The sequence below is a fragment of the Bradyrhizobium sp. Mp27 genome, assembly GCF_029953005.1.
Taxonomy (GTDB): domain Bacteria; phylum Pseudomonadota; class Alphaproteobacteria; order Rhizobiales; family Xanthobacteraceae; genus Bradyrhizobium; species Bradyrhizobium barranii.
Genome location: NZ_JASAUS010000003.1, coordinates 113,297 through 228,639 on the forward strand (window position 1 = coordinate 113,297; position 115,343 = coordinate 228,639).

89 protein-coding genes and 4 pseudogenes (2 of these 93 running past the window's edge) are annotated in these 115,343 nt (G+C 64.7%); 52 read left to right on the forward strand and 41 right to left on the reverse strand.

The window, feature by feature from the left end; all coding sequences use genetic code 11:
• The 8 genes from QJT78_RS03500 to ugpB all read right to left on the reverse strand — a co-directional run.
• Window positions 1-728 carry the 5' portion of an AtzE family amidohydrolase gene (locus tag QJT78_RS03500; protein WP_028148077.1) on the reverse strand. It extends 667 nt beyond the left edge of the window, so 728 of the gene's 1,395 nt are visible here — the first part of the coding sequence; it begins with the start codon at window positions 726-728; its stop codon lies beyond the left edge, outside the window.
• A 7-nt stretch (window positions 729-735) separates the two neighbouring features.
• Window positions 736-915 carry a DUF4089 domain-containing protein gene (locus QJT78_RS03505; RefSeq protein ID WP_028148078.1) on the reverse strand — a complete coding sequence of 60 codons (180 nt, stop codon included), beginning with the start codon at window positions 913-915 and terminating at the stop codon, window positions 736-738.
• Window positions 916-934: 19 nt separating this feature from the next.
• The gene (locus QJT78_RS03510) at window positions 935-2,764 is read right to left on the reverse strand and encodes an ABC transporter ATP-binding protein (RefSeq protein ID WP_038942127.1); all 1,830 of its coding nucleotides are present in this window, start codon (window positions 2,762-2,764) and stop codon (window positions 935-937) included.
• 94 nt (window positions 2,765-2,858) lie between these two features.
• Window positions 2,859-3,758, reverse strand: coding sequence for an ABC transporter permease (locus QJT78_RS03515; protein ID WP_014491237.1), 900 nt, complete (start codon window positions 3,756-3,758; stop codon window positions 2,859-2,861).
• 62 nt (window positions 3,759-3,820) lie between these two features.
• Entirely contained in the window at window positions 3,821-4,834 is a 1,014-nt protein-coding gene (locus QJT78_RS03520) for an ABC transporter permease (RefSeq protein WP_028151990.1), read from the reverse strand.
• Between the two features lie 251 nt (window positions 4,835-5,085).
• Window positions 5,086-6,708: an ABC transporter substrate-binding protein gene (locus tag QJT78_RS03525; protein ID WP_038942187.1), complete on the reverse strand. Its 1,623-nt coding sequence runs from the start codon at window positions 6,706-6,708 to the stop codon at window positions 5,086-5,088.
• 246 nt (window positions 6,709-6,954) lie between these two features.
• The gene (locus QJT78_RS03530; protein WP_038942186.1) at window positions 6,955-7,902 is read right to left on the reverse strand and encodes an aminoglycoside 3'-phosphotransferase/choline kinase family protein; all 948 of its coding nucleotides are present in this window, start codon (window positions 7,900-7,902) and stop codon (window positions 6,955-6,957) included.
• A gap of 191 nt (window positions 7,903-8,093) precedes the next feature.
• On the reverse strand, window positions 8,094-9,398 hold the full coding sequence (gene ugpB, locus QJT78_RS03535) for a sn-glycerol-3-phosphate ABC transporter substrate-binding protein UgpB (RefSeq protein WP_193375904.1): 1,305 nt from the start codon (window positions 9,396-9,398) through the stop codon (window positions 8,094-8,096).
• 222 nt (window positions 9,399-9,620) lie between these two features.
• On the opposite strand from ugpB, the gene QJT78_RS03540 reads away from it, so the two are divergent.
• The 10 genes from QJT78_RS03540 to QJT78_RS03585 all read left to right on the forward strand — a co-directional run bounded on the left by QJT78_RS03540 (window position 9,621) and on the right by QJT78_RS03585 (window position 20,918).
• On the forward strand, window positions 9,621-10,616 hold the full coding sequence (locus QJT78_RS03540; RefSeq protein ID WP_038942184.1) for a TRAP transporter substrate-binding protein: 996 nt from the start codon (window positions 9,621-9,623) through the stop codon (window positions 10,614-10,616).
• An 83-nt stretch (window positions 10,617-10,699) separates the two neighbouring features.
• A complete protein-coding gene (locus tag QJT78_RS03545) occupies window positions 10,700-12,700 on the forward strand; it encodes an ATP-binding protein (RefSeq protein WP_223154137.1) in 2,001 nt (666 codons plus the stop codon).
• On the forward strand, window positions 12,670-14,415 hold the full coding sequence (locus QJT78_RS03550) for a DUF3369 domain-containing protein (RefSeq protein ID WP_028151985.1): 1,746 nt from the start codon (window positions 12,670-12,672) through the stop codon (window positions 14,413-14,415). Before QJT78_RS03545 ends, QJT78_RS03550 begins: the two co-directional genes overlap by 31 nt.
• Before the next feature lie 24 nt (window positions 14,416-14,439).
• A complete protein-coding gene (locus QJT78_RS03555; protein WP_028151984.1) occupies window positions 14,440-15,171 on the forward strand; it encodes a response regulator in 732 nt (243 codons plus the stop codon).
• Between the two features lie 433 nt (window positions 15,172-15,604).
• Complete coding sequence (locus QJT78_RS03560) at window positions 15,605-16,216, forward strand: sigma-70 family RNA polymerase sigma factor (protein ID WP_028151983.1); 612 nt, start codon at window positions 15,605-15,607, stop codon at window positions 16,214-16,216.
• A 448-nt stretch (window positions 16,217-16,664) separates the two neighbouring features.
• The gene (locus QJT78_RS03565; protein ID WP_028151982.1) at window positions 16,665-17,363 is read left to right on the forward strand and encodes a cytochrome c biogenesis CcdA family protein; all 699 of its coding nucleotides are present in this window, start codon (window positions 16,665-16,667) and stop codon (window positions 17,361-17,363) included.
• A 31-nt stretch (window positions 17,364-17,394) separates the two neighbouring features.
• Window positions 17,395-17,958: a thioredoxin family protein gene (locus QJT78_RS03570; RefSeq protein WP_028151981.1), complete on the forward strand. Its 564-nt coding sequence runs from the start codon at window positions 17,395-17,397 to the stop codon at window positions 17,956-17,958.
• Between the two features lie 102 nt (window positions 17,959-18,060).
• On the forward strand, window positions 18,061-19,035 hold the full coding sequence (locus QJT78_RS03575; protein WP_028151980.1) for a hypothetical protein: 975 nt from the start codon (window positions 18,061-18,063) through the stop codon (window positions 19,033-19,035).
• A gap of 196 nt (window positions 19,036-19,231) precedes the next feature.
• Window positions 19,232-19,825, forward strand: a complete 594-nt coding sequence (locus QJT78_RS03580; RefSeq protein ID WP_028151979.1) for a L,D-transpeptidase — start codon at window positions 19,232-19,234, stop codon at window positions 19,823-19,825.
• A gap of 55 nt (window positions 19,826-19,880) precedes the next feature.
• The gene (locus QJT78_RS03585; RefSeq protein ID WP_028151978.1) at window positions 19,881-20,918 is read left to right on the forward strand and encodes an amino acid ABC transporter substrate-binding protein; all 1,038 of its coding nucleotides are present in this window, start codon (window positions 19,881-19,883) and stop codon (window positions 20,916-20,918) included.
• A gap of 330 nt (window positions 20,919-21,248) precedes the next feature.
• Here the strand turns inward: QJT78_RS03585 and QJT78_RS03590 are convergent, their stop codons facing one another.
• Window positions 21,249-22,388 (reverse strand): acyl-CoA dehydrogenase family protein, encoded by a 1,140-nt coding sequence (locus tag QJT78_RS03590; RefSeq protein ID WP_028151977.1) that lies wholly within the window; start codon window positions 22,386-22,388, stop codon window positions 21,249-21,251.
• Window positions 22,389-22,572: 184 nt separating this feature from the next.
• Complete coding sequence (locus QJT78_RS03595) at window positions 22,573-23,772, reverse strand: acyl-CoA dehydrogenase family protein (protein ID WP_028151976.1); 1,200 nt, start codon at window positions 23,770-23,772, stop codon at window positions 22,573-22,575.
• Window positions 23,773-23,908: 136 nt separating this feature from the next.
• Between QJT78_RS03595 and QJT78_RS03600 the strand changes: the two genes are divergently transcribed.
• Both QJT78_RS03600 and QJT78_RS03605 read left to right on the forward strand, forming a co-directional pair.
• Window positions 23,909-24,454 (forward strand): carboxymuconolactone decarboxylase family protein, encoded by a 546-nt coding sequence (locus tag QJT78_RS03600; RefSeq protein WP_028151975.1) that lies wholly within the window; start codon window positions 23,909-23,911, stop codon window positions 24,452-24,454.
• A 90-nt stretch (window positions 24,455-24,544) separates the two neighbouring features.
• Complete coding sequence (locus QJT78_RS03605) at window positions 24,545-25,039, forward strand: VOC family protein (protein ID WP_028151974.1); 495 nt, start codon at window positions 24,545-24,547, stop codon at window positions 25,037-25,039.
• Window positions 25,040-25,146: 107 nt separating this feature from the next.
• On the opposite strand, the gene QJT78_RS03610 is transcribed toward QJT78_RS03605, so the two are convergent.
• Window positions 25,147-26,379 carry an MFS transporter gene (locus tag QJT78_RS03610; RefSeq protein WP_028151973.1) on the reverse strand — a complete coding sequence of 411 codons (1,233 nt, stop codon included), beginning with the start codon at window positions 26,377-26,379 and terminating at the stop codon, window positions 25,147-25,149.
• Window positions 26,380-26,553: 174 nt separating this feature from the next.
• A complete protein-coding gene (locus QJT78_RS03615; RefSeq protein ID WP_038942180.1) occupies window positions 26,554-27,801 on the reverse strand; it encodes an MFS transporter in 1,248 nt (415 codons plus the stop codon).
• Between the two features lie 197 nt (window positions 27,802-27,998).
• On the opposite strand from QJT78_RS03615, the gene QJT78_RS03620 reads away from it, so the two are divergent.
• Window positions 27,999-30,065: a prolyl oligopeptidase family serine peptidase gene (locus QJT78_RS03620; protein ID WP_028151971.1), complete on the forward strand. Its 2,067-nt coding sequence runs from the start codon at window positions 27,999-28,001 to the stop codon at window positions 30,063-30,065.
• 116 nt (window positions 30,066-30,181) lie between these two features.
• On the opposite strand, the gene QJT78_RS03625 is transcribed toward QJT78_RS03620, so the two are convergent.
• On the reverse strand, window positions 30,182-30,853 hold the full coding sequence (locus QJT78_RS03625) for a DUF938 domain-containing protein (RefSeq protein WP_028151970.1): 672 nt from the start codon (window positions 30,851-30,853) through the stop codon (window positions 30,182-30,184).
• Between the two features lie 248 nt (window positions 30,854-31,101).
• Between QJT78_RS03625 and soxX the strand changes: the two genes are divergently transcribed.
• The 11 genes and pseudogenes from soxX to QJT78_RS03680 all read left to right on the forward strand — a co-directional run bounded on the left by soxX (window position 31,102) and on the right by QJT78_RS03680 (window position 40,676).
• Entirely contained in the window at window positions 31,102-31,458 is a 357-nt protein-coding gene (gene soxX / locus QJT78_RS03630; RefSeq protein ID WP_028151969.1) for a sulfur oxidation c-type cytochrome SoxX, read from the forward strand.
• 37 nt (window positions 31,459-31,495) lie between these two features.
• The gene (soxY, locus tag QJT78_RS03635; protein WP_028151968.1) at window positions 31,496-31,981 is read left to right on the forward strand and encodes a thiosulfate oxidation carrier protein SoxY; all 486 of its coding nucleotides are present in this window, start codon (window positions 31,496-31,498) and stop codon (window positions 31,979-31,981) included.
• Window positions 31,982-31,991: 10 nt separating this feature from the next.
• Complete coding sequence (gene soxZ, locus QJT78_RS03640) at window positions 31,992-32,303, forward strand: thiosulfate oxidation carrier complex protein SoxZ (RefSeq protein WP_028151967.1); 312 nt, start codon at window positions 31,992-31,994, stop codon at window positions 32,301-32,303.
• Window positions 32,303-33,166 carry a sulfur oxidation c-type cytochrome SoxA gene (gene soxA, locus QJT78_RS03645; RefSeq protein WP_028151966.1) on the forward strand — a complete coding sequence of 288 codons (864 nt, stop codon included), beginning with the start codon at window positions 32,303-32,305 and terminating at the stop codon, window positions 33,164-33,166. The genes soxZ and soxA overlap by 1 nt, the downstream gene beginning before the upstream one ends.
• On the forward strand, window positions 33,163-33,468 hold the full coding sequence (locus tag QJT78_RS03650) for a hypothetical protein (protein WP_028151965.1): 306 nt from the start codon (window positions 33,163-33,165) through the stop codon (window positions 33,466-33,468). The genes soxA and QJT78_RS03650 overlap by 4 nt, the downstream gene beginning before the upstream one ends.
• 55 nt (window positions 33,469-33,523) lie before the next feature.
• Window positions 33,524-35,275 carry a thiosulfohydrolase SoxB gene (soxB, locus tag QJT78_RS03655; protein WP_028151964.1) on the forward strand — a complete coding sequence of 584 codons (1,752 nt, stop codon included), beginning with the start codon at window positions 33,524-33,526 and terminating at the stop codon, window positions 35,273-35,275.
• A complete protein-coding gene (locus tag QJT78_RS03660; RefSeq protein ID WP_028151963.1) occupies window positions 35,272-35,730 on the forward strand; it encodes a hypothetical protein in 459 nt (152 codons plus the stop codon). Before soxB ends, QJT78_RS03660 begins: the two co-directional genes overlap by 4 nt.
• Before the next feature lie 280 nt (window positions 35,731-36,010).
• Window positions 36,011-37,048, forward strand: a complete 1,038-nt coding sequence (locus QJT78_RS03665; protein ID WP_028151962.1) for an MBL fold metallo-hydrolase — start codon at window positions 36,011-36,013, stop codon at window positions 37,046-37,048.
• An 81-nt stretch (window positions 37,049-37,129) separates the two neighbouring features.
• Window positions 37,130-37,297, forward strand: coding sequence for a hypothetical protein (locus QJT78_RS03670; RefSeq protein ID WP_085965282.1), 168 nt, complete (start codon window positions 37,130-37,132; stop codon window positions 37,295-37,297).
• Between the two features lie 286 nt (window positions 37,298-37,583).
• Complete coding sequence (locus tag QJT78_RS03675; protein WP_038942179.1) at window positions 37,584-38,789, forward strand: MFS transporter; 1,206 nt, start codon at window positions 37,584-37,586, stop codon at window positions 38,787-38,789.
• Between the two features lie 185 nt (window positions 38,790-38,974).
• Window positions 38,975-40,676 (forward strand): annotated as a pseudogene (locus QJT78_RS03680) (amidohydrolase family protein).
• Window positions 40,677-40,883: 207 nt separating this feature from the next.
• Here QJT78_RS03680 and QJT78_RS03685 read toward each other — a convergent pair.
• Window positions 40,884-42,221 carry an MFS transporter gene (locus tag QJT78_RS03685; RefSeq protein ID WP_038942178.1) on the reverse strand — a complete coding sequence of 446 codons (1,338 nt, stop codon included), beginning with the start codon at window positions 42,219-42,221 and terminating at the stop codon, window positions 40,884-40,886.
• A gap of 146 nt (window positions 42,222-42,367) precedes the next feature.
• Between QJT78_RS03685 and QJT78_RS03690 the strand changes: the two genes are divergently transcribed.
• The 4 genes from QJT78_RS03690 to QJT78_RS03705 are packed head-to-tail and all read left to right on the forward strand — an operon-like array spanning window position 42,368 to window position 46,966.
• Entirely contained in the window at window positions 42,368-43,021 is a 654-nt protein-coding gene (locus QJT78_RS03690; protein ID WP_028149086.1) for an ABC transporter ATP-binding protein, read from the forward strand.
• Window positions 43,018-45,480: an ABC transporter permease gene (locus tag QJT78_RS03695; RefSeq protein ID WP_028149087.1), complete on the forward strand. Its 2,463-nt coding sequence runs from the start codon at window positions 43,018-43,020 to the stop codon at window positions 45,478-45,480. Before QJT78_RS03690 ends, QJT78_RS03695 begins: the two co-directional genes overlap by 4 nt.
• Window positions 45,470-46,552: a lipocalin-like domain-containing protein gene (locus tag QJT78_RS03700; protein WP_028149088.1), complete on the forward strand. Its 1,083-nt coding sequence runs from the start codon at window positions 45,470-45,472 to the stop codon at window positions 46,550-46,552. The genes QJT78_RS03695 and QJT78_RS03700 overlap by 11 nt, the downstream gene beginning before the upstream one ends.
• Before the next feature lie 27 nt (window positions 46,553-46,579).
• Entirely contained in the window at window positions 46,580-46,966 is a 387-nt protein-coding gene (locus QJT78_RS03705) for an MAPEG family protein (RefSeq protein ID WP_028149089.1), read from the forward strand.
• Between the two features lie 224 nt (window positions 46,967-47,190).
• On the opposite strand, the gene QJT78_RS03710 is transcribed toward QJT78_RS03705, so the two are convergent.
• The 3 genes from QJT78_RS03710 to QJT78_RS03720 all read right to left on the reverse strand — a co-directional run bounded on the left by QJT78_RS03710 (window position 47,191) and on the right by QJT78_RS03720 (window position 53,059).
• Window positions 47,191-48,384: an ABC transporter substrate-binding protein gene (locus tag QJT78_RS03710; RefSeq protein WP_028149090.1), complete on the reverse strand. Its 1,194-nt coding sequence runs from the start codon at window positions 48,382-48,384 to the stop codon at window positions 47,191-47,193.
• A 287-nt stretch (window positions 48,385-48,671) separates the two neighbouring features.
• Window positions 48,672-51,839, reverse strand: coding sequence for a multidrug efflux RND transporter permease subunit (locus QJT78_RS03715; RefSeq protein WP_212478730.1), 3,168 nt, complete (start codon window positions 51,837-51,839; stop codon window positions 48,672-48,674).
• Window positions 51,836-53,059 (reverse strand): efflux RND transporter periplasmic adaptor subunit, encoded by a 1,224-nt coding sequence (locus tag QJT78_RS03720; RefSeq protein ID WP_028149092.1) that lies wholly within the window; start codon window positions 53,057-53,059, stop codon window positions 51,836-51,838. The genes QJT78_RS03715 and QJT78_RS03720 overlap by 4 nt, the downstream gene beginning before the upstream one ends.
• A 477-nt stretch (window positions 53,060-53,536) precedes the next feature.
• On the opposite strand from QJT78_RS03720, the pseudogene QJT78_RS03725 reads away from it, so the two are divergent.
• From QJT78_RS03725 to QJT78_RS03755, 7 genes and pseudogenes are all read left to right on the forward strand, one after another.
• A pseudogene (locus tag QJT78_RS03725) lies at window positions 53,537-54,695 on the forward strand (iron-containing alcohol dehydrogenase).
• An 18-nt stretch (window positions 54,696-54,713) separates the two neighbouring features.
• On the forward strand, window positions 54,714-56,264 hold the full coding sequence (locus QJT78_RS03730) for an AMP-binding protein (protein WP_028149093.1): 1,551 nt from the start codon (window positions 54,714-54,716) through the stop codon (window positions 56,262-56,264).
• Window positions 56,265-56,651: 387 nt separating this feature from the next.
• Window positions 56,652-58,219, forward strand: a pseudogene (locus tag QJT78_RS03735) (ABC transporter substrate-binding protein).
• A 35-nt stretch (window positions 58,220-58,254) separates the two neighbouring features.
• Window positions 58,255-59,202, forward strand: coding sequence for an ABC transporter permease (locus QJT78_RS03740; protein ID WP_038942171.1), 948 nt, complete (start codon window positions 58,255-58,257; stop codon window positions 59,200-59,202).
• A 9-nt stretch (window positions 59,203-59,211) separates the two neighbouring features.
• Window positions 59,212-60,105 (forward strand): ABC transporter permease, encoded by an 894-nt coding sequence (locus tag QJT78_RS03745; RefSeq protein ID WP_028149096.1) that lies wholly within the window; start codon window positions 59,212-59,214, stop codon window positions 60,103-60,105.
• Entirely contained in the window at window positions 60,105-61,112 is a 1,008-nt protein-coding gene (locus QJT78_RS03750) for an ABC transporter ATP-binding protein (protein WP_028149097.1), read from the forward strand. Before QJT78_RS03745 ends, QJT78_RS03750 begins: the two co-directional genes overlap by 1 nt.
• Window positions 61,109-62,095, forward strand: a complete 987-nt coding sequence (locus QJT78_RS03755; RefSeq protein ID WP_166347919.1) for a dipeptide ABC transporter ATP-binding protein — start codon at window positions 61,109-61,111, stop codon at window positions 62,093-62,095. Before QJT78_RS03750 ends, QJT78_RS03755 begins: the two co-directional genes overlap by 4 nt.
• Here the strand turns inward: QJT78_RS03755 and QJT78_RS03760 are convergent.
• From QJT78_RS03760 to QJT78_RS03795, 8 genes are all read right to left on the reverse strand, one after another.
• Window positions 62,067-62,885: a hypothetical protein gene (locus QJT78_RS03760; protein WP_028149098.1), complete on the reverse strand. Its 819-nt coding sequence runs from the start codon at window positions 62,883-62,885 to the stop codon at window positions 62,067-62,069. The genes QJT78_RS03755 and QJT78_RS03760 overlap by 29 nt on opposite strands.
• 300 nt (window positions 62,886-63,185) lie before the next feature.
• Entirely contained in the window at window positions 63,186-65,162 is a 1,977-nt protein-coding gene (locus tag QJT78_RS03765; RefSeq protein ID WP_028149099.1) for an acetyl-CoA carboxylase biotin carboxylase subunit, read from the reverse strand.
• Window positions 65,159-66,775: a carboxyl transferase domain-containing protein gene (locus QJT78_RS03770; protein ID WP_028149100.1), complete on the reverse strand. Its 1,617-nt coding sequence runs from the start codon at window positions 66,773-66,775 to the stop codon at window positions 65,159-65,161. The genes QJT78_RS03765 and QJT78_RS03770 overlap by 4 nt, the downstream gene beginning before the upstream one ends.
• 117 nt (window positions 66,776-66,892) lie before the next feature.
• Entirely contained in the window at window positions 66,893-67,759 is an 867-nt protein-coding gene (locus QJT78_RS03775; RefSeq protein WP_028149101.1) for a 3-keto-5-aminohexanoate cleavage protein, read from the reverse strand.
• Between the two features lie 201 nt (window positions 67,760-67,960).
• Window positions 67,961-68,761: an AraC family transcriptional regulator gene (locus QJT78_RS03780; protein ID WP_014491182.1), complete on the reverse strand. Its 801-nt coding sequence runs from the start codon at window positions 68,759-68,761 to the stop codon at window positions 67,961-67,963.
• Between the two features lie 175 nt (window positions 68,762-68,936).
• On the reverse strand, window positions 68,937-69,593 hold the full coding sequence (locus QJT78_RS03785) for a glutathione S-transferase family protein (RefSeq protein WP_028149102.1): 657 nt from the start codon (window positions 69,591-69,593) through the stop codon (window positions 68,937-68,939).
• Window positions 69,593-70,756: an acyl-CoA dehydrogenase family protein gene (locus tag QJT78_RS03790; protein WP_028149103.1), complete on the reverse strand. Its 1,164-nt coding sequence runs from the start codon at window positions 70,754-70,756 to the stop codon at window positions 69,593-69,595. Before QJT78_RS03790 ends, QJT78_RS03785 begins: the two co-directional genes overlap by 1 nt.
• 120 nt (window positions 70,757-70,876) lie before the next feature.
• The gene (locus tag QJT78_RS03795) at window positions 70,877-72,013 is read right to left on the reverse strand and encodes an acyl-CoA dehydrogenase family protein (protein WP_028149104.1); all 1,137 of its coding nucleotides are present in this window, start codon (window positions 72,011-72,013) and stop codon (window positions 70,877-70,879) included.
• Window positions 72,014-72,277: 264 nt separating this feature from the next.
• Here QJT78_RS03795 and QJT78_RS03800 point away from each other — a divergent pair, with 264 nt between their 5' ends.
• Both QJT78_RS03800 and QJT78_RS03805 read left to right on the forward strand, forming a co-directional pair.
• Window positions 72,278-73,828: a long-chain fatty acid--CoA ligase gene (locus QJT78_RS03800; protein ID WP_028149105.1), complete on the forward strand. Its 1,551-nt coding sequence runs from the start codon at window positions 72,278-72,280 to the stop codon at window positions 73,826-73,828.
• Window positions 73,829-73,916: 88 nt separating this feature from the next.
• A complete protein-coding gene (locus QJT78_RS03805) occupies window positions 73,917-75,137 on the forward strand; it encodes an ABC transporter substrate-binding protein (protein ID WP_028149106.1) in 1,221 nt (406 codons plus the stop codon).
• Here the strand turns inward: QJT78_RS03805 and QJT78_RS03810 are convergent.
• Window positions 75,134-76,126, reverse strand: coding sequence for a hypothetical protein (locus QJT78_RS03810; protein WP_309248401.1), 993 nt, complete (start codon window positions 76,124-76,126; stop codon window positions 75,134-75,136). The genes QJT78_RS03805 and QJT78_RS03810 overlap by 4 nt on opposite strands.
• Window positions 76,127-76,319: 193 nt before the next feature.
• Here QJT78_RS03810 and QJT78_RS53110 point away from each other — a divergent pair, with 193 nt between their 5' ends.
• Window positions 76,320-76,634: a hypothetical protein gene (locus QJT78_RS53110; RefSeq protein WP_312017582.1), complete on the forward strand. Its 315-nt coding sequence runs from the start codon at window positions 76,320-76,322 to the stop codon at window positions 76,632-76,634.
• Window positions 76,635-76,669: 35 nt separating this feature from the next.
• Here the strand turns inward: QJT78_RS53110 and QJT78_RS03815 are convergent, their stop codons facing one another.
• Window positions 76,670-77,440, reverse strand: coding sequence for a helix-turn-helix transcriptional regulator (locus tag QJT78_RS03815; protein ID WP_028149107.1), 771 nt, complete (start codon window positions 77,438-77,440; stop codon window positions 76,670-76,672).
• A 186-nt stretch (window positions 77,441-77,626) separates the two neighbouring features.
• Between QJT78_RS03815 and QJT78_RS03820 the strand changes: the two genes are divergently transcribed.
• From QJT78_RS03820 to QJT78_RS03840, 5 genes and pseudogenes are all read left to right on the forward strand, one after another.
• Window positions 77,627-79,891: a marine proteobacterial sortase target protein gene (locus tag QJT78_RS03820; RefSeq protein WP_281460180.1), complete on the forward strand. Its 2,265-nt coding sequence runs from the start codon at window positions 77,627-77,629 to the stop codon at window positions 79,889-79,891.
• 181 nt (window positions 79,892-80,072) lie between these two features.
• Entirely contained in the window at window positions 80,073-80,642 is a 570-nt protein-coding gene (locus QJT78_RS03825) for a class GN sortase (RefSeq protein WP_028149109.1), read from the forward strand.
• 153 nt (window positions 80,643-80,795) lie between these two features.
• Window positions 80,796-81,787 (forward strand): annotated as a pseudogene (locus QJT78_RS03830) (glycosyltransferase family 2 protein).
• Between the two features lie 218 nt (window positions 81,788-82,005).
• Window positions 82,006-84,225 carry an acetate--CoA ligase family protein gene (locus QJT78_RS03835; RefSeq protein WP_028149110.1) on the forward strand — a complete coding sequence of 740 codons (2,220 nt, stop codon included), beginning with the start codon at window positions 82,006-82,008 and terminating at the stop codon, window positions 84,223-84,225.
• Between the two features lie 144 nt (window positions 84,226-84,369).
• Complete coding sequence (locus QJT78_RS03840; protein WP_028149111.1) at window positions 84,370-85,200, forward strand: MlaD family protein; 831 nt, start codon at window positions 84,370-84,372, stop codon at window positions 85,198-85,200.
• 199 nt (window positions 85,201-85,399) lie between these two features.
• On the opposite strand, the gene QJT78_RS03845 is transcribed toward QJT78_RS03840, so the two are convergent.
• The 9 genes from QJT78_RS03845 to urtA form a co-directional block, all read right to left on the reverse strand.
• Window positions 85,400-88,534, reverse strand: a complete 3,135-nt coding sequence (locus tag QJT78_RS03845) for an autotransporter domain-containing protein (RefSeq protein WP_028149112.1) — start codon at window positions 88,532-88,534, stop codon at window positions 85,400-85,402.
• Between the two features lie 187 nt (window positions 88,535-88,721).
• Complete coding sequence (locus tag QJT78_RS03850; RefSeq protein WP_028149113.1) at window positions 88,722-89,762, reverse strand: aliphatic amidase; 1,041 nt, start codon at window positions 89,760-89,762, stop codon at window positions 88,722-88,724.
• Between the two features lie 55 nt (window positions 89,763-89,817).
• A complete protein-coding gene (locus QJT78_RS03855; RefSeq protein WP_038942190.1) occupies window positions 89,818-90,195 on the reverse strand; it encodes a zinc ribbon domain-containing protein in 378 nt (125 codons plus the stop codon).
• Between the two features lie 94 nt (window positions 90,196-90,289).
• Window positions 90,290-91,519, reverse strand: coding sequence for a formamidase (gene fmdA / locus QJT78_RS03860; RefSeq protein WP_038942191.1), 1,230 nt, complete (start codon window positions 91,517-91,519; stop codon window positions 90,290-90,292).
• Window positions 91,520-91,547: 28 nt separating this feature from the next.
• Window positions 91,548-92,237: an urea ABC transporter ATP-binding subunit UrtE gene (urtE, locus tag QJT78_RS03865; RefSeq protein WP_028149116.1), complete on the reverse strand. Its 690-nt coding sequence runs from the start codon at window positions 92,235-92,237 to the stop codon at window positions 91,548-91,550.
• 69 nt (window positions 92,238-92,306) lie between these two features.
• A complete protein-coding gene (gene urtD, locus QJT78_RS03870) occupies window positions 92,307-93,062 on the reverse strand; it encodes an urea ABC transporter ATP-binding protein UrtD (RefSeq protein ID WP_011083791.1) in 756 nt (251 codons plus the stop codon).
• 64 nt (window positions 93,063-93,126) lie between these two features.
• The gene (gene urtC / locus QJT78_RS03875) at window positions 93,127-94,269 is read right to left on the reverse strand and encodes an urea ABC transporter permease subunit UrtC (protein WP_028149117.1); all 1,143 of its coding nucleotides are present in this window, start codon (window positions 94,267-94,269) and stop codon (window positions 93,127-93,129) included.
• Between the two features lie 18 nt (window positions 94,270-94,287).
• Window positions 94,288-95,214: an urea ABC transporter permease subunit UrtB gene (urtB, locus tag QJT78_RS03880; protein WP_014491162.1), complete on the reverse strand. Its 927-nt coding sequence runs from the start codon at window positions 95,212-95,214 to the stop codon at window positions 94,288-94,290.
• A gap of 124 nt (window positions 95,215-95,338) precedes the next feature.
• Complete coding sequence (gene urtA / locus QJT78_RS03885) at window positions 95,339-96,598, reverse strand: urea ABC transporter substrate-binding protein (RefSeq protein WP_028149118.1); 1,260 nt, start codon at window positions 96,596-96,598, stop codon at window positions 95,339-95,341.
• 170 nt (window positions 96,599-96,768) lie between these two features.
• On the opposite strand from urtA, the gene QJT78_RS03890 reads away from it, so the two are divergent.
• The gene (locus QJT78_RS03890) at window positions 96,769-100,140 is read left to right on the forward strand and encodes an ATP-binding protein (protein ID WP_028149119.1); all 3,372 of its coding nucleotides are present in this window, start codon (window positions 96,769-96,771) and stop codon (window positions 100,138-100,140) included.
• Window positions 100,124-101,050 carry a response regulator gene (locus QJT78_RS03895; RefSeq protein WP_049807436.1) on the forward strand — a complete coding sequence of 309 codons (927 nt, stop codon included), beginning with the start codon at window positions 100,124-100,126 and terminating at the stop codon, window positions 101,048-101,050. Before QJT78_RS03890 ends, QJT78_RS03895 begins: the two co-directional genes overlap by 17 nt.
• A 227-nt stretch (window positions 101,051-101,277) precedes the next feature.
• Here QJT78_RS03895 and QJT78_RS03900 read toward each other — a convergent pair whose 3' ends face one another.
• Together QJT78_RS03900 and QJT78_RS03905 are read right to left on the reverse strand one after the other, a co-directional pair.
• On the reverse strand, window positions 101,278-102,780 hold the full coding sequence (locus QJT78_RS03900; protein ID WP_028149121.1) for an NAD(P)/FAD-dependent oxidoreductase: 1,503 nt from the start codon (window positions 102,778-102,780) through the stop codon (window positions 101,278-101,280).
• 124 nt (window positions 102,781-102,904) lie between these two features.
• Entirely contained in the window at window positions 102,905-103,663 is a 759-nt protein-coding gene (locus tag QJT78_RS03905; protein WP_028149122.1) for a trypsin-like serine protease, read from the reverse strand.
• Between the two features lie 108 nt (window positions 103,664-103,771).
• Between QJT78_RS03905 and QJT78_RS03910 the strand changes: the two genes are divergently transcribed.
• Window positions 103,772-104,407 carry an HAD-IA family hydrolase gene (locus QJT78_RS03910; protein WP_028149123.1) on the forward strand — a complete coding sequence of 212 codons (636 nt, stop codon included), beginning with the start codon at window positions 103,772-103,774 and terminating at the stop codon, window positions 104,405-104,407.
• Window positions 104,408-104,537: 130 nt separating this feature from the next.
• On the opposite strand, the gene mtnA is transcribed toward QJT78_RS03910, so the two are convergent.
• The 3 genes from mtnA to QJT78_RS03925 all read right to left on the reverse strand — a co-directional run bounded on the left by mtnA (window position 104,538) and on the right by QJT78_RS03925 (window position 107,093).
• Window positions 104,538-105,647 (reverse strand): S-methyl-5-thioribose-1-phosphate isomerase, encoded by a 1,110-nt coding sequence (gene mtnA / locus QJT78_RS03915; protein WP_028149124.1) that lies wholly within the window; start codon window positions 105,645-105,647, stop codon window positions 104,538-104,540.
• A gap of 18 nt (window positions 105,648-105,665) precedes the next feature.
• Window positions 105,666-106,541 (reverse strand): S-methyl-5'-thioadenosine phosphorylase, encoded by an 876-nt coding sequence (locus QJT78_RS03920; RefSeq protein WP_028149125.1) that lies wholly within the window; start codon window positions 106,539-106,541, stop codon window positions 105,666-105,668.
• 279 nt (window positions 106,542-106,820) lie between these two features.
• Window positions 106,821-107,093 (reverse strand): phosphopantetheine-binding protein, encoded by a 273-nt coding sequence (locus tag QJT78_RS03925; protein WP_028149126.1) that lies wholly within the window; start codon window positions 107,091-107,093, stop codon window positions 106,821-106,823.
• 359 nt (window positions 107,094-107,452) lie between these two features.
• Between QJT78_RS03925 and QJT78_RS03930 the strand changes: the two genes are divergently transcribed.
• The 6 genes from QJT78_RS03930 to QJT78_RS03955 form a co-directional block, all read left to right on the forward strand.
• Window positions 107,453-108,670, forward strand: a complete 1,218-nt coding sequence (locus QJT78_RS03930) for an acyl-CoA dehydrogenase family protein (RefSeq protein ID WP_038952323.1) — start codon at window positions 107,453-107,455, stop codon at window positions 108,668-108,670.
• 65 nt (window positions 108,671-108,735) lie between these two features.
• Window positions 108,736-109,716: an amino acid--[acyl-carrier-protein] ligase gene (locus QJT78_RS03935; RefSeq protein ID WP_028149128.1), complete on the forward strand. Its 981-nt coding sequence runs from the start codon at window positions 108,736-108,738 to the stop codon at window positions 109,714-109,716.
• A gap of 95 nt (window positions 109,717-109,811) precedes the next feature.
• Window positions 109,812-110,687, forward strand: a complete 876-nt coding sequence (locus QJT78_RS03940; protein ID WP_028149129.1) for a hypothetical protein — start codon at window positions 109,812-109,814, stop codon at window positions 110,685-110,687.
• Window positions 110,688-110,957: 270 nt separating this feature from the next.
• Window positions 110,958-113,825 (forward strand): PAS-domain containing protein, encoded by a 2,868-nt coding sequence (locus QJT78_RS03945; protein WP_212478727.1) that lies wholly within the window; start codon window positions 110,958-110,960, stop codon window positions 113,823-113,825.
• A gap of 205 nt (window positions 113,826-114,030) precedes the next feature.
• Window positions 114,031-115,005, forward strand: coding sequence for a tripartite tricarboxylate transporter substrate binding protein (locus QJT78_RS03950; protein ID WP_028149131.1), 975 nt, complete (start codon window positions 114,031-114,033; stop codon window positions 115,003-115,005).
• A 149-nt stretch (window positions 115,006-115,154) separates the two neighbouring features.
• Window positions 115,155-115,343, forward strand: partial view of a tripartite tricarboxylate transporter TctB family protein gene (locus QJT78_RS03955; RefSeq protein WP_028149132.1) — the start only. 297 nt of this gene lie beyond the right edge of the window; only the first 189 of its 486 coding nucleotides appear in the window; its start codon is at window positions 115,155-115,157; the stop codon falls past the right edge of the window.

A 115,343-nucleotide genomic window follows, 5' to 3' on the forward strand; every position in this document is an offset into this window, starting at 1 on the left:
GTGCAGGCGGCATCGTCCGCATCCACCCCCTGCATCGCGTCATAGGCGAGCGCGAGATCGGTCGCCGAGCGCGCGAACGGACCGAGATGATCGAGGCTCGCGACGAACGGGAACGAGCGCGCGCGCGACAGCCGGCCATAGGTCGGCTTCAAACCAAAGATGCCGCAGAAGGAGGACGGCACGCGGATCGAGCCGTTGGTGTCGGAGCCAAGCGCGATCGGCACCAGCGCGCCGCCGACGGCGCTGCCGGAACCACCTGAGGAGCCGCCGGTCATCCGGGTCGTGTCATGCGGATTGCGCGAGGGACCGTCATGGACGTTCTCGCCGGTGAAGTCATAGGCGTATTCGCCCATGTTGAGCGCGCCGACGAGCACGGCACCGGCGGCTTCCATCCGCTCGATCAGCGTGGCGTCGCGCTTGGCCGGCGCGAGGTCGCGGTTGATCTTCGAGCCGGCCCGCGTCGGAAGCCCCGCGACGTCAAACAGGTTCTTCACCGCGAAGGGAACACCGGCGAGCGGGCCGACCTCCTTGCCGGCAGCAATGTCGGCGTCGATCGCACGCGCCTTCGCACGGGCGCGCTCGGCAGTGACGTCGGTGAAGGAATTGAGGACGGTGTCGTGCTGCTTGATGCGCGCAAGCGCTGCTTCGGTGGCATCGAGGGCCGACATCTTGCCGCCGGCCACAGCCTTGGCGATGTCCGCAGCCGTCATTTCTGGCTTGGTGGTCATGGCGGAATCAGACCGTGAAGATCGGCGCCGGCTCGGTCTCGTCCGGCAGCGCGAATTCGTCGACCAGTCGGCCAAGCCGGAGCGAGACTTCGAGATTGGCGCGCACCGCCGGCCTCCAGGCCTCCTCGACCGGCAGCGCCAGCGCTTTCGATACGGCGTCGATATAGTCGTCCAGCGGCTCGGCCATCACGCTCCCAAACAATCTCTCAGTGAACCGGCAACGGCGGATGCGGGATCGCCGTCAACAGCTCCTTGGTATAGTCGTCCTGCGGATCGCTGAGGACCTTTTCGGAAGAGCCCTCTTCGACGATTCGACCTGTCCGCATGACAATGACACGATCGCACAACAAGCGCACTACGTTCAAATCATGCGAGACGAACAGATAACCCATACCTAAGCGCGCTTTCAGGTCCTGAAGCAGATTGAGGACCACGGCCTGGACCGAGACGTCCAGCGCCGCGGTCGGCTCGTCCAGGATGACGAGTTTTGGATGCAGCGCGATGGCGCGCGCGATGCCCACGCGGGCCTTCTGGCCGCCGGAAAGCTGGTGCGGAAACCGATCCAGCAGATTGTGCGGCAGCCCGACCATGGTCGCAAGCTCCTCGCAGCGCGTTCGCAGCGCATCGCGGCCCCTGATGTCGCCGAGCTGCATGATGGGGTCGGCGATGGCGCGGGCGGCGGTGAAACGCGGGTTGAGGCTATCGGTCGGATCCTGGAACACCATCTGGATGCGGCTGCGCTGCGGCAGCCGGGCGAAGGACGCAGGCGCGATGGCGCCGATGTCCTCGCCGTCGAACTGGATCAGGCCCGAGGTCTGGTCCAAGAGCCGCATCACCATCATCGACGTGGTCGATTTGCCGCAACCGGATTCGCCAACCAGGCCGACGCTCTCGCCATGGCCGATGGAGAGGCTGATGCCGTCGACGGCGCGGAAGACGTCCGGCTCGACCGGCGGCTTGCGGCCGAACAGTTTTCCGAGCGTGGCCGTGGCGCCCTGGCGGGGGTATTCCTTGACGAGCTTTTCGATGAGGAGAAGGGGCTTCTTCTCCCTCTCCCCGCTTGCGGGGGCGCGACGGGCTTCGCTCGCGCTGAGAGCGTCGGGGTGAGGGGGACTCTCCGCGAGCACGGTGCTGGGAGAGTCCCCCTCACCCGCCATGCTGCGCGCGTCGGCCTCTCCCCGCACGCGGGGAGAGGCGAAGGAAGCGCCCTCTTCCTCCGGCAAGAGATCGCGCAAGCTCACGCCGAGCCGCGGTGTCGCGCGCATCAGCTTTTTTGTGTAGGGGTGCTGCGGGCTGGCGAAGATGTCGGCGGCTTTCGCGGTCTCGACGACGCGGCCCTTTTCCATCACCACGACACGGTCGCAATAGGCCGCAGCGAGGCCGAGGTCGTGGGTGATCAGGATGGTCGACATCGCCTTGCGCTTGGTCAGCTCGACGATCAGGTCCATCACCGCTTTCTGGGTGGTGACGTCGAGGCCGGTCGTCGGCTCGTCCGCGATCAGGAGCTGCGGATTGCAGGCGAGCGCGAGGGCGATGACGACGCGCTGGCACATGCCGCCTGACAGCTCGAACGGATAGGCGTGGTAGCGCTCGCGCGGGCGGGCGATCTTGACCTGCTCCAGCGCCTCGATCGCCTTTTCTCCGTGGTCCGAAACCATCGCCTGCTGCACATGGGTGCGCAAGACGTCCTCGATCTGGTCGCCCACTTTCCGGATCGGATTCAGCGCCGCGCGCGGGTTCTGAAAAATCATCGAGACTTCGCGGCCGCGCAGATCGCGCATCTGGTCTTCGGTCGCGGCCTTCACGTCGATGCCGGAGAACATCACCGAGCCCTCGGCGATCTTGCCCGCGCGGTCGAGGATGCGCATCACCGCGTAGGATGTCACCGACTTGCCGGAGCCGGACTCGCCGACGATGGCGAGCGTCTCGCCTTTGGCGACGGAGATGTTGACGTGCTGCACGGCTTTGACGATGCCGCGGCGGGTGGTGAATTCGACCGTGAGGTCCTGGACGTCGAGCAGGGGCTGGGCGGTCATGGACGGCTCCCGTCACTCAAAAAGTGCGAAAACAACGCCATGCACAGTAGAATGGCATTGTAATCATTGGAGCATTTTTGACGGAAATTTGTCATCACGTCCTCCGCTGGGGGTCGACGATGTCGCGGAGGCCGTCGCCGAGGAGGTTGAAGCAGAACACGGCGATCATCAGAGCGAGGCCCGGGAATAGCGCGATCCACCATTCGCCCGACACCATGAAGCCCGCGCCTTCGGCGACCATGATGCCCCATTCGGCGGTCGGCGGGCGGACACCGAGGCCGATGAAGGAGAGGCCCGCGGCGTTGAGGATGGCGTAGCCCATGGTCAGCGACATCTGCACGATCATGATCGGCATGATATTCGGCAAGATATGCACCAGCAGGATGCGGAATTCGCCGTTGCCGGAGAGACGCGCGGCCTGCACGAAGCCGGCATTACGGCGGACATTGGCCTCGGCGCGCGCGACGCGGGCATAGAGCGGGAAGTTCACGATGGCGGTGGCTAGAATGATGTTCTGCACGGTGTTGCCGAGGGCGGCGACGATGCCCATCGCCAGCACGAACAGCGGGAACGCCATGATGGTATCGGCGATGCGGCCGACGATGCGGTCGGTCCAGCCGCCGAAATAGCCGGCCGCGATGCCGGCGAGGCCGCCCATCAGGAACACCAGCACGACGGAGGCGACGGCGATGAACGTATCGAGCCGCGTCGCCACGATGACGCGGCTGAAGATGTCGCGGCCGAGCTGGTCGGTGCCGAACCAGTGCGCCATCGACGGCGGCTTCAGCGCCGCGGCGGTATCGGAAGCGAGCGGATCATACGGCACCACGTAGGGGCCGAAGATCGCCGCGATGAGGATCACGATCAGCAGCGCGAAGGCAAAACCCGTGACCTTGTTCTCGCCGAGAACATAGCGGGTCTGTTCGAGGATCGCGACGAGCCCTGAGGTCCGCGCGGGACCCACGGGTTCAACAGCAGGCGCAACGGAGCTCATGTCACCCTCCCTTTGCGCATGATCTGGTCGGAAAACCGGCCTCCACTTTTCCGGATCATGCGCTAACCCTCCAACCTGACACGCGGATCGATCACGCCGTAGAGAATGTCGATCACGAGATTGAGCAGCACGTACATGACCGCCATGGTCAGCACAAAACCTTGCACCGGCGCGAAGTCGGACGAGATCAATGCTTCCACCGCGTAGGAGCCGATGCCGGGCCAGGCGAATACTTTTTCCACCAACACGTTGGCCCCTAACAGGAACGAGAACACCATGCTGAGCGTGGTGATGACGGGCAGCATCGCGTTGCGAAACGCGTAGGTGATGATGACGGTCGACGGCGACAGGCCGCTGGCGCGGGCCGTGCGCACGAACTCCGACGACAACACCGCCAGCATCGAGGCGCGCGTCATGCGCGCGATCGGCGCCAGCGAGAAGATCGCGAGCGTCGTCGCCGGCAAAATGAGCTGGCTCAGCGCGGAGCGGAACGCCTCGAAGTCGCGCGCGATCAGGGTGTCGATCAGATAGAAGCCGGTCACCGTCGGCGGCGCGCTGTAGAACACATCGAGGCGACCGAGCGGCGCGGGCGACCAGCCGAGCCGGAAATAGAAGACATAGACCAGCACGAGGCCGGTGAAGAACACAGGTAGCGACACGCCCGCCGTCGTCGTGACCCGGCAGAGGTGGTCGACCCATGATCCCGGCCGCGTCGCCGCCAGCACACCGAGCGGAATGGCGATCACGACAGAGACGATAAGGCCGAGCAGCGTCAGCTCGGCGGAGGCCGGCAGGCGGTTACGGATCTCGGCCGCGACCGGCTGTCCCGTGGTGAGCGAGTTGCCGAAATCGCCATGGGCGAGGTCGTTGGTGTAGCGGAAGAACTGCTCGATCAGCGGCCTGTCGAGGCCGAGCTTCTTGCGGATCTGCTCGACGGCTTCCTTGGTCGCTGCGGGACCGGCGAAGTATGCGGCGGGATCACCGGGCAACGCGCGCGTCAGCAGGAAGGTGACGATGACGACCCCGATCAGCGAGGGAATCGCGAACATCAGGCGCTTGCCGATCATGGTCAGCATGGTGTGCCCCTGGTGTGGAAATGAGATCGCGCTACGCGTACCGCTGCGCCCCCTCTCCCCTTGTGGGAGAGGGTTGGGGTGAGGGGTAGCCACGAACTCCGATCTCGCTCGGGGCTACCCCTCACCCGTCTCGCCGCTACGCGGCGAGCCACCCTCTCCCACAAGGGGAGAGGGAATGAGAGAGTTGCGCTCACCTCACTCGACCAAGACACCCAGAGAGACGCGGCCATGTCGCGCGCGCTCATCACGCCTTACCCCTTCACCAGCGCGCGGTAATCCAGCCTCCGGTGGAACCAGTATTGGTAGCCGCTGATGTTCTTCTGCATCGCGACGTTGACGAAGGGCTGGTACAGCGGGATGCGCGGGATGTCGGTGAAAGCGAGATCGACAAAACCCTTCACGTCGGTGTCGTAGGTCGCGGTGTCGCCGGTGGCGGCGGCGGTGCGCGCGCCGTCGATCAGCTTGTCCATCTCCGCCGACTTGTAGCTCATGGTGTTGAAGACGGAATTGTTGCCGTGATAGCACCAGTAGAAGAAGTACTCGGGGTAATCGAGCCAGCCCGAGAACACGTTGGTGAAGAGCGGCATCTCCTTCTTGTTCAGCTCGGTGCGCCAGTTGGCGCCGGGCACCTTGTTGATGGTGGTCTTGATGCCGATCTGCGCGAGGCTCTCCTGCACCAGCACGCAGAGCGGCTCGTTGACGCCCGCGAAGTTGAGATCGAACGAGATCGTGGTCTCGAAGCCGTTGGCGAGGCCTGCCTCCGCCATCAGCGCTTTCGCCTTCTCGATGTCGGTGTTGTATTTGTGCGGCTGCGGCCAGGCGACTTCGGTCGGCTTGTCCTTGGACGCGCCGAACATCGGGTTGGCGAGGCCGAACATCACAGCGTCCATGATCTTCTGATAGGGCAGCGCATAGGCGACCGCCTGACGCACCTTCGGATTGTCGAAGGGCGGCTTGGTGACGTTCATGCCGATATACTGCATGCCGTTGGAGAACGGCAGCGACACGACGTTGAGCTTGCCGTTCGCCTTCATCTCCTGAAAATCCTTGTTGGGCAGCTCGTAGGAGATGTCGGCGTCGCCGCGTTCCAGCAGCGCGCGGCGGTTGCCGGCCTGCGGTACCATGCGCCAGATCACGCGCTTGATCTTCGGCAAGGGACCGCAGACCCAATCCTCGTTGCGCTCCATGATCACTTCGGTGCCGGCGGTCCACTTCGTCACCTTGTAGGCGCCCGAGCCCGCGGTCTGCTGTTTTGTAAACTCGAGACCCCAGGGGTCCTTCTCGCTGGCGTTCTTCTTCACCAGCTCGGAATTGACGATGCAGGGCACGATGACCGCGAGATCGGGGATCGTGAGCTTGTCCTTCTTCAGGAAATCGACGCGCACGGTGTAGTCGTCGATCACGACGAACTGCTCCGGCTTGGTGAGAGAGCCCGCACTCATCTGGAAGGTCGGGAAGCCGCCGACGCTGACGGCGCGGTCGAGCGACCACTTCACGTCCTTGGCGGTGACGGGCGTGCCGTCGTGGAATTTGGCGTTCTTGCGCAGCCTGAAGGTGACCGACATGTCGTCGATCTTCATCTCCTCGGCGAGCTCGCCCTTGAACTTGTCGCGGTCGTAATAGGGCACGCCGCCGGGGCCGGCCTTCATCTCGTGGCTGATCAGGCGGTCGTAGCAATTCCAGGAGACTTCATAGCCGGGCACGTTGGTGCCGACGCCGTGGATGTCGAGATTGTTCGGGCCGCCTTCCGAGACGATCAGCAGCGTCTCCGAGCGCGCATCGGCATAGGCGGTGGAGATCACGGACGGCATCGCCGGAAGCGCCGCGCCTGCGGCCAATCCGGACACGGACTTGAGGAAATCGCGGCGCTTCATGGGAAATGCTCCAACGCAAAGGTTTCTGGTTGGAACAGGGAGTCGCAAGGTTCGTTCCAGCGCTTAACAGAGCCTTAAATTCCAGATAAGACCTTGATCGCAATTGATCTTTTTGAGATTCCGGCGATTGATCACCCTTTGGGCAGGCCGGTTAATTGCATACAAGGATACGATCCTGCTCTAAAAATAAGCTGAAAGATTGAGCGCTGCCGGATTGAGCAGGCCGTCGCAGATGGCCGGGACGGCTCAGCCCGGCCAGATCAGATCCTGGAGTTCGACGAGATCGTTCGCCCTGTCCTGCCAGCCCTCGATACAGACGTGGCTGTTGAGGTCGCTGGCGCGGTGCAGCAGCATCAGCGCCATCAGGCGGCGCTTGAGCGCATAGTCCAGCTTTGCATAGCCAAAGCCCTCGAGCAGGCTGCGCACCCTCCCCGGCCGTCCCGCCGCCATGAAGGCGCTGGGGCCGAGCAAATCGTAATCGCGCCATCCCGCGAGCACGTCGCCGAAGTCGAACAGGCCGGCGAGCGACCAGTCGCCGTCGTCGCAGGCGAGCAGGAAATTCTGGGGGATATATTCGCCCACCAGGATCACCGGCGGCGCATCCATCGGGATCAGTTTTGCAGCGTCGCGCAGGAGATCGTCGAGGCCTGCGAGGAATTTCGGCGCGAGGCCGAGCCGCGTGTGCCGCGCCTTGCATCCCTCCATCTGGGCACGCATGAAGTCGTCCCAGCGCGGTTCAATCTTTGCGAGCGGACCAAGCGGCGCGTGCTGCACGGCGGCGATGGTCTCGCCGATCTGGCGCAGCAGGCGCTCTTTCTGATCTTCCGCCAGCTGCGGCCAGACCTCCGAGCCGAGCGTGCCGGCAAGGCGCGTGATGACGAGGTAAGGCCAGCCGTCGCGATCACCCTCCGCGACGATCTCCGGGATCGGCACATGAAGGCGGCCGGCAAGCTGCGCCAGCGATCCGCGTTCGGAGACGAATTGCGCGCCGAGCTGCGGCGGGAAGATTTTCAGGATCAGCTTCTCACTGAGGCCGACGACGAGATTGGTGCCTGTTACAAACACGTGCGGCGCGCTGGTATCGAGACCATGGCTGCGGGCGATGTCGAGCGCGACCGGCAACCATCGCGGTGGATCGGAGCGAAAGGCGCGAAAGCTTTCCGCGTCGGTGAAGTGAGGTAGTTTCATCGACATCGCAACCATGATGCGTTTGAGTTCGTCATGCCCGGGCTTGTCCCGGGCATCCACGTTCTCCGGTTGCCGCAAGGCGTGGATGGCCGGGACATAGGCGAGCTAAGCGACGCCGTCCTTCGGACGACTATGCCCGGCCATGACGGCGTGCAAAGATCTCGCGTTCCAACCAATGCCAGGCTTCCATCCCGTTTCTACCGATCCGGGCTGGCGCGCTCGAACTGACGCAGCAGCTTGTTGCCGCGCTCGACCGCGGCATCGAGCGCAGCCTGCGCGCCCTTCTGGCCGGTAAAGGCCTGCTCCAGCTCGTCCTCGATCGCGCCGCGGATCAGCACGAAGGAGCCGAGCCGGATGCCCTTCGAGTTCTCCGTCGGCGGATGCAGCGTGATCTCTTCGAACGAGATCGCTGAGCCCGGATTGCGCTCGTAAAAACCCTGCGCGCGCGTCAGCTCGAAGGCGGCGCGGGTGATCGGCAGATAGCCGGTGTTCTGGTGCCAGGCCGCCTGCACGCCGGGCTGCGACAGATAGGCGAAGAACCGCGCCACACCCTTGTATTCCTGGCGCGGGCGGTCGCGCAGCACCCACAGCGTGGCGCCGCCGATGATCGAGTTCTGCGGCGCGTTCTTCACATCGGGCCAGTACGGCATCATGCCGTAGCCGATATCGAACTTCGAATTCGCCTTGATGTCGGCCCGCGTCGCCGAGGAGCCGATGAAGATGCCGCATTCGCCCTTCTGGAAGCGCGGCTCGGCCGACTGCCCGCGGCCGCCGTAGTCGAACACCTTGTCCTTCTGCCACTCGGCGAGCTGGGCGATGTGTTGCACGACGACCGGGTTGTTGATGGTCAGCTCGGCATCCAGCCCCGCAAAGCCATTGGTCCGCGTCGCGAGCGGCAGATTGTGGAAGGCGGAGAAATTCTCGACGTGGATCCAGGACGGCCAAGAGGTCGTGAAGCCGCACACAGCGCCGAGCTCGCGCAGGCGCTTTGCGGCAAGCCCAAGCTCGGGCCATGTCTTCGGCGGCGTCTCCGGATCGAGGCCCGCGTCGCGGAACATGGTCTTGTTGTAATAGAGGATCGGCGTCGAGGAATTGAACGGGAAGGACAGCAGATTGCCGGCCGCATCGGTGTAATAGCCGGAGACTGCGGGAAGGTAATCGCCCAGCGAGAACGGCTCGTTCATGTCCCGCATCATGGTGAACACGGGATAGATCGCGCCCTTGGCCGCGGTCATGGTGGCGGTCGCGACCTCGTTGACCTGGACGATCGCCGGCTGGCTGCGCGACCGGAAGGCGAAGATCGCCGCCGTCACGGTCTCGGTGTAGTTGCCCTTGTAAGCAGGCACGATGCGGTAATCGGACTGCGAGGCGTTGAAATCGGCGGCGAGCTTCTCGAGCTGCCGGCCGAGCTCGCCGGACATGGCGTGCCACAGCGCGATGTCGGTGGCGGCGCGCGCCTGAAGAGGCATTGCGAGGACGATGAAAGCGGCGAGGATCCGCAAAAGACGCGATGCTGAAATCACGATGGCTCTTCCCGTGTCGCGCGGCAAAAGGCGACGATACCTGCTTAAGGCGCTGCATTTCCTGTTTCAACCGGGAATGAGCGGTGGCTGCGCCGCACAATTCCCCCGCCGGATGCGGCGGGATGGCCTTCCCACTACCATCTGCTAGATTGCGTTGAACCTTTTGGCTCCGCCATAGACTCCACCACTGAGGGGTTGAGTGTGCCAGTGCTGAACCGTGCCGAACTCACGCGGACCGGGGTGATCTTCGTTGCGTTTCTGCTCGCGGTCTGCGCGACGAGCGCTGCTGCGCGCGAATTCCGCGCCGCCGACACCCAGCCCGAGGATTACCCGACCGTCCAGGCGCTACGCTACATGGGCGCGCTGATTGCCGAGCGAACGGGCGGCCGGCACGAGATCAAGGTGTTCCACTCCCGTCAGCTCGGCGAAGAGAAGGAGACCATCGAGCAGACCAGGGTCGGCGCGATCGACCTCAACCGGACCAATGTGGCGCTGATCGGCAACTTCGTTCCGGCGATGAACGTGCTCGCCATGCCGTTCCTGTTCCGGTCCATCGAGCACATGCAGAAGGTGCTGGACGGGCCGATCGGCAGCGAGATCCTCGGCAGTTTCGAGCCGTACGGCTTCGTCGGGCTCGCCTTCTACGATTCCGGCGCGCGGTCGATCTACAACGGCGTCCGTCCGGTCAGGAGTGTCGCCGACCTCGGGGGATTGCGGATCCGGGTGCAGCAGTCGGAGTTGATGAGCGAGATGATTCGCTCGCTCGGCGCCGAACCGGTCGAGATGCCCTATGGGCAGGTGCTCACAGGGCTTGCCAACCATCTGATCGACGGCGCCGAAAACAACTGGCCATCTTTCGTGACGACAGACCATTACAAACATGCCGGCCACCTCGCGCTCACCGAGCACACGATGAGCCCGGAAGTGCTGGTGATCTCGCTGAAGGCCTGGAAGAGCCTGTCGGCGGACGACCAGCAGCTATTCCGCGAGGCCGCGGCTCGCTCCAGCCGGTTCATGCGCGAGAAGTGGCGCGACCTCGAGGAGCAGTCGCAGCACAAGGCTGAAGCCGCCGGCATCACCGTCGCCAGGGATATCGACCGCAAGCCGTTCGAGGACGCGATGGCTGCGATCTATGCCAAGGCGGGGCGCGATCCCGCCGCGGCCGCGCTGATCGAACGCATTCGCAAGGTGGAGTGAGCCGCTTGGCTGCACCCGGACACAGCGAGCACGCAGACAGGGCGCCCGGCCCGCTCGGGCGGCTGCGCGCACGCCTGGTCGGGATGCTCCGCGCGGTGCCGATCCGCTGGCGTATCCTGTCGATCGCGGCGCTGAACTCGGCCGTGGTCGTGGTGCTGGTGGGGCTGATCTGGAACGGCACGCAGGTGCTGGGCTCGGCCTGGGGCGACGTCCGTCAGGTCCGCGAGTCCGACCGCATCCTGGCGCTGCTCGAGAGCGAGACCGGGCGCCTGCACAATCTGATCCACCGCTACATCAACCAGCCGAGCCCGGACCTGTTCGCCGAGATCCTGCTGCTGCGCGAGGCGGTGCTGGGCACGCTGACCGACCGTGCCGCCAAGGACCCGATGCTGTCAGGCTCAGTCGAGGAGCTGGAGCGCACCACCGACCGCTTCCTCAACGGCTTCGGCGAGCTGCGCAGCGTGCAGGCGACGATCGCCAAGACCTATGAGGAGCAGGTGCAGGGCCCGGCCAGGGACATGGCCGGTCTCTATTCCATCATCGAAGGCGCCACCGGGCATCGCGACGCCCTGATCTGGCCCTCGCTCGGCAAGTCCCGCGAGGCCTTCACCGCGATGCTGGTCGCAGCCAACTCCTACTATCTGTCGCTCTCGCCCGGTGCCGCCGACGATGCGCGCCGCAACACCGAGACGATCGAGAAGACCATTCCGGTCATGATCGATCTCGCCGACAACGACCTGCAGCGCATGGCGCTGCAACGGCTCGGGACCCGCACCATGGCGCTGCGCGAGGGTTTCGCAAAGCTCTCCGAGCAGCTGACGAGCCGCACCGAATTGCTGCGCAACACCATCGACGCCAGCCAGGCCGAGGCGATCGGCGCCATCGACGACCTCTCCACCAAGATGCGCCAGCGCGAGCAGAAGGCGCAGGAGACGTTTGATCGTACCCTGGCCGATATCTCGCGGCGGGTGCTGTCGATCGCGGTGATCTTCCTCGGCATCATCCTCACCGCCGGCGTGCTGATCGCGCTGTCGATCCGCCTGCCGCTGCAGCAGATCATGACCGCGATGCGCGCGATCACGCTCGGCGACCTCGACCGCGAGGTGCAGGGCACCAAGGCACGCGACGAGGTCGGCGCCATGGCGCGCGCGGTCGAGGTGTTCCGCGAGAACGCGATCGCGAAGCGCGAGACCGAGGACGAGCTGCGCGCGTCCAAGGAGAAGGCCGAGAGCGCGCTGCTCGAGCTCAACACCGCGCAGCAGAATTTGATCGACGCCGAACGGCTGGCCGCACTCGGCGGCCTCGTCGCCGGCGTCGCGCACGAGGTCAACAACCCGATCGGCATCAGCCTGACCGTCGCTTCCAGCTTCGCCCGGCGCACCGAGATCTTCGAGGCCCAGCTCAAGGGCGACGGCGGCCTGCGCCGTTCGCAGCTGGAGGAGTTCGTGCAGTCCTCGCGCGACGCCTCGCAGCAGCTCGTCGCCAACCTCACCCGCGCCGGCGAGCTGATCCAGTCGTTCAAGCAGGTCGCGGTCGACCGCTCGCATGCCGAGCGGCGGCAGTTCTCACTCAGCGAAGCTACCGACCAGATCATCGCCAGCCTGCGTCCGGTCCTGAAGCGCTCGCCGATCACGCTCCAGGCCGACGTACCCGAGGGGCTCCTGCTCGACGGCTATCCCGGCTCCTACGGCCAGATCCTGACCAACCTCTTCCTCAATGCCGCCAACCACGCCTTTGCCGACGGCCGCGCCGGCACGATCACGATCTCGGCCCGGCCGCGCGGGACCGACGACATCGAGATCATCTTCGCCGATGACGGGGCCGGCATGACGCCTGACGTGCAGCGCCAGGCCTTTGACCCATTCTTTACCACCCGGCGCAATGAAGGTGGTACGGGACTCGGCTTGCATATCGTCTATAACCTTGTCACCCAGCAGCTCGGCGGGCGCATGATGCTGGAATCCAAGCTGGGACAAGGCACTACTTTTCGCATTATCATGCCCCGGGTCGCCAAGGGCGGCGCGCAAAGCACAGAGACTGACGGGACTTCTCAATGGCCGAACAGGACGATGTCCTCCACCTGATCGACGATACCGGTACCGCACCGGAGGACCAGAACGCACGGAAGTGGAAGATCGCCGTCATCGACGACGATCCCGCCGTGCACGACGGCACCCGCTTCGCGCTGTCCGACTACAGCCTCAACGGCCAGGGACTGGAGATCCTCTCCGCCCATTCCGCGGCGGAAGGTCGCAAGCTGATGGCCGCGCATGGCGACATCGCCGCCGTGCTGCTCGACGTCATCATGGAGACCGATGTCGCCGGCCTCGAGCTGGTCGAGTTCATCCGCAACGAGCTCAAGAACGAGACCGTGCGCATCATCCTGCGCACGGGACAGCCCGGCCAGGCGCCGGAGCGGCGCGTGATCGTCCAGTACGACATCAACGACTACAAGGCCAAGACCGAACTCACCGCCGACAAGCTGTTCACCTCGCTGACCGCGGCGCTGCGCTCCTATCAGCAGCTCGAGCGCATGGTGCAGACGCGGCGCGGGCTCGAGATCATCATCGACGCCGCCTCGACGCTGTACGACTTCAAGTCGATGCAGCGGCTCGCCGAGGGCGTGCTGACCCAGCTCGCCTCGCTGCTCAACGTCGATTGCGCCGGCATACTGGTGCTGCGCGACAATGGCGGCGTGGACCCCGAGCTCTCCGTGCTCGCCGGCAGCGGATGCTACAGCCGCTTCATCGGCACGACCTCGTCGAAGGCGCTCGACCCCGATCTGCGGACGATGGTGGAAGCCGCGTTCCAGGGCCGCAAGAACGAATTCGCCGACCACCGCAGCGTGATCTATCTGCGGACCGGCTCCGGCCGCGAGGTGGTGGTGCTGCTGCAGGCCGAGCGCGAGCTGTCCGAGACCGACCGCTCGCTGGTCGAGATCTTCTCCAGCCGGCTCTCGATCGCCTTCGACAACGTCATCCTCTACCAGCAGCTCCAGGACGCCAACACGCAGCTCGAGGACCGCGTCGCCCAGCGCACCCGCGCGCTGATGCAGGCCAACCGCCGCCTCTCGGCACAGTGGCTGCGGCTGCAGCGCGCCAACGGCTTCAAGAACGAGATTTTGGGCACCGTCGCCCACGACCTCAAGAACCCGCTCGGCGTCATCCTCGGCCGCACCGAGATGCTGAAGGAGCTGATCTCGACCGGCGCCTCGTCCGACGGCGTGGTCGCCCAGGTCGATCACATCCGCGATGCGACGAAGCGCCTGACCACGATGGTCGATCATCTGATCTCGGACGCGATGGCCGATGCCTTCGACATCACCATCCGCCGCGAGCCGGTCGACGTCGCGGCCCTGGTGAAAGAAGTGGCCGACGCCAACCAGCCGCTCGCCGTCAACAAGCAGCAGGCGATCACCGTCACGGCGCCGCCCAACATCGTCACCATGTGCGACACCGACCGCATCCGCGAGGCGATCGACAATCTGATCAGCAACGCCATCAAATACTCACCGATCGGCGGCAAGATCATCGTCGCCGTCACCCATGAGGCCAGCGATACCGTCGTCCGCGTCAGCGACGAGGGCGCCGGCCTGTCGCCGGAGGATCTCGGCCGCCTGTTCGGCCGGTTCCAGCGGCTGTCGGCCAAACCGACCGCGGGCGAGAGCTCGACGGGGCTTGGGCTTTCCATCGTCAAGCGTATTATCGACATGCATGGCGGCGAGGTGACGGCCGAGAGCGACGGTCCCGGCAAGGGATCGACCTTCACCATCACCCTGCCCGCGACCGAGTTGCCGTGATTCGAGTACCGAGATCTGAGTGATATGACCCAAAGCCAGCACATCATGATCGTCGACGACGAGGCCCCGGCCCGGGAGATGGTCGGTGATTACCTCAAGATGCACGGCTTCACCGTGACGCTGTGCGACGGCGGCAAGAGCTTGCGCACCGCGATCGACGGCAGCATGCCGGACCTCGTCGTGCTCGACCTCAACATGCCCGAGGAAGACGGCCTCTCGATCATCCGCGACCTCAAGAGCCGCATCAACGTGCCCGTGATCATGCTGACGGCGACCGCGAGCCCGATCGATCGCGTCGTCGGCCTCGAGCTCGGCGCCGACGATTACGTGGCAAAGCCCTGCGAGCTGCGCGAGCTGATGGCGCGCATCCGCTCGGTGTTGCGGCGGAGCACGCCGGTGAAGGCGGCCGAGACCGCGCCCGCCAAATCGGACAAGGATCAATTGGTGCGCTTCGGCACCAAATGGCTCGACCTCGAAGCACAGGCCTTGCGCGACGACGAAGGCAACGAGCATCCGCTCACCGCGTCCGAGTTCGGGCTGCTCAAGGTGTTCGCGGCCAATCCGAAGCGCGTGCTGTCGCGCGAACGCCTGCTCGAACTGGCCAATGCGCGCGACGCCGAAGCCTTCGACCGCGCCGTGGATCTGCGCATCATGCGCATCCGCCGCAAGATCGAGCCCGACCCGACCAAGCCGGCCGTGATCCGCACCATCCGCGGCGGCGGCTATCTGTTCTCGCCCGCGGGCGAGAAGGCGTAGGGCGCGCGGCACCTACCGCTGTCGTCCTGGGGCGCGCGCAGCGCGAGCCCGGGACCCATAACCACAGGGAGACGTTGTGACGCGAACCCGGTAACTCCGAGTCTTCGTCAAACTGCATCCTGTGGTTATGGGTCCCGGGTTCGCTTCGCGCCCCGGGACGACGGCGGTGGGTTTGCCGCCACCGAACGCAAAGCCCGGAATTTCGTTCCCGGCTGCCCCGCGCGCTCCCCAATCCACCACCCCCGTATTTTCCGTACATTGAAATTCCACGGCTTTTCGCCCCGAATGTTTCGTCGCGACCTGTCCGACGAAACAATTTGGCGGCGCACGAAACCATTTTTCGCTTTTGGTGCAGACGTCCCGAAACGTTCGCTGATTAACACTTTGGTCCAAGGAAACGCCGCTCGGTTGCGGCGCTACGGGGAGCAAGTCAATGCCGAACGTCATCGCCATCAACGCCCAAGCCAGCCAGAGCATCATTGCCGCTCAGGCGACCTCGGACGACATGCTCCTGGAGAGCATTGCGGACGGCAACCGGACGTCCATGCACATCCTCTATTGCCGGCACAATGTGCGGGTCTATCGCTTTATCCTGCGCATCGTGCGTGACGCGACCACGGCGGAAGACCTGGTCAGCCAGGTGTTCCTGGACGTGTGGCGCACCGCAGGCCAATTCCAGGGCCGCTCGCAGGTCTCGACCTGGCTGCTCTCGATCGCCCGCTTCAAGGCGCTCACCGCGATGCGCCAGCGCCGCTTCGAGGACATCGACCAGGACGACGTGCGCCAGATTCCTGACGATGCCGAGACGCCGGAGACCTCGCTCGACCGCAACGACACCAGCGCCATCCTGCGCGCGTGCGTGCAAAAGCTGTCGCCCGCGCATCGCGAGATCATCAACCTCGTCTACTACCATGAGAAGTCGGTGGAGGAGGTCGGCCAGATCATCGGCATCCCGCAGAGCACGGTGAAGACCCGGATGTTCTATGCCCGCAAGCAACTCGCCGATTTGCTTAAGGGCGCCGGCGTCGATCGTTTCGCCGCTTAAGTCCAAGAATTTCAATGGGATAGGACCGCACTTTCGGCCCTGTCCACGGACACGGAAGTGTTACCGCCGACGAAATAATTGAAACAAAGCACAACATCACGCGGAAAAACTTCCCCCCTATAAAGCTCGCATACGGTTTCGTTAAACCTCCCAAGACTTCCAGCGACCCGGACGGGATGCCCCCCTCCGGGTCGTTTTGTGTTTGGGGCGATAAAGCCGCGGCAGGCTCGGTGCACCTCTCTCGCCTGAGTGAGGCGGCCACTGCCCTCTCGCTCCCTCCCCCCTTGCGGGGGAGGGAGCGCACCGTCGCCGCGGCCGGCAGGACTGCCTCGCAATTCCGCCCGGTACGCCCCACACCAGGCAGCCGCCCCTCACGAAGGCGTGACGCCACCTAACAACGCGCGCAGCCATCCCGAACTGCCCTCGTGACCTCCCTCACGAGTGCCCGATGCTCGAACTTGTCTTCGCCGTCCTTGCCGGCATCCTGACCATCGCCGCGCCCTGCACGCTGCCGATGCTGCCGATCCTGCTCGGCGCCTCGATCGGGCGGGTGGGGCATTTGCGGCCCGCGATGATCGCGCTCGGCTTCGTCGTCTCGTTCTCGGCGACCGCGCTGCTGTTGGGTGCGATCACGCGGCTGTTCGATTTCGATCCGAACGTGCTGCGCGAGGCCGCGTCGATCCTGCTGCTCGGCTTCGGCCTGTTGATGCTGTGGCCGGCGCCGTTCGAATGGCTCTCGATCCGGCTCAATGGCTGGCTCGATCTCGGCAATGCCGGTGCCGTGCAGCGCGAGGGCGCGCTTGGCGGCCTCGTGCTCGGCACCACGCTCGGCCTGGTCTGGACGCCCTGCGCCGGTCCCGTGCTCGGCTCGATCCTGACGCTGGTCGCGACATCGAAGAACGCCAGCTGGGCCGGCGTGCTGTTGATTGCCTATGCCATCGGCGCAGCAATTCCGATGCTCGCGATCGCCTATGGGGGACAGGCCGCGACCACGCGGGTACGCAGCCTCGCGCGGATCTCGCCGCGGCTGCAGCAGGGCTTTGGAGTCGTCGTGATCGCCTTCGCGGTCGCGGCCTATTTCCAATACGACACGCTGATCGTGGCGTGGCTCACCGGATTCTATCCCACCGGCCAGATCGACCTGTGATCATCGCTCATCTTCACCGGAGGACGCTTCCATGACTTTCAAACTGCTCGCCGTCTCCGCCGCACTGATCGGCATGGCCGTGACAGGCGCCGTCATCCCCGGCATCTGCGACGAGGCCGCGCGCGCCACCCCTGTCGTCACCGCCGCCGCAAGCCAGCAGACCGCGCCCGATTTCACCGGCATCAACACCTGGTTCAACTCGAAACCGCTGAGCATCGCCGACCTCCGCGGCAAGGTCGTGCTGGTCGACTTCTGGACCTATGGCTGCGTCAACTGCGTCAACACGCTGCCGCACGTCACCGACCTCTACGCCAAGTACAAGGACAAGGGCCTCGTCGTGGTCGGCGTGCACACGCCGGAATTCCCGTTCGAGCGCTCCGCCACCAATGTGCAGGCCGCACTGAAGCGCCACGGCATCACCTATCCCGTGGCGCAGGACAATGATTCCAAGACCTGGAACGCCTACAGCAACCGGTATTGGCCGGCGCAATACATCATCGACCAGACCGGCAAGATCGTGTTCCAGCACGAGGGCGAAGGCAGCTACGACGAGATCGACCGCACCGTGGCAAAGCTGCTGAACGCCAGCAGCTGATCCCACACGGGCATCGGGCGACTGGTTTCAGGTCTCGCCGTTGTTGCTTGACTCCACGGACCCGTCCGTGGAGTTTCCCGAGCGACGGAATCAGCGCCCGCAATGGACGACGCGACCACCAGCACCGACATTCGGCTTCGCGAAGGCGCCTCGATCGCGCAGCGACTGGTCATGTCCGGCTTTGCGGCCGCCGTGGCGCTGTGCTTCACGCCGGGCCTGTTCACGCACGACACGTTGGAAGTGATCGTCTCGGTGGCCGCGCTGCTCGTGGGAGCAGCGTTCGTCGTCGGCATCATGCTGGCGCCGGCGGTGGTGTGGATCATCACGCCGAGCGAGATCCTGATCGGGCAACAGCGTCCGTTCGGAAAGCTCCGGACCAGGATCGTCGCGAAGGACGACATCAGGGGATTACAGGTTCCCGGCAGCAAGCGGGCGAAAGCCCGTTTCCAGCTGGCCTTCACGCTGGCCTCGGGGGAGCGCCTGACGTCGCCGCCGATCTCGGATGTCACGCATGTACGCGACACCGTGGCGCGGATCGCCGCGCAGTTCGATGTCCCCGACGTCGAGTCACCCATCAATCCGCTCGATGCCAGCAATCCCGAGATGCGTCTCGGCGAGCCGCTCGAGGCGTTTTCCGCCCGGGACATAAGGATAGTCGCGCTGATCGCCGTCGCCCTGTCCGCCGTTCCCTACGCCTACAAGCTCTGGCGTGGATGGCCGCCCAGCCATGTCGACATCCTGCTGCTGCCGCTCGGCGCGATCGCCGCATTCGCGGTTTACCGATACGCCAATCTCGTGACCGGCGCGTTCTGGATCATCCGCGAGAGCGATATCCGCGTCGAACGCCTGTGGGGCGACGGCACGCCGCGCGCCGACCATATCGAGGGGCACGACGTGAAGACGATCACCGTCGACCGCCGCGGCCGATCCGAGGACGAGCACTGCATCGTCACGATCCGGTTGCGCTCGGGGCGACGCTTTCGCAGCCCACGCATCGGGTCGCGGATCGAGGCCCGCGCGGTGGGGACCGAAATCGTCCGGCGGCTCAGGATCGCGCCGGAGAATAACAAGATCTGACAGCCCGCGGCCCGGCGAGGATGGCGCCGGCACTGCTTTTCGCGCCATCCCCTGTTTGTGGCATTGCCCGGCCTCGTCAAAAAACCAAAGCATTCTCGTGACATACCAGCCGGGCGCGCCATGAACTTGCCACGAAGCTGCCCCTGAGTTCAGATGGTCCGAATGATTTACGCTGTGGCAGCGGGGAGAGCTTGAAATGACGGATTATCGTCGCCTGACCGGGGCGTTCATCGCGGCGCTGGGCCTGGTCCTGACCACCTCATACGCCTCCGCGCAGCAGCCCGACCGCGGCGACGAGCCGGGGCTGGTCGCCGACGACGCTTACCAGCTCGAGCCGGAATGGCAGAAGCAGGTGGTCTACTTCCGCACCACCGAGACGCCGGGCACCATCATCATCTCGACCGCTGAGCGCCACCTCTACCTGGTGCAGCCGGGCGGGCGCGCGATCCGTTACGGCATCGGCGTCGGCCGCGACGGCTTCCAGTGGCAGGGGCTGGTGAACATCACCAACAAGAAAGAGTGGCCGGACTGGACGCCGCCGCCGGAGATGATCCAGCGACAGCCCTATCTGCCGCGCTTCATGGCCGGCGGCCCCGGCAATCCGCTCGGTGCCCGCGCCATGTATCTCGGCACCACCGTCTACCGCATCCACGGCACCAACCGTCCTGATACGATCGGCACCAAGGTATCCTCGGGCTGCTTCCGTCTCGTCAACCATGACGTCGCCGATCTCTACGATCGCGTCCCGGTCGGTACCAAGGTGGTCATCCGGCAGAAGCCCGAGCTCTGATCTTCCTCGCCTTAGCGAATAGTCCTTTTCCCGATTTTTTCGAGAGAGCAACATGATGCGCACTTTTCGAGGCGGCCTGCTGATCGGGCTCGCGATTGCCGTGCTGGTCGGCGCCCTGGCGGTGATCTACGAGTTCTACGATACCCGCACCCTGAAGCGCACCGTTCGCCGCGGCGAGGTGCTGTGCGGCGTCAACAAGGGCCTGCCGGGCTTCTCGATCCCCGATGACAAGGGCAACTGGACCGGATTCGACGTCGATTTCTGCCGCGCGGTGGCAGCCGCCATCTTCAACGATCCCGGCAAGGCCAAGTTCGTTCCGCTCGACGCCAGCGAGCGCTTCAAGGAATTGCAGAGCCGCAAGGTGGACATCCTCTCGCGCAACTCGACCTGGAGCATGGCGCGCGAGCTCGACTATGACCTCTATTTCCCGGCGGTGGCCTATTACGACGGCGCCGGCTTCATGCTGCCGCGTTCACGCAACAAGGAGACTTCGCTGGACCTGACCGGCAGCAAGGTCTGCGTGCAGGCTGGCACGACAACGCTGCTCAACGTCGCCGACTACTTCCGTGCCAACAACATGAAGTATGAAGAGGTGAAGTTCGACAAGCTGGATGACGTGGTGAAGGCCTACGACTCCGGCAAGTGCGACACGCTGAGCGCCGACGTCTCGCAGCTCTACGCGCTGCGGCTTAATCTCTCCAAGCCCGGCGACAACATGATCCTGCCGGACATGATCTCCAAGGAGCCGCTCGCGCCCGTGGTGCGCCAGCGCGACGACGACTGGATGATGATCGTGAAGTGGACGCTCTACGCGATGATCAACGCCGAGGAGCTCGGCGTGAGCTCGGAGAACATCGACGAGGCGCTGAAGTCGAAGAAGCCGGAAGTGATGCGCCTGGTCGGCACCGAGGGCAATTACGGCGAGCAGCTCGGCCTCACCAAGGACTGGGTCGTCCGCATCATCCGCAACGTCGGCAATTACGGCGAGATGTACGAGCGCAACATCGGCGAGAAGTCCAAGCTGAAGATCCCGCGCGGCATGAACCAGCTGTGGAATGCCGGCGGCGTGCAGTACGCACCGCCGATGCGGTAGTAGACTTCGGTTGCAGCCACGCTCTCAATCGTCATGCCCGGGCTTGTTCCGCCTGCGCGGCCGAAGCCGCTTCGGCGAGGCGAAGGCCCGGGCATCTACGTTTTTGAGGCACCGTAAGAACGTGGATGGCCGGGACAAGCCCGGCCATGACGGAGCTTGGGGCAGGCACTCTCCACACTCTCAACTGTCATCGCCCGGCTTGACCGGGCGATCCAGTATTCCGAGACGTCAATCGTATCCGGAGAAGCCGCGGCGTACTGGGTCGCCCGGTCAAGCCGGGCGACGGCACCGCGTGTGAGGTGCGCCCCTCGCGCCTCTCCTCAACTCAGATCAATACCCGCGCGCCCTTGCCAGCTGCTCGGTGTGGTAATTCGCGTCGCCGAACAACTCCTCGCACACGCGTGCGCGCTTCATGAAGAAGCCGATGTCGAACTGGTCGGTCATGCCCATGCCGCCATGCATCTGCACGCCTTCCTGCACCGCGCGGGTGGCGGTGGTGCCGGCGCGGGCCTTGGCCACGGCGACGCTTGATGCGGCCTTGGCGACGTCGGCATCGAGTGCCTGCAGCGCCTTCATCGTGGCGGCGCGGGTGATCTCGATGTCGACATAGAGCTCGGCGGCACGGTGCTGCAGCGCCTGGAATTCGCCGATCAGCTTGCCGAACTGCTTTCTGTTCTTGAGGTACTCGACGGTGCGGTTGAAGACCTCTTCGCTCAAGCCCACCATCTCGGCGGCGACCGCGCCGCGGCCGATGTCGAGCACGCCGTCGAGCAGCGCTGCGCCCTGATCGACCTCGCCGAGCACGCTATCGGCGTTGACCTCGACATTGGCAAGCTCGATCCGTGCCGCGTTGTGCGCATCGACCATGATGGTGCGCTCGATCGCAACGCCCTTGGCCTTGGGATTGACCAGGAACAGCGTCAGCCCTTCACGCTCGCCGGCGGCGCCCGCGGTGCGCGCCGCGACGATGAAGAGGTCCGCGACGTGGCCGTCGACGACCAGCGCCTTGGCGCCGGAGAGCTTGAAGCCGTTGCCGGCGCGCACCGCCTGCAGGCTGGTCTGAAGCGGGCGATGCTTGGCGCCTTCGTCGATCGCGAGCGTCGCGAGCAGCGAGCCGTTGGAAATTTTCGGCAAGAATTCCGACTTCTGCGCGGCATTGCCGCCGCGATTCAGCGCCGAGGCCGCCACCACGCTGGTGGCGAGGAACGGCGACGGCATCAAGGTGCGGCCGATCTCTTCCATCACGACACCGGCCTCCATGAAGCCGAGGCCGCTGCCGCCGAACTCTTCCGGCACCAGGAGGCCGGCAAAGCCCATCTCGGCGAAGGAATGCCAGAGCTCCTTGGAGAAGCCGGTGGGATCCTTGGCGTCGCGCAGGGATCGCAGGTGCGACACCGGCGCCTTGTCGCTGATCAGCCCGCGCGCTGAGTCGCGGAGCATGGATTGTTCTTCGGTGAGGACGAGGGCCATGGTGATGTTTCCGATTCGAAAATCTATTTTGTCTTCGTCATTCCGGGATGCGCCGTAGGCGCAGGCCCGGAATCCATACTCCCGACTGGTGGTTATGGATTCCGGGCTCGCGCTTCCGCCTTCGCTCTTCGAGCTTCGGCGGACAAGTCGCGCGCCCCGGAATGACGGGTGGTGAGAGCGTGCCTCACGCCCCCGGCAAATCCAGGATGCGCTTGGCGACGATGCCGAGCATCACCTCCGTCGTGCCGCCCTCGATCGAGTTGGCCTTGGTGCGCAGCCAGGCGCGCGGGCGGGCGCCCTGCCTGGAGCGCTCGCTCTCCCATTCCAGCGCGTTGACGCCGCCGGCCGACATCAGGATCTCGTGGCGGCGCTTGTTGAGCTCGGTGCCGTAGTACTTCATCGCGGACGAGAACGCCGGATGCGCCTGGCCGGCCTTGGCGAGATCGACCGCGCGTTCGGCGCAAGCGGCGAGCGCGGCCTCATCGACGTCGAAGCTCGCGATCCGGCCGCGCAGCATGGAATCGTCGAGCTTGCCTTGTGCATCGGTGCCGACGGAATCCGCCGCGATCTGGCCGAGCGGCCGGCCGACGCCGCGCTCGCCCATGCCTGATATCATCGCGCGCTCATGCTGGAGCAGATATTTTGCGACGTCCCAACCGCGATTGACGGTGCCGACCACGTGCGACTTCGGCACGCGGACACCGTCGAAGAAGGTTTCGCAGAACGGCGAATAGCCTGAGATCAGCAGGATCGGCTTGGTCGTCACGCCCTTCGAGGCCATGTCGAACAGGATGAAGCTGATGCCGTCGTGCTTCTTCGCCGTGGGATCGGTGCGGACGAGGCAGAAGATCCAGTCGGCATAGTTGGCATAGGACGTCCAGATCTTCGAGCCCGTGATGACGAAATCATCGCCGTCGCTCTCGGCGCGGGTCTGGAGCGAGGCGAGATCGGAGCCGGCGTTCGGCTCGGAATAGCCCTGGCACCAGCGGATCAGGCCCGCCGCGATGTCAGGCAGGTGCTCCTTCTTCTGCGCCTCGTTGCCGTATTTGAGCAGCGCCGGCCCCAGCATCCAGATGCCGAAGCTCGACAGCGGCGGACGCGCGCCCATCCTGGCCATCTCGGCGCGCAGCACCTTGTGCTCAGCAGCGCTCAGGCCACCGCCGCCATATTCCCTAGGCCAGTCAGGTACGGTCCAGCCCTTGTCGCGCATGCGCTCGAACCAGAGGCGCTGCGGCTCGGACGCGAATTTCGTATTGCGTCCGCCCCAGAACACGTCGTTATCCGAGGTCACGGGCTTGCGCATCTCCGGCGGGCAGTTGGCTTCCAGCCAGGCGCGCGTCTCGCTGCGGAATTTCTCAAGATCGGCGGGCTCAGATTCACTCATGGTCGTTTCCATCAATCAAAAAGACTTGTTGGGCGCGACTCTGAGCCATCGCACCGTGGAATTCAACCACTTCCGTGGCGCTGCATTCGGCTATAGTCGCCGCCACGGCGAGCTTGAAAACAAAGAGGAAATAACAATGCGCCTGAAACTCCTTTCGCCTGGCGAAATGAACGAGAGCCAGCGGCAGACCTATGACGAGTCGATTGCCGGCAAGCGCGGCAAGCCGCCGGCGCCGATGATGGCCTGGCTCAACAGCCCCGACATGGCCCGTCACGCCACGCGGCTCGGCGAAGTGCTGCGCTACGACACGATATTCCCCGCCAAGCTTTCGGAGATCGCAATCCTGGTGACGGCGCGGCACTGGACTGCGCATTACGAATGGTATGCGCATAAGCGCCTGGCGCTCCAGGGCGGCATGGACCCTGAGATCATCGACGCGATCCGCGACCGCCGCACGCCTGCCTTCAACGATCCCAAGGGCCAGATGATCTACGACGTCGCGAAGTCGCTGCATGAAGGCCATGGCGTCGAGAAGGGTCTCTACGATGCGGCCGTCGCGTTGCTCGGCGAGCGCGGCGTCGTCGAGGTGATCGGGCTGTGCGGCTATTACACAATGGTATCCATGACGCTGAACACGTTCGAGTTCGAGCTGCCGGAGGGCGAGGTGCCGGAGCTCTCATAGTTTCGTATCCGGAAACGATGGGTTTCGGGATAGGCAGGTAGTACTGTCCCGGAGCCGGCCTTATCTGGAGTTGGTCAACGGAGCAGCACCATGTCGCAAAGCCCAGCCGTCCATGCCGGCACAAGGATCGGCCACGTTCATCTCAAGGTCGCCGATCTCGATCGTGCGCTCGGCTTTTACTGTGGCGTGCTTGGTTTCGAGCTGATGCAGCGCATGGGCTCGGGCGCAGCGTTCATCTCGGCCGGCGGCTATCATCACCACATCGGGCTCAACACCTGGGAGAGCAAGGGCGGCTCGCCGCCGCCGCCGGGCACGACAGGCCTCTTCCACACCGCGATCCTCTATCCGACGCGGCCGGCGCTGGCGGATGCGCTGCATCGTGTGCTCACGGCCGGCATTGCGCTCGACGGCGCCAGCGATCACGGCGTCAGCGAGGCGTTGTATCTGCGCGATCCCGACGAGAACGGCGTGGAGCTGTATTGGGACAAGCCGAAAGAGCAATGGCCGCTCGGGCCGGACGGCAAGCTTGCGATGTTCACGAAGCGGCTCGATGTCGAGGGGTTGCTGAAGCAGCGGGAGGGGTGATGCCGTAGTCTCGTAGGGTGGGCAAAGCGTAGCGTGCCCACCACCTCTCGCGAGGCACGTTGAGAGGTCGATGGTGGGCACGGCGCTTCGCGCCTTTGCCCACCCTACTAGAGCTTCGCTTTTGGCTTCCCCCGCACCATGATCAGCGCCGCGGCCGCCACCTCCAGCGCGATACACAGATAGAACGGTAGCGTATAGCCGCCCGAGAAATCGCGCAGAAATCCGACGACGCCCGGGCCGAACGCGTAGGTCACCTGGTTGATCGCCGTATTCAGGCTGATCAGCACGCCGAACGAGGCGGAGTCGAATTCCTGCTGCACGATCAGCGACGGCAGCGTGATGAGATTGCCGACCGAGAAGCCGAACACCGCGCAGGCCGCGATCAGCACATAGTCGTTGTGCAAATTGATGACGACGCAAAGCGCCGCGGCCTGGCTGAGGAACGACAGTGCCGCGGCAAGCCGCTGGTTGAGGCGGTCGATCACCATCGAGAACAGCACGCGGCCGATCACCGCCATCGCGGTCAGCACCGCGACCGCCACCGCTGCGCGCTCGCGGCCGATCACGGGATCGAGGAACGAGATCAGGTGCACGATGAAGCCGACCTGCGCGAACAGCACCAGCGCGAACGCAATCGTCACCGTGAGAAAGCCGATGTCGCGCAACGCCCATGCGCGGATCTCGGTCGACGATTGCGGCCTGGCCTTCGCCGTCGCGTGCCAGCCGTGAAGATCGGGCGGCCGGCCGACGAGAAGGAGGATCACCGGCAGCAGCAACACCAGCATCGCGCCGGCGGCGGCGTACATCGCGCTGGCAAAGCCGACATGGCCGATCAGGGTCACCAGCAGCGGCACGCCGACGATGCCGCCAAAGCTGGCGCCGTTCAGCGCCAAGCTGATCGCCATGCCGCGCTTCTGGTCGAACCACAGGCTGATCGTGTTGGTGATCATGGCGAGACTGGTGCCGGCCCAGCCGAAGGCGAGCACGGCGTCGGCGAGATAGAGCTGCCAGGGTTCGCGCACCGCGCCGATCGCGACCGCAGCCGCCGCCATCGCCAGCGTGCCGGCGATCAGGCAGAGGCGCGGGCCGTATTTCCGGACGGCTTCGCCGACGAAGACGACCAGCAGCGCACCGAACAGATAGAAGAACGTCGTGCCCGAGGAGATCAGCGAGGCCGGCCAGCCCCGCGCGCGCTGGAGCTCGGCGACATAGACGCTCTGGCCGTAGAAACCGAGCCCCCAGCCGAACGTCGCGAGCAGGAAGCAGACCGCAACGATGCGCCAGCCTTCGTAGCGGAACGCGGATTCGTCGATCCTGGGCTGTTGAGGGTTATCGAGCATTGCCGCCTACTCCGTCATGCCCGGGCGTGTCCCGGGCATCCACGTTCTTCGATCCGCGCCCAAGACGTGGATGGCCGGGTCAAGCCCGGCCATGACGACATCTAGATAATCCTCACCCAAAAATCACTTCGACCTGGATCGAACTATCAACGCTGCCGCCAGCCTCCCGCCAATTCAGATCGCATCCGGGAATTCGCCCATCGCCGCGTCCAACCGCGCCTTGCGGCGGCGGGCCCAGGACGCCAGCGAGAGCACGGCGAGGCCGAGCACCACCGGCGGGAATACCACCATGTTCACCGCGGACCAGCCGTAATTCGCCAGCAACTGGCCGGAGGAGAACGAGCCGATCGCCATCATGCCGAACACCAGGAAATCGTTGAAGGCCTGCACCTTGTTGCGCTCCTGCGGACGGTGCGTCTCCAGCACCAGCGCGGAGGCGCCGATGAAGGAGAAATTCCAGCCGACACCGAGCACGATCAGCGTGGCCCAGAAATGCATCGCGGTGAGGCCTGAAAGACCGATACCCGCGGCCACGGCCTCCAGCAGCAGGCCGGCGGCGACGATCTTGGGCGCGCCGAAGCGCGCGATGAGCGCGCCGGTGAAGAAGCTCGGCCCGTACATGGCGACGATGTGCCATTGAATGCCGAAATTGGAATCACTGACACTGAGGCCGCACATCTTCATGGCGAGCGGCGCCGAGGTCATCACCAGGTTCATCATGGGATAGGAGATGACGCCGCACAGCGCGGCCGCGATGAAGCGCGGCTGGGTCACGATGTCGAGCAGCGGCCGGCCGCCGTGCAGATCTGCAGGTGCGGGCTTGGGCATGTCGACGCCGGCGACGATGCCCATCGCGACCAGCGCGACCGCCGCCTGCACCAGGAAGCTGAAGGCGAACAGATAGGGCGACCAGACGTCCATGGTCCATTGCACGAGCTGCGGGCCGAGCACGCCGGCGAACACGCCGCCGGCCATCACCCAGGACACCGCCTTGGGCCGGTAGGCCGCGCTCGCGCCGTCGGCGGCGGCGAAGCGATAGGATTGCGCCACCGCGCCGTAGAGGCCGCCGAGGAAGGTCGCGACGCAGAACAGCGCGAACGAAGCATGCAAAATCGCGAACGAGCCGCACAGGCCGGTGAGCGTGCCCAGACCCGTGCCGACGATAAAGGCCGCGCGGCGGCCGAAGCGGCGCGAGATCGCACCGGTCGGCAGCGTGCCGGCGGCGAGCCCCAACACATACATCGAGATCGGCACGGTCGCGAACGACATGTCGGGTGCGAGCGTCGCGCCGACGATCGAGCCGGTGGCGAAGATCACGGCCGAGTTGGCGCCGGTCAGCGCTTGCGCCGCCGCAAGGCGCACCACATTGGCACGCACGCGGGCGTCGGCAGCGATTTCGTGGGCTGTAGTCACGTCTAACATCGGCATTTCCGCCCGCGGATCTTTAAAGAGGACTTGTTGACTCCCGGCACTATGGAGGGGTGCGGGAGGGCGGGCAACCGGCGCAAACGGGCGCAGGCCATGCCTCTGACGCAATCGGGCGGATGATACCGGCCCGCGCACTTGACGGCTTGCGCTCGATCAAATCCTATCCGCCGCGACCTCTGGGAGTATCGTTCATGACCGTCGACGACCGGCCCACGCTCAGCGCTCCCGACGACGATCCCTGGCTCTGGCTGGAGGAGATCGAAGGCAAGCAGGCGCTCGATTTCGTCGCGCGGCAGAATCAACTGACGCTCGCCGCGTTCGGGGGCGCGGCCTTCGAGCGCGACCGCGATGTCCTCGCGGCGATCTACGATCGTCCCGACAACATCCCCTATGTCAGCCGGCGCGGCAGCGACCTCCACAATCTCTGGAAGGATGCCGCCAACCCGCGCGGCCTGTGGCGGCGAACCACGCTGGCGGAATTTCGCAAACCGCATCCGGCGTGGGAGATCATGCTGGACATCGACCAGCTCGCGGCGAGCGAAGGCGAGGACTGGCTGCTGAGCGGGATCGCCACGATGCCGGGACGCTCGCGGGCTATTTTGAGCCTGTCGCGCGGCGGCAGCGACGCCGTCACCCTGCGGGAATTCGACCTCGACACGAAGAGCTTCGTCGCGGACGGGTTTACGCTGCCGGAGGCCAAGGGCGGCGTGGACTGGATCGATGCCGATACGCTGCTGCTGTCGAGCGCCCATGGCGAGGACATGGCGACGACTTCCGGATATTCGCGGACCGTTCGCGTGTGGCGGCGCGGCCAGCCCGTCGATCAGGCGCAAATGATCCTCGAGACCACCGCCGATCACATGGCGATGTCAGGCATGGCCGACGACACCGGACCGGCACCGCGGGTCTGGATCGTCGACCAGATCGACTTCTTCAATCATGCGATCTGGCTGCGCGATGCGACCGGCACGACGACGAAGCTCGATCTGCCGACCGGCATCTGGATGCAGGCGCATGGCGACTGGTTCGCGGTGAAGTTGCGCAAGGACTGGCAGGTCGAGGGGCGGACCTATGCCACCGACACCGTGCTCGGCATCTCGCTCACCGCGTTCCTCGCAGGCCACCGCGATTTCGCGGTCCTGTTCGAGCCGGTGCCGCGGCGCGCCCTGCAAGGCCTGTTCTGGGCGGGCGGCAAGCTGGTGCTGTCGATCCTCGACGAACTCAGGCCGCGCTTCGAGATCTGCACGCCATCAGCCACGGGCTGGAGCCGCGAGACGCTTCCCGGTCTCCCCGAGATCGGCGTCGTCGATATCTGGCCGCTCGATCGTCATCCGTCCGAGAGCAATGGCGACCTGCTCGCCAATGTGCAGGATCCGCTCACGCCGCCGTCGCTGCTGTTGCTGGAGCGCGGCGTCGCAAGCCCGACCGTGCTGAAGCAGGCGCCGAAGACGTTCACCGCCGACGGTCTCGTGGTTACACAGCACGAGGCGATCTCGATCGACGGCGAGCGCATTCCCTATGTGCAGACGGGTCCCACCGGCGAGACCGGCGATGCGCCGGTCTATATGAGCGCCTATGGCGGCTTCGCCCATGCGGTGAAGCCGTACTACAACCCCTCGCTCGGCAAGCTGTGGCTCGAGCGCGGCGGCACCATCGTGCAGGCGAATTTGCGCGGCGGCGGCGAGTTCGGCACCCGCTGGCACGATGCCGGGCGGCTCGCGGGCAAGAAGCTCTCGCACGACGATTTCGCGGCCGTTGCCGCCGATCTCGTGCGACGCGGCGTGACGAAGCCAAAACGGATCGCGGCGCAAGGCGGGTCGAACGGCGGCATCCTCATCACCAACATGCTGGTGCGCTACCCCGAGCGCTTCGGCGCGCTGTTCTGCACCATCCCGCTGATCGACATGCGCCGCTACACCAAACTGCTCGCGGGCGCGAGCTGGATCGCGGAATATGGCGACCCTGATAAGCCCGAAGAGTGGGAGTGGCTGCAGACCTACTCGGCCTATCACAACGTGAAGGCCGGCCAGTCCTATCCGCCGATCCTGATCGCCACGACACGCCGCGACGACCGCGTTCATCCCGGTCACGCGCGCAAGATGGCCGCAAAGCTGCAGGCGATGGGCTACGAGGCCTGGTTCTACGAGCCGGAAGCCGGCGGCCACGGCTACGGTAAGGACAACAAGGAACGCGCGGGGTTCGAGGTGATCGGCTTCCGGTTCTTGAAGGACAGGATCGGGTGGAAGGATGAAGGCTAGCGTTCGGGCGCTGACGCTTCCGCATCGTCATGGCCGGGCTTGACCCGGCCATCCACGCCTTACCCCACCGCACGAAGAACGTGGATGCCCGGGACAAGCCCGGGCATGACGAACTCCTAGCGCGAAAACACCAGCGTCAGATTGTTCGCCGGCATCTCGATCGTGTCGACGAGGCGAAGGCTGGCTCCGCGTGCCAGCGTCTCGACGTCGCTGATATCGCGCACGCCCCATTCGGGATTGCCTTCGCGCAAGGAGGTGTCGAACACGGCATTGCTGAGCGCGGTGTGCTTGCCGTCGCGCTTGAAGGGGCCGTAGAGGAACAGCTTGCCATCGGCCCGCAAGTAACGGCCGGCGCCGGCGAACAGGCCCTCGGCCACGCTCCATGGTGCGATGTGGATGACGTTGGCGCAGAACAATGCGGCCAGACTCGTCGGGCCCTGCCCGCTTCGCATCTCCGGGCACCAGTCGGGGTCGGTGAGATCGATCCGCAGCGGCGAGCGGATGTTTTGCAGGCCCGAATGGACGCGCCAGGCCTCGATGCTCTTGAGGTGGCGCTGGTTGAGGTCGCTCGGCCACCAAATCAGGCCGGGCGTGTGCTGCGCGAAATGGACCACGTGCTGGCCGGTTCCGCTGCCGAGCTCGACGACGTCGCCGGTCAGGCCTGCGAGATGCTTTTCCAGCGCCGCCCAGAGCGGCTCGTGATTGCGATGAAATGCCGGTGCATCGAGCCGCCCATCCGACTCGACCCGTCCGCCGTCCCTGCCAAATTCGACGACATATTCAGCCAATTGAGGTCCCCTTGAAAAAACGAGAACGGGAAAAAAACACGATGGGCGCCCAAACGCCCCGAAAACAACCGGCCACAGCGCTCCTGGCCCGAATCCGCCGGACAAATAAGCTCTTTAGTTGCAATGCGGAAGATATTAACTCCATTTTGCCGTGCGCATAGTCTTGATTGTCAGCCGATGCCCTTTGTGCTTTGGAACACTATATTTCCGCGAACGAGATCATCGACATAACGCCTCGGAATGACGCCTTGACCGCCTTTCCACGGACGCCCGTCCTTTACGTCCTGCTGGCGATCGCCGCCGGCCTTGCCGCAGGCCCCGCGCGGGCGCAATCCGCCGTGGCCGACGGCCAGAAGCTCGCCTTCGACCGCGGCAAGGGCAATTGCCTGACCTGCCACGTCATCAAGGGCGGCGACCTGCCGGGAACGATCGGGCCGGAGCTGAAGGACATCAAATCAAAATACCCTGATCGCAACGAGCTGGTCGCGATCATCTTCGACGAGACCAAGCGCAATCCGCAGACCATGATGCCGCCGTTCGGCCGGAACCGGATTTTGACCGAGCAGGAGATCAGCGCGATCGTTGATTTCCTCCAGACCCTGTGACCGCCGGCACGCCAAGAGAATGTCCAGGAGATTTGAGATGACCATCACCACCGGCCCTCATCCGACGCGGCGTCTGATCCTTCAGGGCGCAGCCGGCGTCGCGCTGCTCGGCCTCGGCAATTTGCCGTTCGCGCCCGCGCGTTCAGCGGCCAACGACAAATATCCGGAAGAAGCATTCAAGCAGAAGAGCGAGGCGGACGCGATCAAGGCGCTCTACGGCAAGACCGCCGAGCCGTCCGACAAGGTCAAGCTCGACGCGCCCGAGATCGCCGAGAATGGCGGCGTGGTGCCGATCTCGGTGACGACGACGCTCGACAAGGTCACCTCGATCTCGTTCTTCGTGGCCGAGAATCCGAGCGCGCTCGCGGCGAGCTACAAGATTCCCGATGGCACGATCCCTGCTGTCGCCAACCGCCTGAAGATGGCCAAGACCACCAACGTGACCGCGATCGTGGAAGCCGACGGCAAGCTCTACAGCGCGACCAAGGAAGTCAAAGTCACAGTCGGCGGCTGCGGCGGGTAGGAGAATCCAGATGGCATCCAGCATTCGCGTCCGCGCCACGGCCAACGGCGACATCACCGAGGTGCAGGTGCTGATCCAGCACCCCATGGACACTGGCCTGGTCAAGGACGCCAAGGGCGAGGTGATTCCGGCGCACTTCATCCAGCGACTGAAGTTCGAATGTAACGGCAAGGACGTCTTCGTCGCCGATTGGGGCACCGCGGTCTCCAAGGACCCCTACGTCAAGTTCAGCTTCAAGGGCGCCAAGAAGGGCGACGACCTCAAGGTCTCCTGGACCGACAACAAGGGCGGGTCGGACACGACCACCGCGAAGATTTCGTAATGAATGTCCGCCTCTCTCTCCTGCTTGGTTCGTTGAGCGCCGCGCTGGTCGCGTTCGCCCTCACCTCTCCGCGCGTGATCGCGGCCGACAAGGTCGATCCCGTTGCCGATGCGAAAGCGTTCCAGAACTTCTTCTTCCAGAAGTTTCCGACCGTGAAGCACGAGGATTTCGTCAACGGTCCTTATTCGATGAACGAGGACATGAAGCGGCAATGGCAGGAGAAGGAGGAATTCCCGCCCTACGAGTTCGCGCTCGATGCCGGCAAGGAGATGTTCGCGACCCCGTTCAAGAACGGCAAGACCTATGCCGACTGCTTCCCGAACGGCGGCATCGGCATCCGCCAGAACTATCCTTACTTCGACACTGGGGAAGGCAAGGTCGTCACGCTGGAGCTCGCGCTCAACCGCTGCCGCGAGGCCAATGGCGAGGCGCCCTATTCCTACGTCAAGGACGAGATGGCTTCGCTCACCGCCTACATGGCGTTCACCTCGCGCGGCAAGCCGATGGATATCAAGATCCCCGATGATCCCCGCGCGCTCGCCGCGTACGAGAACGGCAAGCGCTACTTCTACACGCGCCGCGGCCAGATGAATTTCTCCTGCGCGAGCTGCCATGTGCAGAGCCCCGGCGAGCGCATCCGCGCCGAGATCCTGGCACCGGCGCTCGGCATTCTGAACGCGATGCCGATCTACCGCTCCGAATGGAGCGGCATGGGCACCACCAGCCGCCGCTTCGTCACCTGCAACAGCCAGACCCGCGCGGTTCCGCTGGAGCCGCAGGCCGATGAATATCGCGACGTCGAATATTTCCTGTCCTACGTCGCCAACGGCCTGCCGATTTCAGGGCCGGGAGCGCGGCCATGAAGCTGTCACTTCCTCTCGCCATGTTGCTCGCATTGAGCCTCGCGCCAGCAGCGCGCGCGGCAAACGAGGCGGACTACAAGGCGGCCTATGCCGCTGCGGAGGCCGCCTCCAAGGAGGCAGCCGGCATGCGCAACCAGTGGACCGTGACTGTATCTGCGCTGGCGGCAGCCAAGAAGGCGGCCGACGGCGGCGATTTCGACCGCGCGGTTGCCGCTTCGAAGGAGGCCGAGGCGCTGGCGAAGGCCTCGATCTTCCAGGCGACGTCAGAAAAAGAGGCGTGGAAGGCGATGGAAATCCGCTAGACTAAAAATCTCGTGGAACCGTCGAATTGCCGTTGAGAGCGCGGAGAATTTCTGGATGGCCATCCGCCGCCGCGATTTCCTGAAGAGCACCGCTGCTGTCGCCACATCGCTCAGCCTGCCGCGGCTCGCGCGCGGCGCCGAGACCGCGAGCATTTACGACCTCGAACGGTTCGGCAATGCGCGCATCCTGCACACCACCGACACGCATGCGCAGCTCAACCCGGTCTATGTCCGCGAGCCCAGCGTCAATATCGGCATCGGGGAGATGGCAGGACGGCCGCCGCATCTGGTTGGCCGCGCTTTCCTCGAATGGTTCGGGATCCGCTCCGACAGCGCCGATGCCTATGCTTTCAGCTGCTTCGAGTTCGAGAAGTCCGCGGGCCGCTTCGGCAAGCTCGGCGGCTTCGCCCATCTGAAGACACTGATCGATCGCTTGCGCGGCGATGCCGGCGAAAAGCACTCCGTGCTCATCGACGGCGGTGACCTCTGGCAGGGCACCGGGCTTGCCAACGTCATGCAGGGCCGCGACATGGTCGAGGTCGCCAATCTGCTCGGCATCGAGGCGATGACCGGGCATTGGGAATTCACCTATGGCGAGCAGGCGCTGCGCGACAATCTCGAGCGCTTCAAGGGCGAATTTCTGGCGCAGAACGTCTTCCTGACCGAGGAAGCCGCGTTCAACGACGCCCCCGCCTTCGACAAGGCGAGCGGGCGCGTGTTCAAGCCTTCGATGATCAAGGAGCTCGGCGGCCATCGCGTTGCGATCATCGGCCAGGCCTTCCCCTATGTGCCGATCGCGCATCCCAGGCGGTTCACGCCGGACTGGACTTTTGGCATCCGCGAGGAGGAGTTGCAGAAGCATGTCGATGCCTTGCGCGGCACCGAGAAGGTCGATGCGGTCGTCCTGCTGTCGCACAACGGCATGGACGTCGATCTCAAGCTCGCGAGCCGCGTCACCGGCATCGACGTCATCCTCGGCGGCCATACCCATGATGCGATCCCGCAGCCCATCGCGGTGAAGAACGCCAGCGGCACGACGCTCGTCACCAATGCCGGCTCCAATGGAAAATTTCTGGGCGTCCTCGATCTCGCGCTCGACAAGGGCAAGGTCGGCGATGTCAGGTACCATCTGCTGCCGGTCTATTCCGAGCTGCTGAAGCCCGACCCTGGCATGGCCGAGCTGATCGGCCGGGTGCGCGCGCCGCATGTGACCGACTGGTCGGAGAAGATCGCAACGCCCGACCGCCTGCTGTATCGCCGCGATAATTTCGCCGGCCCCGTCGACGAGCTGATCTGCACCGCGCTGCGCAGCGAGCTCGACGCCGAGATCGCGCTGTCGCCGGGCTTCCGCTGGGGCGTCACCGCACTGTCCGGCCAGCCACTGACCATGGAGGATGTGCTCGCGGAAACCGCGATCACCTATCCCGAGACCTATGTGCAGGAGATGACCGGCGCCCAGATCAAGGAGGTGCTGGAAGACATCTGCGACAACCTCTTCAACCCCGATCCCTATTACCAGCAGGGCGGCGACATGGTGCGCGCCGGCGGGCTCAGCTACACCTGCACGCCGACGGCTGCGGTCGGCAGCCGCATCTCCGAGCTGAAGCTCAATGGCGGCAAGGCGCTCAGCGCGAGCCACCGCTACAAGGTCGCGGGCTGGGCCTCGGTCAACGGCCAGCAGGGCGCGCCGGTGTGGGATGTCGTCGCCAAATATCTGCGTTCGGGCCGGATGTTTCAGGAGCGGCTCGGCTCCGGCGTGACGCTGAAGGGCGTCGAGGGCAATCCAGGCATTGCGGGACAGGGATGATGCGGTGGCAAATCTGTCGCGCGATGCTGCTGGCGGCGCTCGCCTTCGCCGCCACGCCATGGGCCTCGGCGCAGCAGGTACCGCTCCAGGACAAGCCGTTCGCCGAGCACAAGATCGTGCTTCAACTCTCCGACGGCGATGCGAGGAAGCACGCGCTGGTGCTGAGCGTCGCCAACAATCTCCTGAAGGCCTACGATCCGGACAAGGTCGCGATCGAGGTGGTGGCGTTCGGTCCCGGCATTGATCTCCTGTCCACTGGCAGCGAGCGCCGCAAGCAGGTCGAAAGCCTGATCGCACAGGGCGTGCGCTTCGATATCTGCCTCAACACGGTCGACACGATCGAGCGGGAGAGCGGAAAACGGCCGGAGTACATTCCGGCGGCGACGCCGGTGCAGGTGGGCGTCGGGCAGATCCTGTTCCTGGCGGAGAATGGGTACACGGTGGTGCGGCCGTAGGGAGGCAAGGGCGCGTCACACCAGGTGTCATTCCCCGCGAAAGCGGGGAATCCAGTACGCCGCGGCCCTTCCGTATCGCACTACCGCCTCTGGAATACTGGATCGCCCGCCTTCGCGGGCGATGACAGTGGAGGATGGGACGGCACCATGGCGCCCCTGACGACCCCCGCCCCACAGAACAAAAATCTTCTAAATTTCACTCTCTACACAGTGAATTGCTTCTCTTTCCGGCCTCTTGCGTAGTAGAATCCTCGGAACCAGTTCCACGCCGGGTCTTGCCATGATCTTTCGCCAGCTCTTCGACAGCGTTTCGGGCACCTACAGCTATGTCCTCGCCAGCCGCCCCGGCGGCGAGGCGCTGATCCTCGATCCCGTGCTGGAGAAGGTCGATCGCTACTGCCAGCTGCTGCGCGAGCTCGACCTCAAGCTGGTGAAAGCCGTCGACACGCATCTGCATGCCGACCACGTCACCGGCCTCGGCGAGCTCCGCGACCGCACCCATTGCATGACCGTGATGGGCGATCAGACCAAGGCCGACGTGGTGGCGATGCGGGTCGCCGACGGCGACAAGGTGACGATCGAGGGCCTCTCGCTCGACGTGATGTACACGCCCGGCCACACCGACGATTCCTACTCCTACCTGATGGGCGACCGCGTCTTCACCGGCGACACGCTTCTGATCCGCGGCACCGGCCGCACCGATTTTCAGAACGGCTCGTCGCGCGCGCAATACGAGTCGATCTTCAATCGCCTGCTCAAGCTGCCGGACGAGACGATGGTGTTCCCGGCGCATGACTACAAGGGCGACACCGTCTCCACCATTGGCGAGGAGAGGCGCTACAATCCGCGGCTACAGGTGCGTTCGGTCGACGAATATATCGAGCTGATGGCGAACCTGAAGCTGCCCAATCCGAAGATGATGGACGTCGCGGTGCCCGCCAACATGCATGTCGGCCTGCATCAGGAGGAGCTGGAGAAAGAGGGCCGCGCGGTCAGCGCCGTCGAGGCGATCCGCTCGCTTGGCCGTCCCGATATCCTGCTGGTCGATCTGCGCGAGACCAATGAGCGGATGAAGCACGGCATGCTCGAAGGCGCGCTGCATACGCCCTACCCGTCCGTTGAAGACAGCCTGAAGCCCGGCGGCATGCTGCGCGAGGTCGCGGCCGCCACCGGCCGCCGCGTCGTGTTCTTCTGCGCCTTCGGCGAACGCTCGGCGATGGCTGTCGCCGCCGCCAAGGAAGCCGGCCTTTCCAACACTGCCCACATCGCCGGCGGCATCGATGCCTGGAAGAAGGCCGGCGGGCCTGTGGTGCACTGACGCCCCCTTCTTGCGGTAAGTCAGGAACCGCACATATTTTCGGGGTAGAAGCGGATGACGCATCACCATCCGGGATCACCCATGGCCAAGACTGGCAAGCCGGGCAAGCCGCCCAAAGTCGCTGATAACAAGCAAGCGGACGACAAGGCGAAGAAGCCCCCGCCTCCGCTCGACGACGACGATTGCGACGACGGCGACATCGCGACGCCGAAACGCGACCGCTACGGTTCGGATGACGAGCCGTTGTGAGGGATGAGAAGCTCGGCTTTGACGCGCACCGACGCGACACCCCCCCATGTCGTCCCTGCGAACGCAGGGACCCATAGCCCCAGGGAGTGGTTTGGTGGGGACCGTCGTTCAGTACTCGACCTCGCACAATCGAGACATCACGCGGTATGGGTCCCTGCGTTCGCAGGGACGACCGCAGGGATGGAGCCCCACCCGCGCTACCTGCCATGCGCCCGCGTTCATGGACAAATAACGGCTCTGCCCGAGAGTTTGCGCGTCCCCCTTTAGGACGTGAAACGGAACTGCAATGGTCGACGTTCTCGCCGCACCGCAACAAGGCAAGGCGGACAGCGCGCTGCGCACGCTGACCGGGATTTCGATCGCGCATTGGGTCAGCCATTTCCATCTGCTGGTCCTGCCGATGCTGTTTCCATTCCTGAAAAGCCAGCTCGGCGTCGGCTATATCGAGCTCGGCTTCGCGCTCACCGTATCAGCGGTCGTATCCGGCCTGACGCAGGCGCCGACCGGCTATCTCGTCGACCATTTTGGCGCGCGCAAGATCCTGCTGGGCGGGCTCGCGCTCGGCGGCTTCGCGCTGATCCTGCTCGGCCTGCACCTCAGCTATGCCGCGCTGATTGCCTGCGCGGTGCTGCTAGGTCTCGCCAACAGCGTCTACCACCCCGCCGACTACGCCATCCTGGCCGAGCACATGGATGAGGCGCGGATGGGCCGCGCCTTCTCGGTCCACACCTTTGCCGGCTATCTCGGCGGCGCCGTGGCGCCGGCAATCGTCGCGGCGCTCGTCACCGTCTCCGGCGGCACGGGTGCGCTGATCGCGTCGGGCGGGATCGCCGTGCTGGTGGCCCTGCTGCTGGTCGTCATGAACATTCCCGATGCCGGCGCGCACAAGACCAAGCCGGGCAACGAAAACGCGCCGAAGCAGGCCGTGGTCACGCCGGCGCTGATCACGCTCACCGCGCTGTTCATGCTGCTCAGCCTGTCGGTCGCCGGCATCAACAATTTCGGCGTGGTGGCGCTGATGAGCGGCTATGGCGCGTCCTACTCCGCCGCCAATGTCGCGCTCACCGCGTTCCTCGGCGCCAGCGCCGCAGGCGTGCTCGCCGGCGGCTTCCTCGCCGACCACACCGCGCGCCACGGCTATGTCGCAGCCGCCTGCTTTGCTGCGAACGCAGCGATCGTGCTGCTGATCGCGCTGGTCACGCTGCCCGGCTGGATGCTGACGGCCGCAATGATGACCGCGGGCTTCCTCTTCGGCGTGATCGCGCCCTCGCGCGACATGCTGGTGCGCAATGCCGCGCCTCCCGGTGCGGCGGGCCGCGCCTTCGGCATCGTCTCCACCGGCTTCAATCTCGGCGGCATCGTCAGCCCGCTGCTGTTCGGCTGGATCATGGACCAGAGCGCGCCGCACTGGGTGTTCGGGGCGTCCGTGATCTTCATGGTCGCAACCGTGGTGCTGTCGCCGTTCACGGAGCGGAAGCCTGCCAAGACGTAGCTACAAACTCAACTGTCGTCCCTGCGAAAGCAGGGACCCATAACCACAGGGAGGAATGCGGCGCGAGACTGATAACTCCGAGTCTTCGCCAAACACCTCCCTGTGGTTATGGGTCCCGGATCTGCGCTTCGCTTGTCCGGGACGACGGATAGAGAAACGAAAAACAACAAACGGGAAGAAACACCATGAGCACCCCTGATCTCGTGATCCGCGGCGGCACCGTCGCGGATGGAAGCGGCGGCGAATTGTTCGAAGCGGATGTCGCCATCACCGCCGGCAAGATCACCGAGGTCGGCAAGGTCGCAGGCAAAGGCAACGAAGAGATCGACGCGCGCGGCAAGCTCGTCACACCGGGCTTCGTCGACGTGCACACCCATTATGACGGCCAGGTCACCTGGAGCCAGGACATCACGCCGTCGTCGCAGAACGGCGTCACCACCGCGATCATGGGCAATTGCGGCGTCGGCTTCGCGCCGTGCAAGCCCGCCGACCACACCCGCCTGATCCAGCTCATGGAGGGCGTCGAGGATATTCCCGAACCGGTGCTGAGCGCCGGTATTCCCTGGGCGTGGGAGAGCTTTCCGGACTACATGAACTGGCTGTCGAAGCGCGATTTCGACATCGATGTCGGCGCGCAGCTGCCGCATGCCGCGCTGCGCGTCTATGTCATGGGCGAACGCGGCGCGCGCCGCGATCCCTCGACCGCCGAGGACAATGCGGCGATGGCGAAGCTCGCGGGCGAGGCGGTGCGCTCGGGCGCGCTGGGTTTCTCGACCTCGCGCACGCTCAACCACCGCACCTCGACCGGCGATTTCACGCCGACGCTGAAGGCCGGCGAGGACGAGCTCACCGCCATTGCCGGCGCGATGCACAGCCAGGGCCGCAGCGTGCTGCAATTCGTGCTCGACCTCTCCACCCTCCACGAAGATCTGCCGATGATGCTGCGGGTGGCGGATGCCACCAAATGCCCGATCTCGTTCTCGATCACGCAGAACGACAAGGCGCCAAACCGCTGGCGCCAGACGCTGGACGAGATCAATGCGGCCGCGAAGCGCGGCCTCTCCATCACCGCGCAGATCGCAGCGCGCCCGGTCGGCCTGCTGCTCGGGTTGGAGCTGTCGCGCAATCCGTTCCAGACCCATCCGAGCTACAAGGCGATCGCGCATCTGCCGCTGAAGGAGCGGCTGGCGCGGCTGCATCAGAGCGACGTGCGCAAGGCGATCCTGAGCGACGGACGATCCGCTGTTCTTCCGGCCCAACTACGAGAAGATGTTCCTGCTCGGCGATCCCCCCGATTACGAGCAGCCGCCGGAGAACGCGCTGGGGCCGCAGGCGCGCAAGCAGGGCCGCCAGCCGGAAGAGCTCGCCTACGATGCGATGCTGTCGGATGAGGGCAAGGGCATGCTCTACGTGCCCTTCCTCAACTATGCCGACGGCAATCTCGACGCGACGCGCGAGATGCTGATCGATCCGCAATCGGTACCGGGCCTCTCCGACGGCGGCGCGCATTGCGGCATCATCTGCGATGCGAGCTTTCCGACCTATCTGCTGACGCACTGGACGCGCGACCGTAAGCGCGGCGAGAAGCTCACGATCCCGTTCGTGGTGGCCGCGCAGTCGCGCAAGACCGCGCTCTCGGTCGGCCTCACCGATCGCGGGTTCATTGCTCCCGGCTATAAAGCCGATGTCAATGTGATCGACTACGACCGGCTGCATCTGCATCCGCCGAAGGTGCATTACGATCTGCCGGTCGGCGGGCGGCGGCTGTTGCAGGATGTCGACGGTTATGAGGCGACGATCGTGTCGGGCGTGATGACGCGGCGGCACGGTGAGGCCACGGGCAGGCGACCGGGGAAGTTGATCCGGGGTGCGCAGGGGGTGCAGTAGCGAAGATTGCGAGTGAGGCGCGAAGACCGCGCCTCACATTCAGTGTCGTCCCTGCGAACGCAGGGACCCATAACCACAGGAAGTGGTTGTGGAGCTAGGCTGGTAACTCCGAGTCTTCGCCAAACCACTGCCTGTGGTTATGGGTCCCGGATCTGCGCTTCGCTTGTCCGGGACGACAGTTGTGGTTGTGGCCGGCAGCGTCGCCCATTACGTCGGTGACACCGCGCCCTTCAGTGCCGCGGCCTGCGGAGCCGCACCGCGGGTCAGCCTGGCCTTTTCTGTGTTCGGCCACAGCAGCAGCAGGCCGATGACGCCGGAGCCGACCATGACCACCGCGTTGATGGTGAAGCCGGTCAGGTAGCCGTCGACCATGTTGCCGGCGCGCTGGATCACGGCGCCCATCACGCTCGGCGCGATGATGCCGGAGAGCGTGTACAGCGCGCCGTAGATCGCGATGACCGCGCCGCGCTGCGAGGCCGGGGTGAACTCGCCGAGCATCGGCGGGCAGACGACATAGATCGCGCCGCACAGGCCGGAGCCGACGACGAGCATCGCGATCTGCAGGCCCGCGCCCTGCACATGCGCCATCATCGCCAGGATCAGGCCGCCGATGATCAGCGGCACCGAGCCGAGCACGCCGCGCGAGATGCGCGTGGTGTAGCCGCGCGCCATCATCACCTGCGAGATCCACCCCGTGAGGATGACGATGGTGGCGCCGAACACCCAGGGCAGGATCGAGATGAAGCCGGCCTGGCTCTGCGAGAAGCCGAGGCCCTTGACGATGAAGGGCGTGAACCAGGTGAGGCCGAGCGACAGCGCCCAATAGGCGCCGAAGGTTGCGATCACGCAGCCGAGGAAGGTGCGCGAGGTCAGCAGTTGCACGTAAGGGATTTTCGGCTCGGTGATGGCGAGAACCTGCGTATCCTCGAGCGGGCCTTCCTTGCCGAACGTCAGCCAGGCACAGACCCAGAGCAGGCCGACGACGCCAAGCGCGCCGAAGGCGTAGTGCCAGGAATGATTGACGATGACCCAGTTCAACGCCGGCACGGCCAGGATGACGCCGAAGGCCGAGCCTTGCGACAGGATCGCGGTCGGCAGCGTGCGCTTCTCGTCGGGGAACCATTTGTAGATGGCGTGGGCTGCGACCGAGAAGGCAGGTCCCTCGCCCGCGCCGAGCACGATGCGGCAGATCAGGAGCGTCGTGAACGAGACGGTGCCGACCATCGGGAACTGCGCCAGCGCCCAGATCACCGCCAGCGTCAGCAGCACCCAGCGCGTCGGCACCTTGTTGACGATGAAGCCGACCACGATGGCCGAGATCGAGAACAGGAAGAAGAACGAGGAGCCGAGCAGGCCGAATTGCTCGGCGTCGAGCTTCAGGTCGGTCATGATCGGCACGCCGGCGAGACCGACGACGATCTTGTCCGCGAAGTTCACCACCATGAAGAGAAAGAGGAGAAACGTGACGGTCCAGGCGCCCTTCGGCGTTGCCTTGACTTCCCCTGCCGTCCTGCCCGCAACGTCGGGCGTTCCCTGAGCGCTCATCAATCTCCCCGTATGTCTTTTTGTCGGCACGTTTTTGATTTGGCCGTTTTGGGAGCTAACAACGGCTTCAAGGCCAACGCAACCCCGGCATTTCCACGGCAAGTGTGCTACGCAGCATTGAGTTAATTCCGTCCGGCGCATTGACCTTGCTGAGCATCCGAAACCTCTCAAAGACCTTCTCCTCGGCCGGCGAGCCGGTCCATGTGCTGCGCGGTGTCGACCTCGACCTCAAGGCCGGCGAGCGCGTCGCGCTGACCGGCGAGTCCGGCAGCGGCAAGAGCACGCTGTTGCACCTGATCGCGGGTCTGGATGCCGCCGACAGCGGCACAATTCGCCTGGAGGACACCGAGGTCACCAAGCTCTCGGACGCGGGCCGGGCCGAGCTGCGGCGCGACCGGATCGGCCTGGTTTTTCAGCAGTTCAATCTGATCCCGAGCCTGTCGGTCGCCGACAATCTGGCCTTCCAGGCGCGGATCGCCGGCCGTCACGATGCGGCATGGTCAAAGGAGCTGGTCGAGCGGCTCGGGCTCGGCGGCCTGCTCAAGCGTTATCCAGAGCAATTATCAGGCGGCCAGCAGCAGCGGGTCGCGATCGGCCGAGCGCTGGCGACAAAGCCGTCACTGCTGTTGGCGGACGAGCCGACCGGCAATCTGGATGAAGATACCGCCGACGACGTGCTGGCGCTGACGCGCGACCTCGTCACGCGCACCGGCTGCGGCTTCCTGATGGTGACGCACAGCCTGCACCTGGCCGGCACGCTCGACCGCCACGTCACCTTGCATGCGGGGCGGATCGCATGAAGCGCGCGCTGTGGGTCCTCGCGGTGCTGCTGAGCCACTGGCGACGGCATAAGATGCAGTTCGCGACGCTCCTGATCGGGCTGATCGCGGCGACCGCGCTGTGGAGCGGCGTGCAGGCGATCAACCAGCAGGCCCGCAATGCCTATGACCGCGCGGCGGCGACGTTCGGCGGCGCGCGCACGGCGATGCTGGTGGCGCCTGATGCCGCGACCTTTTCGCAGCAGCTGTTCATAAAACTCCGCCGCGCGGGCTGGCCGGTCTCGCCGGTGCTGGAAGGCCGCGTCCAGGTCAACGGGCGTTCGGTGCGGCTGCTCGGCATCGAGCCGGTGACGATGCCGGCCGACGTCGGTAACGCCCCGCGCCTCGGCGCGTCGGATTTGAGCAGTTTTGTTGCGCCGCCCGGCCAGACATTGGCGGCGTGGGAGACGCTGAGCGATTTGCAGGAACAGGAAGGCGCGGCACCGCCGATCAGCAACGGCGCAAAACTGCCGCCGCTGCGCGTGCTGCCGCAGCTCGTGTCCGGCGTGCTGGTCGTCGACATCGGCGTCGCGCAGCGGCTGCTGAACAAGCCGGACCAGGTGTCGCGGCTTTTGATCGGCAAGCCGAAGGGCAAGCCGGCGCCGCTGGCGAGCGTCGTTGGCGAGCAGTTGCAGCGGGTCGAGCCGAATGCGGAGACGGAGCTGGAGCGCCTCACCGACAGCTTCCATCTCAACCTCACCGCCTTCGGCCTGCTGTCGTTCTTCGTCGGTCTCTTCATCGTCAACTCCGCCGTCGGCCTCGCCTTCGAGCAGCGGCTGCCGATGCTGCGCACGTTGCGGGCCTGCGGTGCCTCGGCGCGGCTGGTCAACACGGTGCTGGTGGTCGAGCTGGTGGCGCTGGCGCTGGTCGCCGGACTGATCGGGCTCGTCTGCGGCTATTTCATCGCGGCCGCGCTGTTGCCCGACGTCGCGGCGTCGCTGCGCGGGCTGTATGGCGCGCAGATCCCGGGGCAGCTCACACTGCGCTCCGAATGGTGGCTCGCCGGCATCGGCATCAGCATTGCGGGTGCACTCGTGGCCGCCGCGACCAGCCTGATCAAGGCGATCAGGATGCCGGTACTGGCGACCGCGCAGCCGTACGCCTGGCAGCAGCGGCAGCGCCGCTGGCTGGTCCTGCAAAGCATTGCGGCCTGCGCCGTGTTCGTGGTCGCGCTGTTGCTGCTGCAATACGGACAATCGCTGATCGCGGGCTTTGGCGTGCTGGCCGCATTGATGTTCGGTGCGGCGCTGATCCTGCCTGCTTTCCTCGAGATCATCCTGCTCGTGGGCCAGCGCTGGGCGAAAGGACCGATCGCGCTGTGGTTCTGGGCGGACAGCCGGCAACAGCTCTCCGGCTTGTCGCTGGCGCTGATGGCGCTGCTGCTCGCGCTGGCCGTCAATGTCGGCGTGTCCACCATGGTGGAGACCTTCAGCCGCACCTTCGTCGGCTGGCTCAACGGGCGGCTTGCCGCCGACGTCTACATCAGCGCCTCCGACAATGCGCAAGGCGTTGCGATCCGGAGCTGGCTGAAGCAGCGCAGTGACGTGCAGGCGATCCTGTCGGGCGGACGCGCCGATACGCAGGTTCAGGGCCAGCCGGTGGAATTGCTCGGCCTGCCCGATCACGCACTCTATCGCGAGCGCTGGCCGCTGCTGGAGACCGCGCCGCGCGCCTGGACCCAGCTCGTGCCCGGCAATGCCGCCTTCATCAGCGAGCAGCTGAGCCGCCGCCTCAACGTCCGCGTCGGCGATGTCATCGAGGTGCCGGCGCCGGGCGGCACCTGGGAGCTCGACATCGCCGGCATCTATGCCGATTACGGCAACCCCAAGGGGCAGCTCGCCGTCAACGTCGCGGCGCTGATCCGGCACTTCCCGCAGACGCCGCAGACGCGGATCGGCCTGATCGTCACGAAGGAAAATATCCCCGGCCTGATCGCGGCGTTGCAGAAGCAATTCGCGCTCGACGACCGCAGCGTCGCGGATCAGGCGACGGTGAAGGCGGAATCGATCCGGATCTTCAACCGCACCTTTGCGGTGACGTCGGCGCTCAACGCTTTCACGCTCGGCGTCGCCGGCATTGCGCTTTTGACCAGCCTGCTGACACTGGCGAATTCACGCCTGCCGCAGCTCGCGCCGCTGTGGGCGATCGGCATCACGCGACCGCGCCTTGCCGCGATCGAACTGACCAAGACATTGTCGGTTGCGCTGTTCACCTCGCTGCTGGCCGTGCCGCTCGGATTGCTGGTGGCGTGGTGCCTGATCGCGATCGTCAATGTGAAGGCGTTCGGCTGGCGGCTGCCGTTCCACGTGTTTCCGCTGCAGCTGGTGGAGTTGGTCGCAGTCGCGCTGGTCGCTTCGCTGCTTGCCGCGCTGCTGCCGATGATACGACTGGCGCGGATGCAGCCGGCGAGCCTCGTCAAGGTGTTTGCCAATGAGCGTTGATAAAATCACGCGGCGCGCGTTCGCCGGCGGCATCGCCGCACTCGCGGCTGCCCGCCGCGCTGGCGCACAAGGCTATGCCGGGCTCGGCGAGACCGCCGACGGCTTTGCGAAGGTGACACCGGGAAAGACGTTCAGCTTTCCGGCCGATCACGGCCCGCATCCGGAGTTTCGCATCGAATGGTGGTATCTCACGGCGAACCTCGTCGATAGCAGCGGCGCGGCTTGCGGCCTGCAATTTACGCTGTTCCGCCAGGCGGCGCGGCCGGGCCCGCAAGGCGAGGGCTGGGCCAATCGGCAGATCTGGATGGCGCATGCGGCGGTGACGCGCGCCGACACCCACCGCTTCAGCGAGGTGTTTTCGCGCGGCGGCATTGGACAGGCCGGCGTCACCGCAAAGCCATTTGCGGCGTGGATCGATGATTGGGAGATGAAAGGTTTTGAGCGCACCGACGATCGCATTTTGGCGCCTCTGCTGCTGAAGGCGGCGGGCACCGATTTCAGCTATGCGCTGACGCTGGAGGCCGATCGTCCCGTGGTGCTGCAGGGCGATCACGGCTACAGCCGCAAGTCCGAGCGCGGGCAGGCGTCCTACTATTACAGCCAGCCGTTCTACCGCGCCCGCGGCAGCCTCATGATCGACGGCAAATCCGTCGATGTCTCGGGCCAGGCCTGGATTGACCGCGAGTGGAGCAGCCAGCCGCTCGATGCCGACCAGACCGGCTGGGACTGGCTGTCGCTACATCTCGCATCCGGCGACAAGCTGATGCTGTACCGGCTGCGCCAGAAGGACGGCAAGGACTATCCGTTCGGCAACTGGATCAGCGCCGCGGGTGACACGCAGATGATCGCGGGTGGCGATATCCAGATGAGTCCGAAAGCGACCGCCGAGATCGCGGGGCGCAAGCTGCCGGTGGAATGGCAGATCGCGATCCCCTCACGATCGCTCTCGATTGCCTGCAAGCCGCTTAACCCAAAAGCCTGGATGGGGACCGGCTTCTCCTATTGGGAAGGGCCGATCAGCTTTGCCGGCACGCATGACGGCGTTGGCTATCTCGAGCTGACCGGCTATTGAAGCGCGACCTCCTCAAAAGGACCCGCGATGTATCATCTCACCGCCCTCGTCACGCTGCTGGCGATCGCATTTTACATGTTCACCTGCATCAACGTCTCGCGCGCGCGCACCAAGACCGGGGTCGAGGTGCCGGCGATGTCGGGCCACCCGGATTTCGAGCGCGCCTTCCGCATCCAGGCGAACACGCTGGAATGGATGCCGGTCTTCCTGCCGGCGCTCTGGCTGTTCGCGATCTATATCGGCGACGCCATTGCAGCGGGAATCGGCGCGGTCTGGATCATCGGCCGCATCGTCTACTTCATCGGCTATTCGAAGGCGGCGGCAAAGCGCGGCCCGGGCTTTGCGATCCAGGGGATCGCGGCGATTGCGCTGTGGGCGGGGGCATTGGGGGCGGTGGTGTTGCGGATGGTGTGAGGCAGTCCGCCGCCAAACATTCCGCCGTCGTCCCGGACAAGCGCGCCCCTAGGCGCGCGCCGATCCGGGACCCATAACCACAGGAAGCAGTTGTAGCGCAGGTTGATAACTCCGAGTCCCCGTAACCACGTCTGCCTGTGGTTATGGGTCCCGGATCTGCGCTCCGCTTCGCTGCGCTTGTCCGGGACGACAGCGAGAGTGGAGCGCCAGCCTTGCCCCTTCCCTCACTTCGTCAGCGGGCAGCCGCTGTCCTTGGCGGCGAAGAACGCCTTGTCGCCGGGGACGGTTGCGAGCAGCTTGTAATAGTCCCACGGCTTCTTCGATTCCGACGGCTTCTTGACCTCGAACAGATACATGTCGTGGACCATGCGACCGTTCTCGAGCACCTTGCCGCCCTGCGCAAAGTCGTCGTCGACCGGCAGCTCCTTCAGCTTCTTGGCGACCGCGTCGGGGTCCTTGGTGCCGGCGGCCTTGACCGCCTTGAGATAGCTCAGCGTCGCCGAATAGGTGCCGGCCTGGATCATGTTCGGCATCCGGCTGGTGCGCTTGAAGAAGCGTTCGCCGAAATGGCGGGTGCGGTCGTTGAGGTCCCAGTAATAGCCCTCGGTCAGCACCAGGCCTTGCGCGGCCTGCAGGCCGAGACCATTCACCTCGGCGAGCGTCATCAGGAGGCCGGCAAGCTTCTGGCCGCCGGAGACGATGCCGAACTCGGCCGCCTGCTTGATCGAGTTGGTGGTGTCGAGGCCGGCATTGGCGAGGCCGACGATCTTCGCCTTCGAGCTCTGCGCCTGGAGCAGGAAGGAGGAGAAGTCCGACGAGTTGAGCGGCACGCGCACCGAGCCGGCCACCTTGCCGCCATTGGCGGTGACGATCTCGCTGGTGTCCTTCTCCAGCGCATAGCCGAAGGCATAGTCGGCAGTGAGGAAGAACCAGGTGTCGCCGCCCGCTTTCGTCAGCGCGCCGCCGGTGCCGACGCCGAGCGCGCGGGTGTCATAGGCCCAGTGGAAGCCGTAGGGCTGGCAGGCATCGCCGGTGAGGCGCGAGGTGGCGGCGCCGACGACGATGTCGATCTTCTTCTTTTCCTTGGAGAGCTCATGGATCGCGAGCGCGACCGAGGAGGTCGTCAGCTCCGTGATCATGTCCACGTTCTCGACGTCATACCAGCGCCGCGCGATCGACGCGGCGAGATCCGGCTTGTTCTGGTGATCGGCGGTGACCATCTCGATCTTCTGGCCAAGCACTTCGCCGCCGAAATCCTCGATCGCCATCCTGGCGGCTTCGACCGAGTATTTGCCGCCGTAGTCGGCATAGACGCCGGACTGATCGTTGAGAATGCCGATCTTGACGCCTTGCGCGAAGGCCGGCGCAGCCAGCAACAGAGCAGACGTTGCGACAGCGGCCAAAAGTGCTGATTTCATATGTTGGCTCCCAGCAGTTTTCTGTTTTGAAATCGCGCGGATACTAGTGAAGAACCCCGCGCCTGCCCATCCATTTCATGTTGGTCGTTAGTATGGGCGCCAGCCACAAAACTGGTGTCGTCCCGGACGAGCGAAGCGAAGATCCGGGACCCATAGCCACAGGGAGAGGTTGGGCGCGAGCTAGCGGTTGGCAGCCTTCGCCAAACTCCTCGCTGGGAGTATGGGTCCCCGCGTTCGCGGGGACGACACCATGATTGTGGACGCACCGATGGCCACACGGGCCATCGCTAAGCCACCACCTCCGGCTTCTTCCCTTCGTTCCGCCCTTCCGCCAGGTTCCGCACCACCACATAGAAGATCGGGGTGAACAGCAGGCCGAACAGGGTGACGCCGATCATGCCGAAGAACACGGCGACGCCGACCGCCTGCCGCATCTCCGAGCCGGAGCCGGACGATATCACCAGCGGCAGCACGCCGAGGATGAAGGCGAAGGAGGTCATCAGGATCGGCCGCAGGCGCAGGCGGCAGGCGTCGATCACGGCCTCCAGCCGCGGCTTGCCTTCTTTCTCGATGTCGCGTGCGAACTCGACGATCAGGATCGCGTTCTTGGCAGCTAACCCCACCAGAACGACGAATCCGATCTGGGTGAGGATGTTGACGTCCTGCCCCATGATGCGCACGCCGATCGTGGCCGCGAGCAGACACATCGGAACGATCAGGATCACCGCGAACGGCAGGGTCCAGCTGCCATATTGCGCGGCGAGCACGAGATAGACGAACAGCACGCAGATCGGGAATACGAGCAGGCCGGCATTGCCGCCGATGACCTGCTGATAGGACAGATCGGTCCATTCGAAGGTGAAGCCGCTCGGCAAGGTGTCGTCCGCGAGCTTCTTGATGGTGTTGAGCGCGGTGGTCGAGCTGACGCCCGGCGCCGGCTCGCCCTGCAATTCGGACGCCGCATAGAGATTGTAGCGCGCGACGCGGTCGGGGCCGGAGACGTCCTTGAACTCGACCACGCTGCCCAGCATCACCATGTCGCCGGAGGCGTTACGCGTGCGCAGGCGCGAGAGGTCGCTGGGTTCTTTTCGGAACGGGAAGTCAGCCTGCGCGGTGACGTGATAGGTGCGGCCGAACAGGTTGAAGTCGTTGACGTAGGTCGATCCGAAGTAGGTCTGGATCGTGTCGTTGATGCTGGCGATGGGTACGCCGAGCTTCTGCGCCTTGGTGCGGTCGATGTCGACGAAGAGCTGTGGTGTGTTGGCCGTGAACGGCGAGAACACCGTGGGGCCGAGCAGCAACGGCGATTTGCGCGCCGCGGCGACAAGCTCGTCGGTGGCTGCGGCGAGCAGCTCCGGCCCGCGGCCTTGGCGGTCCTGGATGCGGATGGTGAAGCCGCCGCCGGTGCCGATGCCGGGCACGGCCGGCGGCGGAATGACGATGATGAACGCGCCCTGGAGCGCGGCGAGCCGCTTGCGCAGCTCGGCCGTGATGGCGTTCGCCGTCAGCCCCTTCTTCAGCCGCGCTTCGGGCTCGTCGAACACCGGAAACAGCGCCGCTGCGTTGCCCTGCTGCGTGCGCGTGGCCCCCGAGAATCCAGCGAAGACGGCAACACGGATGATGCCCGGGGTATCCAGCGCAATCCGCTCGATCTCGCGCACTATCTCGGTGGTGCGCGCGAGTGACGCCGCGCCGGGCAATTGCACGGAGACGATGACGTAGCCGCGATCCTGCGCGGGGATGAAGCCCTGCGGCGTGGTCCCGATCAGCCAGCCGGCGCTGCCGATCAGCACGACGTAGATCAGCAGCATCGCGACGGAATGACGGATCACGAAATTGGCAAGGCCCGCATAGCCATGCGAGAGCCGGTCGAACACGCGGTTGAAGACGCCGGTGAAGGCACCCCACGCCCGCGCGATGACGTTCCAGGCAGCCGGCGGTCGCTTCTCCTCGTGCGGCGTGAGGATCAGCGAGGCCAGCGCCGGCGACAGCGTCAGCGAGCAAAAGCAGGAGATCGCGGTAGCAACCGCGATGGTGACGGCGAATTGCTGGAAGAATTGCCCGGAAATGCCGCCGAGGAATGCCGTCGGCACAAACACGGCGCAGAGCACCAGCGCAATCGAGACCAGCGCGCCGCCGACCTCCTCCATGGTTTTGAGTGCCGCATCGCGCCGGCTGAGACCATGCTCGAGATGCCGCTCGACATTCTCGACCACCACGATGGCGTCGTCGACGACGATACCGACGGCGAGCACGAGGCCGAACAGCGTGAGATTGTTGATGGAGAAGCCGAGCGCAGCCATCACGGCGAACGTGCCGACCAGCGAGACCGGAATCGCGATGATCGGGATGATCGCCGGACGCCAGCCCTGCAGGAACACGAGCACCACGATGACCACCAGCAGCATGGCCTCGTAGATGGTCTTGATCAGCTCGTGGACGGATTGCGCGATGAACTCGGTCGGATTGTAGCCGATATTGTAGTCGAGGCCTTTCGGAAAACTCTCCTTCAACTTGACCATGGTGTCGGAGATGCTTTTCGCGGTCGCCAGCGCGTTCGACCCGGGCCGCTGGGTCACCAGCATGCCGACCGCCGATTTGCGCAACAGGAAGCTGTTGGTGGAGTAGGAGAGCGCACCAAGCTCGATGCGGGCGACGTCGCGCAGGCGCACGGTTCGGCCGTCCGAGCCGGCCTTGATCAGGATATCCTCGAACTGTCTCTGATCCTTCAGCCGTCCGGTGAAGACGAGGTTCGGCTGGAAGGCGCGGTCGGCGATCGGCGGCTCGGCGACCTGGCCGCCCGCGATCTGGATGTTCTGCGCGCGGATCGCGGCAATCACCTCGGTGGAGGTCAGGCCGAGATTGGCGATGCGGTCGGGGTCAAGCCAGAGCCGCATCGAATAATCGCGTGCGCCAAAAATCTGGATGTCGCCGACGCCGTCGAGCCGCAGCAGCTGGTCGCGGACCTGGAGCAGCGCGTAATTGGAGATGTAGAGCTGGTCGAACGTGTCGTCGGGCGACAGCATGAACACGACCATGAGGATGTCGGGCGAGTTCTTGCGCGTGGTGACGCCGTTGCGCTGGACTTCCTCGGGCAGCCGCGGCTGCGCGATCGCGACGCGGTTCTGCACCAGCACCTGGGCCTTGTCGAGGTCGGTGCCGAGCTTGAAGGTGACGGTGATGGTGAGCTGGCCGTTCGAGGTCGCCTGGCTGTAGAGATACAGCATGTCCTCGACGCCGTTGATCTCCTGCTCGATGGGAGCTGCCACCGTGTCGGACACGGTCTGCGCGGAGGCGCCGGGATATTGCGTGGTGACGACGACGGTCGGTGGCACCACTTGCGGATATTCGGAGACCGGCAGCGTGGTATAGGCGAGCGCGCCGACGATCAGCAGCACGATCGACAGCACCATCGCCAGGATGGGCTGGTTGATGGAGAGACGGCCAAGGCTCATGACTTGTCACCGGGCTTGGCCGGCGCTGGCGCGGGAGACGGAGCGACCTTGGCGCCGACGCGGGCGCGCTGGATGCCGTTGACGATGACGCGGTCCTCCGCCTTCAGCCCCTCGCGGATCACGCGCAGGCCCTCATCGAGCGGACCGAGCACCACGGGGCGCGCCTCGACGGTGTCGTCCGGCTTCACGACGAACACGATCTTGCGGGACTGGTCGGTCGCGACCGCGACGTCGGGAATCAGCAGCGCCTCATAGGGCGCGCTGCCGATCAGCCGGACGCGGCCGAACTGGCCCGGCAGGATCGAGAGATCGGTGTTCTTGATCACGGCGCGGCTGCGCAGCGTGCCGGTGGAGACATCGAGGCGGTTATCGAGGAAGTTGATGGTGCCCTCATGCGACGGCTTGGTCTCGCCGGCGAGCGTCACCTGCACCGGGTTCGCGGTGTCGCGCGAGCTCGGGCGGCGGCCTTCGAACCACAGCTTGCTGTATTTGATGAAGGTTGCTTCATCCATGTCGAAATAGACGTAGATCGGATCGAGCGCGACGATCGAGGTGAGCAGCGTCGAGGTGCCGGTATCGCTGCCCTGCACGAGATTGCCAGGGCTGACGAGATGCCGACTGACGCGGCCGGTGAGCGGCGCGGTCACATGGGTGAACTCGATATTGAGCCGGGCGGCCTTCAGCGCACCTGCGGCTTGCGTTTCCGCGGCATGCGCCGCCTGCAGGGCCTGGCGGCGCTGGTCGACGGCCTGCTCGGAGACCGCGCTGGTCTGGACCAGGTTCAGGCCACGGTCGAGCTCGCGCTTGGCAAGCTCCACCTTGGCACGCGCGTCGGACAACTGGCCGTCCGCCTGCTCGGCCACCGCCTCGAACGGGCGCGGGTCGATGACATAGAGCAGGTCGCCCTGATGCACGATCGCCCCGTCCTGGAACTCGACGGAGTTGACGAAGCCGCCGACGCGGGGGCGCACCTGCACCTCCTCGACCGCCTCGAAGCGGCCGGTGAACTCGTCCCAATCGGTGACGGTGCGCTTGACCGGCTGGGCGACGGTCACCGGCGCGGGCGGTGGCGCCGACGCTTGCGTGGCGGGCTGCCCACAACCGGCGAGCGTGAACGCCGCTGCAAGAAGGCCGGCAATTGCATAAGGCATTGCGCAGGGCCTGGGCTGAACGAAATCGTGCTTTTTGACAAACTGCTCGTTTCCGTCCGGTTCAGTCATCCCAGGTCCTCGCATAAGAGCCGCCGCCGAAAACGCAGGGTACGCCTCTACCCGCGGGCGCCACAAGATGGTTGGCAATGATGAACTCTTCAAGACCAATGCACGCGCAATGCTTCGAAGAATGCCCTGGCCGGATGGCGGGTTGACAGTGAGAGAGATGATGACAAGCGGCGGCTGATGCGCGTCGGCGGAAGGTCAGCAATCAAGACGCGGCGCTCGCCACCCTCCTCTGGAGGGGGAGGGTCGATCGCGCGCAGCGCGAGCGGGGTGGGGTGATCTCTCAACACGAGCACTGTTCGATGCGGAGAGACCGTCACCCCACCCCGGCTCATATTTCGCTGCGCTCAACATGAGCCGACCCTTCCCCTCCAGGGGAGGGTAAGAAAGTCGCCAGCGTCTTCACACATGACGGATGCCGTCCGCTCGGCTAGATTACTCCCAGAAAAAACAAAGCCGAATTGTCCTGGGAGGACAGGCGTGCACCAGGGACGTGTCGTTTACGGCGCGATCGAGGAGGTCGTGTTCGGCTATCCCGCGGCCGAGGCCGTCGTTGCGCAGATGGACCGGCTGGGGACGCGCCGCGCCTTCCTGATGGTCTCCGGTACGCTGAACCGGCAGACCGACGAAATCGCGAAGATCAAGGACGCGCTCGGCGCGCGTTGCGCCGGCCTGTTCGACGCCATGCCGGCGCACACGCCGCGCGAGGCGGTGATCGCGGCGACCAATGCGGCGCGCGAAGTGAACGCCGACCTGATCGTCACTCACCGTGGGCGGCGGCTCGATCACTGACGGCGCCAAGGCGGTGCAGCTCTGCCTTGCCAACGGCATCGACGACGTCGAGGGCATCGAGCGCATCCGCGTCCACAAGGGCGTCGCGCCCGAGATGACCGCTCCGAACGTGCGCCAGATCAGCGTGCCGACCACGATCGCCGGCGGCGAGTTCAGCGCGATCGCCGGCGTCACCGACCGCGCCACGCATGTGAAGCAGATGCTGCGGCATCCGCTCACGGTGCCGCGCGCGACCATCCTCGATCCCGCCATCACCGTGCACACGCCGGAATGGCTGTTTCTCTCCACCGGCATCCGCGCCGTCGACCATTGCGTCGAGGCGATCTGCTCCCGCGAGACGCACCCTTATGCCGATGCGCAGTCGGTGAAGGGCCTCGCCATGCTCGCCGACGCGCTGCCGCGGGTGAAGGCCGACCCTGCCGACCTCGACGCCCGCATGGATGCGCAGATCGGCACCTGGCTGTCGATGGGCGCGCTCGCCGCCGGCGTGCCGATGGGCGCGAGCCACGGCATCGGCTATGTGCTGGGTGCGGCCTTCGACGTGCCGCACGGCTACACCTCCTGCATCATGCTGCCCGCGGTGATGCGCTGGAATGCGCGCGACAATGCCGAGCGCCAGACGATCGTCGCCGCCGCGATGGGTTTTCCCGGCCACAATGCCGGTGACGTGCTCGATGCCTTCATCCGCTCGCTCGGCATGCCGCGCAGCCTCGCCGACGTCCGCGTCTCGCCGGAGCATTTCGACGCGATCGCCGAACAGGCGATGCGCACCAACTGGATCCCGCGCAACCCGCGCAAGATCGCCGGCCCCGCCGACATTCGCGAAATCCTGCTTCTCGCCGCATAATTTCAAGCCGGAGGACTGATGTATCCAGGTCAGCATGCTCGTCTACGCCCGCTCCAGCCGGCCTTCATCATGGCTGCAACCGGCGAGGCCGTCACCTATCGCGAGCTCGATGCGCGCAGCAACCGCCTGGCGCATCTGTTCCGCGAGCACGGCTTGAAGCGGCTCGACCATTATTCGATCTTCATGGAGAACAATTCGCGCTACCTCGAAGCCTGCGGCGCGGGCGAGCGCTCCGGGCTGTACTACACCTGCATCAACTCGTTCCTGACGCCGGGCGAGCTCGCCTATCTCCTCGTCAACAGCCAGTCGAAAATCCTGATCACGTCCGTTGCGAAACTCGACATCGCCCGCGAGGCGATCAAGGCCTGTCCGGACATCAAGCTCTGCATCGTCGCCGACGGCCCCGGCGAGAGCGACCGTATCGTCGGCCTCGCCGAGGTGACCGCCGACCTGCCCGAGGCTCCGATCGCCGATGAATGGCTCGGCACCGCCATGCTCTACTCATCCGGCACGACCGGACGGCCGAAAGGCATTCTGCGCCCGCTGCCGGAGGAACCGCCGAAGCACAATCTGCCGCTGTTCGATTTCCTGACAAAGCTTTGGCACTACCGCGAGGGCATGGTCTATCTGTCGCCCGCCCCGCTCTATCACTCCGCGCCGCAAGCAGCCGTGAACCTCACGATCCGCATGGGCGGCACCGTGATCATCATGGAGACATTCGATCCCGAGCGTTATCTCCAGCTGGTCCAGCAATGGGGCATTACCCACACCCAGCTGGTGCCGACGATGTTCTCGCGCATGCTGAAGCTGCCGGAGGAGGTGCGCGGCCGCTACGACCTGTCGTCGCTGGAGATCGCGATCCACGCCGCCGCGCCCTGCCCGGCGCTGGTCAAGGACAACATCATCAAATGGTGGGGGCCGATCATCCACGAATATTACGGCGCGACCGAAGGCCTCGGCTTCACCGCCTGCGACAGCGAGGAATGGCTTAGCCACCGCGGCACCGTCGGCAAGGTGCTGCTCGGCGACCTCCACATCCTCGACGAGAACATGAGGGCGTGCCCGACCGGCACGCCGGGCCAGGTCTGGTTCAAGACGGCCTCGCCGTTCGAATATTTCAACGACCCCGAGAAAACCAGGGAGGCGCGCTCGGCCGACGGCAGCATGAGCACGGTCGGCGACGTCGGCTATGTCGACGAAGATCGCTTCCTCTATTTGACCGACCGCGCCACCTTCATGATCATCTCCGGCGGGGTGAACATCTATCCGCAGGAATGCGAGAATCTGCTGATCACCCACCCGAAGGTCGCCGATGCCGCGGTGTTCGGCGTGCCCAATCCCGATCTCGGCGAAGAGGTGAAGGCGGTGGTGCAGCCGATGCCCGGCATCGTGCCGGGCGAGGCGCTCGCCGAGGAACTGATCGCCTTCTGCGGCCAATCGCTGTCGCGGCAGAAGGTGCCGCGCTCGGTCGATTTCGAGAAGGAACTGCCGCGGCTGCCGACGGGCAAGCTGTACAAGCGGCTGCTGCGGGACCGCTACTGGGGGAACAAGACGTCACGGATCGTGTGAGGGCGTAGTCAAGAACTCCGCTGTCGTCCCGGACAAGCGAAGCGCAGATCCGGGATCCATAACCACGGGGAAGAGTTTGGCGAAGACTCGGAGTTGCCAGTTCGCGCAGCAACTCCTCCCTGTGATTATGGGTCCCGGGCTCGCGACTTCGTCGCGCCCCGGGACGACGGCGGAGTTTGTTGAGGCAGCTGCCCGCACATCTGCACAGGAACCATCCCTTCGCACCTGCACTCTCGCATGAAGAGAGTGTGAACGCCTGCGGCCTTCCGTCATCCGAATTGTCGAGGCGGCGAGCGGCCTTGCCGGTTGCCTCGCTGCACGTGCGTCGCTATCGTCTGACAAACAGGCCGCAAAGGCCCAAAAGACGAATGTCCAGGGAGGATGAGCATGCGGAGCGTGTGGGCGCTCGCCGCAGTGGCGGCGCTATCTGTGCTGACGGCCTCGACGACCACGCTCGCCGGCGGGCCCAAGCAGGGCGGAATCCTGCGGATGTACCACCGCGACAGCCCGGGCAATGCCTCGATCCATGAAGGCGCGACCTATTCGCTCAATGTTCCCTTCATGCCTGTGTTCAACAACCTCGTCATCTATAAGCAGGACGAGGCGCAGAACAGGATGGACAACATCATTCCGGAACTCGCCGAGAGCTGGGCCTGGGTCAACGACAACAAGACGCTGACCTTCAAGCTGCGCCCGGGCGTGAAGTGGCATGACGGCAAGCCGTTCACCTCCGCGGACGTCAAATGCACCTTCGACATGCTGATGGGCAAGTCGCAGCAGAAGTTCCGGCAGAATCCGCGCAAGACCTGGTACGAGCAGGTCAACGACGTCTCCACCAACGGCGAGCTCGAAGTTTCCTTCAACTTGAAGCGGCCGCAGCCGTCGCTGCTGGCCCTGCTCGCCTCGGGCTACACGCCGGTCTATCCCTGTCACGTCTCGCCCGGCGACATGCGCACGCACCCGATCGGCACCGGCCCGTTCAAATTCGTCGAGTTCAAGGCCAATGAATCGATCAAGCTGACCCGCAATCTCGATTATTGGCGCGAGGGGCGGCCCTATCTCGACGGCATCGAGTTCACCATCATCCCGAATCGTTCGACCGCGATCCTCGCCTTCGTCGCCGGCAAGTTCGACATGGCGTTCCCGACCGAAGTGAGCATTCCGCTGTTGAAGGACGTCAAATCGCAGGCGCCGAATGCGGTCTGCGTGGTCGAGCCCAACAATGTCGCCACCAACATCATCGTCAATTCCTCCGCGCCGCCGTTCGACAATATCGACATCCGCCGCGCGATGGCGCTGACGCTCGACCGCAAGGCCTTCATCTCGATCATGTTCGAGGGCCAGGGCGATGTCGGCGGCACCATGCTGCCGCCGCCAAACGGGCTGTGGGGCATGCCCAAGGAGATGCTCGAGAGCATTCCCGGCTATGGCCCCGATGTGAGCGCCAACCGCGAGGAAGCCAGGAAGCTGATGCAGAAGGCCGGCTACGGGCCGGACAAGCATCTCGCCGTCAAGGTCTCGACCCGCAACATCCCGGTCTACCGCGATCCCGCGGTGATCCTGATCGACCAGCTCAAGAGCATCTATATCGACGGCGAGCTCGACGTGGTCGAGACCGCGAACTGGTTCCCGAAGATCGCACGCAAGGACTACATGCTCGGGCTCAATCTGACCGGCAACGCCGTCGACGATCCCGACCAGTCGTTCTACGAGAACTATTCCTGCGGCTCCGAGCGCAACTACACCAATTACTGCAACAAGGAGATCGAAAAGCTGTTCGACGTGCAGTCGCAGGAGACCGACGTCAACAAGCGCAAGAAGCTGGTGTGGGACATCGACAAGAAGCTGCAGGAGGACGTCGCCCGCCCGATCAGCCCTATGTCAAGGGCGTAACGGTGATGTCGAACAGTTCCTATAATGGGTATCGCTACGAGGACGTCTGGATGGACAAGTAGCGCAGGCGGCTGACGGTTTCGACAGGAGGCGATGCATGTTTGCCTATCTGGTGCGGCGCCTGTTCCTGATGCTCGTGACCCTGTTCGGGATCTCGGTCGTCATCTTCTTCCTGCTGCGCATCGTGCCCGGCAACATCGTCGACATCCTGTTTGCCGCGGCCGGCTACGTCGATCCCGCCGACAAGGCCAATCTGGAGAAGGAGCTCGGCATCGACCAGCCGCTGGTCGTGCAGTACTGGCACTGGATCAGCGGCTTTCTGCGCGGCGATTTCGGCTACTCCTATGTTTCCGAGAAGCCCGCGCTTCAGGAGATCCTGCCGCGGATCCCGATCACCGCGCGGCTCGCCGGGCTGGCGCTGCTGTTCTCGGCGTCGATCGGCATTCCGCTTGGCGTTATCAGCGCGGTGAAGCAGGGGACGCGGCTCGATTACGCATTGCGCGTCGTCAGCCTCAGCGGATTGTCGCTGCCCTCGTTCTGGCTCGGTCTGCTGATCCTCACGGCGTCGGTGGCGATGTTCAACCAGATGCCGATCTTCAATCCCAATCCGAAGACCTGGCTCGAAGCGTTCGCGACCTACGCCGTGCCGGCCGCAGCCGTCGGCTTCCGTAGCGCGGCGCTGACCATGCGCATCACGCGATCCTCGATGCTCGAGGTGTTGCGGCAGGATTATATCCGGACCGCCCGCGCCAAGGGCGCATCGGACGCGGCCGTGAACTATCATCATGCGCTGAAGAACGCGATCCTGCCCGTCATCACCGTGATCGGCATCGAGGCGGCGTTCCTGATCGGCGGCCTCATCGTCACCGAGACCGTGTTCAACATCCCTGGCGTCGCGCGCTTCCTGGTCGAGGCGATCCGCTGGCGCGACTACCCGATCGTGCAGAACCTCGTGATGCTGATTGCGGTCGTGGTGGTGAGCACGAACTTCATCGTCGACATGCTCTACGCGGTGTTCGACCCGCGTATCCGGTATACGGATTAGGAGATCAGCTTGGCCGCGATTGACTATGATCTCGAACTGAGGCGGGCCGGCGCGCACGCGACCGGCGGCTGGCGGCGCGTGCTGTATTTGGCGCAGCGGCACGTGCTGGGCGCGGCCGGGCTGATCATCATGACGCTGTTCGTGCTCACGGCGATCTTTGCCGACTTCATCGCGCGCTACGATCCCCTGACCATCGACGCCGCCCGCGCGCTGGCGCGGCCGAGCGCGACGCACTGGATGGGCACGGATTCCTTCGGCCGCGACGTGTTCAGCCGCATCATCCACGGGGCGCGCATTTCGCTGGCCGTCGGCATCGGCTCGACCGCACTTGGCGGCACGATCGGGGTCATCGTCGGGCTGACCTCCGGCTATCTCTCCGGCTGGGTCGATCTCGTATTCCAGCGCGTCTCCGACATTCTTCAGGAGCTTCCACTGCTGGTCCTGGCGCTGATCATGACCGCCGCACTCGGTCCGTCCCTGCCGAACGTCATCATCGCCATCGCCATTCCGCTGATCCCGACCGTGTCGCGCGTCATTCGCGCCAACACGCTGGCGCTGCGCGAACTGCCCTTTGTCGAAGCCGCCAAGTCGATCGGCATGAGCGAGGTGCGGATCGCGCTGCGCCACGTGCTGCCGAACACGCTGGCGCCGCTGATCGTGCTCGCAACCGCGCAGCTCGGTTCAACCATCCTGACCGAAGCCTCGCTGTCCTTCCTCGGCCTCGGCATTCCCGAACCCTATCCGTCCTGGGGCCGCATGCTCTCGGAATCCGCCGCCGAATATGTCCGCACCGCACCGTGGCTGGTGATCTTCCCCGGCATCGCGATCAGCCTCGCCGTGTTCGGCGCCAACCTGTTCGGCGACGCCCTGCGCGACACCCTCGATCCCCGGCAGCGCGGCTGATGGCAGACAAATCCGATCTCGTGCTCGATGTGAAGAACCTGAAGACGGTGTTCTTCACCAATTCCGGCCTGTTCAAAGCCGTCGACGACGTCTCCTTCACCGTGAGGCGCGGCGAGACGCTGGCAATCGTCGGCGAATCCGGCTGCGGCAAGAGCGTCACCGCGCTGTCCCTGATGCGGCTGGTGCCCGATCCGCCCGGCCGCATCGTCGGTGGGTCGGTCACGCTCGAAGGCACCGAGCTGCTGGCGCTGGATGAAGCCGAGATGCGGGCCGTCAGGGGCAATCGCATCTCCATGATCTTCCAGGAGCCGATGACCTCGCTCAATCCGGTGATGCGGATCGGCGACCAGATCGTCGAGGCGGTGCGGCTGCACCGGGCGATGCCGGCCAGAGAAGCCCGTGACATCGCGGTCGAGATGCTGCGGCTGGTACGCATTCCCGAACCGGCGCGGCGCGCGCGGGAATATCCGCATCAGCTTTCCGGCGGCATGCGCCAGCGCGCGATGATCGCAATGGCGCTGGCCTGCCGGCCGGCGCTGCTGATCGCGGACGAGCCGACCACCGCGCTCGACGTCACCATCCAGGCGCAGATCCTGGCGCTGATCCTCGACCTTCAGAAGGAGCTCGGCACCGGCCTCGTGCTGATCACGCATGATCTCGGCGTCGTCGCGCAGACCGCGCAGCGGGTGATCGTGATGTATGCGGGGAAGAAGGTCGAGGAGGCAACGGTGGAGGCGCTGTTCGCGGCGCCAAAGCATCCCTATACGCGCGGGCTGATGGCCTCGATCCCGGCGGTGCCGGCGTCCGGCATGCCGGCGCAGGCCCGGCTGAACGAAATTCCCGGCACGGTGCCGTCGCTGGTGCGGTTGCCGAAAGGCTGCGCCTTCGCGCCACGCTGCAAGCTCGCGATCAAGCGCTGCGAGGCCGAATATCCGCCGCTTGCGGACTGGGGCGGCGGCCATCTCGCGGCCTGCTGGCGCGCGGCCGAAGTGGCGGAGGTGGCATGACCGAGGCGCTGCTCGAAGTCACCGATCTCAAGAAGCACTACGCGGTGCGCGCCGGCGTGTTGCGGCGGCAGGTCGGTACCGTGCATGCGGTCGACGGCGTCTCGTTCTCGGTTCATACCGGCGAGACGCTCGGCCTTGTCGGTGAATCCGGCTGCGGCAAGTCGACGGTGGCGCGCAGCGTGCTGCGGCTGGTCGAGCCGACTTCGGGCCAGATCCGCCTCGACGGAGAGGACATCACCCGTCTCTCCAAGGCCGCGCTGCGTCCGCATCGCCGCTCGATGCAGATCGTGTTCCAGGACCCGTTCGCTTCGCTCAATCCGCGCATGACCGCCGGCGACATCGTCGGCGAGCCGCTCGCCGTGCACGGGCTCGCAAGCGGCAAGGAGCTGGAAGCGCGTACCGCAAAACTGTTCGAGCAGGTGGGCCTGCGGCCCGATCAGATGCGCAACTTCCCGCATCAATTTTCCGGCGGCCAGCGCCAGCGCATCTGCATCGCACGCGCGCTGGCGCTCGGGCCGCGCCTGATCGTCTGCGACGAACCGGTCTCCGCGCTCGACGTCTCGATCCAGGCGCAGGTGATCAATCTCCTGATCGACCTGCAGAAGCAGCACGGCTTCTCCTATCTCTTCATCGCGCATGACCTCGCCGTGGTCGCCCATATCAGCCATCGCGTCGCCGTCATGTATCTGGGCCGCATCGTCGAGATCGCCGACAAGGACGAGCTGTTCCGCAATCCGCGCCATCCCTACACGCAGGCCCTGCTCGCGTCAGTGCCGGTTGCAAACCCGTTCGCCAAGAAGCTCGCGCCGCTGGTGGACGGCGACGTGCCGAGCCCGGTCAATCCGCCATCCGGCTGCGCGTTCCACACCCGCTGCCGTTTTGCGATCGAGCGGTGCAAGACGGAGCGGCCGGCGCTGGTGAACGCGGGCGACGGACATCAGGTGGCGTGCCTGCTCAACGAGGGGACGGGGCGGGGCCAGTAGCAACAGGCCCCAACGCCCGGATCACCGGCCAGGCCGCCAGCGCGGCGGCCAGATGCTTGAGCGTGTGGCCCGAGACAATGTGGCCTGTCGCTTCAAATATGATCACGTCACCCAGCTCGAAAAGCTTGGCCAGCGCGTAAAAGAAGATCACGCCGCCCAGAGACACGCCAAGCGCACCGGGCCGGGGCCGTGTCAACGCCAGTCCCACGGCCAACGCCATGCCGCCGAACTGCACGACCACCCATGGCGTGAGATTCTCGCGTGCCACCCAGGCCGCGAGCAGGCCCGCAACCGTCACCAGCACCACCACCGCCTGACCGGCACGCACGCTGATGCGCTCGCTGGCCGCGATGCCCAGAAAGCCCGCGAACGCCACCGCCATACCGAGACGATCGGCCACCAGCCGCTGCGGCGCGTCGGGATCCAGATGATAGATGCACGATCCTATGCAAGTGAGGATCAGACCCACGAAGAGGCAACCTGCACCCGCGGGCGCATCAGGGTGGGCACGCAGGCGCAGTAAGCCCCAAGCGCCCATCGCCAGGAAGGCAAGATTGCTCAGCACGTCGCCGGCGTTGGGCACGCCCAGCCAGGTGCGGGTGTCGACGAAATGCGGGATGTGCCAGGCGGAGGCGGGCAACGCCGGCGCGAGGAGCGCCACGAGCGTCAGGACGAAGAGTGCGCCGATCAAATATTTTTCGCGGATCTGAGGTGCGGCGAACGGCAGTCGGTTGGACCGCGAAGGGAGCGTGGCAGCTGTGTTTCGGCCGGGATCAGTTGCGCGCAACATGCAGGCCTCCTCGTAAATTGAACATCGTTCAATATTAGTAAGCCGAGAGTGAATATTGTTCAATAAAACTGCGCTTGAGCACGAACTGGTAACTATCGGATTGAAATCATTCAAATTTCGGCGCGAAAACGAAGAGCTGCCACGGCAGGGCTCGACGGAGCATCTCACCCCATCGTCATTGCGAGCGCAGCCAAGCAATCCGGGCCCCTCCGAGTAGTGAGACGGGATTGCTTCGTCGCCTCCACCTTCGCTCTTCGAGCTAGGGCGGACAAGTCGTTCCTCGCGATAATGGCGAGAGCGCTACCCCGCCCCGATCTCCGCCACGACCCTACCCGTGGTGACCTGTTCGCCTTCGGCGACGTCGATCGCGGCGATAACGCCGTCGATGCCGGCCTTGTGGACGTGCTCCATCTTCATGGCTTCCAAGGTCATCACCGGTTGGCCGGCGGTGACGCGGTCGCCGGGCTTGACCAGCACGGCGACGACACGGCCGTTCATGGCGGCGCGGACTTTACCATCGCCGCCATTGGTTGCGGCCGCCTTCGGCGCGGCGAGGGTGAGATCGGTGACCGCAAGCGGGATGCCGCGATGCTGGAGGTAGAGCCGATCGCCGTCACGCAGGAATTTTGCGCTGTCCATCACGCCGTCGTGAAGGAAGCGGATGGCGTCGGGATCGAGCTGGTCGATCTCGAACTTGTCCTGACGGCCGTCGGCGGCGACGATGTAGCCGCCATTGCGCTCACGCGTGACTTCGAGCTCGTGGGTGTTGCCGGCGATCTCGACTTTCGCCGGCAGCGGGAATGTTGCCGCCAGGCTCCGGCCACCTTGCCATGACGGCGCGCGCGGATTGGTGACATAGAGCAGCAGGCCCGCCAGCGCCGTATCGAATGCAGCATTCGCCGGCAGCGCCAACAGTTCGTCGCGATGTGCGCCGATGAAGGCCGTCGTCGCCTCGCCCCTGGCAAATCCGGGATGGCGCAGGCAGGACATCAGGAACGCCTGATTGGTGGTTACGCCAAACGCAGTGAGTTGCTCCAGGCCGACGATCAGCCGCCCCCTCGCCTCCTCCCGTGTCGCGCCATGGCTGATCACCTTGGCGATCATGGAATCGTAGAACGGCGGGATCTCCGCACCCGATTGCAGCGCGTGCTCGACGCGGATGCTGTCAGGCACCTGCCAGCGGGCCATGCGGCCGGACTGCGGCATGAAATCCTGCGCCGCATCTTCCGAGCACAGCCGCACCTCGATGGCGTGGCCCGAGAACCGGATGTCCTGCTGCTTCACCGGCAGAGCCTCGCCACGCGCGACACGCAGCTGCAGCTCGACGAGATCGAGCCCGGTGATCGCTTCGGTGACGGGATGCTCGACCTGGAGGCGCGTGTTCATCTCCATGAAGTAGAACTCGCCGCTTGCGTCGAGCAGGAATTCCAGCGTGCCGGCGCCCTCATAGCGCAGCGCCTTGACCGCGGCGACAGCGACCTCACCCATTTTCGCGCGCAACTCCGGCGTGACCGCCGGCGACGGCGCCTCCTCGATCAGCTTCTGATGTCGCCGCTGCACCGAGCAGTCGCGCTCGCCGAGATGGACGGCGTTGCCGTGGCTGTCGCCGAACACCTGGATCTCGATGTGGCGGGGATTCTGGATGGCGCGTTCGAGGATGACCGTCGGATCGCCAAAGGCGGCGTTTGCCTCCGACCGCGCACTGCGCAACGCATCGGGGAAGGATGCGGCATCGGTAACGAGCCGCATGCCGCGTCCGCCGCCGCCCGCAACCGCCTTGATCATCACGGGGAAGCCGATCTTCCTGGCTTCCGTGAGCATGACCTCGTCGCTTTGGTCGGCGCCCTGATAGCCGGGCACGCAGGGCACGCCGGCCTTCTTCATGATCTCCTTGGCGCCGGCCTTGTTACCCATGGCCTCGATCGCCTGCGGCGAGGGGCCGATGAAGACGAGGCCGACCTCCTTGCAGGCCTGCGCAAAGTCCTCGTTCTCGGCGAGGAAGCCGTAGCCGGGATGCACGGCATCCGCGCCGCTCACCTTGGCCGCGGCGATGATCGCGGGAATGTTGAGATAGGATTGCGCCGGCAGGGCTTCGCCGATGCGCGCGGCCTGGTCGGCCTGCCGCACATGGAGCGCATCGCGATCGGCATCCGAATAGACCGCAACGACGCCGAGGCCGAGCTGCCGCGCGCTGCGCATCACGCGCAGCGCGATCTCGCCGCGATTGGCAACCAAAACCTTGAAGAACGGCCGGTGCTGCACTGATCCGTTCCTCATGGGCGGGCCACCGAGAATTGCATGCGCTGGGGCGTGCGCGCATCGCCCTCGCGGCAGATCGCGAGCACCTCGGACAGCACCGCGCGGGTGTCGCGCGGATCGATCACGCCGTCGTCGAGCACGCGTGCGCTGGTCGAGAACACGTCCATCTGGCCGTCGAACACGCCGATGATCTGCGCCTTCATCGCGTCGAGCTTTTCTTTCTCGACCGGCTTGCCGCGGCGCGCGGCAGCGGCCTCGGTCACGATCGCCATGGTTTCCGCCGCCTGCTCGCCACCCATCACTGCGGTCTTGGCATTGGGCCAGGAGAAGCAGAAGCGCGGATGGAAGCCGCGTCCGCACATGCCGTAATTGCCAGCGCCGAACGAGGCGCCGCAATAGATGGTGATCTGCGGCACCGTCGCCGACGTCACCGCCTGGATCATCTTGGAGCCGTGCTTGATCATGCCGGCTTCTTCATAGGCCTTGCCCACCATGTAGCCGGTGGTGTTGTTGAGATAGAGGATCGGCGTGCGGGTCTGGCAGCAGGCCTGGATGAAGTGCGTCGCCTTGTTGGCGCCGGCGGGATCAAGCGGGCCGTTGTTGGTGATGATGCCGATCGCCTGGCCCTCGATGCGGGCGTGGCCGCAGACGGTGGCGGAGCCGTAATTAGGCGCCATCTCGGTGAAGTCGGAATCGTCGACGATGCGCGCGATCACCTGCTTCATGTCGACGGTGCGCTTGTGGTCCATCGGCATGATGCCGAGCAGCTCGTCCTGGTCGTAGCGCGGCGGTTTGAACTGCGGAGCCGCGCGGCCCGGCCGCTCCCATTCCAGCGCCGCCATGATCTCGCGCGCGATGCGCAGCGCATCGCGGTCGTCCTCCGCGAGATAATCGCCGAGGCCGGAGACCTGCGTGTGCATCTCGGCACCGCCGAGCTCTTCCTCGGTCGCGATCTCGCCTGTCGCGGCCTTGAGCAGCGGCGGCCCGGCAAGGAAGGCGCGGGTGCGGCCACGGACCATCACGATGTAATCGGACAGGCCGGTCTGGTAGGCGCCGCCCGCGGTCGACGAGCCGTGCGTGACGGTGACGACCGGCAGCCCCGCTGCCGAGAGCCGCGCGAGATTGCGAAAGATGTTGCCGCCGCGGACAAAGTCCTCGACGCGGTAGCGCAGCAGATTGGCCCCGGCGCTTTCGACGAGCTGGACGTAAGGCAGCTTGTTCTCCAGCGCGAGCTCCTGCACCCGCAACGTCTTGTCGAGGCCGTAAGGCTGGAGCGCGCCCGCATCGATGCCGGCGTCATTGGCGCTGACCATGCAGCGGACGCCGGAGACGAAGCCGATGCCGGCGATGACGCCGCCGCCGGGCACGCTCCTGTTCGCATCTGATACGTCGAACATGTAGCCGGCGAGCGTCGACAGCTCGATGAAGGGCGCGCCGGGATCGAGTACCAGAGCGACGCGTTCGCGCGGAAGCAGCTGGCCGCGCTTGTGGAAGCGATCCTTTGCCGCCGCCGACGCCGCACGCGTGCGCTCTTCCAGCGCGCGCATGCGGTCGATCAGACCGAGCATGCCGTCGCGGTTGGCGTGGTAGCCGGCGCTGCCGGGGGAAATGGTGTTGTCGAGAATGGACATCAAATCTCCTGCTCGTCATACCGGGGCGCGCGGAGCGCGAGCCCGGAATCCATACTCCCGATCGTGGCTATGGATTCCGGGCCTGGCCTTCGGCCATCCCGGAATGACGATGTGTACTTACCTATTCGTCCCAAAGATCTTCCGCGCCTCGGCGGGGCTTGCGATCTCGCGGCCCGCATGGCGGGCGCAGGCGGCGATGGCCTCGATCAACTGGCCATTCGAGGTCACCTTCTTGCCGTCGGCGAGATAGAAGGCATCCTCCAAACCTGTGCGCAGGTGACCACCGAGCTCGGCGCAGCGCTGGTGCAGCGGCCAGATCTCTTCGCGCCCGATCGCGGTGACCTGGAAATGCGCCTCGGGGCGCTTCAGCTTGATCAGGATCGGCAGCAGATCAGGATCGGACGGCATGCCGGAGGCAACGCCCATCACGAAATTATATTCGAGCGGGCCTTTATACATGCCGACCTGGTGGTACATGCCGACGCAGCGGACGATGCCGACGTCGAAACATTCAAACTCGGGGATGGTACCGACCGCGTTCATGACGTCGAGATAGTCCTTCACCTTCTCGACCGCGTTGTCGAACATCATCGGCGGCCAGGCCCAGGTGTTGTCGGCTTTCACCTTCAGATAGTTCAGCGAGCCGGCGTTGCAGGCAGCGATCTCCGGCCTGGTCTCGCGGATGCAGTCGAGCGCGCCGCTGTAGTTCGGCCCTGAGACGCCCGAGGTGTGATTGATGATGACGCCGGGGCAGGCCTCGCGAATTGCCTGTTGAATCTCCTTGCTGACGCTGACTTCCCAGGACGGCAGATGCCCCTTGTCCGGGGCCTGCTGGCGCAGATGGATGTGCATGATGCTGGCGCCGGCATCGAACGCAGCCTTGGCTTCGCGCGCCATCTGCTCGGGCGTCACAGGCACGTTGTGCTGCTTCGGGTCGGTGAGCACGCCGTTCAGCGCGCAGGTGATGACGGCCTTGTCGCTCATGCCAAAAATGTCTCGCACGTTGAGAATTCAACGTTTGCGATCATGGGACGCGCGGGCATGCGGCTTCTTGCGCGGAGAAGCTAGCTAAAGACGAGCTATCGTAGGGTGGGCAAAGGCGCTTTGCGCCGTGCCCACCACACGTCTTAACGCTTGGCGAAGATGGTGGGCACGCTTCGCTTTGCCCACCCTACGAGAGCGCGCCTAGCTCGCCTCCGCGAGCCGCACCGTCTCGGTGCTGCGGTAGATCGCGAGATCGCGCGAGCCGACGAAGATCGCGCGCGGTTTCAATCCATAGAAGCGGCGGATCGAATGGCTGAAATGGGTCGAGTCGGGATAGCCGATGTCCTGCGCAAGATGGGCGAGGTTGAGGTCCTGGTTGGCGAAGTGCAACAAATGCCGCGCACGCTTCCAGGCGCGGAAGGAGCGGAACGAGATGCCTGTCTCCTCCTTGAACAGATGCAGGAAGCGCGAGGCCGAGAGACCCGCCTCGGCGGCGCACGTATCCGCCGTCACCGGCTCGCCGGAGAAGCGGCCGATACGGGCGACGGCGCGCATCACGCGCGGATCGAGCACGCGACGCGGCAACGCCTCGCCAAAGCACATCTCGTCGAATTCGGCGGTGGTGATGTCGCCATAGCGGCGCTGGCGCAGCAGGGCGTAGGCGGCGAGGATCTTGCGGGCATAGACGGCCCGGTCAGGTCCGGTCAGCCGCTCGGCCAGGGCCTCGATCACGCCGTCCGGCATGCTTTCCGGCTCGAGCGTCACGCTGATTGCAGTGCGGTAGTCGCTGGCGATGGAATGCCGCTGGTTCGGCAGGGTCACGAACAGCTCGCCGGTGGCGAGAACGTCGTCGATCGTCAGATGCAGGCTGCCCTTCACCGCGACATAGACGTGGCAGCAGCCGGGGGTGCGCTTGCGGGGGCGGCCGAGCAGGCCGGCATAGAATACCCGCTCCGGCGTGATCAGCATCAGATGGTCGGATTCGCGACCGTTATCTTCCATTGGGATCCTCCTCGCGCGGCTCTTTGGCCGCTGCGGACGGAGGTCACCTTAGCGGAAATTTGGGCGCTGTCACGGCGCGATAGCGCTGTCATGGCGCGCAAAAGATTACCATTCCGGGACGATGATCAGTCGTCCCGGAACCGCGATGAGACCGCAGTCCCATCCTACGGAATGCTTACGCCCTCACGCGCGGCGCAACATTCTGCTCGACGCCGGCCTTCTGCTCCGCGGCAACCGCGCGCTTGAATCCGTCGCGCTGCTGCAGCCGCGCCCAATAGGCTGCGACATTTGGCCCGAAATCCTTCGCGAGCCCGACATTGTTGGCGAGCCGGAGCGCATAGCCGATGACAATGTCAGCGGCGGTGAAGCGGCCTGCGCACAATGTTTCGGCATTCGCCGTCGCCGCCTCGACCGCGCGCAGCCGCCCCAGGAACCATTTTGCATAATCCCCGGCGACCTGCGGATTGCGGCGCTCCTCCGGCTCGAGCTGGGTGTACCGGAGCACCAGCGTCTGCGGGAAGGTTAACGTGGCATCGCTGAAATACATCCAGTTCAGGAACGCGCCATAGGCGGGATCTTTGGGTCCGACCATCAACGGCGTCGGTCCGTGCTTGATGCCGAGGTAATGGCAGATGCCGGAGGACTCGGTCATCTTCGTCTCGCCGTCGACCATGAAGGGAATGGTGCCGAGCGGATTGAGCGCAAGGTACTCCTTGGCGAAGACCCGCGGCGGGAACGGCAGCATCTTCAATTCATACGGAAGCCCCATCTCCTCCAGCATCCAGAGCGGACGGAACGAGCGCGCGGCGTCGCAGTGATAGAGCGTGATCATCAGGAAATACCTTTACTGCCGGGCAGCGTGCCCATCATCTTGCACAGGACCATCAGCATGACCTCGTCGGCGCCGCCGCCGATCGAGGTCAGGCGGCTGTCACGATAGGCACGGCTGACCGGCGTCTCGTTGGTAAAGCCCATTCCGCCCCAATATTGCAAGCAGGCGTCGGTGAGCTCGCGGCCGAGCCGGCCGGCTTTCAGCTTGGCCATGGTCGCAAGCTTGGTCACGTCCTCGCCGGCCACGAGTTGCTCGGCGGCGCGATAGATCAGCGCGCGCAACAGCTCGACTTCGGTCTGCATCTCCGCGAGCTTGAAGTGCACGACCTGGTTGTCGAGGATCGACTTCCCGAAAGCCTTGCGGTTGCGGGTGTATTCGATGGTCTGATCGATGATGTACTCGTGCGCCTTCAGGCAGGCCGCCGCGCCCCAGAGCCGTTCCTCCTGGAACTGGATCATCTGGTAGGTAAAGCCCTTGCCCTCCTCGCCGATCCGGTTGCGCTGGGGCACGCGGACATTGTCAAAGAAGATCTGCGCCGTGTCCGACGAGCGCATGCCCATCTTGTCGAGCTTTCGCGCCACCGTGACGCCCTTGCTCTTCATGGGCACGCAGATCAGCGACTTGTTGCGGTGAACCGGCCCATCGCCGGTGTTGGCGAGCAGGCAGATCCAGTCGGCCTGGGTGCCGTTGGTGATCCACATCTTGCCGCCATTGATGACGTAGTCGTCGCCGTCAGAGCGCGCATTGGTCTTGATCGAGGCGACGTCCGAGCCGGCGCCGGGCTCGGAGACGCCGATGCATGCAACAAAATCGCCAGCAATCGAGGGCGCCAGGAATTCGCGCCGCACCTCGTCCGAGCCGAATCGCGCGAGCGCCGGCGTCGCCATGTCGGTCTGGACCCCGATCGCCATCGGCACGCCGCCGCAGGTGATGGCGCCGAGCTCCTCCGCCATCATCAGCGCATAGGAATAGTCGAGGCCGGAGCCGCCGAATTCGACCGGCTTGTTCAGCCCCAAGAAGCCGAGGCTGCCCATCTTCTTGAACAGCTCATGCGCCGGGAAGATGTCGGCCTTCTCCCATTCATCGACATGAGGGTTGATCTCGTTGGCGATGAATTTTTGTAAGGAGCGGCGGATGTCGTCGTGGTCGGCGGTGAATAGCATTTTTTCCTCTCGTCATTCCGGGGCGCGCGAAGCGCGAACCCGGAATCCATTCCTCTGCGGTGTGTGCGGCCCGATGGATTCCGGGCTCGACGCTTCGCGTCGCCCCGGAATGACAGAAAGTCACAACCCCATCTGCCTCGAGGCCAAATCCTTCATGATCTCCTCCGTCCCACCGCCGATGGCGTTGACTTTGACCTCCCGGTAGATGCGCTCGGCCTTGATGCCGCGCATGAAGCCGGCGCCGCCGAAGATCTGCACGGCTTCCGAGGCGCAGAACGCCATGGTTTGCGTGGCCTGGTTCTTCATCATGCAGATCTCGGCGACCGGGCTCTCGCCCTGCTCCAGCCGCCAGGCCAGTAATTCCAGCATCGACTGGGATGCCGCGACCTTCTGCGCCATGTCGACGATCTTGTGCCTGATGACCTGGTGCTGGGCGAGCGGCTTGCCAAAAGTCTTGCGCACCTTGGCATAGGCGATCGCTTCGTCGAGGCAGACCCGCGCGAAGGCGGTGCAGCCCGCCGCCATGCCCATGCGTTCGCTGTTGAAATTCCGCATGATGATCTTGAAGCCCTGGCCTTCCTCGCCGATCAGGTTTTCGGCCGGCACGCGGCAGTCATCGAAATGCAGCGTCGCGGTGTCGGAGGCCCACCAGCCCATCTTCTTCAGTTTCGTCCGTGACAGGCCGGGCGTGTCACCCTCGATCAGAAGCAGGCTGACGCCGCCGGCGCCCTCGCCGCCTGTACGCACCGCAACGGTCAGATAATCGGCGCGCACCCCTGAGGTGATGAAGGTCTTCTCGCCGGTCACGACGTAGTGATCGCCATCGCGCCGCGCCTTGGTGCGGAGGTTCGCGACATCGGAGCCGCCGGCCGGCTCGGTGATCGCCAACGCGGAGATCTTCTCGCCCGACAGCACTTGCGGCAGCACCCGTGCCTTGAGCTCCGGGCGCGCCGCCCGCGCGATCGGCGGCGAGCCGATTGTGTGGCTCATCAGGCTGGCGCTGACCCCGCCGGCGCCGGCGCGCGCCAATTCCTGGCTCGCCACGATCTTCATGAACTGGTCGGCGGCGATCCCGCCATATTCCTCGGGGAATCCGAGCCCCAACAGGCCAATCTCGGCCGCCTTGCGATAAAGCACGCGGGGAAATTCGCCGGCCTCGTCCCATTCATGGGCAAAGGGCGTGATCTCCTTCTCGACAAAGCGGCGCATCACCTCGCGGAAGGCGTCATGCTCGGCGGTATAGAACGGGCTCTTCATCGTCGTCTCGCCCTGCTGGCGGATTCGTGTTGGCCACCATGGCCGGAACATCTGCCGTTCACTTGCGCAGAGTGGCTGACCGGGGAACCGCTGCACGCAGCCTAAGGCCTAGCAACTCAACGCAAGACGATTTTCGCCCCCCGCAGGCCAACTCCGGGGCAAAAAAAGACGTGCGCACAAACTCCGGCTGGCCTCAGGGCCACGCCGGGCATGGTGCCCGGCAAATAGGGACGCAGGCGGCACAAGACCGCCGAGGGAGGGATTTTGGCCGTTCGTTATTACGACTGGATCGTCCATCACGGCCGCCGTACGCCTGACAAGGTCGCGGTCATCGACCTCGCGAGCGAGCGCCGCTTCACCTATTCGCAGCTCGATGCCCGCGTCTCGCGCCTCGCCGGATTTCTCCGTGACGCGCTCAAGGTGTCGCGCGGCGACCGCGTCGCCGTGCTGGCGCTGAACACGACCGATACGCTGGAGGTGCAGTTCGCCTGCGGACGGCTCGGCGCCGTCTTCGTGCCGCTGAACACCCGCCTCACCGTTCCCGAGCTCCAGTTCATCACCGGCGACTGCGCGCCGAAGGTGATGATTCACGACACCGATCTGGCCGAAACTGCGCTCGCCGTCGCAAAGCTCTGCAACGTCGCGACCAGCCTGCTGCTCGGCCCCGCCGGCGCCTACGAGACCGGCATCGCGTCCGCCAAGCCGCTCGCCCGCGCCGAGGAGGTCACGCTCGATGACGTCTCGACCATCATGTACACGTCGGGCACCACGGGCCATCCCAAGGGCGCGACCATCACCCATGGCATGACGTTCTGGAATTGCGTCAATCTCGGCGGCCCCGCCTGCATCGGACCGGCCTCGGTGCTGCTCACCGTGCTGCCGCTGTTCCACACCGGCGGGCTCAATTGCTACACCAACCCGGTGCTGCATGCCGGCGGCACCGTGATGATCATGCGCGCCTTCGATCCCGGCACGGCGCTCGGCCTGATCAACGATCCCGCGCAGGGCATCAACGTGTTCTTCGGCGTGCCCGCGATCTACCAGTTCATGGCGCAGCATCCGGCCTTCGCGACCACCGACCTGACCCGGTTGATCGTCTGCGGTGTCGGCGGCGCGCCGATGCCGGTGCCGCTGCTGAAAGTCTGGGAGGCGCGCGGCGTCGCGCTGCAGCAGGGCTATGGCATGACCGAGACCTCGCCCGCCGTGCTGGTGCTGGATCGCGAGGATGCCGCGCGCAAGGCGGGTTCGGCCGGCAAGCCGGTGCTGCACACGGAAGTGCGGATCGTGCGACCCGACGGCAGCGATGCCGAGGTCGGCGAACTCGGCGAACTCTGGGTCAAGGGCCCGAACATCACGCCGGGCTACTGGAACAGGCCGGAGGCGAACAAGACGTCCTTCACCGACGGCTGGCTGCACACGGGCGATGCGACTCGCGTCGACGAGGAAGGCTTCTACTATATCGTCGACCGCTGGAAGGACATGTACATCTCGGGCGGCGAGAACGTCTATCCGGCCGAGGTCGAGAACGTCCTGCATCAGCTCACCGCGATCGCGGAAGCCGCCGTGATCGGCATTCCCGATCCGCAATGGGGCGAGGTAGGGCTCGCCATCGTCGCGGCCAAGCCCGGTCAGCGGCTGACCGAGGCGGATGTCTTTGCGCACTGCGCGGCCAATCTCGCGCGCTTCAAATGCCCGCGACAGGTGCGCTTCGTCGATGCGCTGCCGCGCAACGCCACCGGCAAGATCCACAAGCCGACGTTGCGGAAGGAATTCTCGGTGGCATCCGAAGTCGACAAGAAAGTCGCCAACGCCTGATCAAAGCGCCCCTTGCGGGCGCTTCTTCGTTTCTGACGTGCCTGCTCCAACCCAGAAGAAACCGCAAAGAAAACCCCAAGGAATTTTCATGAACAAGAAACTCTCCCTGCTTGCCGCAGCAACGGCGTTGACGCTGCTTGCGACCCCGTCCGCGTATGCGCAGAAGGCGTACGACACCGGCGTCACCGACACCGAGATCAAGATCGGCAATGTCGAGGCCTATTCCGGTCCCGCGTCCGCCTACGGCATCATCGGCAAGACCGAGGAAGCCTATTTCAAGATGATCAACGACCAGGGCGGCATCAACGGCCGCAAGATCAACTGGATCTCCTATGATGACGGCTACTCGCCGCCGAAGACCGTGGAGCAGATCCGCAAGCTGATCGAGAGCGACGAGGTCTTCCTGGTCTTCAACGCGTTGGGCACGCCGACCCAGACCGCCGTGCAGAAATATCACAATTCCAAGAAGGTGCCGCAGCTCTTCCTCGCCACCGGCGCCAGCAAGTGGAACGACCCGAAGAACTTCCCCTGGACCATGGGCTTCCAGCCCAGCTACCGGGTCGAGGCACAGATCTTCGCAAAATACATTCTGAAGGAGAAGCCGGACGCGAAGGTCGCGATCTTCTATGCCAACGACGATTTCGGCAAGGACTACCTCGCCGGCATCAAGGACGTATTCGGCGACAAGGCATCGAAGCTGATCGTGGCCGAGGAGAGCTACGAGACCTCGGAGCCGTCGATCGACGCCCACATCGTCAAGCTCAAGGGCACCGGCGCCGATGTCTTCGTCAACATCGCGACCCCGAAATTCGCGGCCCAGGCGATCAAGAAGATCGCAGAGCTGGAGTGGAAGCCGATGCACCTGATGACTGATGTCTCGGTGTCGATCGGCGCGGTGATGAAGCCGGCCGGCCTCGAAGCATCCGAGGGCGTGCTGTCGGCCGGTTACCTGAAGGATGCGTCGGATCCGCAGTGGAAGGACGACGAGGGCATGAAGAAGTTCATGACCTTCATCGACAAGTACATGCCCGGTGCGAACATCTCGGACGCCAATCTGGTGTACGCCTATGCCGCAGCCCAGACGATGGTGCAGGTGCTGAAGCAGTCGGGTGACAATCTGACCCGCGAGAACGTGATGAAGCAGGCCGCGAGCCTCAGGGACTTCGTCCCTGATACGCTGATCCCGGGGATCAAGATCAACACCTCGGCCACCGACTTCGCGCCGATCGAGCAGCTCAAGATGTGGCGGTTCAAGAAGGGCCAGTGGGAGCTGTTCGGCGACATCATCAGCGCCGAAACGGGCGGCTAGCCACGCATCGCAGCAACGGGCGGAGACGTGCAGCTGACGTCTTCGCCTGCGCTGACGTCGATCCCCGCGACCGGCAGGCCGAGCCGGCGCGGGTCATCGATGGCCGCAAAGCGCGGACATACCCATGCCAGGATCGCCCCGCCCGATGGCGGCAGATCGAGCTGAAGAACAAAGGCACCCGCGTCGATCACGGTCGCGGCATCCGCAACGCGCACGCCGTCGAGATAGAACTGCACGCCGATCCGATCAAGCGGCCCGCGTATCTCCGGCGACGCGATGCGAATGATGGCGCGCCCCGGCGGCGCCTCGATCCGCACGGCGGCTTCCGGCTCGCTCCAGCGGAAGCTGCGGCCCTGCCAGACCTCCCAGGCATGGAAGCCGGCCTGTGCGACCATCTGATCGCCGAGACTCTGCGCAGCTCCGCCAAGGCTCCCCCGAATACTACGGATGCAATAGAGGCGCTGATAATGGATCAGCGCGGCGATATAACGCTTCAGCCAGCGCGCGATGCTGCCGCGAGAGCCGCCCATGGTGAGCACGGTCAGACAGCAGCGCGCATAGCCTGCCGACACACGTGCAAGACCAAGCGCAAGGCGGTCGCCGGCCAGTGCGATCGCGCCCCAACGCCCGATCGCCTGCAGGCCTTCGCCGGTCACACGGCCGGCGCGCATCCGTGCATCAAGGGCGCTACGCGCCAGCGCGACGTTGAAATCGCCGCGGCTGCTCCACTCGACCGGAGTTTCGAGCAGCTCGCTGCCGGGATCATCGCGTGCTTCGCTGAGATAGCGGATCTCGCCGTGCACGAAATCGAGCGTGAATGTCTTCAGCTCGCCGATTTCGCCGATATAGTAGTGATGGAAGCGCGCCTCCTCGAGATAGCCGATCGTATGGCCCCTCGCGTGATACGCGGCGGCGAGCACCCATTCGGCGAAATGGCCGAGCTCCTCGCGCAGGCCGCCGCATTCCCAATAGACGTCGCGCCGCGTCACGAAGCACTGGTCCAGCACCTTGCGCCAGGGACTGCTTCATGCCGAACTCGATGTCGGCCTGGTACATGGCGGCCTCCGCCACGGACAGCCGGTTATGGCAGATCGGCACCGACTGACAGGAGAACCCCGCCCAGTCGGGACGCGCGTCGATCGCGCGGATGCAGGCCTCCATCACGTCAGGCTCGGGCCGGCAATGCGACTCCGTGAAGAACAGATATTTGCCGCGGGCCTTGGTGGCGCCGAAGGCGCAGAGCCCGATGTCATGGTCCGAATTGGTGAATTCGAGGCGCGCTTTGCCGCCGGCGAGCGCCTTCAGCTCGTTGAGTGCCTTGAAATCAGGCGGCACCACAAGGATGATTTCGTAAAGCGATTTGTCGGCGGTCTGCGACGTCCAGCCGAGCCAGGACAGCTCCCACTGCCCGCGGTGATGTTCCAGCGGGATGATGATGGAGAACAGCGGAGATTCACCGCCGTATGGTGCGGGCACGTCCTGCATGTTCCCTTATAACGCACGCGACACCATTCCGGGCACTTTCTCGCGGACTATACCGACAGAAACAGCGCGAACGATTCCTCCACCGTGCGGCGCAGATGCTTTCCATACAATGCGTGGTTGGCATCGTCGGGGCCGACCCGTCCCAGGGACGGCTTCGCGACGTTGCGGAGCGGCACATAGGCGATCGGCGCCGCGATCGGCGTCAGTTGCGAGCCGGGTCCGGCGCGGAGCGTCGAGATGATGCCGTACATCTCGCCGGCAACCGTCGGCCGCGACACCGTGATCACGCGATGCTGGCCGTGCTTGATGATGACGAGATAGATGAAGCCGGATTGATGCGGCACCGCAACCTCGCCGGTGTGCTCATAGGCGGCATCGGTCCGCTCGCCCTCGCGGAACACCAGCGAAGACACCTTCGGCTCCCAGACGATCTCGGTGCGATAGGCGAAGATCGCATCCTTGTCGCCGAAGGACGGCCGCAGCGTGATGTAGACGTCCTCGAGCCACGTCACCGCGCGATGCGCATAGGAGCCGAGGCTGTCGGGCGCGACATCGTTTGCGGCCGGAGGCGTCACCACGGCGGCGCCTTTGCGTAAGGAGACGCCCAGCGCCTGCTCCAGCCGCACGGTCGTTGCCAGCGTGAACGGCCGCCGGCCGCCGAGCACCTTCTCCAGCGTCGACAGGCTGAGCTTGGCCTGCTCGGCCAACGCCTGCCGGGAAATCCGGCGCCTGGCGAGCTCCTCGCGAATGGTCTCCGCGATCTCGCGGCTCTGCTCGTCCGAAAGCTGCCTGTCGGTGACTTTATCCTGCATCTGCATCGTCAGCCCTGCTCCATGGACGCCAGTCTAGCAGGGCGGACAAACCAGCACAAAACCGTACATGGTCGTCCCGGCGGCCGCCCGCCCGGGCCATCCGCGGCAAAACATTGCCGATCGTTCTGCTCGCGAAACCAGCTCTCCCGACCGATGCTCGCCATCGTCAAACACCCTTCGGGAGCAGGCCAAATGAGCAATTACGACGCGGTCGACAGCTACCAACACCCCTGGCTGGGAAGACTCATCGTGGTCGGAGTGTTCCTTCTGGCGCAGGGCGTTGCCATGCTCCTGGTTGCCTTCATTGCCCTGCTGGTGAGCTTCGAGCCGGGCTGGTCGGCAACGACCGAGCAGGCCAGCCTGCTCCAGCCCGGCGATGCCAAATCCGGCAGCCTCCTGCTGAAGGAAGACGGCGCCTATACCGAGGCGATCCGCCTCGGCACCGATATCGACATCACGGTGTCTGGCCCGACGCTGCGCGCCCGCGTCACGCAAGTGTTCCGCAACCCGACCAAGGACTGGGTCGAGGCCACCTATGTCTATCCGCTCGCGACCAACGGCGCCGTCGACACGTTGAAGATGGTGGTCGGCGACCGCGTCATTATCGGCGACATCAAGGAGCGGCAGCAGGCACGCGTGATCTACGAGCAGGCGCGCCGCGCCGGCCAGAAGGCCGCGCTCACCGAGCAGGAGCGGCCGAACATCTTCACCAATTCGGTCGCCAATATCGGTCCCGGCGAAACCGTGCTGGTGCAGATCGAATATCAGGAGCCGGTGCATCAATCCGGCGACGAATATTCGCTGCGGCTGCCGCTGGTGGTCGGGCCGCGCTACAATCCGGCGCCGATCGTGCAGAGCGTCGACTTCCGCCAGGATGGCTCCGGCTGGGGCGCGACGACGTCAAACCCTGTGCCGGATCGCGACCGCATCTCGCCGCAGGTGCTGGATCCCGCGAAAAATGCGCCGGTCAATCCGACCAGCATCACGGTGCGCCTGAAGGCCGGCTTTGCGCTCGGCGAGGTCAAGAGCCACCATCACAACGTCAAGACCGAAAGCCCTGACAATACGACGCGCGTCATCACACTTGCCGACGGCACTGTGCCCGCCGACCGCGATTTCGAGCTGACCTGGAAGCCGGCCGCGGAGAAGGCACCGTCGGTTGGACTGTTCCGCGAGCGTATCGGCGATGCCGATTATCTGCTCGCCTTCGTCACCCCGCCCAGTGCCGAGCAGGCGACGCAAAAGCCGCTGCCGCGCGAGGTCGTATTCGTGATCGACAATTCCGGCTCGATGGGCGGCACCTCCATCGTCCAGGCCAAGGCGAGCCTACTCTATGCCCTCGGCCGCCTCCAGCCGAATGACCGTTTCAATGTGATCCGTTTCGACGACACCATGGACGTGCTGTTCTCGACCTCCGTGCCGGCCGACCCCGCGCATCTCGGCGAAGCACTCGGTTTCGTGAATGGATTACAGGCGCGTGGCGGCACCGAGATGGTGCCGGCGATGCGCACCGCGCTGACTGACAAGCTTGCCGACACCAACATGGTCCGCCAAGTCGTGTTCCTGACCGACGGCGCGATCGGCAACGAGCAGCAATTGTTCGAAACGATCACTGCGATGCGGGGCCGCTCGCGCGTGTTCATGGTCGGCATCGGATCCGCGCCCAACACCTATCTGATGACGCGCGCCGCCGAGCTCGGCCGCGGGGCCTTCACCCATATCGGCTCCGTCGAGCAGGTCGAGGAGCGCATGCGCGGCCTGTTCGCCAAGCTCGAGAACCCCGCGGTGACCGGGCTCAGCGTAAAGTTCTCCGATGCCAAGGCGGACGTGACGCCTGCGATCATTCCCGACGTCTATCGCGACGAACCGCTGGTGCTGGCGGCAAAGCTCGACAAGCTCGCGGGCTCGCTCGAGATCAAGGGCCGCGTCGGCGACCGTCCGTGGTCGGTGACGCTGCCGCTCCAAAACGCCGCCGAAGGCAAGGGCCTGTCAAAACTCTGGGCCAAGCGCAAGATCGGCGACGCCGAGGTGGCGCGTACCATGCGCGAGATGACGCCCGAAGACTCCGACAAGGCGATCCTGGCGCTGGCGCTCGACCACCAGATCGTCACGCGGCTCACCAGCCTCGTCGCGGTCGACAAGACGCCGAGCCGCCCCGAGGGCGCGCCGCTCAAGCTCAGCGAGCTGCCGCTCAACCTGCCGGCCGGCTGGGATTTCGAGAAGGTCTTTGGCGAGCGACCGCATCTGACGCCCACACAATTGCGCGAACGCCATGCGGATGCGCGCAACCAGCCGGCGACGAGGCGGCCGACGCCCGCCGCGCCGGATGCGATCCGCCTGCCGAAGACCGCGACCTCGGCCGAGCTGAAGATGATCGCAGGCTTCATCCTGATCGTGCTCGCCCTGATCCTGTTCGTGTTCAACCGGCGTCAGCCCTTGCTCACTGACGCCGCTTGAGAGAGGAGCCCCCCGAACTCCTCTGTTAGCGCGCGCGGCTGCCCGTCCCATACCAACGGCCGCGCGCGCCTTTTTATCAGCCGTCATTGCGAGGAGCGAAGCGACGAAGCAATCCAGACTGCCGCCACGGAGACAGTCTGGATTGCTTCGCTTCACTCGCAATGACGGGGGAAGGACCATTATGCCCCGCCTCATCTCCCCCCTCGCTGTTGCACTTGTCGGCCTCATCCTGTTCGGTGACGGCGCCTACATTCATGCCAAGGCCTGGCTCGCCCAGGTGCTGCTGGAGCGCGCGTTCGACAGGAGCGTTACGACCGGCGGCGTGGTCAAGCCATGGTCATGGGCCGACACCTGGCCAGTCGCGCGGATCGAGGTGAAGCGGATCGGCGCCAGCGCGATCGTGCTGGATGGCACCAGCGGCCAGGCCCTCGCTTTCGGACCCGGCCATATCCACCAAACGGCTGATGCCGGCGAGCGCGGCATTGCGGTATATGCCGCGCACCGCGATACACATTTCCGCTTCCTGCGGAATGTCGCCATTGGTGACGTAATCGATGTCACACGCCGTGACGGAAAGCACTTTCGCTATCGGGCGGATTCCTCCGCTGTGGTTCGCTTCGATGAGTCCGGCATCGATCCCGCGGCGCAGGATGTCGAGCTGGTGCTCACAACCTGCTGGCCCTTCGACGCCGTCACGCCCGGACCCGAGCGCTACACCCTGCATGCCACCTTGATCGAAACAGGTGAATAGCGGTTCGCAATCGGCCATCCGGGATCGATAGAGACCGCGCCGAACAGCCGGGGAACCGCGCTTGATCGGGCCGCTGAACTGGCGTCGCCTCCTATAGACCTGTAAGAACAGCCGATTGATCTTTTGACGCTGTAATTTTCAGGACAACCTGTAATGGACGACGAGTTCAGGCAGCGCCTCGAACAGCGGCTGGAGCAACTCGAAAATCGTGTCGCGCTCCTGGAACGGAATCAGGACCTCATTGCTGCCGGACAGAGACGATCCTCGCTGCGGAGCCTCTGGCGACGACCGCCGATGTGGACCTTCGAGCAATATCCGCCGCGCCTGCTCAACCTGACTGCCTTCCCGCCTGCGCCTGCGATCCCGGCGAATGCGCCGCGGATCACGATGGTCACGCCAAGCTACAATCATGCGCAATATCTCGACGCCACGATCGAGAGCATCGTCAGTCAGAACTATCCGAAGCTGACTTATCACGTGCAGGACGGCGCCTCGATCGACGGCACGATCGATCTCCTGAAGAGCCGAGGTGAGAGCATCAGCTGGACGAGCGAGCCGGACAAGGGGCAGTCGAACGCCATCAATCTCGGCTTCGCCGGTGCCGATTGCGAGATCATGGCCTATCTCAACAGCGACGATATGCTGCTGCCCGGAGCGCTCGCCTATGTCGCCGACTACTTCATGTCGCATCCCGATGTCGACATCGTCTACGGCCATCGCGTTTTCGTCGATCGCGAGGGGCTCGAGGTCGGACGCGCCGTGCTGCCGCCTCATGACGGCAAGGCTTTGCAATATGCCGACTACATCCCGCAGGAGACGATGTTCTGGCGCAAGCGCGTGTGGGAGAGGATCGGGCCCATCGACGAGAGCTTCCACTACGCGATGGACTGGGATTTCATCCTGCGGGCGCAAGCTGCGGAATTCAAGTTCGTGCGCCTGCCGCGATTTCTCGCCTGCTTCCGCATCCACGATGCACAGAAGACGGCTTCGACCTACGCGCTCGGCGTCAGAGAGATGGCATCCTGCGGCGCCGCGTTCTCGGCTTCGATCCGACGCAGATGCAGATCAGACGCGCCATCGCTTCCTATCTCGCGAAGCAATTGGCCTATCACTACGCCTACAAGCTGCGCCTGCTGCGTTACTGAACGATAGCAGAGGCGTGATCGCCATTTGAAGGAATGCGCGTCACGCAGTCGTGGCACGTCGTCCGATCGTTCGCACTTTCGCCAAAAGTCTGGTGATGCTAGCCTTGTCGCGAAGCACCCGCCATTCCGCCACGCGGCATGGAGCCATCACGATCAGTCCCGCCAGACGCCGGCGCAAGACAGCGCGCTGCAACAAGAACAAGAGGTGAGGAAGCGCCATGGAAGCCAAGGTACCTGCTGCGTCTGTTTCTCCGCGTCCATGGTCTCCAGCGCCCGATGCCAGCGACATCGTCAAGGGCATCCACGCCATGCTGCACCCGCACAACATCGTGCTGGTGGGCGCGACCGACAAGCCCGGCAATTATGCCGAGCGCATCTGGAACAACCTCGTCAAGTACGGTTACGAGGGCGGGCTTTATCCGGTCAACGCCAAGCGCGAGACGATCTGGGGTGTGCCCTGCTACAAGGATTTTGCGAGCCTCCCGGAAAAGCCCGACCACGTGCTGGTGCTGGTGCCCGCGCGCTTTGCCGTGCAGGTGATCCGCGACGCCGCCGCCGCCGGCGCGCGCTCGGCCACCATCGTCACCTCGGGCTTCAGCGAGTTGCAGGATGAGGAGAGCCAGAAGCTCGCTGCCGAATTGCAAGCCGCGATACGCGAAACGGGGCTCGCCGTCACCGGCCCGAACTGCCTCGGAAACTTAAGCGCGGACGAAAAGCTCTTCACCAATATCGACGACCGCGTCGTCACCATGGAACAGGGTGCGGTGGCGATCGCCGGGCAATCCGGCGCCATCGTGATGGCGATCCGGCAGGCGCTGGAGGATCGCGGCGTCGGGGTCGGTTACATGGTGACGACCGGCAACGAGGCCGGGCTCGAGACGCCGGACCTGATGCGCTATTTCGCCGAGGATCCGAGCATCAAGGTGATCGTGGTCTATCTCGAAGGCGTGCGTAACACGAAGGCGTTTCGCGACGCCTGCAAGGCCGCGCGCGCCGCAAGCAAGCCGGTCATCGCACTCAAGCTCGGTTCGTCCGAGGGCGGCCGAGCCGCGGCGATGGCGCATACCGGTGCGCTCGCGGGCTCGATCGAAACCTTCGACGCCATCGCGACCCGTGAAGGCGTGATCCGGGTCGGCGGGCTCGACGAGCTGATCGAGACCACCGAATGCTTCGTCCACTCGGCCGTGCCCAAGGGCGACCGGCTTGCCGCGGTCACGCTATCAGGCGGCAAGCGCGGCATGCTGCTTGACGCCTTCTATGCCGAAGGCCTGAACTTTGCGCCGCTGAGCCCGCACGTCGGCTCCGAATTGGCGAAGATGCTCGGGCCCGGCTCGATCGTCGGCAATCCGCTCGATGCGGGCTTTGCCGCGGTGGTCGATCCCTCCGTCTACATGAAGTCGATCAAGCTGATGATCGACGATCCCGATATCGACATCGTCATCATCGATGCCGAGCTGCCCAAGGCGCCGCACGAACTGCGTGAACGCAATTTGCGCATCGTCGACCAGATGGCGAGCCAGGCGTCGAAGCCGGTGATCTACATCAGCGCGATGTCGATCGGCTTCACCGAGTTCACCAAGGGCCTGCGCAAATCGCTGCCGCATCTCGCGGTCATGCAGGGCATGGACCGTGCGGTGACTGCAATCAACTCGCTGCTCGCCTATGCGAAGCTGCGCAAGGAAGTGCCCGACATCGTCTCGAGCTCGAAACCTGCGGCCCGTGCCGTGCTGGAGAAGGCGCTGAAATCGGCGAGCGGTGCCGCGCTCGACGAGGTCGCCTCGAAGAAGCTGCTGAAGGCCTATGGCATCCCGGTCTCGAAGGAAGCGATAGCGCAGACGGCCGCGGACGCGGCGAAGATCGCGAAGCAGATCGGTTTCCCGGTCGTGGCAAAAGTCGTCAGCGCCGAGATCCTGCACAAATCCGACATCGGCGGCGTGGTGCTGAACCTCAACAGCGCCGCCGAGGTGAAGAAGGCATTCGCCGACATCACCGCGCGGGTGGCGAAGTTGAAGGGCAAGCCGAAGCTCGACGGCATCCTGATCGCGCAGCAGGTCAAGGCCGATCTCGAGCTCGTGGTCGGCGCCTCGCTCGATGCCGAGATGGGTCCGGTCGTGCTGTTCGGCACCGGCGGCATCGACATCGAGCTGATGAAGGACGTCGCGCTCGCCGGTGCGCCGCTGGACGAGGCCGAGGCGCGGCTGTTGATCGGCCGCACCAAGGCCGGCGTCAAGATACGTGGCTATCGCGGCAAGCCGGCGTTGCACGAGACTTCCGCGGTGAAGGCACTGGTCGGCCTGTCCAATTTGATTGCAGATGCCGGCGACCGGATCGCCTCGATCGACGTCAACCCGTTCCTGATCAACACCAAAACGGGCGTCGCCGTCGATGCCCTGATCGTATTGAACAATGCTGCGGCAAAAAGCGCCGCAGGGCATTGATGTCGCGTAAGGCGGATTGGCGGGTTACGCTTCCGCCTTCGCTCTTCGAGCTACGGCGGACAAGTCGTTAACCCGCCCGCTCTAGTATTGCGGCCGCAGCATCGTCCTTCCAACCATCCCGCTTTGGCCGTAAAATCGCCCTGCATGGCACGCGCGAGCAACCTCGTAATCGGAACGGCGACGCTGGCGGTCATCGCCGTGGCGTTCGGCGGCGTGCTCGGCGTGCAGAAATGGCGCACCGCCCAGAACCGGAGCCAGTTGCGCGTGGTGTTCGAGGGCGGCTCCGCCAGCGGCCTGCGCCGCGGCGGACCGGTCAATTTCGACGGTGTTCCCGCGGGCCAGATCCTGTCGATCAAGCTGGATAATCCGCGCAAGATCGTGGCGCTGGTGATGCTCGACAACACCGCGCCGATCCGCAAGGACACAGTTGCGGGCATCGAGTTCCAGGGTCTCACCGGCGTTGCCGCGATCTCTTTGATCGGCGGCGCGCCCTCCGCGCCGCCGGTGCCGCTGGATACGGACGGCGTCCCCATGCTGATCGCCGATCTCAGCGACGCCGAATCCATCGTCGACACCCTGCACAGCGTCGATCGCACGATCGTCAGCAATGCCCCGGCGATCAAGGACGGCCTGCGCACGTTCGAGAACTACACCGCCGATCTCAGAAGCAAGGGCGGCGAAATCGACTCCGTCATGGCCAAGGTCGACAGCGCCTTCGCGGGCTTCGACAAGGCGGTCACCAAGATCGAAGGCGTGGTCCCCGGCTTCGTCGACGGCAAGGCCGACGAGCTGTTCGAGAAGATCAGGGGACTGCACGAGCTCGCCGACACCATGAAGAAGAAGTCGGCTGCCTACGTCGAGGACATCCGCCGCTCGCTGCTCGACGTCAGCGAAGCCGCCAACAAGATGGCTGGCACGCCCGCGCCTGCCGCCGCCCCGCGCCCGCCGCGCAAGCCTCCGCAGAAGAAGCAGTAGAGACCTCTTACCCTCCCCTGGAGGGGGAGCGTCGATCGCGCGCAGCGCGAGCGGGGTGGGGTGATCTCTCCCCACGGGCAGCGCGCAATGCGGAAGGGCTGTCACCCCACCTCGGTTCGCATTGCGCTTTGCTCCATGCGAACCGATCCTCCCCCTCGAGGGGAGGATGGCAGTCTCGCCGTGGCTTGCAGGTCGCGCCCTACCACGCGTAGCGCACGACGCCCTTGCCGGCGTAGGAGCGGGTGACGTTCGAGAACTCGCCCTCGAAGGTCGCCGACGCAGACCAGCCGTTCATCCAGTTCATCTGCACTGCCGCCGTGGTCAGCGCGGAATCGCGCGCCAGCGCTGCACCGTTCACGACGAAGGCCGACCCCGGCAGGGTCTGGAACACCGCGCCGACGGTGCGGTCCGGATTGTAATCATGCGCCCAGGCGACACGGCCGCGCAGGGTCATCAGGCCACCGGCCGCGGCGAATGATTTGTCGGCGCGCAGGCCGAGCTCGGTGCGGGTGCTGGTCACGTCCTTGGCGGCATAGTTGAGCGCGAAGGTGCTGTTGCCGACCATCGCGAACTCCGAATAGTTCGGAAGGCTGAACATGGTGGCCTGGGCCGCCGCATAGGGCGTGAGGCCGATCCACTGCGTAGCGTAGCGGTAACCGCCCTCGACACGGCCCGAGAGCGCGTTGGCGTTGAACTGCGCCCGCAGTTGATCGACGCCCGCGGCCGTGACGATGCGGTTGGTCGTGACGTCCTGCCAGCCATAGGCCAGTGCGGCCGTGATATAGGCAGGTCCTGCCGTGTGACGAACGAAGGCGCCGGCCTGGAACAGATCGGAGCGGCCCCAGCCGAGCCCGTTGACGTTGAAGCCGGTCCCACCGCCGGCAAGCGCAAAGCCGGCGATCGTCGACGGCGAGAAGCGATAGTCGAGGCCGACGGCGGTGCCATAGACGCTGCTGGTGGTGTTGTTCGAACCGAGCGCGACATTGCCGTCGGTGGTCTGCGAGCCACCGTAGCCGGCCGCCCACACATCCCAGCGCTGCTCGAAGGTTGCGGCCGGTGCCTTGCGGTAGATCGAGGCGAAGGCGTCGCGCGCGTTCTTGTCACGCGCGCCCTTGCCGGTCGCGGCATAGGCATTCGCGCCCGGCTCGTCGGCGTAGGGCGTCGCACCTGATGTGCCGCTGCGTCCCGAGCCGAACACATCGGTCAAGAGGCCGAGGAACAGGTTCATCGCATTGAAGGTCGTCTGTTGCGACCCCGTGCCCGATTCGCCGGAGGCCTGGGTGAGGCCGGCCGGCGAGAGATTCGCCAGCGCCACCGGAAGGCTGCCGGTGCTGTCGAAATGACGCGCCAGCGCGTTGGCGACGTTCTGCTGGTTGACGTTGAGGCCGGAGCCGTAGCTGAGCGACAGATCCAGGAAGACGTTGTTCGTGTTGTAACTCAGGACAGCCTTCAGGTTCGACGAGAGCCCCGCGACGACCGGATTGAAGGCATCGGGAAGCGTTGCCGCATTCAGGATCGTGTAGTGCTTCGCGATCGAGCCGGTCGGAACGACGACGACGGTGGCGCCGCCAAGCGTCGCTGTGCCGGTCACGACCGTAAAACCATTGCTGGCGCCCGAGACCTGCACCATGTAGCTCGACGCCGAGGTGAACGAGAGGTCGCCGGACACCGTGAGCGTCCCGGTCGGATTGCCCGGTGCCAGCGTGCCGCCATTGACGACGGTGTTCCCGACCGTGCCGACGCCGCCGAACGTGCCGCCCGCGGAGACGGATACAGTGCCGTTGATGGCGCCGGCGAGGAGAAGCGTGCCGCCGAGCACGTTCCAGTCCTGATTGCCCGTGCCGGTGACCGTCCAGGTCGAGCTGTCAACCTTGTTGAAGGTCGAGAAGCCGTCATACTGGAGACCGGTGCCGATCAGGTCGAGATTGAACGTATCCTTGCCGGTGCCACCGAGCTGGAAGGTGTCGGTACCGGCACCAAGCACGAAGCCGTTGATGACGCTGCCGGGCCCGAGCGTGAGCGTGTTCGGGCCGCAGCTGCAGAACTCGATCGCGGCGTTGCCGGTCGCGGCGTTGATGGTTCCCGAGTTGAAGACGTTGCCGCCGCCACTCACGCTGATGCCGATGCCGCCTGCGCCGACGGTGATGGAACCGGTATTGATGACCTGGTTCGTCGTGCTGAACGAGCTCACGTCGATGCCAATGCCAGCAGCGCCGAGGGTAATCGTCCCGTTGTTGGTGACGGTGTTGGAATCGCCGAACGCCAGGATGCCCTCGGCAAAATCGCCGCCCGTAATCCGCCCGCTGTTGGTGATCGTGGTCAACGAGCCGGTATAGGCGATACCTGCACCGCCCACGCCGACATTGATCGTGCCACTTTGGCTAATCGTGGCCCGGTCGCCCTGCAGCGAAATACCCGCCGTTCCACTATCGCCCGCCGTGATCGTGCCGGCATTGGTGATCTTGGCATCGTCACCGAGCACGGCGATGCCGACGCCGAAATCGCCCGCCGTGATTGCGCCAGAATTGCTGACGGTCTGAAAGTCGCCTTGAAGGAAGACGCCGGCGGCGTTCTGCCCGACGGTGATCGTGCCGGTGGCGGTGTTGGTGACCGTGTTGTTGTCACTGATCGCCATGATGCCGCCGGAGAAGCCAGCGGAATCGCCGACCGTGATCGCGCCTGCATTGGTGATGGTCGCGCTGCCGACCGCAAAAATGCCGCTTGCACCGTCACCGCCCGTAATCGTGCCTGTCGCGGCATTGGTGATCGTATTGTTCTGGCCGGCGAAGACACCGACACCCGACGCACCGACCGACAGAGCGCCGCTATTGGTGACGGTGTTGTTGTCGCCAACCGAGATCGCGGCGCCATTGTCGCCCGTCGTGATCGTTCCGGCATTGGTGATGACGTTGTGATCGATGGCCTGGATGCCGAGGCCGCTGTCGAGCACCGTGATGGTGCTGTTGTTGATCACGGTGTTGAAATTTCCAACGGCAATGCCGGTGAGGCCCGAGCCTGCCGACACCGTCCCGTTGTTGTTGACGGTGTTGGAATCGTTGACGCCGATCGAGAGCGCGCCGTTGTCGTTCACGATCGCGCCGGAGAGCACGTTGACATTGAGGCTGTCGACGCCGGCCCCGGCTTGAAAGCCGTCCGTGTCGGTGCCGCTACAGGTGACGGTTTGGCCGCTCGTGGCCGGATCAGGCGCGCAAGCCGCGTTGGCCGGCGTCGCGCCAAGGCCGAGGCCAACGAAGACCAGCGATGCGCCGGCGAGCGACGCAGCGCCGCATCGGCGCAGCCGACCCTGCCGCCTCCATAGCCCCTTGCCCCTCACGCCACGCCCCCATTCCCGGCAGTTCGGCAGGGAACTTAGGCCATGACGAGGCTCCTTAGAACCAAGGCACCGCCCGAATGCGTCCGTTTGACCCACAACCGAGGCAGAATCCCGCGGTCATGTTGCAACCGCGCCACGGTTTCCAGGTCCAAGTTCTCATTTTGCGCAGAAAGCGCGCCCCAACAGCTCAATAGTTGCTCGGGGCCGACCCATTCGGGATGCCGTCGATCGGACATTCCTCCGTCCCCGGCGTCGAACGGGTCATCGCCTCGACCATGTCCCGCGTCCCTTCCGGATCGGCGATCCAGTTCTTGTAGAAATCATAGGGGCAGGCCGCGACGCCGCGCGGGCTTTCGCCGGAATTGATCATGCCGGTGTAGCCGCGGTGGACCAGCTTGTAGAGATGGTTCTGCGACTGGCCGTTGCGGCGCGCATCGCGGATCAGATGCTTCGAGAGCTGGGCGTACTGGATCCCGTAGTCCTCCTCGCCGCACTCGCCGAGCGTCCGGCCGTCGAAGCCGATGATCGCGGAGTGACCGAAGTAGGAATAGACGCCGTCGAAGCCGGCGGCGTTGGCGACGGCAACATAGACGTTGTTGGCCCACGCCATCGCCTTGGAGATTATGACCTGCTGCTCCTTGGCCGGATACATGTAGCCCTGGCAGCGCACGATCAGCTCGGCGCCCTTCATGGCGCAGTCGCGCCAGATCTCCGGAAAGTTGCCGTCGTCGCAGATGATCAGGCTGACCTTCATCCCTTTCGGGCCGTCGGAGACGTAGGTGCAGTTGCCGGGATACCAGCCTTCGATCGGCACCCACGGCATGATCTTGCGATATTTCTGGACGATCTCGCCCTTGTCGTTCATCAGGATCAGGGTGTTGTAGGGCGCCTTGTGCGGATGCTCCTCGTGGCGTTCACCGGTCAGCGAGAACACGCCCCACACTTTCGCCTTGCGGCAGGCCTCCGCGAAGATCGCGGTCTCTTCACCGGGCACCGCCGAGGCCGTCTCGTACATCTCCTTGGAGTCGTACATGATGCCCTGGGTCGAGTATTCCGGGAAGATCACGAGATCCATGCCGGGTAGACCCGCCTTCATGCCCACCAGCATGTCGGCGATCTTGCGGGCGTTGTCGAGCACCTCGGCCTTGGTGTGCAGGCGGGGCATCTTGTAGTTCACCACTGCAACACCGACGGTGTCGTTGCTGCTGGAAATGTCACCGTGAAGCATGTTGAGCGCTCCTGTCTTTTATTTGTTTGAGGTTGCCGTCGATTGAGCGACCGAGTTAGTGGCGGATCATCCAGGGCCGCGCGGTCGGAAAGCCCTTGGCGCCGCTCTTGCTCTTGGTCATCAGCCGCGCTGGCTTCTTTCTGTCCGTCGAGCTCTTGTCCTTCACGGTCTTGCCCGACGAGCAGCAGCCACAGCCGGGACCGTGCGAGGCCTTGTATTGCGCGAGCGTCTGCGGCGCATGCGTGCTGCGCTCGTTGACGGCGTGCGCCTTGCGCTTCTCCGCCGGCATGCAGAAGAAATTCGGCGCGGTCAGGATCACCCGCGGCGCCATCGTCTCGCAGTGCGGACAGCTTTGCGGATCGTCGCATTCCGCCATCGGGCGCAGGTCCTTGAACGGCCCGCAATCGTCACAGAGATATTCATAGACCGGCATCGCATCATCCCTACGCTGTTGCCTGTGAGAGAATTCCCGCGGCGGATGCGGGGCGGCAAAGTCGCGCCATCCCGCATCCCGTCGCGCAGGGAGACTATTTGTCCGGCGAGATCGGCATCTGGATATCGCCGGTGATGTGCTTGATGGGTCCTGCCGCCGAGGGCATCACGTCGAAGTCGAAGATCTCGGTCGGCAGCCATAGCGTGGCGCAGGCATTGGGCACGTCGACCACGCCGGAGATGTGGCCCTGGCACGGCGCGGTGCCCAGGATCGAATAAGCCTGGGCGCCGGAGTAGCCGAACTTCTTCAGATACTCGATCGCATTCAAGCAGGCCTGGCGATAGGCAATGTGAACGTCGAGATAGTGCTGCTTGCCTTGCTCGTCGACCGAGATGCCCTCGAAGATCAGATAGTCCTTGTAGTTCGGCGTGATAGGCGACGGCTTGAAGATCGGATTTTTGATGCCGTACTTCGCCATGCCGTCCTTGATCACCTCGACCTTCAGATGCAGCCAGCCGGCCATCTCGATCGCGCCGCAGAAAGTGATCTCGCCGTCGCCCTGGCTGAAGTGCAGGTCGCCCATCGAGAGACCGGCGCCGGGCACGTAGACCGGGAAGTAGATCTTCGAGCCGCGGGAGAGATCCTTGATGTCGCAATTGCCGCCGTGCTCGCGCGGCGGCACGGTGCGCGCGCCTTCCGCGCCGATCTTGGCCTTGACGTCACCCTTGGCGCGGCCGCCATGGGCGGTCGCCGCAAACGGAGGATTGGCGAGGCCGGGCACGCGGGTCGGGTTGGTCGAGATCAGCTCGGCTTCGCGCTTGTTCCAGGTCTCCAGCATCTTCGGATCGGGCAGACAGCCGATCAGGCCGGGATGGATCAGGCCGGCGAAGTTGACGCCCGGCACGTGGCGCGACGAGGTGTAGAGACCCTTGATGTCCCAGATCGACTTCTGCGCCAGCGGGAAATGGTCGGTCAGGAAGCCGCCGCCGTTCTGCTTGGAGAAGAAGCCGTTGAAGCCCCACAGGCTCTCCTTCATCGGGCCGACGTCGAGCAGGTCGACGACGAGGAGATCGCCGGGCTCGGCGCCCTTGACGCCGATCGGGCCGGAGAGGAAATGCACGATCGACAGATCGATGTCGCGCACGTCGGCGGCGGAATCGTTGTTCTTGATGAAACCGCCGGTCCAGTCATAGGTCTCGATGATGAAGTCGTCGCCGGGATTGACCCAGGCCACGATCGGAATGTCCGGGTGCCAGCGGTTGTGCACCATGTCATTATCGTAAGCCGATTTGGTGAGATCGACCTTGATCAGTGTCTCTGGCATCGAGATGCTCCCCTTTTACTACGGTTGGTTAGACGGACAGATATTTCGAGACCTGCGCGGCATCGACGGCGTCACGCGGATCGTCGCGCACGATCTCGCCGTTCTCGATCACCAGCACGCGGTCGGCGATGTCGAGCGCGAAGCTCAGGACCTGCTCCGACACCACGATCGAGAGCCCCTTTTCGTCACGGATGCGCTTCAGCGTGCGCGCCATGTCCTTGATGATCGACGGCTGGATGCCCTCGGTCGGTTCGTCCAGCAGCAGCACCTTCGGCTTGGTCGCGAGCGCGCGCGCGATGGCGAGCTGTTGCTGCTGGCCGCCGGAGAGATTGCCGCCGCGACGGCCCTTCATTTCCAGCAGCACCGGAAACAATTCGTAGATGTCGGCCGGAACTTCCGACCCGCCGGAGACGACGAGGCCGGTCTCGATGTTCTCCTTCACCGTCATGGTCGAGAAGATCATGCGGCCCTGCGGCACATAAGCGAGGCCCTTGGCGACGCGCTCGTAGCTCGGCAGGCCGCCGAGCTCGGCACCGTCCATGGTCACCGAGCCGCTTTTGGCGGGCAGGATGCCCATCAGCGACTTCATCAGCGTGGTCTTGCCCATGCCGTTGCGGCCCATGATCGCAACGATCTCGTTGGGCGCGACCTTGACGTTGAGCCCGTGCAGCACCTCGCTCTGGCCGTAGGCGACGTGAAGATCGGAAATAGCCAGCATCGTCGCGTCTCCATACTTCCTGCGCATGATCTTGTCCGGAAACCGGACGCCACTTTCCGGGATCATGCGCTAATGGCCCAGATAGACTTCGACGACCTTGGGGTCGTTCTTCACCTTCTCCATGGTGCCCTCCGAGAGGATCTGGCCCTGGTGAAGCACGGTGACCTTGTGCGCGATGTCCTCGACGAACTTCATGTCGTGCTCGATCACCAGCACCGAGCGGTTCTTGATGATGCGGTTGAGCAGCTCGGCGGTCTTGGCGCGCTCGGACACGCTCATGCCGGCGACGGGCTCGTCGAGCATCAGCAAATCCGGATCCTGGATCAGCAACATGCCGATCTCGAGCCACTGCTTCTGGCCGTGGCTGAGCAGATCGGCGTTCACGTTGAGCCGATCCTTCAGAAAGATCATTTCGGCGACTTCGTGCACCCGGTCGCGCACGGCGGCGTCGCGGGTAAAGGTCAGCGCACCGAACACCGAGCGTCCGCGCGGATAGGAGATCTCCAGATTCTCGAACACCGTGAGATCGTCGTAGATCGAGGGGTTCTGGAATTTGCGGCCGACCCCCGTCTTGACGATCTCGTTTTCCTTCATCCGCGTCAGCTCCTTGCCACGGAACTGGATCGAACCCGACGTTGCTTTGGTCTTGCCGCAGATCAGGTCGAGCACGGTGGTCTTGCCGGCGCCGTTGGGACCGATGATGACGCGGATCTCGTTCTCGTCGACGTAGAACGAGAGATCGTTGACCGCCTTGAACCCGTCGAACGACACGGTCAGTGCCTCGACGGCGAGCAGGAATTCCTTGGGCTGATGACCGACGAGCATGATCTATCTCCTCACTGCCAGCGTGGCATCGGCATCGTGATGACCTACGAGCATGATGACCTCCTCACTCCGCAGGGGCGCCGTCGGCGACCGAGCTGTCGGTCCACCCTTCAGGTTTCGGTTTGCGCGACGAGATCAGGGGATCGATGCGCGGCTGGACGTAGTCGCCCCAGATCCCGGCGAGACCGTTCGGGAAGGCCAGCACCACGGCGATGAACAGACCGCCCAATCCGAACAGCCACAATTCGGGAAAGGTTTCCGACAGGCTGGTCTTGGCGAAGTTGACCAGCAGCGTACCGTAGACCGCGCCGAGGATCGAGAGCCGGCCGCCGACCGCCGTGTAGATCACCATTTCGATCGACGGCACGATGCCGACGAAGGACGGCGACATGAAGCCGACATTGAGCGCGAACATGGCGCCGCCGATCGCGGCGAACACGGCAGCGATGCAGAAGGCAAAGATCTTGAAGTTCGCGACGCTGTAGCCGGAGAAGCGGACCCGGTCCTCCTTCTCCCGCATCGCGACCAGGATTCGTCCGAGCTTGGAGTGCCGGACGAACTGCGCGATCATGATGCAGGCGAACAGCAGTCCAACTTCGAAGAAGTACAGCACGATCTTCGCGTGGTCGGGCCGAATGTCCCAACCCTTTAGCGTCCGCAAATCGGTCATGCCGTTGATGCCGCCGGTGTAACCCTGCTGTCCCACGATCAGGATGGTGAGGATGGCCGCGACCGCCTGGGTGATGATGGCGAAGTAGGTGCCGCCGACCCGGCGCTTGAACATCGCGGTTCCGATGATCAGAGCGAAGATGCCGGGCACGAGGATGATGGCGGCGATCGTGAAGGTGAGGCTGCTGAATGGCTTCCAGAACAGCGGCAGTGCGGTGATCTGATTCCAGTCCATGAAATCGGGAATGCCGGGGGTCGACTGGATCTTGGTGTTCTCCACGCTCGATGCCTCGAGCTTGAGGAACATCGCCATGCAGTAGCCGCCGAGCCCGAAGAACACGCCCTGACCGAGGCTGAGAATGCCGCCATAGCCCCAGCAGATCACCAGCCCCAGCGCGACGAAGGCATAGGTCAGGTACTTCGCGACCAGATTGAGCCTGAAGACGTCGAGCGTGAGCGGCAGGACCACCACCAGGAAGACCGCGAGCACCAGAATTCCGATGAACTCCGATCGATTGAAGAAGCGATTGTCGGTCATTGCATCAGCCCCAGTTTCTCACTTGCGGACCTTGAGGGCGAACAGCCCTTGCGGCCGCAGCATCAGGATTCCGACAACGGCGAGCAGCGTCAGCACTTTCGCCATCGAGCCCGACATGAAGAATTCGAGGGTGGATTGCGTCTGCGAGATCGAGAAGGCCGAGGCGATGGTGCCGATCAAACTGGCGGCGCCGCCGAACACGACCACCAGGAACGTATCGACGATGTAGAGCTGTCCGGAGGTTGGCCCGGTCGAGCCGATCATCGTAAAGGCGCTGCCGGCGACACCGGCGATGCCGCAACCGAGCCCGAAGGTGTAACGATCGACCTTTTCGGTATTGATGCCCACCGCGCCGGCCATGATGCGGTTCTGCACGACGGCGCGAACCTGGCGGCCCCAGCGCGACTTGTACATGACATAGGCGACGCCGATGGTGATCAGCACCGTAAGGCACATCACGAAGACGCCGTTGATCGGCACCTCGATGCTGTCGGTGACGTGCAGCGAGCCGAGCATCCATTGCGGCAGCTCGACGCCGACCTCGCGCGCGCCGAACACGGAGCGATAGGCCTGCTGCAGCATCAGGCTGAGGCCCCAGGTCGCCAACAGCGTGTCGAGCGGGCGCTTGTAGAGATGCCGTATCAGCACCCATTCCACCAGCATTCCCAGCGCGCCGGATGCGACGAAGGCCAGGATCATCGCCAGGAAGAAGTAGCCGCTGAACAGGCTCGGCAAATAGGCTTGGAAGAAATTCGACGTCATCCAGGTGACGTAGGCTCCGAGGATCATGAACTCGCCATGGGCCATGTTGATGACGCCCATCTGGCCGAAGATGATCGCAAGACCGAGCGCCATCAGGACGTAGACCGAGAACAGGATCAATCCCGCAAAACCCTGCATGACGAAGATGGAGCCAAGATCACCAAGCGAGTAGTCGCCGAACATCGATGTCCTCCGTCAGGGATAAGGTCCCGCGTCGCGAGCAGGTTCGCGACGCGGGGGTCTTGGGCGCGGATTTGCGGTCCACGCCAGGGAGAGGCTTGGGAGAAAGCGCGACAGATGCCGCGACTTACTGATAGCCCTTGGGGAACGGATCCGGCTCGACGAGATCGGCGGTCTCGTAGATCAGCTCGAACTGGCCATCGAGCTTGGCGCGTCCCACCCGGGTCTTCGACCAGAGGTGATGGTTTTCGTGGATGCGGACATAGCCTTCCGGCGCACCCTTGAACTCGACGCCCGGCGAGGCCGCCGCGATCTTGTCGACATCGAACGAGCCCGCCTTCTCCACCGTCAACTTCCACAGCCACGGGCCGAGATAGGCAGCCTGGGTGACGTCTCCGATCACGGTCTTCTCGCCCCACATTTTCTTGAATGCCGGCACGAAGGTCTTGTTGTTCGGATTGTCGAGCGACTGGAAGTACTTCATGCAGGCATAGGCGCCCGCGATGTTCTCGCCGCCGATGCCGTCGATCTCGTCTTCGGTCACCGAGATCGTCAGCAACGCCTGCTTGGAGAGATCGATGCCGGCAGCCTTGAGCTGCTTGTAGAACGCAACGTTCGAGCCGCCGACGACGTCGGTGAAGATCACGTCGGGCTTGGTCAGCTTGATCTTGTTGATGACCGAGTTGAACTGGGTGTTGCCGAGCGGATAATACTCCTCGCCGACGACCTTGCCTTTCAGCACGTTCTCGACGTGCTTGCGCGCGATCTTGTTCGAGGTGCGCGGCCAGATGTAGTCGGAGCCGATGAAGAAGAACGACTTGGCGCCCTTCTCCTTGGCGATCCAGTTCAGGCCGGCGAGAATCTGCTGGGTCGCCTCCTGGCCGGTGTAGATCACGTTCTTGGACTGCTCGAGGCCCTCATAGAAGGTCGGGTAATAGAGCATGCCGTTATACTGCTCCATGACCGGCAGCACCGCCTTGCGGGATGCCGAGGTCCAGCAGCCCATGATCGCCGCGACCTTGTCGTTGACGAGCAGCTTCTTGGCCTTCTCCGCAAAGGTCGGCCAATCGCTGGCACCGTCTTCCTGGATGAACTTGATCTTGCGCCCGAGCACGCCGCCCATGGCATTGATCTGCTCGATGGCGAGCTTTTCGGCCTCGATCGAGCCGGTCTCGGAGATGGCCATGGTGCCGGTCGCAGAGTGCAGGATGCCGACCGTCACCTCGGTGTCGGTGACCGCGAGGCCCGTGGTGTTGACCGCCGAGGTCGCCGGAGCCTGCGCGAAAGATGCCCTCGGCAGCATCGTGATGGCCGGCACGGCGGCCATTCCCATCAATAGTTTACGCCGGAGCGGCGATAACAGGCCCTTGTTTGCTTCGTCTGACATGAGCACCCCACTTTTGTTCGAGGACACGCGATTGGTGCCGTGAGGATGGCTCGAATTTGTGCAGCGCAAGCATACGCAAGATCGCGTATACTGCACCGCAAAATACCGACGTAGGCTTCTGGTACGGAAATTGCGAGAGCTCGGGGTCCGTATCGGGAGTGGGGTAACGAGTGGCAGGGCGGCAGCGAATAGACCGCGTCAGGCGCCAGTACAACCAGTGGGTCGCCAACCAGACGCTGGAAGACTACGCGCTGCGCTTCACCGCCAAGAGCGCGCGCCGCTGGTCTGCCGCCCGTGTCGCCAACACTGCACTCGGCGCCATCTCCTTCCTGGCGCTGGAAGCGATCGGCGGCACCATCACGCTGAACTACGGCGTCACCAACGCCAGCGCCGCGATCCTCGTCGTCTCCACCATCATCTTCTTCTGCGGCGTGCCGATTGCCTATTACGCAGCCAAATGCGGCATCGACATTGACCTGCTCACCCGCGGCGCCGGCTTCGGCTATATCGGCTCGACCGTCACCTCGCTGATCTACGCCTCCTTCACCTTCATCTTCTTCGCCATCGAGGCGGTGATCCTGGCAACGGCGCTGGAGATGTGCTTCGGCATTCCGCGCCCGATCGGCTACCTCATCAGCGCGGTGGCGATCATTCCGCTCGTGACCTACGGCATCACGCTGATCAGCCGCTTCCAGCTCTGGACGCAGCCGATCTGGATCATCCTGCACATCCTGCCCTTTGCCGCGATCGCCTGGGCCAACCCCTACTCGTTCACGGAGTGGCGCAAATTCGCCGGCGAGCACGGCGACCCGAGCGGACATTTCGATCTGCTGCTGTTCGGTGTCGCATCCTCCGTGGTGTTCTCGCTGGTGGCGCAGATCGGCGAGCAGGTCGACTTCCTACGGTTTCTGCCGCGCGACCGCCGCACGTCGCGAACGTCGTGGTGGATCGCGCTGCTGATCGCGGGGCCGGGCTGGATCATCTTCGGCGCACTGAAGTTGTTGCTGGGCTCCTTTCTCGCCTTCTTTGCGCTGAGCCACGGCCTCTCGGGCGAGCTGGCGGCCGAGCCCGCGCACATGTATCTCGAGGCGTTTCGCTACGTGCTGTCGCAGCCGGATCTGGCGCTGGCGCTCACCGGTACGTTCGTGATCCTGTCGCAGCTCAAGATCAACGTCACCAATGCCTATGCCGGCTCGATCGCCTGGTCGAACTTCTTCTCGCGTCTGACGCACAGCCATCCCGGCCGTGTGGTCTGGCTGGTGTTCAACGTGATGGTGGCGCTGCTGCTGATGGAGATCGGCGTCTACAAGGCGCTGGAGCAGACGCTGGCGCTCTATTCCAACGTCGCAATCGCCTGGGTCGGCGCGCTCGTCGCCGATCTCGTTGTCAACAAGCCGCTTGGCCTGCGCCCGCCGCAGATGGAGTTCAAGCGCGCCCATCTCTACGACATCAACCCGGTCGGCGTCGGCGCCATGACGATCGCGACCATCGTCTCGATCGCGGCGTTCTACGGCCTGTTCGGCCCGACCATGAAGGCGCTCGCCGCCTTCGTCGCGCTGACGGTCGCCTTCGTCACCGCGCCCGTCATCGCCTGGCTCACCGACGGAAAGTACTACATCGCGCGCAAGCCAAAGCGGAGCTGGGCCAATATCGAGTCGATCCAGTGCTGTATCTGCGAGCACAGTTTCGAGCCGGAGGACATGACGTCCTGCCCCGCTTACGCCGGCCCGATCTGCTCGCTGTGCTGCTCGCTCGATGCGCGCTGCCACGACCTCTGCAAGCCGCATGCGCGGGCGCAGGTGCAGTTCGCCGAAGCGCTCGGCAGGATTCTTCCCGAGCCGATCTACCGGCGGATCAACTCCCAGTTCGGCCACTATATCGGCGTGTTCGTGGTCTCCGCCGGCCTCGTCGCGCTGGTGCTGGGACTGATTTATCTTCAGACCTCGGCGAGCGTGCCCGGCGAAAATTTGCTCGTCTCGAACGTGCTCTGGAAGGTGTTCTTCTCGCTCAGCATCATCATCGGCGTGGTGGCCTGGCTGTTCGTGCTGGCGCAGCAGAGCCGCCGAGCCGCCGAGGCCGAGACACGGCGGCAGACGACGCTGCTGATCCAGGAGATCGACGCGCACAAGCGCACCGACGCCGAGCTCCAGCGCGCCAAGGAGGTCGCCGAATCCGCCAACCTCGCCAAGAGCCGCTACGTGGTGGGCCTGAGCCACGAGTTGCGCTCGCCGCTGAACGCGATCAGCGGCTATGCCCAGCTCCTGGAGCAGGACGCGACGCTCAACACCAAGCCGCGCGACCAGGTCCGCGTCGTTCGTCGCAGCGCCGATCACCTCTCCGGCCTGATCGACGGCATTCTGGATATTTCCAAGATCGAGGCGGGGCGGCTGTATCTGTCGCGCGACGAAGTGCGCCTGAGCGATTTCCTCGACCAGCTCGTCGGCATGTTCCGTCTTCAGGCGGCCGCCAAGGGCATCGACTTCGTGTTCAGGCGGCCCGCGCATTTGCCGGTCGTGGTCTACGCCGACGAGAAGCGGCTGCGCCAGGTGCTAATCAATCTGCTCTCCAACGCGATCAAGTTCACCCAGACCGGCAGCGTGCAGTTCGTCGTGCACTATCGCAGCCCCGTCGCCGAGTTCGAAGTGATCGACACCGGCCCCGGCATCCAGGGCGACGACCTCGAACGCATCTTTGCGCCCTTCGAGCGCGGCGCGCTCGGCGTCTCGCAGCCGCAGACCGGCACCGGGCTGGGCCTGACCATCAGCCGGCTGCTCGCCGGCGTCATGGGCGGCGACATCAAGGTCTTGAGCACGGTCGGCGCCGGGAGCACCTTCAAGGTCAAGATCCTGCTGTCGGAAGTCGCCAATCCGCTGCGCATCGCGCCGGTGGAGGCGCCGGTCTCCGGCTATCGGGGCGCGCGCAAGACCATCCTCATCACCGACGACGACCCCGTGCATCGCGACCTCCTGCGCGAGGTGCTGGCGCCGCTCGGCTTCATCCTGCTCAGCGCACCCGATGGACCAGGATGCCTCGCCCTGGCGCAACATTGCCGGCCCGACCTGTTCCTGCTCGACATCTCGATGCCCGCCATGGACGGCTGGGCCGTCGCAGAGGCCTTGCGCGCAAGTGGGCATCACCAGGCGCGCATCCTGATGGTGTCGGCGAGCGCGCTGGAGGCTCACGGCACGCCGCTGGCACAGCCCTTCCACGACGGCTATCTGATGAAGCCGATCGACATCCCGCGGCTGCTGGAGACGATCCGTCAGCTCCTGAAGATCGAATGGCAGTACGGCGCGGACCAGATCGCGGTGCCGTTCTGGCGGCCCGAGAGCGGATCAAGGCCACCGGTGCGGCACATCGAGGCGCTGATAGGGCTCGGCCAGATCGGCTACGTCAAGGGCATCCAGTTGAAGCTGGACGAGATCGGCAGCGAGCACCCCGAGCATGCCGACTTCGTCGCGGAAATGCGGTCGCTGGTCGATCGCTTCGATCTCGACCGGTACATGGCCACATTGAAGACGTTGCATGCGCATGAGCATTGAGTCGAGGAAGCGCGATGTCGCGCTCGTTGTCGATGACTCCCCGGAGACGCTGCGGCTCCTGACCGACGCGCTCGACGGCGCCGGGATGACGGTGATGGTGGCGCTCGACGGCGCGGCCGCGATGCGCATCGTCGACCAGATCACCCCCGACATCGTGCTGCTGGACGCCGTGATGCCGGGCATGGACGGATTCGAGACCTGCCGCCGCCTCAAGCGCGATGCGGGCGTTGCCAACGTGCCCGTGATCTTCATGACGGGCCTTGCCGAGACCGAGCACATCGTGCGTGGGCTGGAGGCCGGCGGCGTCGACTACGTGACAAAACCGATTGTGATCGAGGAGATGCTGGCGCGCATCCGCGTCCATCTCGGCAATGCCCGACTGACCCAGAGCGCGCGCGCCGCGCTCGACGTCTCCGGCCGCTTCCTGTTCGCGGTCAACCGCCAGGGTCATGTGCTCTGGGCCACCCCACAGGCGCAAAAACTGCTGGCCGATCATCATGGCGCGCAGACCGACGACTTCGTCCTGCCGCCATCACTCCTGCAATGGCTGGAGCAGGCGAAGGACAAGGGCAGCTCGAAGTCGCAGGCGGCTCCCCTGCCCGACAATCCGCAACTGCGGCTCTACTACATGGGCGAAACCGCACCGAACGAGTTCCTGCTGCGGCTGTCCAAGGAGTCCGGCACTGCGCTGCCGCCCGAATTCACCAGCGAGCTCGGCCTCACCACCCGCGAGGGCGAGGTGCTGGCCTGGCTCAGCAAGGGCAAGACCAACCGCGACATCGCGCAGATCCTGGGCTTGAGCCCGCGCACCGTCGACAAGCACCTGGAGCAGATCTACGCCAAGCTCGGCGTGGAGAACCGGACCGCGGCGGCGGCGATTGCAACGAATGCGACGAGGCGGAATTCGTAGCAGCAATGCAGATGAGTTGGTACGCCGTTCACCAACCAACAGTGTCGTCCCGGACAAGCGAAGCGCAGATCCGGGACCCATACCCACAGGGAGACGTTTGGCGAACTAGTTGTGGCGGGACTACCACCATCCGCAGTCGATAGATCACGCGGTATGGGTCCCCGCGTTCGCGGGGACGACAGCGGAGTGGGTCGTGATCGCTGCCGCCCCTTACATAAGCGAGACCCTCACCCGTAAATAAACGCCCCGTCGTCCAGATCCGTCTTCGGGATCTCGTCCTTCTCGGTCCAGTAATCCTGGCTGTGCTGCCATTCCGGCTTGTCACCACGCTTGGGCAGCAGGTTCATGTCGCGCATGATGTAGCCGGGATTGAAGTTTTCCGGGTCGATCCAAGGCAGGATCGGCATGTTGTGGTCCTCGGCACGGAGCTTGACCTCGACCTTCTTCGTGCCCTTGGCCTTCATATGGCCGAGCAGCCGGCAGACGAAATCGGCGACGAGGTCGACGCGCAGCGTCCAGCTCGCGCGGAAATAGCCGAACACCCAGACCATGTTCGGCACACCCGTGAACATCATGCCGCGATAGGTCACGGTGTCACCGAAGGCAAGCGGCTTGCCGTCGATCTCGAAGGCGATGTCACCGAGCGCCGCGAGATTGAAGCCGGTTGCGGTGACGACGATATCGGCCTCGAGCAGCTTGCCGGACTTGAGCTGGATGCCGTTCTCGACGAAACATTCGATCTCGTCGGTGACGACGGAGGCCTTGCCGCTGGCGATGCCCTTGAACAGGTCGGCATCGGGCACAAAGGCGATACGTTGCCGCCACGGCCGGTAGGCCGGCGTGAAGTGCGTCTCGACGTCGTAGTCTGGCCCGAGAACCGCGCGGATCTGGTCGATCAGATCCTTCTTCACCTGCTCCGGCTTGGCAATGCAGAGCTTGGTGAAAGCATCCTGCTCGAACAAGATTTTGCGGCGGACGATCTCGTGGATCCATTCCTCGTCGACCTGGAGCCGGCGCAGCTCCTCGGCGATCTCGATGGCGTTGCGGCCGAGCCGGAAATAGGTCGGCGAGCGCTGCAGCATGGTGACATGCGCACAGGCGTCGGCGATGTTCGGCACCAGCGTCGCCGCGGTCGCGCCGGAGCCGATCACGACGACCTTCTTGTTCGCGAGGTCGATATCGTCGGGCCAGCTCTGCGGATGGACGATGCGGCCCTTGAAGCGATCCATGCCCTTCCATTCCGGCGTGTAGCCTTCGGAATGGCGATAATAGCCCTGGCACATCCAGAGGAAGTTGGCGGTCAACGTTTTCGCCTCGCCGGTGTCGGTCGTCGTCGCCTCGATGGTCCAGAGATTTTGCTCGCTCGACCAACTCGCGGAATTGATCTGGTGCTTGTAGCGGATGTGCGGGGCGATATCGTTGTCTTCGATCACCTCGTTCATGTAGGCGAGGATTTCCTCGGCGGTCGCGATCGGCGGTCCGACCCAGGGCTTGAAACTGTAGCCGAAGGTATGGAGATCGCTGTCCGAGCGAATACCGGGATAACGATGCGTGCTCCACGTGCCGCCGAACGTCGCCTGCGTTTCCAGGATGACGTAGCTCGTGCCGGGAAGCTGCTTTTCGATGTGATAGGCGCTGCCGATGCCGGAGATGCCGGCACCGACGATCAGCACGTCGAAATGTTCAGAGGCCTGCTTGGTTGTGGCGTGACTGCGGACAGCGACATTCATTGTTGCTTCTATGCCTTGCTTGTTTTGTGGCCGCCCTTGACCGGACGGCGCGTTTCCTCCGCGACGGGCATGGTCGCCCATCGCGCTTCCACTTCAAAATGACATAGATCAATTCGCGGTCAAACTATAACGCCGCACCCCAGCTCCGCGCGGTCTGCAAAATCCAGTCGCGATAGAGCGTGAGCGGCGTGACGCCGGTCAATCCGCCGCAGCCGGCGGCGCCGTTCGGCCCCGTGGACCAGCTGATGACGCCGACAAGCACCGGACCGTTCGGCTTGTCCTCGAACACCGGACCGCCGGAATCGCCGGTGCAGGCGCCAATTCCGTCGCGAACACCGTTGGTTACGGGATCGACCAGCCGGATCTGGAACGTGCCGGGCTGGCCTGTGGCCACGAGCCCGGCAACGCGCGTCGCGCCGCCGCTCTTGCCGTCGCCACGCACGGTGACGCCGATACCGGCGATGACGAAGCGGCTGCCAACCTGGATTGGAATGGTCGGCGCACCGACCGACACCGTCGATTTTCCCTTGAGTGGAATTTCCAGTTGCAACAATGCCACGTCCGCGGTGGCGCGATGCGCCTGCATTGCCTGCATGTTGAAGTTCGGATGGATCGCGACGGAGCGCACGTTCAGCAATTGCGGCGCACCGTCGGCGCCGCGATCGACGATCTTGTAGTCCGCGCCGGGCTGCACACAGTGGGCAACCGTCAGCACGATCTTCGGGGCGATCAGGCTGCCGGTGCAGAAATTCCCACGCGAGCCGACGATGGTGACGACCGCTCGCGCGACACCATCGGCCTGCGGCGTGCCGCCGCCGACGATGGCGTGTGCGGGCGTGGCGAGCAGCAGCGCGGCTGCGATGAGGGTTGCAAGCTTCTTCATGGGAACACGCCTTGGCGTCGGCATCAATGACGGCAGGATTGCTTCGGACTGGCCCTTGCCGATAGCGCATGCTAGCGCTCTTGGAAAGGAATTGACGAGGGCGGGATCTTGACGATCGAGGCCGTGATCTTTGATTTTGGCGGCGTGCTGACGAGCTCGCCGTTCGAGGCGTTCGCGCGGTACGAGACCGAGCGCGGCCTGCCCGTCGACATCATCCGGCGCACCAACGCCACCAATCATCTGGAAAACGCCTGGGCCAAGTTCGAGCGGGCCGAGGTCGATATCGACACCTTCGACAAGCTTTTCGCCGAGGAATCGCGCGCGCTCGGCGCGGAGGTGCGCGGCCGCGACGTGCTGCCGCTGCTTCAGGGCGATCTGCGTCCCGAGATGGTCGAGGTGCTGAAGCGCATCAAGGCGCAATTCAAGACCGGCTGCATCACCAACAATCTGCCCGCCAACGCGATCGGCAGCATGACCGGGCGCTCGCTCTACATCGCGGAGGTGATGGTTCTGTTCGACCACGTCATCGAATCCGCCAAGATCGGCCTGCGCAAGCCCGACCCGCGCATCTACGAGATGATGGTGGAGACGCTGAAGGTCGACCCGAAGAAGTGCGTTTATCTCGACGACCTCGGCGTCAATCTAAAACCGGCGCGCGAGATGGGCATGACCACGATCAAGGTGACGAGTGGGGCGCAGGCGATTGCGGAGCTTGAGACGGCGACGGGGTTGAAGTTGCGCTAGGCGCCTCATAGTTGCGAGGCGCGAAGCCGTAGGGTGGGCAAAGCGAAGCGTGCCCACCAAAGCTCGCGCGGCGCGGAATAAAGATGGTGGGCACGGCGCGATGCGCCTTTGCCCACCCTACGAGAGTAAACTACTCCGCCGCGGCGGCGATCCGTTCAGGAAAGGCGGCGGCGAGTGACGCGCGATCCGGCTTCAGCACGCCGCGCTCCGTGATAAGACCAGTGACCAGCCGCGCCGGCGTCACGTCGAACGCGTAATTCGCGACCGGCGAGCCCTCCGGCACGATGCGCACCGTCTCCAGCCGGCCATCCGCGGTGCGGCCGGTCATGTCGGTCACCTCCGTGCCGCTGCGCTGCTCGATCGGAATGTCGCGGATGCCGTCATCAACGGCGAAATCGATCGTCGGCGACGGCAGCGCGACATAGAACGGCACGCCGTTGTCGTGCGCGGCAAGCGCCTTCAGATAGGTGCCGATCTTGTTGCAGACATCTCCGTTCGCCGCGACGCGATCAGTGCCGACGATAGCGAGGTCGACCATGCCGTGCTGCATCAGGTGTCCGCCGGTGTTGTCGGGGATCACGGTGTGCGCCACGCCGTGATGGCCGAGCTCCCAGGCCGTGAGCGAGGCGCCCTGATTGCGCGGACGCGTCTCATCGACCCAGACATGGATCTTGATGCCACGCTCATGCGCCAGATAGATCGGCGCCGTTGCGGTGCCCCAGTCGACGGTGGCGAGCCAGCCCGCATTGCAATGGGTCAGCACGTTGACCGTCTCGCCCGGCTTCTTCTTTACGACGATCGCCTCGATCAGCTTCAGGCCGTTGCCGGCGATGCCGCGGTTGATCTCGACGTCCTGCTCGACGATCTCGTCGGCGCGCGCGTAGGCCGCCTCCGCGCGCTCGACCGGATCGACCGGCGCGAGCGCCGTGCGCATCTCGTCCAGCGCCCATTTCAGATTGATCGCGGTCGGCCGCGCCACGACCAGCGTGTCATAGGCGCGCTTCAGGCCGGCGTCGGATGAGTCCTCGCGCATGGCGAGCGCCATGCCGTAGGCCGCGGTTGCACCGATCAACGGTGCGCCGCGCACCAGCATGTCGCGAATGGCGACCGCAGCGTCTTCGCATGAAGTCAGCTTCGCAACGACGAACTCATGCGGCAGCCGGCGCTGGTCGATCGCACCGACCGACCAGCCATCACGCTCGCGCCAGATGCTGCGGAAATGCTTGCCGTCAACCTTCATGGCATTCTGCCTTTCGTATCACGCCCGCAGGATGCGCCCGGCCACCGCATCGAGCTTCTTCAAGAGCTCCGGATCGCGCGCCTCGGGCGCGGTGATCAGCGCGGTGTCGAGCGCGCGGTCCGAACCGATCGGGCACGGCTCGTGCTCGCGCGGAAAGTCCCTCGCGAGCCGCGCCACCAGCGCCTTCGCCTTGTCGGCGTTCGACGTCAGCACGCGGATGATGTCCTGGACCGTGACGGCGTCGTGATCGGGATGCCAGCAGTCGAAATCCGTCACCATCGCGACCGTGGCGTAGCAGATCTCGGCCTCACGCGCGAGCTTTGCCTCGGGCATGTTGGTCATGCCGATCACGGAATAGCCCGATGTCTTGTAGGTCATGCTTTCCGCATAGGTGGAGAATTGCGGTCCCTCCATGCAGACATAGGTGCCGCCGCGCGCAAACGCGATGCCCTCGGCTTCAGCTGCCGCCGCAAGATGGATGCGCAGGCGCGGCGAGACCGGATGCGCCATCGACACATGCGCGACGCATCCCCTGCCGAAGAACGAGCTCTCGCGCTTGTGGGTGCGATCGACGAACTGGTCGACGAGAACGAAGGTGCCGGGTGGCAGCTCCTCCCTGAACGAGCCGCAGGCCGACAGCGAGATCAGGTCGGTGACGCCGGCCCGCTTCAGAACATCGATGTTGGCGCGATAATTGATGTCGGAGGGCGACAGCCGGTGACCCTTGTCGTGCCGCGGCAGGAACACGATCGGCAGGCCGGCAATCGAGCCGCGCCGCAGAGGGGCCGACGGCTCGCCCCAGGGGCTCTTGATCACTTCTTCGCGCGCGCCCTCGAGACCCGGCAGATCGTAGATGCCGGAGCCGCCGATGATGCCCAATACCGCCTGCGTCATGCCTACTCCACCCTGTCAGCTATGTGCGACATGGTTAAGCTATGCCAGTTTTGCGGCGGTTTTGGAACGGGGGCGGTGGGGCGATGCCGGTACTGTGAGGCTTGCAGAGTGCTCGCCTCACTCTCAGAGTCGTCGCCGCGAAAGCGGGGACCCATAGCCACAGGGCGCAGTTTGGCGAAGATTCGTCGTTCTGTACTGCGGCCTTCAACGATCGATAGATTCCGCGGTATGGGTCCCTGCGTTCGCAGGGACGACCCGGGGAGAGATAGGTACGTCTAGTTAGGCCGCCGCCGCCAGCTGGAGCTGGGTCGCGACCATCCGCTCCAGCGTCTCGACCGACTGGAAATTCTCCGGCGTGATCTCGGACTGCGGGATGGTGAAGTCGAACTCGGCTTCGACGCCGAGCATCAGATTGACCATGTCCATCGAGGTCAGGCCCGCATCGACGAGCTTCGCCTGTGGCGCGATGTTCGCGGTGAGCGAGTTCTGCTCGAGGATGCCCTTCACCAGCTTGATGATGCGATCGCGCACGTCGGTATCGAAGGCCTGCATCGGTAAATTCCCATCTGTCTATTCAACGGTCGGACCGGTTGCCGGCTACGATGGGCGCGACGGGCCGATCCCACAATGGGCGCCACCATTACTTCGCCTTTCTTAGTAAACGATGACTCGGATTGTCTGGAATTCCGGGTTCTTCCAGATCCCTAACGCGATCGCGGAATTGTCGGCGATGCAAACAACCCGAACTTAACTGTTCGTTCGGAATTGCGGTTTGTTTACCCTCTATTTCATCGACGAATTTGAATTAAATCCGTAGCCTCATCTCACAACTAAAGATGGTCGGAGGATCGCTTCAGCGGCATCGCGAATGATGCCGGCGATCCTGAACGGCAAACCGGAGGCGGACGAGTATGAACGTGCGTGAAGCAGTCCTCACTGTCGACGAAACGCAAACGAGCTTTCTCGAACACGGCCCCTCCCTCATCGAACGCGCCACCGGCACAGCCGCTGCGGCGGCGGCCGACGCGGACGGGGTCGATCGCGACGCCCGCTTCCCCCACAAGGCTTTCGAGGTCGCGCGTGAGCAGAAACTGCTCGGCGTCATGATCCCGGTCGAGTTCGGCGGCTTCGGTGCCTCGATCTACGACGTCACCGATATCTGCTACACGCTCGGGCGCGCCTGCGCCTCGACCGCGATGATCTACGCGATGCACACGACCAAGGTCGCCTGTGTCATCAGGCACGGCCACGGCATCCCCTGGATGGAAACGATGATGCGCCGGGTCGCCCGCGACCAGTGGCTGCTCGCCTCCTCCACCACCGAAGGTCAGAACGGCGGCAACATTCGCGCCAGCGCCGCGGCAGTCGACCACGCCGGCGACACAGTCTCTCTGGTGCGCGACGCCACCGTGATCTCCTACGGTGCGGAGGCCGACGGCCTCGTCACCATCGCCCGCCGCGCCACCGAGGCCGCCGCCTCCGACCAGGTTCTGCTGGCGCTCGCCAAGGACGATTATTCGCTGAAGCAGACGCAGGGCTGGGAGACGCTCGGCATGCGCGGCACCTGCTCGACCGGTTTCGAGCTGAAGGTCGATTGCCCGGCCGACCGCATCTTCCCGGAATCCTATGACAAGATCCATGCCCAGACCATGACGCCGTTCGCGCATCTGTGCTGGTCCTCGGCCTGGGCCGGCATCGCCGCCGCGGCCGTGACCCGTGCGCAGGCTTTCGTTCGCAAGGCGGCCCGCACCTCGGGCGGTCAGATGCCGCCGGCCGCGGCGCATTTCACGGCCGCGAAGATGTCGCTGGCCAAGCTGCGCGCGCTGATCGCAGCCAATGTCGACACCTTTGCCTGCGCCGAGCATGACGAGCGCGCGCTGAGCTCGCTCGATTTCCAATCCTCGATCACGCTGTTGAAGGTGCAGGCCTCCGAGCTCGCGGTCGAGACCGTGATGCATGCGATGCGCACCGCGGGCCTTTCCGGCTACCGCAACGACGGCGAGTTCACCATGGGCCGCCACCTGCGCGACGTGCTGTCCTCGCCGATCATGATCAACAACGACCGCATTCTCGCCAACGCCGCCACGTCGACGCTGATGAGCGGCATTCCAGCAAGCCTTCGAGACTAGAAAGCCTTCGCGACTGACGTGCCTTTCGGCCAAAAAGAACAATTTCAGATAGCAGGAAGTCGAACATGAACATTGCTGTTCTCCCCAGCTCGCCCGAGACCGCGCCGCAAATCGCAGATCCGCTCGATCATCTCGCCGACAAGCTGTTCCACCCCATGGGCTCGGACGGCGTCTACGCCCGCACCGCGCTCTATGAGGGCGTCGTCGAGCGTCTCGCCGCGCTGATCACGAACCATCGCGAGGCCGGCACCGAGGTCATGCGCTTTCCGCCGGTGATGAGCCGGGCCCAGCTCGAGAAATCCGGCTATCTCAAGAGCTTTCCGAACCTGCTGGGCTGCGTTTGCGGCCTGCACGGCACCGAACGCGAGATCAACGCGGCGGTGAGCCGCTTCGACGCCGGCGGCGACTGGACTTCATCGCTCTCGCCGGCCGACCTCGTGCTGTCACCCGCCGCCTGCTACCCGGTCTATCCGATCGCGGCGAGCCGCGGACCTTTGCCGAAGGGCGGCCTGCGCTTCGACGTCGCCGCCGACTGCTTCCGCCGTGAGCCGTCGAAACATCTCGACCGGCTGCAATCGTTCCGGATGCGCGAATATGTCTGCATCGGCAGCCCCGACGACGTCGCCGATTTCCGCGAGCGCTGGATGGTGCGCGCGCAGGCGATTGCCCGCGACCTCGGCCTGACCTTCCGCGTCGACTATGCCAGCGACCCCTTCTTCGGTCGCGTCGGCCAGATCAAGGCGGTCAGCCAGAAGCAGCAGCAGCTCAAGTTCGAGCTCCTGATCCCGCTCCGCTCGGAGGATCAGCCGACCGCCTGCATGAGCTTCAACTATCACCGCGAGCATTTCGGCACGACCTGGGGCATCCAGGACGCCAATGGCGAACCGGCCCACACCGGCTGCGTCGCCTTCGGCATGGACCGCCTGGCCGTCGCCATGTTCCACACCCACGGCACCGATCTCGCCGCCTGGCCCGCCAACGTGCGGGAGATCATGGGCATGCAGCCGTTAGCCACGGCCGATGCCCATGGTGAAGGCTGGCGCTAGAGCGTGATCCGGAAAACTGCGGGGCGGTTTTCCGAAAAGATCGTGCTGAAACGATAGAGCGAACGAGGCCTCCCATTTCCACGGGTAAAACGAGCGTGATCCACACCAAGGTCCGATGCCGCGAGATCACCGAGGCCGACGTCGAAGCGGTCGCGGACCTGCTGACGCGCGGCTTCGTCGGCCGCTCGCGCAATTACTGGATTCAGGGTCTGCGCCGGCAGGCCTTCCGGCCCGTGCCGGAGGGCTACCCGCGCTTCGGCTACATGCTCGACAATGACGGCGCGCCCGTCGGCGTGTTGCTGCTGATCTACACGGCGCGAAAGCACGGCGAAGAGACCGGCATCCAGTGCAATTTGTCGAGCTGGTATGTCGATCCGGCCTACCGCAACTACGCCCCGCTGCTGACCAAGATCGCGCAGCGGCACAAGGATGTCACCTATCTCAACATCAGCCCGGCGCCGTGGACCTGGCCGATCATCGAGACGCAGGGCTTTCGTGCCTATTGCCACGGCATCTTCTTCTCCGTGCCCGCACTCGCGCGCCCTCCGCGCTGGAGCAAGATCGAGGTCATCTCGCAGCACGCCAAGGCGATCGAGGGGCTGACCAACGACGAGACGCAGCTCCTCACGCGGCATGCCCGCTACAATTGCCTCAGCCTGGTCTGCCGCACGCCGAAGGGGACGTTCCCCTTCATCCTGCAGCCGGTGCGCATCCGCCGCGGCTTCATCGCGCCGCCCGCGATGAAGCTGATCTATTGCCGCAGCGCCGCCGAATACGCCGCCTGCGCAGGCCGCATCGGCCGGCTGCTGCTGCGACTCGGCAAGATCTCGGTGGCGATCGATTCCAATGGCCCGATTCCCGGCCTCGCCGGCATCTACACCGAGCGGCGCGGCCGTAAATATTTCAAGGGTCCGCACCGGCCGCAGCTCGGCGACCTCACGGACACCGAACTCGTGCTGTACGGGCCGTAGGGGACGCTCGGGCCCAACATCCGCTGTCGTCCCTGCCTAGTGCGCAATTGCGCACGGGCGCAGGGACGACAGCGGAGTTTGTCGTGCGCTTACGGCCAACTCTGGCTTGCAGATATCTCGGCATTCGCGCGCTTGGCGCACGCCGCTCCGCATCCCCGGTCACCCTCCGTAAACTACGGCGCTTAAGGGAATTTTCCCGCCTCTTCGTTACCCTCCGCGGTTGAATTACATTGCGTTAGGTCTATTGCCCGCCGAGACCCTGTCGATCCCATGACGTCGCCCCGCGACAACGAACTTGGTGCACGCCGCGAACAGGGCCCGCAGGCCCTGGTCTCGCTGAGCCAGCTCGCGCTCGATCACATGGAGCAGGGTGTCTGCGTCTACGATGCCGACAACCGGATCGTGCTGATCAACCAGAGCTATCTGTCGCTGTTCGACATGTCGGCCGACATCGTGCATGTCGGCACGAGCTACCGCGAAGTGCTCGCGCACAGCGCGGCGCGCGGCAACTTTCCGCAACACGAGATCGACGCGCTGTATACGAAGCGGATCGCGCAGATCGCAGGCGGGAAGCCGTTCCGCACGGAGCAGCAACTGGCGAGCGGACTCGTCATGGCGCTCGAGCTGAAGCCGCTTCCCGGCGGCGGCTGGATGACGATCTGCGATGACGTCAGCCGCCTCGCCCGGCTCGAGGCAGAATTGCGCGTGCAGACGGAGCGCAGCCAGCATGCGCTCGCGAACATGTCGCACGGCCTCATCATGTACGATGCCGACAGCCGTGTCGTCGTCTGCAACGAGCGGTTCCTGAACCTCTACAATCTCGACCCCCAAATCGTGAAACCGGGCGTCACGCACAACACGGTCATCGAACACTGGCTGTCGCGCGGCAACCTGCCGGGCATGCCGATTGACGAATTCCGCCACACGCGCCTGGGGGACGTGCGCGCCAGGAAAGCGAAGACCCTGCTGGTGATGCGCTATGACGGCCGGATGGTGCAGGCGGTCTCCCGCTTCCTGCCCGACGGCGGCTGGGTGACGGTGCATGAGGACGTCACCGAGCGGCTGCAGTACGAAGAAGCGCTGCGCCAGCAGAACTTCATCCTCGATGCGGCGCTGGAGAACATGGCGCACGGGCTCGCCTTCTACGACAGCGACATGCGCCTGCGCGTCTGCAACACCACCTACCGCAAGATCTACCGGCTGTCGCCGGAGGAAACCAGGCCTGGCACGCATCTCGGCGAGCTGATCGAGCGGTCGATGGTGAACGGGGCGTTCGCGTCCGAATACAGTCCGCAACAGCTGCTGGAAGCCGCCAGCGCGAGGATCGCGAACCACGATTCCTCGCCGATGCGCCGGCGCATGTCGAACGACACCGTGGTCTCGGTCCGCTACTGCGCGCTGCCCGAGGGCGGCTTCGTCGCCACCTACGAGGACATCACCGACCGCGAACGCGCGATCGAAGAGCTGAGCGAGCAGTATCGCCGCTTCGACGCCGCGCTGAACAACATGAGCCAGGGCCTGTGCATGCTCGATTCGAGCCTGCGCGTGATCGTCTGCAATCGGCGCTACATCGAGATGTATGGGCTGTCGCCCGACATCGTGAAGCCCGGCGTCTCGATGCGCGAGATCATGCAGCATAGCTGCGATCTCGGCATCCATCCGAACACGACCGCCGCGAAGATCTATGCCGACTATGTCGAGAGGCTGCGCGAGGGCGAACACACGCTGCACCGCCATCTGAATGACGGCCGCATCATCAAGCTCAATCACAAGCGAATGGAGCATGGCGGCTGGGTCGTCACCTATGAGGACGTCACCGAGCGTCACAAGGCCCAGGCCCGCGTGGCGCACATGGCGCAGCACGATTCACTGACCGACCTGCCCAACCGCACGCTGTTTCGCGATAAGATGGGCGAGGGACTGAACCAGGTCGCGATCGCCGGCGGTGCGATGGCCGTGCTGTGCTTCGACCTCGATAATTTCAAGACCGTCAACGACCGCCTCGGCCACGCCGCCGGCGATCGGCTCCTGCGCTGGGTCGCGGCGCGGCTGAAGGAGAATGTCGGCGAGCATGACACCGTCGCCCGCCTCGGCGGCGACGAGTTCGCCGTTCTCCAGCGCGGACCGCAGCCGCAATCGGCGGAACGGCTCGCCCGTCGCCTGGTCGAGATCATCGGCCACCCGCCGCCGCTGGAAAGCCAGTCGATCCATGTCGGCGTTTCCGTCGGCATCGCGATCGCGCCCGATCACGGGCTCGATGCCGACGAGCTGATGAAATGCGCCGACCTCGCTCTGTACCAGGCCAAGGCCAAGGGACGCGGCGCCTACCAGCTGTTCGAGCCCGAGATGGAGGAAGAGGCGCGCAGCCGGCACGTGCTGGAGCACGATCTGCGCAGCGCGCTGGAAGCCGGCGAATTCCACCTGGTGTTCCAGCCGCAGGTGCGGCTCGACACGTCTGAGCTCACCGGCTTCGAGGCGCTGCTGCGCTGGAAGCATCCGTCACGCGGCATGGTCTCGCCGGCCGAGTTCATTCCGATCGCCGAGGAAACCGGCCTGATCGTGCCGATCGGCGAATGGGTGCTGCGCACGGCCTGCGCGACCGCGGCATCCTGGCCCGATGTCACTGTCGCGGTCAATTTATCGCCGGTGCAGTTCCGCTCGCGCGGACTGGTAGCGATGGTCACGAGCGCGCTCGCGGAAGCCGGCCTGCCGCCGCAGCGGCTCGAGCTCGAGGTCACCGAGACGGCGCTGCTCGACGACAGCGAGGCGACGATCGAGATCCTGCACCAGCTCCGCGCGCTTGGCGTGCGCGTCAGCCTCGACGATTTCGGCGTCGGCTATTCCTCGCTGAGCTATTTGCGCAAGTTTCCGTTCGACCGCATCAAGATCGACCGTTCCTTCGTCGGCACGCTCGGCGAAAGCCCGGAGAGCGTCGCCATCGTCCGCACCATCGCCAGCCTCGGCTCCGTGCTCGGCGTCGAGACCACGGCGGAAGGTGTGGAGACGATCGAGCAGCTCGACTTCGTCCGCGAATGCGGCTGCACCGCAGTCCAGGGCTATTATTTCGGCAGGCCGTGCCCGGCGGCCGAGGTCGGACGCACCATCGAGACGCTGAACGCGGTTCGGCGCGTAGCGTAAGGGCTTCGGTCCGCCCCAAATTCCGCCACTCGGCACACGTCCAAACGACCAATTGTCGCACGTGCTTTTTCCGGCGGGATCGCCGTCCCGTCCCCCGCGGGCAGTCCGCGCAATACGCTTTTCTTCTCCCATGATTTCAGGGACAATCCTGTCACAACAACGAGAAACGGCGGTCCAACGAGGCCGCCGCGAGGGAGGAGTTTGGATGTCGCGATACGGGCTGAAGACGATTGCCTTTGCCGCCATGCATGTCGTGGGCGCGCTGCTCGCGACCGCCGCCGGTGCACAGGACTATCCCGTCAAACCCATCACGCTGATCGTGCCCTGGCCGGCCGGCGGATCAACCGACATCTCCATGCGCGCGATCGCCGACAGCGCCTCGAAAGTGCTGGGGCAGCCGATCGTGATCGACAACAAGGCCGGCGGCGGCGGCACGGTGGGACCCGCGACCATGGCGGCGGCCGCGAAGCCGGACGGCTATACCATCTCACAGCTCCCCATTACCGTTTTCCGTCTGCCCCTGATGCAGGAAGTGTCCTGGGATCCGTCAAAGGACTTTTCCTACATCATTCACCTCACCGGCTATACGTTCGGCGTGACCACCAGCGCGGAGTCGCAGTTCAAGTCCTGGAAGGACGTCGTCGAGTTCGCGAAGGCAAATCCTGGCAAGGTGACCTACGCGACGCCTGGCACCGGCACATCACTGCACATCGGCATGGAGCAGATCGCGGCGATGTCCGGCATCAAGCTGACGCAGGTGCCGTTCAAGGGCGGCGCCGAGACCAACGCCGCCGTGCTCGGCCAGCACACCATGCTGCAGGCCGACTCCACCGGCTGGCGGCCGCTGGTCGACGCCGGCAAGTTGCGATTGCTGATGGTGTGGACCGGCGCACGGTCGCCCAACTATCCTGACGTGCCGACGCTGAAGGAGCTCGGCTATCCCATGGTCTACGATTCTCCGTTCGGCATCGCCGGCCCGAAGGGCATGGATCCAAAAATCGTCGCCAAGCTGCACGATGCCTTCAAGAAGGCGGTCGAGGACCCCGCGGTAATCGCGACGCTGGCCAAATACGACATGGTGCCGAATTACAAGAACACCGAGGACTACAAGAAATTCGTCATCGAGGTCACGGATTCCGAGCGCAAGGTGATCGACACGCTCGGGCTTGCGAAGAAGTAGAGTTCTGCTGCCACACATGCTGGCGTCATCCTGAGGCGCGAGCCGCGTTTGCGGCTCGCCTCGAAGGATGGATCGGGGCACCGCCGCCCTTCGAGGGCCGCTGAAGAAGCGGCCACCTCAGGGTGACGGTGATCTAAAGGGCGCTTCACATGAACAACGACACCAACGTCAAACTCCGCCTCGACAACTCCGAACTGTGGGGCGGGTTGATCGGGCTCGCGCTCGGCGGCTTCGTGATCTGGTCGGGGCTGAAGCTGAAGCTCGGCACCATCAACGATCCCGGCTCTGGCTACGTGCTGTTCTACACGGGCATCCTGATGTGCGTGTTCGCCGGCTCC

What these genes read in the sequence shown, in the direction of transcription:
- QJT78_RS03505 (WP_028148078.1), bottom strand. Translation starts at nt 915, where the DNA reads ATGGCCGAGCCGCTGGACGACTATATCGACGCCGTATCGAAAGCGCTG.
- QJT78_RS03510 (WP_038942127.1), bottom strand. Translation starts at nt 2,764, where the DNA reads ATGACCGCCCAGCCCCTGCTCGACGTCCAGGACCTCACGGTCGAATTC.
- QJT78_RS03515 (WP_014491237.1), bottom strand. Translation starts at nt 3,758, where the DNA reads ATGAGCTCCGTTGCGCCTGCTGTTGAACCCGTGGGTCCCGCGCGGACC.
- QJT78_RS03520 (WP_028151990.1), bottom strand. Translation starts at nt 4,834, where the DNA reads ATGCTGACCATGATCGGCAAGCGCCTGATGTTCGCGATTCCCTCGCTG.
- QJT78_RS03525 (WP_038942187.1), bottom strand. Translation starts at nt 6,708, where the DNA reads ATGAAGCGCCGCGATTTCCTCAAGTCCGTGTCCGGATTGGCCGCAGGC.
- QJT78_RS03530 (WP_038942186.1), bottom strand. Translation starts at nt 7,902, where the DNA reads ATGTCGATGAAACTACCTCACTTCACCGACGCGGAAAGCTTTCGCGCC.
- QJT78_RS03545 (WP_223154137.1), top strand. Translation starts at nt 10,700, where the DNA reads ATGCTCCGCGCGGTGCCGATCCGCTGGCGTATCCTGTCGATCGCGGCG.
- QJT78_RS03550 (WP_028151985.1), top strand. Translation starts at nt 12,670, where the DNA reads ATGGCCGAACAGGACGATGTCCTCCACCTGATCGACGATACCGGTACC.
- QJT78_RS03555 (WP_028151984.1), top strand. Translation starts at nt 14,440, where the DNA reads ATGACCCAAAGCCAGCACATCATGATCGTCGACGACGAGGCCCCGGCC.
- QJT78_RS03560 (WP_028151983.1), top strand. Translation starts at nt 15,605, where the DNA reads ATGCCGAACGTCATCGCCATCAACGCCCAAGCCAGCCAGAGCATCATT.
- QJT78_RS03565 (WP_028151982.1), top strand. Translation starts at nt 16,665, where the DNA reads ATGCTCGAACTTGTCTTCGCCGTCCTTGCCGGCATCCTGACCATCGCC.
- QJT78_RS03570 (WP_028151981.1), top strand. Translation starts at nt 17,395, where the DNA reads ATGACTTTCAAACTGCTCGCCGTCTCCGCCGCACTGATCGGCATGGCC.
- QJT78_RS03575 (WP_028151980.1), top strand. Translation starts at nt 18,061, where the DNA reads ATGGACGACGCGACCACCAGCACCGACATTCGGCTTCGCGAAGGCGCC.
- QJT78_RS03580 (WP_028151979.1), top strand. Translation starts at nt 19,232, where the DNA reads ATGACGGATTATCGTCGCCTGACCGGGGCGTTCATCGCGGCGCTGGGC.
- QJT78_RS03585 (WP_028151978.1), top strand. Translation starts at nt 19,881, where the DNA reads ATGCGCACTTTTCGAGGCGGCCTGCTGATCGGGCTCGCGATTGCCGTG.
- QJT78_RS03590 (WP_028151977.1), bottom strand. Translation starts at nt 22,388, where the DNA reads ATGGCCCTCGTCCTCACCGAAGAACAATCCATGCTCCGCGACTCAGCG.
- QJT78_RS03595 (WP_028151976.1), bottom strand. Translation starts at nt 23,772, where the DNA reads ATGAGTGAATCTGAGCCCGCCGATCTTGAGAAATTCCGCAGCGAGACG.
- QJT78_RS03600 (WP_028151975.1), top strand. Translation starts at nt 23,909, where the DNA reads ATGCGCCTGAAACTCCTTTCGCCTGGCGAAATGAACGAGAGCCAGCGG.
- QJT78_RS03605 (WP_028151974.1), top strand. Translation starts at nt 24,545, where the DNA reads ATGTCGCAAAGCCCAGCCGTCCATGCCGGCACAAGGATCGGCCACGTT.
- QJT78_RS03610 (WP_028151973.1), bottom strand. Translation starts at nt 26,379, where the DNA reads ATGCTCGATAACCCTCAACAGCCCAGGATCGACGAATCCGCGTTCCGC.
- QJT78_RS03615 (WP_038942180.1), bottom strand. Translation starts at nt 27,801, where the DNA reads ATGTTAGACGTGACTACAGCCCACGAAATCGCTGCCGACGCCCGCGTG.
- QJT78_RS03620 (WP_028151971.1), top strand. Translation starts at nt 27,999, where the DNA reads ATGACCGTCGACGACCGGCCCACGCTCAGCGCTCCCGACGACGATCCC.
- soxY (WP_028151968.1), top strand. Translation starts at nt 31,496, where the DNA reads ATGACCATCACCACCGGCCCTCATCCGACGCGGCGTCTGATCCTTCAG.
- soxZ (WP_028151967.1), top strand. Translation starts at nt 31,992, where the DNA reads ATGGCATCCAGCATTCGCGTCCGCGCCACGGCCAACGGCGACATCACC.
- soxA (WP_028151966.1), top strand. Translation starts at nt 32,303, where the DNA reads ATGAATGTCCGCCTCTCTCTCCTGCTTGGTTCGTTGAGCGCCGCGCTG.
- QJT78_RS03650 (WP_028151965.1), top strand. Translation starts at nt 33,163, where the DNA reads ATGAAGCTGTCACTTCCTCTCGCCATGTTGCTCGCATTGAGCCTCGCG.
- soxB (WP_028151964.1), top strand. Translation starts at nt 33,524, where the DNA reads ATGGCCATCCGCCGCCGCGATTTCCTGAAGAGCACCGCTGCTGTCGCC.
- QJT78_RS03660 (WP_028151963.1), top strand. Translation starts at nt 35,272, where the DNA reads ATGATGCGGTGGCAAATCTGTCGCGCGATGCTGCTGGCGGCGCTCGCC.
- QJT78_RS03665 (WP_028151962.1), top strand. Translation starts at nt 36,011, where the DNA reads ATGATCTTTCGCCAGCTCTTCGACAGCGTTTCGGGCACCTACAGCTAT.
- QJT78_RS03670 (WP_085965282.1), top strand. Translation starts at nt 37,130, where the DNA reads ATGGCCAAGACTGGCAAGCCGGGCAAGCCGCCCAAAGTCGCTGATAAC.
- QJT78_RS03675 (WP_038942179.1), top strand. Translation starts at nt 37,584, where the DNA reads ATGGTCGACGTTCTCGCCGCACCGCAACAAGGCAAGGCGGACAGCGCG.
- QJT78_RS03685 (WP_038942178.1), bottom strand. Translation starts at nt 42,221, where the DNA reads ATGAGCGCTCAGGGAACGCCCGACGTTGCGGGCAGGACGGCAGGGGAA.
- QJT78_RS03695 (WP_028149087.1), top strand. Translation starts at nt 43,018, where the DNA reads ATGAAGCGCGCGCTGTGGGTCCTCGCGGTGCTGCTGAGCCACTGGCGA.
- QJT78_RS03700 (WP_028149088.1), top strand. Translation starts at nt 45,470, where the DNA reads ATGAGCGTTGATAAAATCACGCGGCGCGCGTTCGCCGGCGGCATCGCC.
- QJT78_RS03705 (WP_028149089.1), top strand. Translation starts at nt 46,580, where the DNA reads ATGTATCATCTCACCGCCCTCGTCACGCTGCTGGCGATCGCATTTTAC.
- QJT78_RS03710 (WP_028149090.1), bottom strand. Translation starts at nt 48,384, where the DNA reads ATGAAATCAGCACTTTTGGCCGCTGTCGCAACGTCTGCTCTGTTGCTG.
- QJT78_RS03715 (WP_212478730.1), bottom strand. Translation starts at nt 51,839, where the DNA reads ATGAGCCTTGGCCGTCTCTCCATCAACCAGCCCATCCTGGCGATGGTG.
- QJT78_RS03720 (WP_028149092.1), bottom strand. Translation starts at nt 53,059, where the DNA reads ATGACTGAACCGGACGGAAACGAGCAGTTTGTCAAAAAGCACGATTTC.
- QJT78_RS03730 (WP_028149093.1), top strand. Translation starts at nt 54,714, where the DNA reads ATGTATCCAGGTCAGCATGCTCGTCTACGCCCGCTCCAGCCGGCCTTC.
- QJT78_RS03740 (WP_038942171.1), top strand. Translation starts at nt 58,255, where the DNA reads ATGTTTGCCTATCTGGTGCGGCGCCTGTTCCTGATGCTCGTGACCCTG.
- QJT78_RS03750 (WP_028149097.1), top strand. Translation starts at nt 60,105, where the DNA reads ATGGCAGACAAATCCGATCTCGTGCTCGATGTGAAGAACCTGAAGACG.
- QJT78_RS03755 (WP_166347919.1), top strand. Translation starts at nt 61,109, where the DNA reads ATGACCGAGGCGCTGCTCGAAGTCACCGATCTCAAGAAGCACTACGCG.
- QJT78_RS03760 (WP_028149098.1), bottom strand. Translation starts at nt 62,885, where the DNA reads ATGTTGCGCGCAACTGATCCCGGCCGAAACACAGCTGCCACGCTCCCT.
- QJT78_RS03765 (WP_028149099.1), bottom strand. Translation starts at nt 65,162, where the DNA reads ATGAGGAACGGATCAGTGCAGCACCGGCCGTTCTTCAAGGTTTTGGTT.
- QJT78_RS03770 (WP_028149100.1), bottom strand. Translation starts at nt 66,775, where the DNA reads ATGTCCATTCTCGACAACACCATTTCCCCCGGCAGCGCCGGCTACCAC.
- QJT78_RS03775 (WP_028149101.1), bottom strand. Translation starts at nt 67,759, where the DNA reads ATGAGCGACAAGGCCGTCATCACCTGCGCGCTGAACGGCGTGCTCACC.
- QJT78_RS03780 (WP_014491182.1), bottom strand. Translation starts at nt 68,761, where the DNA reads ATGGAAGATAACGGTCGCGAATCCGACCATCTGATGCTGATCACGCCG.
- QJT78_RS03785 (WP_028149102.1), bottom strand. Translation starts at nt 69,593, where the DNA reads ATGATCACGCTCTATCACTGCGACGCCGCGCGCTCGTTCCGTCCGCTC.
- QJT78_RS03790 (WP_028149103.1), bottom strand. Translation starts at nt 70,756, where the DNA reads ATGCTATTCACCGCCGACCACGACGACATCCGCCGCTCCTTACAAAAA.
- QJT78_RS03795 (WP_028149104.1), bottom strand. Translation starts at nt 72,013, where the DNA reads ATGAAGAGCCCGTTCTATACCGCCGAGCATGACGCCTTCCGCGAGGTG.
- QJT78_RS03805 (WP_028149106.1), top strand. Translation starts at nt 73,917, where the DNA reads ATGAACAAGAAACTCTCCCTGCTTGCCGCAGCAACGGCGTTGACGCTG.
- QJT78_RS53110 (WP_312017582.1), top strand. Translation starts at nt 76,320, where the DNA reads ATGCGACTCCGTGAAGAACAGATATTTGCCGCGGGCCTTGGTGGCGCC.
- QJT78_RS03815 (WP_028149107.1), bottom strand. Translation starts at nt 77,440, where the DNA reads ATGCAGATGCAGGATAAAGTCACCGACAGGCAGCTTTCGGACGAGCAG.
- QJT78_RS03820 (WP_281460180.1), top strand. Translation starts at nt 77,627, where the DNA reads ATGAGCAATTACGACGCGGTCGACAGCTACCAACACCCCTGGCTGGGA.
- QJT78_RS03825 (WP_028149109.1), top strand. Translation starts at nt 80,073, where the DNA reads ATGCCCCGCCTCATCTCCCCCCTCGCTGTTGCACTTGTCGGCCTCATC.
- QJT78_RS03835 (WP_028149110.1), top strand. Translation starts at nt 82,006, where the DNA reads ATGGAAGCCAAGGTACCTGCTGCGTCTGTTTCTCCGCGTCCATGGTCT.
- QJT78_RS03840 (WP_028149111.1), top strand. Translation starts at nt 84,370, where the DNA reads ATGGCACGCGCGAGCAACCTCGTAATCGGAACGGCGACGCTGGCGGTC.
- QJT78_RS03850 (WP_028149113.1), bottom strand. Translation starts at nt 89,762, where the DNA reads ATGCTTCACGGTGACATTTCCAGCAGCAACGACACCGTCGGTGTTGCA.
- QJT78_RS03855 (WP_038942190.1), bottom strand. Translation starts at nt 90,195, where the DNA reads ATGCCGGTCTATGAATATCTCTGTGACGATTGCGGGCCGTTCAAGGAC.
- fmdA (WP_038942191.1), bottom strand. Translation starts at nt 91,519, where the DNA reads ATGCCAGAGACACTGATCAAGGTCGATCTCACCAAATCGGCTTACGAT.
- urtE (WP_028149116.1), bottom strand. Translation starts at nt 92,237, where the DNA reads ATGCTGGCTATTTCCGATCTTCACGTCGCCTACGGCCAGAGCGAGGTG.
- urtD (WP_011083791.1), bottom strand. Translation starts at nt 93,062, where the DNA reads ATGCTCGTCGGTCATCAGCCCAAGGAATTCCTGCTCGCCGTCGAGGCA.
- urtC (WP_028149117.1), bottom strand. Translation starts at nt 94,269, where the DNA reads ATGACCGACAATCGCTTCTTCAATCGATCGGAGTTCATCGGAATTCTG.
- urtB (WP_014491162.1), bottom strand. Translation starts at nt 95,214, where the DNA reads ATGTTCGGCGACTACTCGCTTGGTGATCTTGGCTCCATCTTCGTCATG.
- urtA (WP_028149118.1), bottom strand. Translation starts at nt 96,598, where the DNA reads ATGTCAGACGAAGCAAACAAGGGCCTGTTATCGCCGCTCCGGCGTAAA.
- QJT78_RS03895 (WP_049807436.1), top strand. Translation starts at nt 100,124, where the DNA reads ATGCGCATGAGCATTGAGTCGAGGAAGCGCGATGTCGCGCTCGTTGTC.
- QJT78_RS03900 (WP_028149121.1), bottom strand. Translation starts at nt 102,780, where the DNA reads ATGAATGTCGCTGTCCGCAGTCACGCCACAACCAAGCAGGCCTCTGAA.
- QJT78_RS03905 (WP_028149122.1), bottom strand. Translation starts at nt 103,663, where the DNA reads ATGAAGAAGCTTGCAACCCTCATCGCAGCCGCGCTGCTGCTCGCCACG.
- mtnA (WP_028149124.1), bottom strand. Translation starts at nt 105,647, where the DNA reads ATGAAGGTTGACGGCAAGCATTTCCGCAGCATCTGGCGCGAGCGTGAT.
- QJT78_RS03920 (WP_028149125.1), bottom strand. Translation starts at nt 106,541, where the DNA reads ATGACGCAGGCGGTATTGGGCATCATCGGCGGCTCCGGCATCTACGAT.
- QJT78_RS03925 (WP_028149126.1), bottom strand. Translation starts at nt 107,093, where the DNA reads ATGCAGGCCTTCGATACCGACGTGCGCGATCGCATCATCAAGCTGGTG.
- QJT78_RS03930 (WP_038952323.1), top strand. Translation starts at nt 107,453, where the DNA reads ATGAACGTGCGTGAAGCAGTCCTCACTGTCGACGAAACGCAAACGAGC.
- QJT78_RS03935 (WP_028149128.1), top strand. Translation starts at nt 108,736, where the DNA reads ATGAACATTGCTGTTCTCCCCAGCTCGCCCGAGACCGCGCCGCAAATC.
- QJT78_RS03945 (WP_212478727.1), top strand. Translation starts at nt 110,958, where the DNA reads ATGACGTCGCCCCGCGACAACGAACTTGGTGCACGCCGCGAACAGGGC.
- QJT78_RS03950 (WP_028149131.1), top strand. Translation starts at nt 114,031, where the DNA reads ATGTCGCGATACGGGCTGAAGACGATTGCCTTTGCCGCCATGCATGTC.